We start from the raw sequence: 114173 nt of genomic DNA on the forward strand, positions 1-114173 counted from the left end.
GGGGCTGCCCGGCTCGGGGGAGCCCACCAGGCTTCCCCACCACCACCCCCCACCGCCCCACCACCCCACCGCCCCACCACCCCACCGCCCCACCACCCCACCACCCCACCGGCATGCCGCCCCCACCCCACGGGCGTGCCGCCCCGTCCCTAGGTCGCCTGCCACTCCGCCACTCCGCCGCTCCGCCGACCGGCTTCCCGCTGGGGTGCCCGGTCCACTGGCCCGGCGCAGCGGGGAAGTGGGCCGCATCCCGATTGGGCTGGTCCGGTGTGCGGGTGATGCCGGGTGGCGGGGCCTGGGTGGTGCGGCGCAGGGGGCGGGTTCGGGGCAGGGCGTCCCATGGGCAGGCGGGCAGGCGGGTAGGCGGGTAGGCGGGTAGGCGGGTAGGGGAAAGGGGGCAAATCCGTACGACGTTCCGGATCCGCACCTGCGGGCCCTGGACGTCATAGCCTTGGGCGCACAGCCGAGCGGAGGTGCGGGGTTGGGGCGCAGGCCGACGATTGACCGGGACGAGCTGACGAGGCTCGTCGCGCGGGGGCTCAGTGTGGCGGAGCTGGCCGGGCACTTCGGGGTCAGCGAGTCCGGGGTGCTGCAGGCCAAGCGTTCGGCCGGGCTGGTGAAGGGGCTGCTCGACCACAAGGCGGCCCTGCCGTGGAAGGTGGCGCGCGAGCACACCCAGTCGGGCCCCGCCACGAACCTGCGGAACCTGTCGGCGGCCGCGCAGGGCAGAGCCCCCCAGCCGGAGCGGCTCAACACCGCCCTGCGCTGGGCGCAGCGGCTCGTGGACAACGACCTGGACGTGGCCTACGACCCGGCGGAAGGGTTCAGGGAGGTGCCGGTCGCGGGTGTCTCGCACGTCGGGGCCGTGCTCGCCGCCGCCAGACAGGCTCTGGCCCGCGAATAAACCCTCTCATTCAGGGCAGCCGAAGGTCTCAACCAAACAGACCGGAGGCGATGAGAGATGACCGCCGAGACGTGGATCTGGGTGGCCGTTGTCGTGGTCGTCCTGGCGGCGATCGCCGCCGTGGGTTACGTGGTACTGCAGCAGCAGAGGCGGAGCAAGCTCCGCTCGCGGTTCGGCCCCGAATATGAGCGCATCATGTCCGAGCACGACACCCGGCGTGAAGCCGAGCAGGACATGCTCGCACGTGAGCAGCGGCACGCCGAACTGGACATCCGGCCGCTCAGTCCCGAATCCCGCGACGCCTACGCCAGGCGCTGGACCGAGGTGCAGGAGCGCTTCGTGGACGCGCCCGGCTTCGCCGTCACCGAGGCGGACCAGCTGGTCACCGCGGTGATGGCCGAGCGCGGCTACCCGACGGAGGACTACGGGCAGCGGCTGGCCGACCTGTCGGTCGCGCACGCCGCGACGCTCGACCACTACCGGCAGGCCCACCAGATCAGCGGGCGCGCCGCCCACAAGGAGGCCTCGACCGAGGAGCTCCGCCAGGCGATGGTGCACTACCGCGCGCTGTTCGAGGAGCTGCTGGAGGAGACGACCCGGGAAGGGCGACGAGATGGCTGACCACGAGCGCCGCGAGGACGAACTGCTCGTCCCCGCCCCGCGCGACGACGACAACGCACCCAACGACAACGCACCCAACGACATCACGAACGACGACACCAGAAACGACGACACCAGAAACGACGACACCCGCGACGGCTACGACACGAGGGCCGTGTACGACACGCAGCCTTCAGCCGCCCCGGTGGAGGCGACCGAGGAACACGAGGCCGACCGGAGCCGTGAGCCCTACACCCTGCCGGCCGACGACAGCGTGCCGCCGGCGCCGCCGTACCCCACAGCCGTCGAGACGGCGCGGGGGAGCGGTCAGGAGTTCGGGGACGGCGCCTACGCCGGCGCAGGCCAGATAGCCGATCGCTGGCGCGACGTCCAGGCGGGCTTCGTGGACGATCCCAGGGCCGCCGTGGAGCGTGCCGACGACCTGCTGGAGGAGCTCCTGCAGGACGTCACCCGTCAGGCCGGTGAGATGCGCGAGAGCTGGAAGAGCCAGCAGGACACCGAACAGCTCCGCCTGGCCCTGCGCGAGTACCGGTCCGTCATGGAGCGCCTGATGGCGTTCTCAGAGAGGAAGTGACCCCCCATGCTGGCCATCGTCTCAGCGATCATTTTCGGCCTCGGCTTCCTGCTCGACCTGTTGAACACCAGGATCGCGGGCGGCATCACCGGGACCACGTTCATGCTGCTCGGTCTGTGCCTGCTGGCCCTTCACCAGGCCGGCATCGGTACGGCCAGCATTCGCGGCGGCACCGGCTCCTGGAGGGGCCGTAGCAGGCGATGACGCGTACACGAACTCCCGCCGCGGCTCGCGGCGGGAGGACGGCACCAGCGCGTCACCCTTTCCCCGCGAAGCGGAGAACGACCGTCGTCCCATCCTCGTCAGGATGAATCTGCACGCTCGCTGACAGAAGCCGCGCCACCCACAGCCCCATGCCGCGGGTGGCGTTCGGCGCCGGACGGGTCCGGCCGTAGTCCTCGTCCGTCCAGACGCCGCGGTCGTGGATCTCGATGACCAGGTCGCCGCCGTCGCTCCAGGAGCGCACCCGGGCGGTGGGCGAACCGTGGGTGACGGCGTTGGTGGCGACCTCGTTGACGGCGAGCACGAGGTCGCCCGCCTCGTCGTCGTGCAGTCCGGCCTCGCGGGCCTGCGCCTCGGCGAAGAACCGGACCTCGGGCAGGCCGCTCAGGGTGAACTCGAACCCGGACACGGGGGCACCCGGCGGGGGGCCGAACGCCCTCGTGCGCGGGTCGGTGTCTCCGTTCACCCGATGGCCTGCCAATCAGCTGGTGAGATCCTGTCGCAACTGGTCGAGGACCTTTCTGAGAATGCGGGAGACGTGCATCTGCGAGATGCCGAACTCCGCCGCGATCTCCGCCTGTGTGAGATTACCGAAGAAGCGCAGCAGCAGGATGTTCTTCTCCCGGTGCGGAAGCGCGTCGATCAGCGGCTTGACGGACTCGCTGTCGATGAGCTTGCTGAGCGAGTCGTCCGTCTCCGGGATGACGTCGCCCAGTGAAGCGGCGTCGTCGTCGCTGCCGAGCGGCGCGTCGAGCGAGAGTGTGCTGTACGCGGCGGAGGCGTCGAGCGTGAGCAGGACGTCCTCCTCGCTGATGTTCATCTTGGCCGCCAGCTCGGCGACCGTGGGCGAGCGCCCCAGGTCCTGGCTGAGCTCGGAGACCAGGCGGTTGAGCTCAGAACGGCGCTCCTGGTACACGCGCGGAACCCGGATCGCCCAGGTGCGGTCGCGGAAGTGCCGCTTGACCTCACCGGTCATCGTCACCACCGCGTAGCCCCTGAAGGCGTGGCCCAGCGTGGGATCGAAGCCGTTGACGGCCTTCATGAGGCCGACGTACGCGGCTTGGAGAAGGTCCTCGATGGGTTCGCCCCGGTAGCGGTAGCGGCGGGCGATCTCCATGGCGAGCGGGCGGTGCATCTCGACGATGCGTTCGCGCAGCCGCTCCTTGACGCTGTCGGGGGTGTCCGGCTCGGTCGTCTCGGCCAAGAGCTGTTCAGCGGTCAGCTCTTCGAGGGCGTATTCCTTCACAGCCATAGCTGCTCCTTGGTCCAAGCCATGGAACGGCCGTCCGCCCGAAAAGCGAAAAAGCCCAGGCAGAGGCACGCCTCACAGCGTTGCAGACGGAAGCCCTCTGCTGGACTTCGAGGATCAGTATCCCCACTTTCGCCGGAAGTATTCCACCCTTCTCGGGTGACAGTAAGGTTGCCTCGTGACACTGACCCTGACGTCCTCGCCGCAGGACGGGCTGACGGTGATCCGGGTGGACGGTGTCCTCGACGCCACCACCCGCGATCAGTTCGCCGACTACCTGTCGGCCGCCGGTTCCGACCTTGTCCTGGACCTGTCCGGCGTCACGTTCATGGACTCGCGCGCGCTGGGCCTGGTCGTTCACCAGTGGCAGACCAGCCTTGAGGCCGGTTCCCGCTTCGCGCTGATCGGCGTGCGGTACAGCACCGCGAAGGTGATGTGGATCACCGGGCTGGCCAGCCGGCTGCCGCTCTACGACACGCTGGAGGAAGCCAAGAGCGCCCTCGCTTAGCCGTTGTTGCTGCTGTGCTCCTCCACCAGCAGCTTGGCGAGGTCGGCGACCTTGATCTGGTGGTGCTGGGAGATACGGCGCAGCTCCTCGAACGCGGCCTCGGCCGAGCAGCCGCTCGACTTCATGATGATCCCCTTGGCCTGGTCGATGATCGCCCGGCCGGCCAGCGCCTCCTGCATCTGCGCGGCGTCGGTGCGTACCTGCTCGAAGTCCCACAGGTTGGCCATGGCCACGCCGACCTGCTCGGTCAGCATGCCGGCCAGGGCGTGGGCGTCGTGGCCGGGCAGGACGCCGGGCCGTACCGCGTAGAGGACGACCACCAGCAGGACCGGGTCGACCCTGATGGGCAGGGCCAGCACCGAGCGCACCCCCCAGCCGACCGCCAGCCCCGCGTACTCCGGCCAGCGGGGCTCGCGCAGCAGGTCGGGGGCGCTGACCGGGCTGCCGGTGCGCCGCGCCTCGACGCTCGGGCCCACGCCGAGCTCCCGCTCGCCCTCGACGAGGCTGATCAGCTCGCTGTGGGAGCTGGCGACGAGCACGCGCTCGCCCTGCCACTGCTCGGCCGAGCCGCCGGAGCAGCCGGGCACCCCCGCCGCGACCGCGTTGGTCAGGCCCCGCAGCACGCTCTCGGTCGAGTTCTCGTTGTCCAGACGCCCGAGAGTCGCAAGCTCGCGGGCCAGCACCATGGTGTCCATAACGAGTGGGAACCTTCCCTATATGGCCGTCTTAATCCCTGATGGCGTAGCGTCGGCGTCATGACGACCCCGCTCGAACGCGCCCTCGACTCGCTGACGGAGCGGGTGTCGTCCCTCCGCACGGCCAGGACCGCCTACCCCGATCAGGCGGGTGAGACACTGGACGCCGCCCTCGCCGAGCTCGACACCGCGCTCGAACTGCTCGCCGAGGCCCGCAAACAACTCCGCCAGACGCCCAAACAGGGCGCCAAGAGCGGCGCGCAGCGTGAGCTCAAACTTCTGCGGCAGGTGCTGCGCGTCTTTCCCGTCCCGGTGTTCGTCCTCGACGGCGGCGCGGTGATCAGGCGGATCAACGCCGAAACCTCCCGGGTGCTCGGCAGCCCCGACGGCTACCTGGTGGGACGCTCGTTCCCGCTGCTGGTGGAGACCTCGCGCCGGGCGGCGTTCCGCTCGCATCTGACCTCCGTGCTCCAGACCGGGCAGTCTGCCACGTTCGAGACACGTCTGAGCCACCAGGGCCGTACGCACACCGTCCAGCTCGTGCTCACCAGGCTCACCCTGCCGGGCGAGCCGCAGCCGCTGGTCGCCGCCGTCGCGCTGCCCACCGAGCTTCAGATTCAGGGGTACGGCGCCGCCCCCGCCGCCGCCCGCCCCGACGCCGCCCTGCTCATGGCCGCGGCCCGCCGGCAGGAACTGCTGGCCGAGACGGCCCGCATCCTGCTGGACGAGGAGAGCCTGCGCCGCCCGGTCGCCCTGGCCCGCGCCGCCAGGCTGCTGGCCGCCGACTGGGCCGACTGGGTGATCGCCGACGTCGTCCGCGACGGTGTGGCCCGCCGTACGACGGTGCTCGCGCCCAAGGACGAGCCCGTCGGCGAGCTGGCCCGGGAGGTGGAACGCGCCGACCCGCTGGCCGGTCCGCTGGTGGCCCAGGTGATGGAGCAGGCGACCGGCGTCCTGCACGAGATGGTCGACGACGAGGCGGTGCTCGGCACGTACGCCGGCGGGCCGCTGCTGACGGCGATGGGCGCCGTGTCGGTGATGTGCGTGCCGATCGGCCCGGGGGAGGGGGCGCTGACGCTGGTCAGGACGCACAACCGGGCACCGTTCACGCTCGGCGACCTCGGCCTGATGGAGCAGGTCGGCGTCCAGCTCGGGCTGGCCGTGCGCGCCCAGCGCAGCTTCCAGAGCAGTTCGCGGGCGGCCGACGCGCTCACCGCGAGCGTGGTGCCGCGCACGATCCCCGAGACGCCCGGCTTCGAGGCGGCGGCGATCTACCACCAGGGCGCCTCGGTCGGCGCCGAGTTCTACGACGTCTTCCCGGTCTCCACCGGCTGGGGCTTCGCGCTCGGCGGCGCGGCGGGCAAGGGTGAGGAGGCCGCGTCGGTCAGCGCCATGGTCAAGGGCGGGCTGCGCGTGCTCAGCGTGTGGGAGAAGGATCCCGACCAGGTGGTCAGGCGGGTCAACGAGGCCATGGTGGCGCAGGGTGGCGGGATGTTCGTGATGGCGCTGGCCGGCTTCGTGAACGGCCGCCGCCTGACCCTGTCCTCGGCGGGTCACCATCCGGCGGCGCTGGTCTCGGCCGACGGCTCGGTCCGCTTCGTCTCGGGGGGCGGGGTGCCGCTGGGCATCGCGCCGGTGGCGGAGACCGCGAGCGAGGAGCTGACGCTGGCCTCGGGGCAGACGCTGGTGCTCTACTCCGACGGGCTGGTCTCCTCCAGGAACGAGCGCGGCGAGCCGTACGGGGAGGAACGGCTGGCCGACGTGCTCGGCCGGCACGCGGGCCGCCCGCCCGCGACGGTGGCCAAGGCGATCGAGGACGACCGGCACGCCTTCTCCGGCGGCCAGGTGTGGGACGAGATCGTGATCCTGGCCTTCCGACCTGCATAGGTTTGCGATCGGGGCGAAACAGGGTAGACATAGGGGCGTAGATCGCGTGCCTAAGACGCAGGCACACCTTGAACGCGCTATCGCTGAGGTGTGCCATGAATATCGCCATTGTCGCTTCGACCACCGGCAACCAGCGTCGTCATCTTCTCGCCGCCGCCCGTGAGCTCGGACACGACCACCGGGTCACCATCTACAGTCGCCGCACCAGCGCCGAGCCCAAGCAGCGCACCCGGCTCACGCAGGGCGTCACCATTGAGCACATCGACGCCGGGCCGGCCCGTGACCTGCCCGCCGACGACGTCGTCTCCTATCTGCCCGAGCTCGGCCGCTACCTGATGCGCAGGTGGAGCGCCGAGCGGCCCGACGTCATCCACGCCCACTCCTGGACGACGGGCCTGGCCGCCGTGGCCGGCTCCGAAGGACTGGGCGTGCCGGTGACGCAGACGCTGCACCCGTCCGAAACCACGCACCTGAAGCTGGAGCAGGCGCTCGGCCGCCGCGCCAGCGCCGTCATCGCCGGTTCCGGCGACGAGGAGTCGGCGCTCATCCGGCTGGGCGTGCCGCGCCGCAGCATCGCGGTGATCCCCGCGGGCGTCGACGTCAGCAGGTTCCGCCGCCTGGGCGCGGTCGCCGCCCGCGGCACCCGCAAGCGCATCCTGCACGTCGGCTCGCTCACGCCCGGCATGGGCGCCCACACGGCCGTGCGCGCGCTGAGCGCGATCCCCGACGTCGAACTCGTCATCGCCGGCGGCCCCGACCCCGCCGACCTGGACACCGACCGCGAGGCGCGCCGCCTGACCGACCTGGCCGCCAACCTGGGGGTCGGCGACCGCGTACGCCTGCTCGGCCGGGTGCCGCGCGCGCAGGTGCCGCGCCTGATGCGCAGCGCCGACGCGGTGATCACGCTGCCGCGCGAGGCGCCCAGCGGCGTCGTCGCCCTGGAGGCCATGGCCTGCGGCGTCCCGGTGATCGCCTCGGCCGTCGGCGCCCACCTCGACTCGGTGGTGGACGGTGTCACCGGCATGCTGGTCCCGCCGGACCGCCCCGCCCGTACCGCGCGGCTGGCCCGCACGCTGCTGACGGACATCACGCTGCGCACCGCCCTCGGCTATGCGGGCGCCGACCGCGTCCGCTCCCGCTACTCGTGGGAACGCATCGGCCAGGAGCTCCTGCGGGTCTACGAGGACGCTCTCGTCCGCGCATGATCACTCAGCTGTACGGCGGCGCCGCCCGGAGACCCCGGCGGCGCCGTCCACATGTTCCGGACGGGCCGAAACGCGGCCTTAACGGCCCCTGCGATGGCGATTGTCCATGTCAGGTGGGATATGGCCTGTCTAGGGGCTTCACACGTGATTTTTCCGTCGTTGACAGGCTTCGCAACTGATGTTTATTTAGGCATGCCTTGCCTAAGTTCAGTAAGGCGAGCCTAACCTTTGGAGTGGTAAGCGTGCTGAAGGACCTCATAGGGCCGCCGCCGCTGCCCGTGACGGGCGTCAGATGGCAGGTCACCCCGGTGGATCCACAAGCGGGTGACGCCGAGATCGTCCACACGTGGATGAACGAGCCGCACGTGGCCACCGCCTGGGACCAGGCCTGGCCGCTCGAGCGCTGGAGCGCGGAACTCGCCAGGCAGCTCGGCGGCGATCACTCCCGCCCCTGCCTGGCCCATCTCAGCGGCGACCCGGTCGCCTACCTGGAGATCTACCGGGTCGCGCGCGACCGCCTCGCCCCGCTCTACCCCCACCGCCCCGGCGACCTCGGCGTGCACATCGCCATCGGCGCTCCGGGCAACATCGGCAGGGGCCTCGGCCGCGACCTGCTGCGTACCGTCGCCGACGGCCTGCTGGCCGCCGACGACTCCTGCACCCGCGTGGTCGCCGAGCCGAACATCCTCAACACGGCCTCCATCCGCGCCTTCACCGCCGCCGGGTTCCACCGCGCCGGCGAGGTCACGATGCCGCACAAGATCGCCGCTCTCATGGTCCGCCCGCGCGACGAGGGGGATCTCCCCACATGGTGAACTCGGTCCACGACCTGGTGGGGATCGGTTTCGGCCCCTCCAACCTGGCCCTGGCCATCGCCCTGAACGAGCCGGAGGGCGCGGGCCTCGACGCGATCTTCCTCGAGAAGCAGGAGTCCTTCGGCTGGCACCGCGGCATGCTCATCGACGGCGCCACCATGCAGGTGTCGTTCCTGAAAGACCTGGTCACGATGCGCAACCCGGCCAGCCCTCACAGCTTCGTCGGATATCTGCACGACAAGGGCCGGCTGGCCGAGTTCATCAACCAGAAGACCATGTACCCGACCCGGCTCGAGTTCCACGACTACCTGGAGTGGGTGGCCGGCCGCTTCGAGCACGTCGCCCGCTACGGGACCGAGGTCATCACCGTCGACCCGGTCGTCCGCGACGGCGTGGCGCACTGCCTCGACATCGTCAGCCGGGCCGACGGCGAGCTGGTCACCCACCGCGCGCGCAGCGTCGCCATCGCCGCCGGGCTGCGGCCGGTCCTGCCCGAGGGCGTCATCGCCGGTGACCGGGTCTGGCACAGCCAGGAACTGCTGAGCCGGCTGGAGGGGTTCGCCGAGCCGTACCCGCGCAGGTTCGTGGTCGTGGGGGCCGGGCAGAGCGCGGCCGAGGTCGTCGAGCACCTGCACAGCCGCTTCCCCTCCGCCGAGATCTGCGCGGTCTTCTCCCGGTACGGCTACAGCCCCGCCGACGACAGCCCCTTCGCCAACGCGATCTTCGACCCGGCCGCCGTCGACCACTTCTTCGAGGCGCCCGGCGACGTCAAGCGCATGCTGCTGGACTACCACGGCAACACGAACTACTCCGTCGTCGACCTCGACCTGCTGCAGGAGCTCTACCGGCGCATCTACCAGGAGAAGGTCGCCGGCCGCCCGCGGCTGCGGATCCTGAACATGTGCCGGGCCGCCGGCCTGGAGACCCACCGCTCCGGGGTGTCGGTCGGCGTGCGGTCGCTGGTCACGGGCGAGGCCGAGACGCTGCGCGCCGACGCCGTCGTGTACGCCACCGGCTACCGGCCGACCGACCCGCTTGACCTGCTCGGCGCGGCGGGCGAGTACTGCCTGCGCGAGGAGGACGGCGGGCTCAGGGTGGGCCGCGACCACCGCGTGGAGACCGCGCCCGAGCTGCGCTGCGGCATCTACCTGCAGGGCGCGACCGAGCACACGCACGGCATCACCTCCACGCTGCTGTCGACCACGGCCGTGCGGGCGGGGGAGATCCTGCGGTCGCTGCGCGCCCACGCCCGGTCCGAGGTGGAGGAGCCGGCCCGGTGACCGACTCGCTGCTGGAACTCATCGAGAGCCGGATCGCGGCCGCTCCCGGTACGGAGGCCGTGCGCCACGGGCCCGCCTCGCTCACCTACGCCGAGCTGGACCGGGCGGCGAGCGCGCTGGCGGCCCGGCTGGCGGCGCGCGGAGCGGGGCCGGAGCGGATCGTCGCGGTGTCGCTGCCGCGCTCGCTCGAACTCGTGGTGGCGCTGGTGGCCGTGCTGAAGACGGGCGCCGCGTACCTGCCGGTGGATCCGGAGTATCCGGCGCACCGGGTGGAGTTCATGCTCGCCGACGCCCGCCCCGTCGTGACGCTGCGCCCCTCTGACGTGGACCTTTCCGCCGGTACGGCGGCGCCCGGCGTGCGGACGGACCCGCGCAACCCCGCCTACGTGATCTACACCTCCGGCTCGACCGGGCGGCCCAAGGGCGCGGTGATCACGCACGAGGCGATCGTCAACCGGCTGCTCTGGATGCAGGACGAGTACGGGCTGAAGCCGGACGACCGCGTCCTGCAGAAGACGCCCTCCAGCTTCGACGTGTCGGTGTGGGAGTTCTTCTGGCCGCTGATCGCCGGGGCCACGCTGGTCCTGGCCGATCCCGGCGGGCATCGCGATCCGGCGTACCTGGCGGCGCTCATCCGGCGCGAGCGGATCACCACGGTGCACTTCGTGCCGTCCATGCTGCGGGCGTTCCTGGCCGAGCCGGGGGCGCGGGAGTGCGTCTCGCTGCGGCGGGTCGTCTGCAGCGGCGAGGAACTGCCCGCCGACCTGGCGGCCGAGTTCCACCGGGTGCTCGGCGAGCGGCTGCACAACCTGTACGGGCCCACGGAGGCGGCGGTGGACGTCACCTCGTGGGCCTGCCGGCCTGGTGCGGCGGGCCCGGTGCCGATCGGGCGGCCTGTTTGGAACACCGCGATCCGCATCCTCGACCCGGATCTGCGCCCGGCCGCGGAAGGCTCGGAAGGGGAGCTGTACATCGCCGGTGCGCAACTGGCGCGCGGCTATCTGGGGCGTCCTGGGCTGACCGCCGAACGGTTCGTGCCCGACCCGTTCGGGCCCGGCCGCATGTACCGGACCGGTGATCTGGCGCGGCTGCGGGACGACGGCGCGATCGAGTACCTGGGGCGGACCGACGATCAGGTGAAGATCCGGGGGCTCCGGGTGGAGCCCGGCGAGATCGCCACGGTGCTGGCCGAGTGCCCGGGTGTCCGCCACGCCGTGGTGGTCCCCCGCACGGCTCCCGGTGGCGTTCAGCTGGTCGCCTATGTCATCCCAGAGGCCGGTTTTTCGGGAAATATCGAGCTTTGGCGGGAGTTTCTGGCGGAGCGGTTGCCCGCTCACCTCGTGCCGTCGGCGTTCGTCGCCATCGCGGAACTGCCCGTGACCGTGAACGGCAAGCTCGACCGCGCCGCCCTGCCCGAGCCCCAACGCGAGACCGGCGGCGAAGCCCCCGCCACCGCGGCCGAGCGCACGCTGGCCCGGTTGTTCGCCGAGGTGCTCGGGCTGCCCGAGGTGGGCGCCGGTGACGACTTCTTCCGGCTGGGCGGGGACAGCATCCTGGCGCTGAGCCTGGTCGGCCGGGCCCGCCTGGAGAACCTGGCGCTGACGGCCGGTCAGGTGCTGGAGCTCGGCACCGTACGCGCGCTGGCCGCCGCGGCCCGCGCGGGCGTCGTCGAGGAACCTCCCGAGCAGGCCCTCGGCACCGTCCCGGCCACCCCGATCATGCGCAGGCTCCTGGAGCGCGGCGGGCCCATCGACGGGTTCAGCCAGTCGGTGGCCCTGCGCCTGCCCGCCGACGTGGACGCCGGCCGTCTCACCGGGGCCCTGCAGGCCGTTCTCGACCACCACGACCTGCTGCGTGCCCGCCTGGTGGACGATCACCTGGAGGTACCGCCCCCCGGAACCGTCCGGGCGAGCACGATCCTGCGCCGCGCCACCGGGAAAGCGGACAACCTGGCCGGGAAAGCGGACGACCTGGCCGGGGAAGGGGACGACCTGGCCGGGGACGCGGAGGCGGCCAGGAAGCGGCTGGCCCCCCGTGAGGGCGTGATGCTCCAGGCCGTGTGGTCGCCGCAGGCACGCGTCCTGCGCCTTGTCGCCCACCACCTGGTGATCGACGGCGTCTCCTGGCGCATCCTGGCCGAAGACCTCGCCCGCGCCTACGACGGCGCGACCCTGCCCAGATCCGGGTCCTTCCGGCGCTGGGCCACAAATCTGCCCGAGCACGGCCGCCCGGACGAACTGCCCCACTGGATCACGACACTCACCGGCACGGCACCGGACGCACCCGGCACGCGCGGGATCGCGGGACGGCTGACGCTCACGCTGGAGGCCGATCTGGGGCGGACGGGTACCGCCGAGCTCCTGCTCACCGGCCTCGCGGCAGCGCTGGCGCGGGCCGGCGACGGCGGCGCCGTACTGCTGGAGCTGGAGGGGCACGGGCGTGAGGACGAGCACGCCGACCTCTCGCGCACCGTCGGCTGGTTCACCAGCATGTTCCCGGTCCGGCTCGACCCGGGCCACCCCGCCTGGGACGACCTCGTGGCGGGCGGGCCCACGGCGGGCCGTACGCTGGCGCGGGTCACCGAGCAGCTGGCCGCCGTGCCGCGCAAGGGCATCGGGTACGGCCTCCTGCGCCACCTGAACCGTTCCCCCGAACTGGACGGCCTGCCGCACCCCAGGATCTGCGTCAACTACCTGGGCCGCTTCACCGAGTCCGCAGCCGGCTGGGCCATGATCACCGAGCCCGGCGCGCTGGCCGACGCCGCCGACGAGGGCCTGCGGCCCGCCCATGAGCTGACGATCGACGCCGCCGTGGTGGAGACGCCCGCGGGCCCGCGCCTGGACGCCACGTTCACCTGGGCGTCCATGGACGAGCGGGCGGTGCGCGAGCTGGCCGCGAGCTGGTTCGCTGCGCTCGGCGGGCTGGCCCGCCCGGAACCCCTGGTCGCCCTCGGCCAGGACGAACTTCACGACTTCGAGGAGATGCTCCGTTGAGCCGTGTCCAGGACGTCTGGCCACTGACCCCTCTGCAGGAAGGCCTGCTCTTCCACGCCCTGGGCGACGAGGCCGACCCGTACGTCGTGCACACCGCCCTTGACCTGCGCGGCCCGCTCGACGCCGCCGCGCTGCGGCAGGCGGCCGAGGAGCTGGTGCGCAGGCACGACAACCTGCGCGCCGCCTTCACCCACCGCAGGAACGGCGAGCCCGTCCAGGTGATCGCCGCCACGGCCGCCGTGCCGTGGCGCGAGGAGGACCTGACCGGACGGCCGGAGTCCGAGGCGGAGCTGGTCAGCGCCCGCGAGCGGGCCGCGCGCTTCGACCTGACCGCGCCGCCGCTGCTGCGCTTCGTCCTGCTGCGGCTGGCGCCGGAACGGCACCGCCTGCTGGTCACCAACCACCACCTGCTGCTCGACGGCTGGTCCCTGACCCTGCTGCTGCGCGAGCTCATCGACCTGTACGGCGGCGCCGAGCCACCGGCGGCCGTGCCGTACCGCGACTATCTGACCTGGCTGGCCGCGCAGGACCGGCAGGCGGCGATCACGGCCTGGCGCGAGCACCTGAACGGCCTGCCCGGCCCCACCCACCTCGCGGGGGGCAGGAGCGGCGGAGCGGTGCGGGAGCTGGTCACCGAGCTGCCCGCGGACCTGACCGCGCGGCTCGGCACGCTGGCCCGCGAGCGCGCGGGCACGCTGAACATGGTCGCGCAGACCGCCTGGGCGCTCGTGCTGGGCACGCTGACCGGCCGCGACGACGTGGTGTTCGGCACCACCGTCTCCGGCCGCCCGCCCGAGCTGCCCGGCGTGGACCGGATGACGGGACTGTTCATCAACACGGTCCCGGTCCGGGTACGGCTGCGGCCGGACGCCCCGGCCGGCGAGCAGCTGTCCGGGCTCAGGGCCGGGCAGGCGGCGCTGAACGGGCTGTTCCACGTGAGCCTCGCCGAGATCCAGGCGGGCGGGCTGTTCGACACGTTGCTGCTGTTCGAGAACCACCCGACCGGCGGGCTCGGCGGCGCGCGGGGCCTGGTGGTCGCCGCCGCCGCCGAGCGCGACGCCACGCACTACCCGCTCACGGTCTGCGTGCGCCCCGGCGAACGGCTGCGCGTCGAGCTGTCCTACCGCGAGGACGCCTTCGAGCCCGCGGCGATCGAGCGGATCATGGGCTACTTCGTCCAGGCCCTGACCCGGATGGCCGAGGACCCCGACCGGCCCGTGGGCGAACTCGACCTGCTCCCCGCCGCCGAACGCGCCACGATCCTCACCACCTGGTCCGGCACCCGCCCGGCCGCGCCGCCGGCGACGCTCGCCGAGGTGTTCCGCGCTCAGGTCGGCGCCACCCCCGGCGCGGTCGCGGTCGTCGGCCCGGACGGCGCCGCCCTCACCTTCGCCGAACTGGACGCCGCCGCCAACCGGCTGGCCGGAACGCTGGCCGCCCGCGGCATCGGCGCCGAGGACGTGGTCGCCCTGCAGTTGCCGCGTGGCATCGGGATGGTCGCGGCCGTGCTGGGCGTCTGGCGGGCGGGCGCCGCGTACCTGCCGCTCGACCCGCGCTATCCCGCCGACCGCCTCGCCCACATGCTGTCCGACGCCCGCCCCGCGCTGGTGATCACCGACCCGCCGGACCTCACCGCCGGCCCCGGCCAGGATCCGGTGGTGCCGGTCCGGCCGTGCCTGCCCGCGCATCCGGCCTATGTCATCTACACCTCCGGCTCCACCGGGACGCCCAAGGGCGTGAGCGTGCCGAACGCCGCCGTCGCCAACCTGCTGGAGTCGCACCGCGGCGACGCCATCGCCCGCGCCGAGGCGGCGGTGGGCGGGCGGCGGCTGCGGGTGGGACACGCGGCGTCGTTCTCGTTCGACGCCTCCCTCGACCCGCTGCTGTGGATGCTGGCCGGTCACGAACTGCACGTCCTGGACGAGGAGACCTGCCAGGACCCCGAGCTGCTCGCCGCCTACACCGCGCGCGCCCGCCTCGACTACGTCGACGTCACCCCCTCCTACCTGCCGCCGCTGCTGGCCGCCGGGCTGTTCGGCGAGGGACGCCACCGGCCCGCCGTCGTGGCCGTCGGCGGCGAGGCCGTCGCCGAGCCGCTGTGGCGCCGCCTGCGCGCGACCCCCGGCCTCGTCGCCCGCGACCTCTACGGCCCGACCGAGTGCGCGGTCGACGCCTACCAGCGGCGCGAGGACGGCAGCGCCGCGCCCGTCGCCGGTCACCGCGTGTACGTGCTCGACGCCCGGCTGCGGCCGGTGCCCGCCGGGGTGACGGGCGAGCTGTACGTGGCGGGCGCCGGGCTGGCCCGCGGCTACCTCGGCCGGGCCGGGCTCACCGCGGAACGCTTCGTGCCCTGCCCGTTCGGGCCGCGCGGAGAGCGCATGTACCGCACGGGCGACCTGGCCCGCTGGCGGGAGGACGGCGTGCTGGAGTTCGCCGGACGGGCCGACGACCAGGTGAAGATCCGCGGGTTCCGGGTGGAGCCGGGCGAGGTGGAGTCCGTCCTGGCCGGGCACCCCGGGCTGGCCCACGCCGTGGTGACGGTCCGGCGGGACCGGCCGGGCGAGCGCCGCCTCGTGGCCTACGCGGTGCCCGCCCGCGACGGCGTGGACGAGCGGGAGCTGCGCGGCCATCTGGAGGCGCGGCTGCCCGCGTACATGGTGCCCGCCGCCTTCGTGCTCCTGGACGGGCTGCCCCTGCTGCCCAACGGCAAGGTGGACCGGCAGGCGCTCCCGGCGCCCGGCGGGTCCGCGACGGCGGCGGGGCGCGAGCCCAGGGACGCCGTCGAGCGGCGGCTGTGCGAGCTGTTCGCCGACGTGCTCGGCCTCGATCGGGCCGGGGTCGATGACGACTTCTTCGCGCTGGGCGGGCACTCGCTGCTGGCCGCCCGCCTGGTCAGCAGGATTCGGGCCGAGCTGGGCGCCACGGTGCGGGTGCGCGCGGTGTTCGACGCGCCGACCGTGGCCGGGCTCGCGGGCCGGCTGGGGCCGTCGGGCGAGCGTCCCGCGCTGGTCGCGCTGGATCGTCCGGAACGGCTGCCGCTGTCGCACGCCCAGCGCCGCCTGTGGTTCCAGCAGCAGCTGGAAGGCCCGTCGGCCACCTACGCCATGCCGGCGACCCTGATGCTGGACGACCCGATCGAGCCCGGCCCCATGCGCGCGGCGCTCGGGGACGTGGTGGCCAGGCACGAGGCGCTGCGCACGGTGATCGGGCAGGCGGACGGCGAGCCGTACCAGGTGATCCTGGACTGCGCCGAGGCACTGCGGCGGCTGGCCGTGCGGGACGGGGAGGGCGATCCCGCGGCGCCCTTCGACCTGGCGGCGGACCTGCCGATCCGGGCCTGGGCGGACGGGCGGCGGCTGCTGCTGGTGCTGCACCACATCGCCGGGGACGAGTGGTCGATGCGCCCGCTGCTGGACGATCTGTCGCTCGCGTACGCGGCGCGGCTGGCGGGAAACGCGCCTGAGTTCGTGCCGCTGCCGGTGCAGTACGCCGACTACGCGTTGTGGCAGCGGCGCTGGCTGGGCGCGGCCGACGACCCGGCCAGCCCGCTCGCGCGGCAGCTCGCCTACTGGCGGCACGCGCTCGACGGCGCGCCGGCGGCGATCGAGCTGCCGGTGGACCGGCCCTGGCCCGCGGAGATGTCGTGGCGGGGAGGAAGCGTGGACTTCCGCCTCGACGCCGACGGCCTGGACGCGCTGGCGCGGCGGGCCGGTGTGACCACGTTCATGGTGGTGCACGCGGCGGTGGCGGCGTTGCTGACCCGGCTGGGGTCGGGCACCGATATTGCGCTGGGTACGCCGGTGGCGGGCCGGCCGGACGAAGCCCTAGCCGATTTGGTCGGATTTTTCGTGAACACGGTGGTTTTGCGGGCCGACACCGGCGGCGACCCGACCTTCCTGGAACTCCTGGAACGGGTGCGGGAGAGCGACCTGGCCGCCTTCGACCATGCCGACGTGCCGTTCGACCTGGTCGTCGAGGCCGTCAGACCGGAACGCGCCCAGGGACGGCACCCGCTCTTCCAGGTCATGATCGCCTACCAGCACGCCGCCGAGACCACCGCCCGGGACATCGGGCTGGACGTCGCCAAGTTCGACCTCACCTTCGCCTTCACCGAGACCGGCGACGGACTGGCCGGGCAGGTCGAGTACCGCGCCGACGTGTTCGGCGCCGCCACCGCCCACGGACTGGCCGAGCGGCTGGCGAACGTGCTGGAGCAGGTCGTGGCCGCGCCCGATCGGCCGATCGGCGAGCTCGCGGTCACGGCCATGGACTCCGCCGCGCTCCCCGCGGCCGTCCCCGGCGGCGGCGAGGCGCCGGACACCCCTGAGGCGCGGACCCTCGCCCGCCTGTTCGCCGAGGTGCTCGACGTGCCCCACGTGGGCGCGCACGACGACTTCTTCCGGCTCGGCGGCCACTCCCTGCTCGCGGTCAAGCTGGTGAGCCGGATCAGGGCGGCGCTCGGCGCCGAGGTCGCGCTACGGGAGGTCTTCCGGCATCCGACCGCCGCCGGGCTGGCCGGGCGGCTCGTCGCCGCCCGCGACCCGGGGCCGGTGCCCGCGGTCAGGCCGGAACGGGTGCCGCTGTCGCACGCGCAGCGCCGGTTGTGGTTCCTGCACCGGCTGGAAGGGCCGTCCGACACCTACAACATCCCGATCTCGCTACGCCTGCGCGGGCCGCTCCGGGCCGGGGCGCTCCGGGAGGCGCTGGGCGACGTGGTGGCCAGGCACGAGGCGCTGCGCACGCTGGTCGGCGAGGAGGACGGCCTGCCGTACCAGGTGATACTCGACGCGGCGCCGTTCGCGGTGCTCGACGGGGCGGGCGATCCCGGCCATGCCTTCGACCTGGCCGCAGAGCTGCCGATCCGGGCGTGGCTGCGCGCGGACGGGCCGGACGAGCACGTGCTGCTGCTGGTGCTGCACCACATCGCCGGGGACGAGTGGTCGATGGGGCCGCTGCTGGACGATCTGTCGCTGGCCTACGCGGCGCGGCTGGAGGGGAACGAGCCGGAGTTCGCGCCGCTGACGGTGCAGTACGCCGACTACGCGCTCTGGCAGGCGGACCGCCCCGTCGACCTGGACTTCTGGACCCAGGCGCTGGCCGGGCTGCCCGACCGCGTCGAACTGCCCACCGACCGGCCGCGGGCCGGCGACCGGCGGGGCGGCACGGTGGAGTTCGCGGTGCCCGCCGGGGTACGCGACGGGCTGGCCGCCCTGGCGCGGCGGGCCGGCGCCACCGCCTTCATGGTGGTGCACGCGGCGGTGGCTTCCCTGCTGGCGCGGCTCGGTGCCGGGACGGACATCCCGCTCGGTACCCCGGTGGCGGGCCGGTCGGACGAGGCCTTGGCGGACTTGGTCGGATTTTTCGTGAACACGGTGGTGTTGCGGGCCGACCTCGACGGCGACCCGACCTTCCTGGAGTTGCTGGAGCGGGTGCGGGAGAGCGATCTGGCCGCCTTCGACCATGCCGACACCCCCTTCGACCAGGTCGTCGAGGCTGTCAACGCCTCGGGCAGGGACCTGTTCGAGGTCATGGTCGCCCACCAGAGCGGCGAGTCCGCGCGGCTGCGCCTGCCCGGGATCACGGTCACCGAGGAGCCGGTCGGGCACGCGAGCGCCAAGTTCCCGCTCACCTTCGCCTTCACCGAGACGGACGGTGGCCTGGCCGGGCTGATCGAGTACCGCACCGGGCTGTTCCGCGAGGACACCGTGCGCCGCCTGGCCGGATACCTCACCAGGCTGCTCGCCCAGGTCGCCGCCGACCCCGCCACCCGGCTCGGCGACCTGGAGCTCATGTCCGACGACGAACTGCGCGAGGTGCTGGCCACGGGGGACGGCGAGGCCGCCGACGGCCCGCCCGCCACCGTGCCCGAACTGTTCCGCGCCCAGGCCGCCGCCACCCCGGACGCCGTCGCCGTCGTCTGCGCGGACGACTCGCTCACCTACGCCGAGCTCGACGCGCTCACCGACCGGCTCGCCGGCACGCTGGCCGCCCGGGGCGCCGGTCCCGAACGGGTGGTCGCGCTCGCGCTGCCCCGCGGGATCGGCCAGGTCGCCGGGGTGCTGGCCATCGCCAAGGCGGGAGCCGCGTACCTGCCGATCGACACGGCCTATCCGGCCGAGCGGATCGCCATGATGCTCCAGGACGCCGCGCCCGTGCTGGTGCTGGCCACCCCGGACAGCCTGCCGGAAGGGCCGGTGCCGGTCGTGCATCCCGGCGAGGACGGGTCCGGCACGCCCGTGCCGCCGCTGCCGCACAACCCCGCGTACGTGATCTTCACCTCGGGCTCCACCGGGCGGCCCAAGGGCGTCGTCCTGGAGCACGCGGGTGTGCGGCAGCTCGTCGCCACCGCCGTCGAACGCTTCGGCGTCGGGCCGGGCAGCCGGGTGCTGCAGTTCGCCTCGATCAGCTTCGACGTGGCGTTCTGGGAGATGACCATGTCGTTGTGCACCGGCGCCACGCTGGTCATCGTGCCCGCCGAACGGCGCGTGGCCGGGCCCGAGCTGACCGGCTACGTCAACGAGCACCGCGTCACCCACCTGGCCCTGCCGCCCGCGCTGCTGTCGGCACTGCCCCCGGACTGCCTGCTGCCCGAGGGCTCGACGCTGCTGGTCGGCACCGAGACCGTGACCCCCGAACTCGTCCGCCGCTGGACGGACCGGCACCGCCTCTTCGACGCCTACGGCCCCACCGAGGCCATGGTCAACTCCACGCTCTGGGAGGCCGCGGGAGACCTGGAGAACCTGACCAGCGTCCCCATCGGCCGCCCCGACGTGGGCAAACGCGTCTACATCCTGGACGAGCGGCTGCGCCCGGCGCCTCCCGGCGTCACCGGCGAGCTGTACGTGGGCGGAGCCGGTCTCGCCCGCGGCTACCTCGACCGGCCGGGGCTGACGTCCGAGCGGTTCGTGCCCGACCCGTTCGGCAAGCCGGGCGAGCGCATGTACCGCACCGGCGACCTGGCCCGCTGGCGGCACGACGGGGCCGTGGAGTTCGGCGGACGGGCCGACGGCCAGATCAAGATCCGCGGGTTCCGCATCGAGCCGGGCGAGGTGGAGTCGGTCCTGCTGTCGTGCCCCGGCGTGCGCGAGGCCGTCGTCACCGCGCACGAGTACGCCCCCGGCGACACCCGCCTGGTCGCCTATGTCACCGGCGCCCGGGACGACCCGGCGGAGCTGCGGGCCCACGTGGCCGCCCGGCTGCCCGCCCACATGGTCCCCGCCGCCTACGTCACGCTGCCCGCGCTCCCGCTCATGGTCAACGGCAAGGTGGACCGCAAGGCCCTGCCGGCTCCGTCCGGCGGCGCCGCCGTGGCCGCGCGCGCTCCGCGCACGGCCGCCGAGCGGGCGCTGTGCGAGATCTTCGCCGACCTGCTCGGGCCGGCCCGCGTGGGCATCGACGACGACTTCTTCCACCTGGGCGGCCACTCCCTGCTCGCGGTACGGCTGGCCGCCAGGATCCGCGCCCGCTTCGGCACCGAGCTGCCGCTGGGGACGCTGTTCGGCGCCTCCACGCCCGCCGCGCTGGCCGCCACGCTCCAGCACCTCGGCACCGCGGGCGCCCGCCCCGCGCTCGTCCCCGCCACCCGGCCGTCGCCGGTGCCGTTGTCGTCGGCGCAGCGGCGGCTGTGGTTCCTGCAGCGGATGGAAGGGGCCTCCGCGGCCTACAACATTCCGATCCGGGTACGGCTGGGCGACGCCCCGGCCGCGCTGGAGGCGCTGCGGGACCTGGTGGCCAGGCACGAGGTGCTGCGGACGGTGATCGGGGAGCGGGACGGCGAGCCGTACCAGGTGGTGCTGGGGGTGCGGGAGGCGCTGCGGCGGTTCGCCGTGGGGGAGGTGGACCCCGGCGCGCCCTTCGATCTGGCCGCTGAGCTGCCGATCCGGGCCTGCTTGCCTGCCGATGGTGAGGTGCTGCTTGTACTGCACCACATCGCCGCCGACGAGTGGTCGATGGGGCCGCTGCTGCGCGATCTCTCATTTGCTTATGAGGCGCGGCTCGCCGGGCGTGCGCCGGAGTTCGCGCCGCTGCCCGTGCAGTACGCCGACTACGCGCTCTGGGAACGGCGGGCGCTCGGGGCGCCCGGCGATCCGGACGGGATGCTGGGACGTGGTCTCGCGTTCTGGCGGCGGGCGCTGGACGGGATGCCCGAGGAGATCGCACTGCCGCACTCGGCCGGTGACGGTGGGTCGGTGGGCTTCCGGCTCGGCGCGGACGGGCTGCGGGGGCTGGCGCGGCGGGCCGGAGTGACCACGTTCATGGTGGTGCACGCGGCGGTGGCTTCCCTGCTGGCGCGGCTCGGTGCCGGGACGGACATTCCGCTGGGCACGCCGGTGGCGGGCCGGTCGGACGAGGCCCTGGCGGACTTGGTCGGATTTTTCGTGAACACGGTGGTGTTGCGGGCCGACCTCGACGGCGACCCTTCGTTCCTGGAGCTGCTGGAGCGGGTGCGGGAGAGCGACCTGGCCGCCTTCGACCATGCCGACGTGCCGTTCGACCTGGTCGTCGAGGCCGTCAATCCGGAACGCGCGCCGGGACGGCACCCGCTCTTCCAGATCATGATCGCCTATCAGCACGCCCTGGAGACCGCGCTCGCCGTGGAGGAGCCGGACACCGGGCAGGAGGCCAAGTTCGACCTCGCCTTCGCCTTCACCGAGACGGCCGAGGAGATCGACGTGCTGGTCGAGTACCGGGAAGGACTGCCCGGCGAGGCCCTGGCCGCGGCGCTGGCCGCGCTGCTGGAACAGGTGGCCGCGGAGCCCGGCCTGCGCCTGGCCGAACTGGACCTCCCCCCGGGCGACCCGGGCCTCCCCCCGGGCGAGTCTGGCCTGTCGTCACACGGCTCCGCCTCCCGGGCGCGCTCCGTGGCCACCCGCCGTGCGGCCACGGCGCTGCGCCGGGAGCCGCGGGGGCCGGTCGAGACCCGGATGGCGGAGATCTTCGCCGACGTGCTCGCCGTGCCCTCGGTGGGCGCGCTGGACGACTTCTTCCACCTGGGCGGCCACTCCCTGCTGGCCGTACGCCTGGCCGGGCGCGTCGCCACCGAGTTCGGCGCCGCCACCACGGTCAGGACGGTCTTCGAGGCTCCCACGGTCGCGGCCCTGGCCCGGCACGCGTCCGGCGCCGTTCAGGACCACGGCAGGCCGCCGGTGGTCCGGGCGGAGCGGCCGGACGTCGTCCCGCTGTCGGCGGCGCAGCGGCGGCTGTGGTTCCTTCAGGAACTGGAAGGCGCCACGGCCACCTACAACGTGCCGTTCGCGGTCCGGGTACGCGGGCCGCTGGACCACGACGTCCTTCAAGCGGCGCTCGGCGACGTGGTGGCCAGGCACGAGGCGCTCCGGACGCTGATCGGGGAGCGGGACGGCGAGCCGTACCAGCTGATCCTGGACTCCGGCGAGGCACGGCGGCGGCTGGTCGTGCGCGACGGGGAAGGCGAGCCCGAGCGGCCCTTCGACCTGACGGCCGAGCTGCCGATCCGGGTGTGGGCGCGGGCGGTGGGCGGCGACGAGCACGAACTGCTGCTGGTGCTGCACCACATCGCCAGCGACGAGTGGTCCGTCGGCCCGCTGTGGGCGGATCTGTCCGCCGCCTACGCGGCGCGGCTGCGGGGACGGGCGCCGGACACCGAGCCGCTCGTGGCGCAGTACGCCGACTACACGCTGTGGCAGCGCGACCTGCTCGGCGACGAGGACGCCCCCACCGAGCTCGCCACGCGGCAGCTCGCCTTCTGGCGGGCCGCGCTCGACGGGGCCCCGGACCGCCTGCCGCTGCCCCACGACCTGCCGCGCCCGCCCGTCGCCTCGCCGGAAGGGGACTCCGTCGCCTTCGCGGTCGACGCGGACGGCCTGCTCGGGCTGGCGCGGGGGAGCGGGGTGACGCCGTTCATGGTGGTGCACGCGGCGGTGGCGGCGTTGCTGACCCGGCTGGGGTCGGGGACGGACATCCCGCTGGGCACGCCGGTGGCGGGCCGCCCGGACGAGGCATTGGCGGATTTGGTCGGATTTTTCGTGAACACGGTGGTGTTGCGGGCCGACACCGGCGGCGATCCGACCTTCCTGGAACTCCTGGAACGGGTCCGCGAGACCGACCTCGCCGCGCTGGAGCACGCCGACCTGCCCTTCGACCGGGTCGTCCGCGAGACCGCTCCGGCCAGGACACTCGCCTGGCACCCGCTCTTCCAGGTCATGATCGCCCACCATGCGGCCCAGCCGCCGCTCGAACCGCTGCCCGGCCTCGACGTCGAGCCCACCGGCGCGGGGACGGGCACGGCCAAGTTCGACCTGGCCGTCGCCGTGGGGGAGGACGGCTCCGGGGTGATCGAGTACCGGACCGACCTGTTCACCCGGCAGCGCGCCGAGGCGCTCGCCGACGCCCTGGCCACCCTCCTGACCAGCGCCGCCGCCGACCCGTCCGCCCGCCTATCGGCCCTCCTGCCCGGCCCACCCGCCTTCCTCCGCCCCGACGCACTTGGGTCCGCCTTGGCCTGTCCGGACGCACTTGGGTCCGCCTTCGCGCGTCCCGACGCACTCGTGCCCGGCGATCATGATGCGGCCGTGGCGGAACGGCTGGCCGGGCTGTTCGCCGAGGCGCTGGGCGGAGCCGTCCCGGACCACGAGGGGAACTTCTTCGAGCTCGGCGGCCACTCGCTGCTGGCCGCCAAGCTCGTCAACCGGATCGGCGCGGAACTCGGCACCCCGGTCACGATCCGGGACCTGTTCGAGGCCCCCACCCCCGCCGGTCTGGCCGCCAGGCTCGCCGCCCCCGGAGCCCGGGAAGGCGGGGCGCTCGACGCGCTGCTGCCGATCCGGACCGGCGGGGACGGGCCGCCGCTGTTCTGCGTGCATCCGCTGTTCGGGCTGGCCTGGTGCTTCATGGGGCTGGCCGGGCTCATGGACGGCCCCGTCTACGGGGTGCAGGCACGCGGGCCGGCGGGGCCGTACCCGCTGCCCGGGACGCTTGAGGCCATGGCGGCCGACTACGTCGAGCGGATCCGCGAGGTCCAGCCCAGCGGTCCCTACCGCCTGATGGGCTGGTCGTTCGGCGGGGTGGTCGCCCACGCGATGGCCGCCGAGCTGGTACGGCGCGGCGAACACGTCGACCTCCTCGCCATGCTCGACTCCTACCCGCTGGGCCCTGGCGAAGAGCCGGAGACCGGCGACAATGAGCAGGACGCGCTGCGCTTCCTGCTGCGCGTCGCCGGACTGCCCGAGCCCGTCCGGCGCGTCGACCGGCGCGAGGTCGTCGCCACGCTCAGGAGGCGCGGCGGGCTGCTGGCGGAGCTGGACGAGGCCACGGTCGGCGCCATGATCGACGTCGCGGTGAACGCCGAGAACCTCATCAGGCCGGGCGCGCACCCGGTGTTCGAGGGTGACCTGCTGTTCGTCACCGCGACCGCCGACAAGGCCGGTACCACGCTGGACGCCGCCCGCTGGCGCCCCTTCGTCACCGGCGCCATCGACGAGCACGAGATCGACTGCGAGCACTACGAACTGGCCGACCCGGAGCCCCTGGCCCGGATCGCCGCGATCATGAAGGAGAGACTGCGATGACCAACCCGTTCGAGGACGCCGACGGCGTGTACGTGGTCCTCGTCAACGACGAGAACCAGCACGCCCTGTGGCCGCAGCGCCTGCCCGCCCCCGCCGGGTGGACCCAGGCGTACGGCCCGGCGGGCCGCGACGCCTGCCTGGAGTACGTGGAGGAGTCCTGGAAGGACATGCGCCCGGCCAGCCTCATCCGCGCCATGGATTGACGTACCCGTCTGCCATCCTGTCCCGGTCGTTGAACGGAGAAAGGATGGCTGATGAGCGCTGACTGGTCGGGCATGGGATGGGACGCCTGGAGCGACCTGGGCACGGTTCGCGCCAGGTTAGCGGCGGGCGCGTCCCCGGACGCCGACGCTGACTATGGCCGGACGGCTCTGCAGGTCGCGGCCGAGGAGGGATCGACCGGCGTGGTCGCCGAACTGGCCGCCCGCTCCGCCGACGTGGACGCCGAGGTCGACGGCAGGACCGCGCTGTGGTCCGCGGTCTTCGCCGGCCGCGCGGACAACGCCCGTGTCCTCGCCGAGGCCGGGGCGAACCCGTGGCGGCCGATGATGAACGGCTGGCCGCCCGGCCGCCTCGCGCTGGCCGGGCCCACCCCCGACCTGTTCCCCAGGCCGGACGGCGAGCCGGGTCTCACCGACGAGGAGAGCGCCTTCGTCACCAGGGCGCGCGGCCTGATCGCCGCCCTGGACGACATCACCGACGACGGTTACAGCGTCACGTGCGTCGCCGGGATCGACGCGGCGGAAGCCGTCCGCAGGCTGGGGGCCACGCCCGCCGCCGACGAGGAGATCGAAGACATCTACGAAGATCCCTTCGACGACATGGATGAGATCCTGAAGGTCCTTGGCGTGACCGACGTGCCCGGCGGCTGCGTCGTGGCCCAGCCGTGGGGGTACGGGGCCGCCATGCCAGGCGTCCAGAAGGCGCTGTCGGCCGGCACCCGCTGCTACGGCCTGTACGCCAACCCCAAGAGCGGCACCCAGGGCAGCGCCGCCGCTGACGGTGTCATCGTCGAGTGGGACACGCACCCGGGCGGGGGATACACCGACGAGTCGAAGTCGACGGAGGAGATTCTGCGGGCGTATCTGCTCCAGGATCACGCGGAAGCCGAACTCTGCTCCCGCGCGGGCCTGCTGCCGGCCGATTCGCGCTCGATCACCGGCACGCCCGACCTGTGGGTGAAGCTGCCGGACGGCGACCACTGGTCCTGATGCCGTCAGCCGGCGGCGGGCAGCGGGCGGGCGCGGCGCAGGGAGGGGATGGCCACGGCCAGCGTGACCACCCCGGCCACGCAGGCCAGCCCGCCGATCACCGCCGCGCCGCCCGGCGGCGCGAGGCGGGCCAGGCCGCCGGCGACCACGTTGCCCAGGGCCGGGCCGACGGTCGCCTCGGTCAGCCACAGGCTCGACACCCGCCCGAGCAGCCGGTCGGGCGTGCGTGACTGGATGAGCGCCCCGGCCAGCACCTCGGAGACCACCTGCCCGACCCCGGACAGCGCGAGGAACGCCAGCGCCATCGGCAGGCTCACCGGCAGCCACGCGCTGGCGCCGAAACCCGCCACCGCCAGCCCCCACAACGCCACCGCGCCGATCAGCACCCGGCCCGGACGGCGTACCCGGCCGATCCAGCCGCTGGCCAGCGCCGCGAGCAGCGCTCCCGCCGCGGGGGCGCTGTAGAGCAGCCCGGCCGTGGCCGCGTCGCCGCCGTAGTGCGCCGCCACGAACGCGGGAAACAGCGCGTACGGCGTGGCCATCAGCGTCCCGCTGAGATCGAGCAGGATCACCCCGCCGATCACCGGATCACGCCGGGCGAAACGGATGCCTTCGGCGATCGAGCGCAGCGGATGGGCCTCGCCGCCGCCCCCGTCGGGCCGCAGCGGGCGCAGCATCCACAGCAGCACGGTCGTCACGACGGTGGTGGCGCAGGTGAGCGTGTAGCAGGCGCCGAACCCCGGCCCGGCGACCAGCAGCCCGCCCAGTGACGGCCCGGCGATGGTCCCGACCTGCGTGGTGATGGAGGTGAGCGCCTCGGCGGCGGCGAGCTTGTCCCGGCCGACGAGCGCGGGCACGGCCGCCATGAGGGCGGTCTCGCTGAGCCCGTCGGCCAGCCCGATCAGCCCGGCGCTCAGGTAGATCACCCCGAGCCGCGGCTCGGGCAGGAAGGCGTTGACCGCGAGCACCGCGAACCCCGCCGCCGCCCCCGCTCGCGAGCCCACGATGAGCAGCCGCCGGTCCATCCGGTCGGCGAGCACGCCCCCGGCGAGCGTGCCGGCGAGCAACGGCCCGCCCAGCGACAGGCTGATCAGGCTGACGTGGAGTGACGAACCGGTCATCGCGTACACCTGCATGGCCAGCGCCACACCGGTCACACCGATGCCGAGGAGGGAGACCATCCGGGCGGCGAAGACATAGCGGAAGTCGCGGCCGGTCCGTAGCGGAGTGATGTCGATGACCACGTGTCCCAGGCGCACGAGTCTCCCCAGACGGTCAAGATGACGTTAGATTACCCTAAAAAAGGGAAGCCTTACCTAACTTCTGAGAAGGGTAGTTTCATGGCATCCGGCATCACTCGTCGTCAGGCCCTCCGCGGCGGTTCCCTCCTCACGCTCGGAGCCCTCGCCGCCGCGTGCGGCACCGACGGCCGCGGCGGCCCGCCTGCCGTTCCCGCCGGCGCGGCGTCCAAGGCGGCGAGTACGGCGGGGCCGTGGTCGTTCACCGACGACCGGGGCAAGAAGGCGGAGGCGCCCGCCGCCCCCAAGCGGATCGTCGCCTACGTGGGCGCGGCCGCGGCGCTGTGGGACTTCGGCGTCCCGTCGGTCGGCCTGTTCGGCTCCACCACGCTCAAGAACGGCTCCAAGGACCCGCTCGCCGGGGACGTCGACCTGGCCAAGGCCACCTCGATCGGCACCGGCTACGGCGAGTTCAACGTGGAGAAGTACGCCTCGCTCCAGCCCGAGCTGCTGGTGACCACCAAGTTCAACGACCTGGTCTGGTACGTGCCGGAGAAGCAGATGGGCGACATCGAGGCGCTGGCCCCGCTGGTCGCGATCGAGACCGTCAAGGGCACCGACCTGAAGAAGGTCCTGGGCCGCTTCGAGGAACTCGCCCTCTCGCTGGGCGCCGACCCCGCCGCGCCCGCCGTCGCCCAGGGCAAGAAGGCCTTCGACGAGGCCTCGCAGAAGGTGACCAAGACCGCGGAGAAGGGGCTGAAGGTCCTCGCGGTCGCCGGCGGCCCCGACCAGTTCTGGGTGGCCAGGGCCGGGGCCGGCGGCTACACCGACCTCACCTACCTGGCCTCCCTCGGCCTCGCCATGGAGAAGGGCGCCGGCGACGACCCGCTGTACGAGACGCTGAGCTGGGAGCAGGCGGCCAAGTACGAGGCCGACGTCGTCCTCTACGACGCGCGCAGCCAGTGGCTCACGCTGGAGGACATGAAGAAGAAGGCCACCTTCGCCCAGATCCCGGCGGTCAAGGCCGGCCAGGTGATCCCCTGGGTGGTGGAGACCCCCTACAGCTACCAGCGCCAGGCCGCCTGGCTGGACAAGCTGAACGAGCAGCTGTCGGCGTTCAAGCCCCTGTGACCTCAGGCGGTACGGCGGCGGCCCAGCATCCACAGCAGGTAGCCGCCGCCGATGGCGCCCGTGACCACCCCGGTCGGCAACTGGGCCTGGCCGAACAGCCGCTGAGCCGCCAGATCGCTGACCACCATCAGCAGCGCGCCCATCGCCGCGCTCGCCCAGATCGGCGGCCCCACCACCCCGGTCAGCCGCCGGGCCAGCTGCGGCGCGGTCAGCGCCACGAACAGGATCGGCCCGGCCGTCGCGATGGCCACGCAGGTCAGCGCGCTCGCACAGGTCAGCGCCGCCAGCCGGGCCCGCTCGGCGCGCACGCCCAGCCCGACGGCGACCTCGTCGCCCATCTCCAGCAGCCGCAGCCGCGAGGACATGGCGGCCAGCACGGGCAGCAGCACCCCGCACGCGATCCAGATCGCCGCCACGTGGCCCCAGCGGCTCCCGGCGACGCTGCCGACCAGCCAGGTGGCCGCCTGATTGGCCGACCAGAGATCGGCCCGGGTGATGAGGTAGGCGTTGACCGCGCCGAGCATCGCCGCCACGCACACCCCGACCAGCACGAACCGGGCGCCGCGCAGCCCGCCGCGGAAGGCCAGCAGATAGACCGCCACCAGCGCGAGCGCCCCGCCCACGACCGCGGAACCGGCGATCGCCGCCGACCCGCCGCCGAGCACCAGGATGCCGAGCAGCGCGCCCGTCGCGGCGCCCCGGTCCAGGCCGATGATGTCCGGGCTGCCCAGCGCGTTGCGGGTCAGCGTCTGCAGAACGGTCCCGCCCACCGCCAGCGCCGCCCCGACCCCGAGCGCCACCAGCAGCCGGGGCAGCCGCAGCCGCATCACCACGAACTGCCCGGCCGCGCCGCCGTCGCCGGTCAGCGCCGCGATGACCTGCGCGGGTGAGAGCGGATAGTCGCCGCTGCCCAGGCTGACCACGCCGACCGCGAGCGTGACCACGACCAGCGCGCAGGTCACCACGACCGCGCGCAACGACAGCCGATACGACCAGCCGCCCGCGCGCATCCTGAACCGCTTGACCGGGCGTTCCGCCAGGGTTCTGGTCACAGCTCGCCCACCCGCCTCCTGCCGCGCAGCAGTGCGATCAGCACCGGGGCGCCGGCGAACGCCGTGATGATCCCGACCTCCAGCTCGGCCGGCCGTACGATGATCCGGCCGAGGACGTCGCAGGCCAGCAGCAGCGACGGCGCGATCACCATCGAGTACGGCAGCAGCCACCGCTGGTCGGGACCGATCAGCGCGCGCACGATGTGCGGCACCGCCAGCCCCAGGAAGAAGATCGGGCCCACCGCGGCGGTCGCGGCCCCGCACAGCAGCGTCACCGCGGCCACCGCCAGCAGGCGCGCCCGCCCGACGTGGACGCCGAGCGCGCGGGCCGCGTCCTCGCCCAGCGCCAGCGCGTTGAGCGCGGGCCCGAGCGCCAGCGCGAACACCGCCCCCGCCACCAGGAACATCCAGATCTGGCCCAGGGCGGCGGAGTCGACAGCGGCCAGCGAGCCCACCGACCAGAACCGGTAGCGGTGCAGCGTGTCGGAGTCGAGCAGCAGCACCGCCCAGACGATCGACAGGAGCGCGGCGTCGGCGGCGGTGCCGACCAGGGCCAGGCGGATCGGGGTGGCGCCGCCGTACCCGCGCGAACCCAGCGTGTACACCAGCACGGTGGCACCCGCGGCGCCCGCGAAGGCGAACCACACCGAACCCCGCAGGTCGGTCAGCCCGAAGACGGCGAAGGCGAGTGCCACGCCCGTGGCCGCGCCCGCGTTGACGCCGAGGATGCCCGGGTCGGCCAGCGGGTTGCGGGTCAGGGACTGCATGATCGCGCCGGCCAGGCCGAGCGCCGCCCCCACCCCCAGGCCCACGAGCGTGCGCGGCACCCGCAACTCCCAGATCGCGGTCACCCCCTCCGCGCCCTCGCGGCGCAGCAGCGCGTCGAGGAGGGCGGAGGGGGAGAGCTCGGCCGAGCCCAGCGCGATGCTCGCCGCGCAGACGGCCGCCAGCACCGCCAGAGCGAGGGTGAGGTTGCGCGCGTGGGCGGTGCGGCCTTTCCTGACGGTGAGGGACGTCACGTCACCTTAGGTTAGCCAAGCCTTATCCCGATGGCGAGGGATCCGACAGGTGCGCTGCCTTGAGGCCGAGATGGACGACCAGGCGGTCGTCGCCGTCGTCCAGGTCGCGGTTGAGCGCGCGCTCGGCCTTGCCGAGCCGGTAGTAGAGCGTCTGGCGGTGCACGCCCAGCTCCGCCGCCGCCTTCTGGGCGTGCCCGCCCAGGTCGAGGTACGTCTCGACCGTGCGGGCCAGCTCCCCGTCAAGCCCCGCCACCTCCGCGGCCAGCTCCCGCAGGTCCGCCCGGCTCAGGCGGGCCAGCAGCCGGTGCACGCCCAGGTCCTCCCAGCGGGCGACCGGGGCGAAGCGGGTGAAGTGCTCGGCGATGCGCAGCGCCTGCTGGGCCTCCCGCCAGCTCTGCCAGGCGTCGGCCGGGTCCTGCCGGGGGGCGCCGATGCCGGCGGCGGTGCCGTACACACTCTGGAGGGTGTGCGCGACCTCGGCGGCCAGGTGCGCGGGGGACAGCAGCGCCACCGGCGAGCCCGCGAGGGCGAGCACGCCGCGCGGCAGGGTCCAGAGGGCGGCCACGCGGTCGGGCGACTCCCTGACGGCGAGCGCGGCCACCGGGCCCGGCATGCCGGTCGAGGCGGTGGCGCGCTCCTCGGGGTCGGCCGAGAGCAGGGCGCGCAGCCCGCGCCCGGCGTCCTGGCGGCTGCGCGCCTCGTGCGCCAGCGCGCTCGCGGCCCGCGCGACCAGGCCGCCGGCGCGGGCGAGCACCTCGTCGGAAAGGGCGCCGGAGTCGAGCAGCCAGAGGTAGCCGTAGGTCACCTCGCGATGGCGCAGCGGCCAGCAGATGCGCGCCTTCAGGTCGTGGTCGGCGGGGATGCGGACGGGGCCGTGCGCCTTGGCGATGCCGAAGCGCTCGAAGTAGTCGCGCACCTCGCCCGTGGCGCGGCGGCGCAGGATCGACTCCTGGCGGACCGCGTCGATCTCCCCGTGCTGCGCGTTGTAGGCCAGCAGGCGGAACGAACGGTCCTCCAGCGTCGCGGAAGCCCCGAGAACGCGGGCTATCTCGTCGACGGTCTCCTGGAGATCGGCGGTGTTGTGCATTTGTATGACAGCCTGCCACATCCCGCGTTACGGACGTCGATGGCTGCGGTCTGAACAGGAGTTTTAGGCTGGATGCATGCTCGGTCAACTGCTACTCGCCACGTCACGGAGCAGGCTCGTACGCCGCACCGTGTCCGGCTTCCCGCTCACCCGCAAGGTGGTCGACCGTTTCGTCGCAGGCGAGAGCGCCCACGAGGCGCGCGCGGCGATCGAGCGGCTGGTCGACGGCGGACTGACCGTCACCGTCGACCATCTCGGCGAGGAGACCCACGACGCGGGCGCCGCCGCGGCCACCGCCAAGGCCTACGTGACACTGCTGAACACACTGCGCCCGCTGGAGCTCGGCGAGCGCGCGGAGGTGTCGGTCAAGCTGTCGGCCGTCGGTCAGGAGCTCTCCGACGACCTGGCCCTGGAGCACGTGCGCGACATCTGCGCCGCCGCTGCCGCCAACGGCTCGGCCGTGACGCTCGACATGGAGGACCACACCACCGTCGACTCGACGCTGGGCATCCTGCGCAAGCTGCGCGAGGAGTACCCGTCGACCGGTGTCGCGATCCAGGCCTACCTGTTCCGCAGTGAGGACGACCTGCGCGAGCTCTCCACCGAGGGCTCGCGGGTACGGCTGGTCAAGGGCGCCTACAACGAGCCCGCCGCGGTCGCCCACCAGGGCAAGGCCGAGGTGGACAAGGCGTACGTGCGATGCCTGCGGATCCTCATGGCGGGGAAGGGATACCCCATGGTGGCGACGCACGACGACCGCCTGATCTCCATCACCGAGCTGCTGGCCGACCGCTTCGGCCGCGCCATCGGGGACTACGAGTACCAGATGCTCTACGGGATCAGGACCGACAGGCAGGAGGCCCTGGCCGGAGCGGGCCACACGGTCCGCGTCTACGTGCCCTACGGCGACGACTGGTACGGCTACTTCATGCGCCGTCTCGCCGAACGCCCCGCCAACGTCGCCTTCTTCCTTCGTGCCCTTGGAGGCAAGTAAATGGACGCCATCAGCAACGTTCCCGCTCCGGCCAACGAGCCGGTGTACGGCTACGCCCCCGGCAGCGCCGAGCGCACCGCCCTGGAGAACCGGATCAAGGAGCTGGCCGGCAGCTCCATCGACCTGCCCATGACCATCGACGGGAAGTCCCGCATGGGCGGCGGCGCGCCGATCGACGTGGTGCAGCCGCACAACAAGGCCTCCGTCCTGGGGCGTACCAACGACGCTACGGCCCAGGACGTGAAGGACGCGGTGGACGCGGCGCTGCGCGCCGCTCCCGCGTGGCGGGCGCTGTCGTTCGACGAGCGGGCGGCGGTCTTCCTCAAGGCGGCCGACCTGCTGGCCGGGCCGTGGCGGGCGACGCTCAACGCCGCGACCGTGCTCGGGCAGTCGAAGTCGGCGCAGCAGGCGGAGATCGACGCGGCCTGTGAGCTGATCGACTTCCTGCGCTTCAACGTGGCCTACGCCCGGCAGCTCTACGCCGACCAGCCCGTCTCCTCGCCCGGTGTCTGGAACCGGATGGAGTACCGGCCGCTGGAGGGCTTCGTTCTGGCGATCACGCCGTTCAACTTCACCGCCATCGCCGGAAATTTGCCGACTTCGGCCGCTCTGATGGGCAATGTCGTCGTCTGGAAGCCGTCGCCGACGCAGCAGTTCGCCGCGCACTTCACGATGAAGCTGCTGGAGGAGGCCGGTCTCCCACCGGGTGTCATCAACCTCGTCACCGGCAACGGCGCCGCCGTCTCCGAGGCCGCCCTGACCCACCCCGCGCTCGCCGGCATCCACTTCACCGGCTCCACCGCGACCTTCCAGCACCTGTGGGCGACCGTCGGCGCCAACATCACCGGCTACCACGGCTACCCGCGCCTGGTCGGCGAGACCGGCGGCAAGGACTTCGTCCTGGCCCACCCCTCCGCCGACCCCGCCGTGCTCACCACCGCGCTGATCCGCGGCGCGTTCGAGTACCAGGGCCAGAAGTGCTCGGCCGCCTCGCGCACCTACATCCCGCGTTCGATCTGGAACCGCATCAAGGACGACCTGGTGGGCACCGCCGAGTCGCTGACCGTGGGCGACGTGGCCGCCGACCTGTCGACGTTCATGGGCGCCGTCATCGACGAGCGCGCCTTCGCCAAGCACAAGGCGGCGATCGACCGGGCCCGCTCCTCGGCCGGGATCGAGCTGCTGACCGGCTCCTACGACGACTCCACCGGATATTTCGTGAAGCCGACCATCCTGCTGTCGGACGACCCGGCCGACGAGATCTTCGTCAAGGAGTACTTCGGCCCGATCCTCGGCGTCCACGTCTACGACGACGCCGCGTACGACACCGTCCTCGACCAGATGGAGTCCGTCTCGCCGTACGCGCTGACCGGCTCGATCATCGCCCAGGACCGCTACGCCGTCGCCTCGGCCAGCGAGAAGCTCCGCTTCGCCGCCGGGAACTTCTACGTCAACGACAAGCCCACCGGCGCGGTCGTCGGGCAGCAGCCCTTCGGCGGCGCCCGCGCCTCGGGCACCAACGACAAGGCCGGCTCGATCTTCAACCTGATCCGCTGGGTGAACGCCCGCACGATCAAGGAGACCTTCGTCCCGCCGGTCGACCACCGCTATCCCCACATGGGCTGACCTGCCGGCCCATCGACGTACGCCCCCGGTTCCTGTGCTGCTCCGGGGGCGTACGCCGTTCTAGGCCCTTGACGCCTTCTCGTACCACTCGTGCAGCGGGGCCGGGTCCTCGGGCGGGAGCCAGCCGTTGACGATCGAGAGCAGGCGAAGGTAGCGGGTCCAGCGCGGGTCGCCGGCGGCCTCCATGAGCGGGTTGCCCGTCTCCACCAGTGCCTTGGCCTGCGGTGATGTCGGGTCGACTCCGGCCGCCATGGCCTGCCGTACCTGGGAGCGGATGATCACGACCGGACCGGGGCGGGGCACGGACGCGCCCGCTTCGTGGTGTTCGGCCAGAAAGCGGACGGCGGCGCGGAAGCCGGGGTCCTGGGTGAGTTCGGCCAGTTCTACCCAGGCTTCGACCTGCTCGACGTCGGGGTCGTCCGGGAGTTCCGGGGTGAGGGAGCGGCGGACTCCGGCGTGGACGCCGGTGACCGTCGCGTCGAGGAAGTCGTCGATCAGCCGGCGGCGCTCGTCCTCGGAAAGTCTGGCAAGTTTGTGCATGATGTCCGTCTCCTCGGGGGTGGATCCACGCCTGGCGACCGCTCTCAGCACCGCGCGCCGCAGCCGCAGCGTGCGCATCTGGACCTCCAGCGCCTCGGCGTGCGCGGCGGCGACCTCGGGCAGCGACAACTCCCGGTTCACGACCTTGCGGATCGTGGCCAGGTCGAGGCCGAGTTCGCGCAGCGTGCGCACGAGGTCCAGGCGGGCCAGGGCGTCGAGGTCGTAGAGCCGGTAGCCGGCGTGGCTGCGTCCTGACGGCGGCACGATCCCCTTGTCGGAGTAGAACCGCACGGTCTTGACCGTCAGCCCGGTACGGCGCGCGAGGTCGCCGATCGTGTAGCCGTCCATGCCGTTCACCCTCGCGCCTCCCCTTGGTGGAGACTCAAGTTACCCTCGCCGCTATGACGAAAGTCCTGATCACCGGCATGTCCGGCACCGGCAAGTCCACCGCCCTGCGACTGCTGGGCGAGCGCGGCCACCGTACGGTCGACACCGACTACGGCCCGTGGAACCACTGGGTGACCGGCGAGGACGGCGAACGCGACTGGGTGTGGCGCGAGGACGCCATGGCGGAGCTGCTGGCCGGGCATCGCGAGGGCGCCCTGTTCGTGTCGGGTTGCACCTCCAACCAGGTCACCTTTTATCCGGACTTCGAGCACATTGTCCTGTTGAGCGCGCCCGCCGATGTCATTCTGGCCCGCGTCGCCGCGCGCACCGACAACCCGTACGGCAAGCGCCCCGGGGAACGCCAGGAGATCCTGGACAACCTGGCCATGATCGAACCGCTCCTCCGCACGGGCGCCACGCTGGAGATCGACACCCGGGCGCCGCTCGACGAGGTCGTCGGGCGGCTGGAGGCCCTCGCGAGGTGAAGTAAAGAAAACTAGACATGATGTCGAGTTTGCTTTACCTTGACGGCATGACGATGAAGGCAATCACCCAGGACCGCTACGGCGACGCCGGCGTCCTGGGCCTGACGGAGCGGCCCCGCCCGGTGCCCGGCGACGGGGAGGTGCTGGTGCGGGTCAGGGCGGCCGGGGTCGACGCCGGGGTCGTCCATCTCATGAAGGGCGAGCCGTACCTCATCAGGCCGATGCTCGGTCTGCGCGCGCCCAGGAACAAGGTGCGCGGCAGTGACCTCGCGGGCGTCGTCGAGGCGGTGGGGGCGGGGGTGAGCGGGTTCCGGGCCGGTGACGCGGTGTTCGGCGTCTGCGACGCGGCCTTCGCCGAGTACGCCGTCGCCCGGCAGGACAAGCTCGCCGCGAAACCCGGCGAGGTGGGGTTCGAGGAGGCGGCCGCCATCCCGTCCTCCGGGGTCACGGCGCTGCAGGCGGTGCGCGGACGGGTCACACCCGGGCAGAAGGTGCTCGTCATCGGAGCCGGGGGCGGGGTCGGCAGTTTCGCTGTCCAGCTCGCCAAGGATCTCGGGGCGGAGGTCACCGGGGTGTGCGGGGCGGACAAGGCCGGGCTGGTGCGGTCGCTGGGGGCCGCGCACGTCATCGACTACACCCGTCAGGACGTCACCGCCGGTTCGCTCCGTTACGACCTCATCGTGGACACGGCGGGCAACCGGCCGCTGTCGCGGCTGCGTCGCGTGCTGGCGCCGCGTGGCCACCTCGTCATCGTCGGCGGGGAGGGTGGCGGGCGGTGGCTGAGCGGGCTGCAGCGGCAGTTGCGGGCGGCGCTGCTGAACCTGGTCACCGGGCAGACCCTCCATGCCCTGTTCGCCGTCACCCGGGCCGAGGATCTGCGTGAGCTGGCCTCGCTGGCCGCCGCCGGACGGGTCGGGCCGGTGATCAGCCGCACGTACCCGCTGGAGGAGGCGGCCCTGGCGGTCGGGGAGGTGGCGGGCGGGCACGGGCGAGGCAAGATCGTCGTGACCATCGGCACCGCCTGACCAGCGGAGCCCCGGTAACCTTCCTGGCGGAACCCCCTTTCCCGCTGAGGAGAAACACCCGCCCATGGGCGCCAACCACTCCCACGGCCCCGCCGTACCCCCGTCGAAGAGAGCCGTGCTGGCGGCGCTCGCCGTGCTGGTTCCGCTGGCGGTCGCCACCGTCGCCGCGCTCGTGTGGTTGTGGCCCTCACCTCCCGAGGCGCCCGCCTCGCCGGACGGCGGCCTGGCCCGCTACACCGCCACCGTCCAGGCCATCACCCTGACCCCGTGCCCGGAGGAACCGCCGGTCGACGGCGGTCAGAAGCTTCCCCCGCCCGACCCCGCCAGCTGCGGCGACGCTGTGGTCAAACTCACCAGCGGCCCCAGCCTCGGCAAGGAGACCAAGCTCCAGCTGCCCAGCGGGCCCGGCGCCCAGATCTTCCACGCCGGCGACGACGTCATCGTGGTCTACGCGCCCGAGCCCACGCTCGACGTGTCGCCGTACCGCCTGTCCGACCATGACCGTTCGACGCCGCTGTGGTTGTTCGGCGCCGCGTTCGCGCTGGCCGTCGTGGCGTTCGGCCGATGGCGGGGGCTGAGCGCGCTGTTCGGGCTGGGGGTGACGTTCGCGGTGCTCCTGCTGTTCGTACTGCCCGGCATCCTGGACGGCAAGCCGCCGCTGCTGGTGGCGATCGTGGGCTCTGCGGCCATCATGCTGACGGTGTTGTTCCTGACCCACGGCTTCTCCCTGCCGACCGCGATGGCCGTGCTGGGCACCCTGACCAGCCTGGTGATCACCGGCGCCCTGTCGTACGTCTCCCTCGACCTGGCCCACCTGGCCGGCATCACCGACGAGGCCGCCTTCAACCTCGCCATGAGCTACGACATCGACACCCAGGGCCTGCTGCTGGCCAGCATCATCATCGGCTCCCTGGGCGTCCTGGACGACGTCACCGTCACCCAGGCCGTGACCGTCGCCGAACTCTCCCAAGCCAACCCGGGCTACGGCTTCCGCCGCCTGTACCGCGCCGGCGGCCGGGTCGGCAGGGCCCACATCGCCTCGGTCATCAACACCATCATCCTGGCGTACGCCGGGGCGTCGCTGCCGCTGCTTCTCCTGATCAGCGTGGGACGGGAGCCGCTGGGCCAGGTCCTCACGAACCCGGTGATCGCGCAGGAGATCGTCCGCAGCGTGGTGGGCACGCTGGGCCTGATCTCGGCCGTCCCGATCACCACCGCGCTGGCCGCTCTGGTGGCCCGCCGTACCGCCGACCCCTCCCCGCCCCAGCCCCCACGCCGCGCCCGGCACGCCGCCCACCACCCTTAGGAGCCGCACCCGCACGATCGACGCGGCGGCCTCTGCATCGGCATCTCCGCCTCACCGGCGTCTGGCCGGCGCGAACCGGACCTATGATCGGGCAGATGGAAGATCACGCGCCCCTGTTCCTGCTGGCGGGCGCGCCCGGCGCGGGCAAGACCACCCTGCTGCCCCACCTGCTGCGAGCGGGGGACGGCCTGGTCGTCATGGACATGGACGAACTGCTGGAGGACGGCGCGCTGATCGGCGTGCCCATCGCCGAACCCGGGGCCGCACCGGTGTGGCCCGCCTACGACCGGATGTGGGGGCGCATCGTGACCATGGTCCGCCGGTCGGGGCACCCGGTGCTCCTGCTGTGCCCGATCCCGTCCCCCGACGAGCTCCCGCCCGGCGCGCGATGGGACGCTCCGCTGCACTGGGCCCTGCTGGACTGCCCCGACGAGGTACGGCACCGCCGCCTGCGGGCACGCTCATGGGACCGGGAGTGGACAGCGGACGCGATGGCGGACGCGGCGGCGGGCCGGGCGATGATGCCGCTGGTCTTCCAGTCAGAGGACGCCGCCGTGCTGGCCGCGAAGATCGTCGCCTGGACCCGCCACGAGACTCTTTCGTGATCGGCAAGAACTAGACCCAGTTCCCTGGGCGACCACAACGACGACGGGGGCCGCCCCCACCGGTCAGCTCCGCGCATGGTCGGGGGGCGCGTCAGGTTCTCGGGTCGCGTTCGGGTGGCCGGAGCGGAGGCCGTCGAGGGTCAGGGTGAGGAGGCGGTCGGCGCGGGCCGGGCCGGGGGCGGACTGGGCGATGCCGGCCGTCAGTTCGACCAGGTCGGTGAAGTCGACGTCGGGACGCAGGCAGCCCTCCCGCTGGGCGGGCAGCAGGAGGCGGTCGGCGGCGGCGCGGAGCATGGCCCAGCAGTCCACGCCGGCGGCCGTGGTGGGGAGCATCATGCGCGCGCCCAGGCCCTTGTCGGTCATGGCGTGGCGGGTCAGCAGGCGTAGCCAGGCGATGAGCGCCTCGCCCGGGGGCTTGGCCGCGGCCAGTTCCTCCGACTGCTCGCACAGCCTCGACAGGCGGCCCTTGAACACGGCCGCCAGCAGCGCGTCCCGCGTGGGGAAGTGCCGGTAGAGGGTGCCGGGACCGACGCCGGCGCGCCGGGCGATCTCGTTCAGGGAGGCGTCGGGACCCTCTTCGGCGACCACCGCGATGGCCGCCGCCACCAGCAGGTCGCGGTTACGGCGGGCGTCGGCGCGCAAGGTCACGGGCACCTCCGGGCGAGTTGAAAGCGGAGAACTTCTCCGATTATAGTCCCGCAGTATCCGGAGAGGTTCTCCGGATGGGAGGGAAGCATCATGACGGACCACGGCCTCGGCAGGATCGGCGTCTGGACCTTCGCCTTCGACGGGCACCCCGCGTCGGAGGTACGCGAGGCGGCGGCCGAGATCGAGGAACTGGGGTACGGGACGCTGTGGTTCGGCGAGGCGTTCGGGCGCGACTCGGTGAGCCAGTCGTGGCTGCTGCTGTCGGCCACGCGGCGGATGACGGTGGCCGCGGGGATCGCCAACATCGCGCTGCGCGACCCGATCTCGATGGCCGCCGCGGAGCGGGCGATCAACGAGGCGTACCCGGGCCGGTACGTGCTCGGCCTCGGCGGGCACCGGATCAGCGACGAGCCGATCAAGATGGACGGCTACTCCATCCCCAGCAAGGGCAGGGCGGTGGCCTCCATGAGCGCCTACCTGGACGCCATGGACGCGATCCCGCTGGTGTCGGCGGCCTCGCCGTACCCGCCGAGGAGGGTGCTGGCGGCGCTCGGGCCGAAGATGCTGGCAGTGGCGGCCGGGCGCACGCTGGGCGCGCACCCGTACTTCGTGCCGGTGGAGCACACCGCGCGCGCCCGGGAGGCCATGGGGCCGGACGCGCTGCTGGCGGTCGAGCAGGCCGTGGTGCTCGACACGAACGTGAGCCGGGCGCGCGAGGTGGCCAGGGAGCACGTCGGCTTCTACGCCGCCGCCGCCCCGCACCAGATCGCCAGCCTGCGGCGGCTGGGGTTCGGCGAGGACGAGATCAGCCAGGTGGGGGACCGGCTGGTGGACGCGATCGTGGCCTACGGCGACATGGCGGCGATCGAGAAGCGGGTGCGCGAGCACGTCGACGCCGGGGCGGACCATGTGTGCCTGCAGGTGCTCACCGCCCGTCCCGGCGAGATGCCGCGTGCCGAGTGGCGGGAACTGGCGGCGCTCTCCTAGGAGAACGGCGTCTTGGGGCGGTCCTGGAGCACCTCGTCCACGTAGATGTCGAGCTTCTCGTTGTAGAAGGAGATCAGGCCGGCGACCCGTTCGCTCTCCGGCAGCGGAGTCCGGTAGGACCAGGCCAGGTCCTTGCTCCCGTTGACCGTCCAGTACTCGGCCGTGCCCTTGTACGGGCAGCTCGTGGCCGAGTCCGTGTGTTCCAGCAGGTCGAGGCGGACGTCGGTCTTGGGCAGGTAGTAGCGGGCGGGCAGCCCGGTCTCGAACAGGATCATGGCGTGGGTGGAGTCGGCCACCGTGACGCCGTCCACCTCGACCCTGATCCGGCGGGAACTGGGCAGGATGTCCACGCGGGTGTACGGGTCGCGCGGGTGCACGTACACCTCCTCGTCCTCCTCGAACCAGGCGTCCATGGAGTCCCAGTCGAGGCGCACGTGCCCGCGCAGTTCCTCGATGGGCGAGTCCGGATAGGTGAGGGCGGCGTTCTCGGCGACCTTGCCCCCGGCGCTCACCGCGTGCACGACCGCCTCGCCCCGGCTCGGCGACCGGCTGGTGGCCCCGCTCGCCTTGAGCGCCCCGGAGGCCACGTCGTCGAGCGGCAGATAGTACGTCGGGTAGTGCGGGCTCTCCCAGACCAGCAGGGCCCTGGTGGTGTCGGCGACCAGTTGCCCACCGAGGTAGGCGCGTACCCGCTTGGCCGTCGGCTCGACTCTCAACCGGCTCTTCATAGCTGCGGCAACCGTACGCACCGCCCCGCTATTCCGGCCGATCACAGACCGAACGCGGTCAGGGTGGCCAGGGTGGTGGTCAGGCCGATGGCGGCGCCGGCGCCCACCTGGGCGGGGGTGTGGTGGGTCAGGCGTACCCTCGCCCAGCACACCAGCGCCACCACCGCGCCCCCGATCAGCACGGTCGGTACGGCGGGCAGGACGTAGGCCATGACGACCACGGTGCCCGCGCACACCGCGGCATGGAAGGAGATCTTCCAGCGCAGCGTGATCGGGACCGTCACCGCCAGCGCCGCCAGCATCGCGGTGACGGTCGCGACCAGCAGGGTCGGGGCGCCCAGGGCGACGAGGAGGATCAGCGCGGCGGCCACCGCCGCCACGGCGCTGAGCAGCGGCCCGGTACGGCGGGCCCGATCGACGATGTGGTGGGAGTCCAGGCGGCCCGATCGTACGCCCGCGGCGATCACCGCCGCCGGGACGCCGCCGCACAGGGCCGCGGCGAGCACGCCCCACGCGGCTCCCTCCCAGCCCGAGGAGACCAGGCCCACCAGCGGCGGCATCGCGATGACCAGGACCTGCGGCGCGAGCAGGTCGGTCACCTTCCGGGCGACGAGATCGGCCGTCATGCCAGTGATCATGACATGACGGCCGAATCGGTCTTCGGGCGGGGCCGGGGGGTTTCTGGAGACTTGGGGAAACCGATGCCGAGTGCGCAGCACAAAAGCTCATGAATTCCGCCCAGTGGTATAAAGAGCCGTGGCCGAGATCCCCCTGCTGCAGGCGTTCGCCGAGGTCGGCTACCAGGTGGCGGGCGGAGGCGGCGCCCACGGGGCCATGGCCGCGCTGCGCCGGGTCGTCCCCGTCGACGCCTACGAGTTCGTGGCCTACGACCCCGACACCGGACGCCACCGCAGCGTCGTCTCCAGCGGCCACGAGCGCATCGACGGCGACGCCGCCGAGGAGTGCGCCGCCCTCGACGCCTACAAACGCGCGATGGCCGCCCGCGCCCCGCTGGCCATGCCGGATCCGGGCACCCGCCGCTACTTCCGCCGCCACCTGGAGCCCTACGGCTGGCGCGCGGGCCTGACCGCGCCGCTGTTCCTGGCCGAGGGCCGCTACACCGGCCTGCTCCACCTGGCCTACCGCCAGGCGCCGCCCGAGACCGCGGGCGCGCTGGTCGAGGCGGCGGCGCCGACGCTGGCCCACGTCACGGACCTGTCGCGGTGCGTGGTCACGCCCACCGCGCCGCCCGCTGGCTACCGCGCCGTCGCCTTCGACCGGGCAGGGGTACGGCGGGCCGTACCGGGAACCGAGCCCTCGCCAGCCCTGTACGGCGAGCCCGGCCTGGCCGCCTTCGCCCGCGCCTTCATCGACTCGCGCGAGCTGAGCAGGCGCGGCCTGTGGCTGGACGCGGCCGGCCAGTGGCGCGACGTGCGCGTGATCAGGGCGGGGGTCGGCTTCCAGGGTTCCTTGCAGGGGGCGGTGGTCGCCGAGCGGCCGTGCGGCCTGCCGTACGAGCTGACCGGGCGTGAGGTGGACGTGCTGACCCGCGTGGCCGCGGGGGATTCCAACCCGCAGATCGCCGCGGCGCTGGTGCTCAGCGTGCGGACGGTCACCACGCACCTGGAGCACATCTTCACCAAGCTCGGCTGCGACAGCCGCACCCGGCTGACGACCAAGGCGCTGGCCGAGGGGTTGTGCCGGTTAGACCTGTAGCGCCCAGACCGCGGGGACGGTGACCTGCAGCAGTTCGAACCAGACGCAGTTGGCCCCGTTGGAACGTTCGAACCCCCAGCGGTGGCTGAGCGCCTCCAGCAGCGGCAGGCCCCGCCCGCTGGTGGTCAGCCCACCGGCGCGGCAGGCGCACGGCGGCGCGTCGGAGCCGGCGTCCTCGACGCACACCCGCACCAGGTCGCCGGTGGCCCGCACGCTGACGGTGAACGTGCCCCCGGCGCCCGACTGGGTGTGCAGGACGGCGTTGGTGGCCAGTTCGCTGGTGAGCAGCACGGCCTCGTCGTGTAAAGGGTGATCGCGCCCGATCGCGCTGGTCACGGCGTTCCTGGCCCGTGCGACCTGGGCCGGCGCCCCCGGTAGCCGGACGACCAACTGGCTGTGAAAGTCCGGCGCTGCCATGGCGACCTCCCCGAATTCGCTGACGTCATGAGACGCGCGAGGAGGGGGTCGCAGATTATCGCGAAAAGGTAGGAATGCCCTTTCCCATGGTCGCCTGCGCGGCCGTTTGCCATGACCAAGTACGCTGCGATCGACGAGTCCGCCGACGGAGGAGAGCACGGGTGAGCAGCCTCGAGGCCGTGTGGGTGCGACCCTACGACCAGCCGGGCGCGGCGTACGTGACCGGTGTGTTCGACATCCTGCACGTCGGCCACGTGCGCTATCTCGACGCCGTGGCCGCCCGCGGGCTGCCGCTGGTGGTCGGCGTCGAGGACGATCCCCGCGTACGCGCGTGGAAGGGACCCACGCGCCCGGTCAACCCCGCCGCCGAGCGGGCCGAGGTGCTGGCCGCGCTGCGCTGCGTGAGCGGCGTGTTCGTGGTGACCGGCCCGCCGGAGGCCCACGGCCCCGAGGACTACATCGACCTCATGGCGCCCATGCGCCCCGGCGCGCTGGCCCACACCGCGGGCGACCCGCACGCGGGCGGCCGGTGCGCGGCCGCGGCGCTGCTCGGCGCCGAGTGCTGGGAGCTGGAGGCCATCCCCGGCCGCTCCACCACCCGGATCGTGAATGCGGCACAGGGACGCTGATGCTACGGTGACCCTCATGCAGCGCGTTCACGTCACGACGACGCCGGACCCCGTCCCGGCGCGCTGATTCCTGCTCTCCGGGCGAACGCCCGGAGACGCGCTCGAAGGTCGTTCGCCCCCTTTCCACTCAGGGGAACCACTATGAACGATCACCGCAAGCTCGGCCGCGAACTGGCCATCTTCGGCACCGACCCGCTCATCGGCTCGGGACTGCCCTACCTGCTGCCCGCGGGCGCCGCCGTCCGCAAGGCCGTCGAGGACTACGTCCACGAGCTCGAACGCCGCAACGGCTACCAGCACGTCAACTCGCCCGTCCTCGGCAAACAGGAGCTCTACGAGCTGTCGGGCCACTGGTCGCACTACAGCGAGGACATGTTCCCGCCGATGGAGGTGGGCGGCGAGCGCTTCGTGCTGCGGCCGAGCCTGTGCCCCCACCACGCGCTCATCTACCGCTCGCGCCGGCGCAGCCATCGCGAGCTGCCGCTGCGCCTGGCCGAGCTGGGCGGGCAGTACCGCTCGGAGATGTCCGGCGTGCTCGGCGGCCTGAACCGGGTGCGCTCGATCCAGCTCAACGACGGCCACGTGTTCTGCCCGCCCGAGCGGGCCGCCGCCGAGGTGTCGGCCGCGCTCGACCTCATCGAGGCCGCCCACGCCCAGCTCGGCATCAAGGCCGCCCGCTACCGGCTGTCGCTGGGCGGCGCGTCGGGCAAGTTCGTCGACGACCCCGCGCTGTGGGCGAGCTCGGAACGGGTGCTGCGCGAGGTGCTGCACGCGCGCGGCCGGTCCTATGACGAGGAGTACGGCGAGGCCGCCTTCTACGGCCCGAAAATCGACATCCAGATAGCCGACCCGGCGGGCCGCGAGTCGACCCTGTCCACCGTCCAGGTCGACCTCTACATGCCCGAGCGCTTCGAGCTGTCCTACGTGGGCGGCGAGCGCCCCGCCATGGTGCACCGCAGCGTCGTCGGCGGCATCGAACGGCTGCTGTCACACCTGGTCGAGGCGCACGGCGGCGCGCTGCCCGCCTGGCTGGCACCGGTGCAGGCGGTGGTGGTGCCGCTGTCGGAGGCGGAGCTTCCCGCCGCCCACGACCTGGTACGGCGCTGCGTCGAGGCGGGCCTGCGGGCCGAGCTGGCCCACCCGGACCGCGGCAGCCTCGGGGCCAGGATCCGGGCGCATCGGCTGGTGCCGTACCAGCTGGTGGTGGGGCCGCGCGAGGCGGCGGAGGGATCGTGCGCGGTGCGGCGGCGCGACGGCGGTCAGGAGGGAAACGTACCCGTCGCCGAGCTTGCCGCGCGTTCCCGCCCGATTTTCTGACCGCTGAATTATCGTCGAGAAATCAATGAGATAACGGACCCTTCCCAGGGACCTAAACAGGCTCGTAAAGTCCCCCCAACGCCATGTCGGGGAGGCAAGAACGTGACCGAAGTAAGTGACAAGCGTGCCGCCGAGTTGGTCTCGGCCGCGGAGGGGGAACGTCCGGCCCGTGAATTGTCCGGGCCGTTACGGCTCGGCGTCTGGATCATCGGCGGCCTCCTGTCGGCCTACTCCCTCGTCGTGGTCTTCCAGCCGGTGGAGCCGGTGCAGCACCGGATGACGTTCCTGGCCGTGGCGCTGCCGCTGGTCTTCCTGCGTTACCGCTCCGGCCTGGTCGCCCTGGTGCGGCGCCTGCGCGGGCAGGAGCCTCCTGAGCAGCAGCGCGGCGAGGCGCCCACGATCATCGACTGGGTGCTCGCGGCGCTGTCGCTCGGCGTCCTGCTCTACCCGCTGCTCGACATCGACGCCTTCCGTGACCGCGGCTCCAGTTCCAACCTCAGCACCTGGGACATCATCGGCGGGCTGGGCCTGACCGTGCTGCTCCTGGAAGCGGTACGCCGCACGGTCGGCAGCGCGCTCAGCATCATTTGCGGAATTTTCCTGGTATACGCCTACCTCGGAAACTATTTGCCGGTCAGCTGGCCGATCGGGCACCGCGGATTCGACCTCGGCCAGATCATCTCCCAGCTCTACACCGGCACAGAAGGATTCTTCGGCGTCCCGATGCAGGTGGCGGCCAGCTACATCATCCTTTTCACGATCTACGGCGCGGTCCTCGACTACTCCGGCGCCAGCAAGTTCTTCATCGACCTGAGCTTCGCCGCCTTCCGCAAGTCACGGGCCGCCCCCGGCCGTACCGTCACCACCGCGGGATTCCTGCTCGGCACCGTCTCCGGCTCCGGCACCGCCACCACCGTCAGCCTCGGCAGCGTGGCCTGGCCGGTGCTCAAGCGGGCCGGCTACCCCCGCGAGGCCGCGGGCGGCATCCTGGCCGCCAGCGGCATCGGCGCGATCCTGTCGCCGCCCACGCTGGGCGCGGCGGCCTTCATCATCGCCGAGCAGCTCGGGGTCAGCTACCTGACGGTGCTGCTCTACGCGACGATCCCCACGATCCTGTACTACCTCGGCATCTTCCTGGCCATCGAGATCGACTCGCGGCGGTTCGGCACCCACGCCGTCGAGGTGGACGCGCCCAAGGCCGGCAAGCTCATGCTGCGCTTCGGCTACCACTTCAGCTCGCTCATCCTCATCATCGTGCTGATGGCGCTGGACCGCTCGGCCTTCCAGTCGGTCGTCATCGCCACCTTCGTCGCCTTCGCGCTGTCCTTCCTCGACCCCGCCCACCGCATGGGGCCCAAGCGCGTCGGGCAGGCGCTGGCCAAGGGCACGCTGGAGGTGCTGCCGGTCACCGCGGTCTGCGCGGCGGCGGGCATCATCGTCGGCGTCATCACCCAGACCGGGCTCGGGCTCAACCTCAGCTCGATCATCGTGGACGTGGCCGCGGGCAACCTGATCTTCACCACGATCATGGCGGGCCTGGCGGTCATGCTGCTGGGCCTGGCGGTGCCGGTGACCGCGAGCTACATCATCGCCGCGGTCATCATCGCCCCCGCGCTCATGACGCTCGGCGTCGACAAGGCCGAGGCGTACATGTTCATCTTCTACTACGCGGTGCTGTCGGAGGTGAGCCCGCCCACGGCGCTGTCGGCCGTCGCGGCGGCGGCCATCACCGGCGGCAACACCTATCGGACGATGATGATGACCTGGCGGTACACGCTGCCCGCCTTCCTGGTGCCGTTCGCCTTCGTGCTCACGCCGAACGGGCAGGCGCTGCTGGCCCAGGGGCCGATCGGGACCATCCTGGCGCTGACCGCCGTCTCCGGGGTCGCCGTCCTGGCGCTGGCGATGGCCACCGGCGGCTTCACCGGATGGCCCGAGCGCGTGATCGCGGCGGGCGCCGGAATCCTGCTGCTCTTCCTCGAACCTGTCCCGATCGTCGCCGGTTTCGCGGTTCTGGCCGTGGCGACAGCCGTACATCTCATTCGAAAAAGGAGAACACCAGCGTGAAACGTGTGCTCATCACCCTGGCGGCGGCTGTCGTGGCGCTCGCCGCGGCCGCGGGCTGCGGCGGCGGCAACAGGTTGTCCATCGCCACCGGCGGCACCACGGGCGTCTACTACGTCTACGGCGGCGGCCTGGCCAAGCAGATCCAGGCCAACGTCGCCAACACCCAGGCCACGGCCTCGGTCACCTCGGCCTCGGTGGAGAACATCAAGCTGCTGGCCACCGGCAAGGCCGACATCGGCTTCTCCCAGACCGACACCGCGGCCGACGCGGTCAACGGCGTCGGCTCGTTCACCGAGAAGCAGCCGATCCAGGCGATCGCCCGCATCTACGACAACTACGCGCAGGTCGTCGTCGCCCCCGGCGTGGCCGCCACCAAGGTCGCAGACCTGAAGGGCAAGCGCGTCTCGCTCGGCCCGCCCAACTCCGGCACCCAGGTGATGGCCCGCCGCATGATGGAGGCGGCCGGGCTCAACCCCGACAGCGACGTCACCAAGTCGCAGCTGTCGATCAACGAGTCGGTGCAGGCGGTCAAGGACGGCACCATCGACGCCTTCTTCTGGGTCGGCGGCGTGCCCACCGCCGGAATCGTGGACCTGGCCAACAGCAAGCCGGACATGAAGATGCTCGACACCAGTGACGTGCTGGGCGGCATGCAGACCAAGTTCGGCAAGCAGTACGTGACGCTCGACGTGGACCTGGCGGGCTCCTACAAGCTCACCGGCGCGATCAAGACGATGGCCGTCGGCAACGTGCTGCTCGTGCCGGACAAGATGGACGAGCAGCTCGCCTACGACATCACCAAGACCCTGTTCGAGAAGAAGGCCGAGCTGGTCAAGGTGCACTCGGAGGCGAACAAGCTCGACCCCAAGCTCGGCCAGCAGGTCGAGCCGGTCGTGCTGCACCCCGGCGCGGCCCGCTACTTCAAGGAGACCCAGGGCTGATCAGGCTCCTGCTCGCGCTGCTCGCGGCCCTGGCGCTCGGTTCGGGCGCCGCCGCGGGCGGCCCCGCCGTCCACGGCCTGGCCCTGGGCAGGGGCGGCTTCGCCCTGACGTACGTGCACTCCGTGTACCACGCGCCCGCCGCGGAGATCTTCTCCGTGGCGGGCCGCCGTTTCACCATGCGCGCGGTGATCTCCGAGAGCGCCGGCGTGCTCGACTACTACGCCCTCGACGGCACCCGCTCGCGTACCGAGGGCGGCCTGTGGGTGCTGCGCCTGGCGGCGCCGGTCACCTACGACGGCCTGGACCTGATCGCCAGCCCCGTCGGCCGCCGCACGCTGGTGGCGGGCGGCCGCTGCCTGCCGCTCTACCCCGCCTCCGGCTCCACCCGGGTACGGCTGGCCGTCGGCGCCACCCCGCCGGGCGGCCCCGCCGCGGCCCCGTGCTACAACCAGTCCTTCTTCTTGAAGACGGTGTACAGAGCCACCGAGGCCCCCGCCACGACCATGGTCGACATCCAGAAGCCCCACGGCCGGCCCTCGCCCGGATAGGGCACGTTCTGCCCGTAGAAGCCGGTGATCGCGGTCGGCACCGCGATGATCGCCGCCCACCCGGTCAGCCGCTTCATGATCTCGTTGAGCTTGAAGCCCTGCTGGGCCAGGTGGGTCTCGCGCAGGTTGCTGATCAGCTCGCGCAGCGAGTCGACCCAGTCGGTCACGCGCAGCACGTGGTCGTAGACGTCCTGGTAGTAGGGGCCCATCTCGGCGTTGACCAGGACCTGCCGGTCGCGGCGCACCAGCGTCGAGAGCACCTCGCGCATGGGCAGCGTGACCTTGCGGAAGCGCACCATGTTCTTGCGCAGCCGGAACGTACGCCGCTGCAGCTCCCGGTTGTTGCCGCTCTCGCCGAACAGCGCGTCCTCCAGCTCCTCGACCTGGCCATCGAGCGTCTGCACCAGCTCGAACTGCCCGTCCACGACGTAGTCGAGCAGTCCGTGCAGCAGGAAGGCCACGCCGTGGCGGGCGGTGTGCTCCCCGCTGGCGTCCCAGCGGGCGACCACCCCGTCGATGTCGAAGCGGTCGTTCTCCCGTACGGTCACCAGCGCGTTCTTCGTCACGAAGACGTTGATCTCCACCGGGTCGAGATCGCCCTCGTCGTCCAGGTAGATCCCGTACACGGTGATGAACAGGTGGCTGTCGTAGACGTCGAGCTTGGGCCGCTGGTGGTCGTTGAGCACGTCCTCCACGGCCAGCTCGTGCAGACCCAGTTCCTCGCTGATGACGCTGAGCTGGCCGGGGGTGGGGGAGCACAGGTCGAACCAGACCACGCAGTCGTCGTCGCAGACGTACTCGGAGACGTCGGCGATGGGGAAACCCTTCTTCACGACGACGCCGTCTTTATACAACCGGGTGCGCATTTACCGCATTATGGCCTATCGCTTAGCGGGCGCTGTTCCGGAACGGCTCCGCGGGCCTGCCCAGATTCGGCGTTCCCAGCAGTTTCCCGGACGAGAGCGCGTAGATGCCGTCGTTGGTGAACACCCACACGATCTTCCTGTCCCATTCGGTGTAGACGGCATGGGTCTGGTTGCCGAGCGCGTAGTCGGGGACGGCGGCGCTGTATCCCGCGGGCACGAACTGGGCGGCGATCTTCGGCCGGCGCAGGTCGCGGGTGTCGAAGAACTGCACGCCCGCGTTGTAGAAGGCGTAGGCGAGCAGGCCCTGGGCCGGGTCGCCGGGCGAGGTGTAGGAGCCGGAGCGCTTGGGGCCGAAGCTGCCGCCCCGCTGGCAGTAGTCGCCGAACCGGGCGCCCGGCGCGGGCTTCGGGCGGGGCAGCGCGCCGACGATCCTGGGCTTGGCGGGGTCGCGGGCGTCGACCTGGAAGACGTCCTTGTAGGGCTCGTGGCAGTCCTCGCCGAGCGGGTAGCCGGAGACGTAGACCATGCCGGTCTTCTCGTACTGGGAGACGTCCACGTTGTCGGCTTCGGTGCCGCCGGAGGAGACGGGGAGGTCCAGGTGCGCGATCTCCCGCAACTTGGACGGATCCGAAATATCGAGAATTGACAGGCCGTAGCCGCCCATGGCGGCGAAGCCGTACTTTCCAGCGACGAAGAACGGCATCCGGGCGCCCATCCACGACGTGCGGTTGCCGCAGCGCGGATTCTTGGCGTAGGCGGCCTCCTCGCCCGCCACCTGGCCCTTGCGGTGCCACTCGCCGACCAGGCGCGGCCTGGTCAGATCGGACATGTCGTAGGCCTGGTAGCCGGGGGAGTAGAGGTAGGTGGGGACCTCGGTGTTGCTCCAGCTGTCCAGCGGCGCGACCGCGACGTACATGTACTTTCCGCCGGTCCAGTAGGGCACGTCGAGGGAGCCGGAGCCCTGCTGCACGCCCGGCTCCGGGCCGCTCAGCGTCGGGTCGGTGGTGACCGTGGACAGCAGCTTCCAGTCCTTCCTGCGCGGGCCGTCCAGGCGGTAGACCTTGAAGCCCTTGAACGTCGTCTGGGCGCGCAGCTTCGCCACGCCCTCCGGGTTGCCGAACTTCGACCGTTCCGGGCTGTCGCCGAGCTCCTCGACCTGCCGCTTCTGCTCGAACGACTGGATCATCACGTAGTGGCCGTCGCGCCACTGGATGGTGGCCGCGCCCCAGTAGTCGGCCTGCTTCCAGTCCTTGCCGGTGAGCCGCTCAACGATCTTCACCTTGCGTACGTCGGTGACGTCGTAGACCCGGGCCTCGGTGCGGTCGTACTGGAACAGGTAGCGGCGCCCGCCGAAGTCGACCACGTTCTGCCAGGTGTGGAAGTAGTCGGGGGTGAAGTCGGGGCCGCGGTAGGCCGCCTCGACCTTGATCGGGCCCTCGGTGTAGGAGCGGGGGTCGTAGCCCTTGGTCTTCGGGAACAGGTCCTTCGCGCCGCCGGGGAAGGAGTAGCGCTCCTCGCCCGGCGGGGTCAGGTCGGGGTGGCGGAAGGAGCCGTCGAGCTGCATGCCGTACGTGCCGGGGCCCGGGTCGTCGGGGCGGCGGTCGCCGCAGACGGTGGGGACGCCGTCGCCGGCGGCCCGCGCGCCGGTCTTCGCGGCGGCCCGCGCGCCGGTCTTCGCGGTGGCTTGCTTGCTGGTCTTCGCGGTGGCTTGCGCGCTGGTCTTCGTGGTGGCCTGCGCGGTGGCCGGGGGGACTGTCAGCAGGCCGGCCACGCTCGCCGTGGCGAGGGCGCGGTGGAGGAGTCGGCGCATCGGGGGGTGCCTTTCGTGGGGGATGCGCCAAGAGTGCCGATCGCCGCTCATGTTCCCAAGAGCCGGTTCCACCGCGCGGAACCGGCCACGCGGCGTGGGTCAGGTGACGGCCAGGCGGACCGCGTACCTGTCCTCGCGCCACAGCTCCTTCTCCAGCACCTCGGCCACGGTCTGGGCGGCGTTCCAGACGTCCACGTAGCGGGTGTAGAGGGGGGCGAAGCCGAAGCGCAGGATGTCGGGGGCGCGGAAGTCGCCGTGCACGCCGTGGTCGATGAGCGCGCGCATCACCGGGTAGCCGTCGTGGTGGTAGAAGCTCACCTGGCTGCCGCGGCGCTCGGGGTCGCGCGGGGAGGCCAGCTCCAGCCGGTCGCCGACCAGGTCGATGAAGAGTGAGGTCAGCGCCATGCTCTTGGCGCGGACCTGGTCGAGGTCGACCCGCTCCCACATGTCCAGCGCCGCCTCCAGCGCCGCGAACGACAGCACGTGCGGGGTGCTGACCGTGAAGCGCCGGATGCCGTCGGCCCGGCGGAAGCCGGGTTCGAAGGCGAACGGCTCGGCGTGGCCGTACCAGCCGGACAGGACGTTCTCGGCGGCGGCCTGGTGGCGGGGATGGACGCGCAGGAAGGCGGGGGCGCCGGGGCCGCCGTTGAGGTACTTGTAGGTGCAGCCGACGGCGAAGTCGGCGGCCGAGACGTCCACGCGCAGCGCGCCGACGCTGTGGCAGACGTCCCAGATCATCAGAGCGCCCGCCTCCTGGACACGGGCGGTGACCCCGGGCACGTCGTAGCGGGCGCCGGTGCGGTAGTCCACCTCCGACAGCAGGACACAGGCGGCGTCGTCGAAGCGGCCCTCGCCGATGTCGCGCAGCTCGCCGAGGCCCTCGATCATGTAGTTGTCGGTGGGGAAGTTGCCACGGTCCACGACGATCACGTCACGGCCGGGGCGCAGGCGCATGGCGGCGTTGACGGCCTGGTAGACGGCGATCGAGGTGGTGTTGCCGGCCACGACCTCGCCGGGTCCGGCGCCGATCAGCGGGGCCAGGCGGTCGCCGGTGGTCAGCGGCTGGGCGTACCAGCCCGCCTCGTTCCAGCCGCCGACGAGGTGGCGGCCCCACTCGTCCTCGACGGCCTGCCGTACGCGCTCGGCGGCGGTACGCGGCGGCGCGCCCAGCGAGTTGCCGACCAGGTAGATCTCGTCCTCCGGCAGCACGAACTCGTCCCGGAACGCGCGCAGCGGGTCTTCTTGGTCCATGGCCAGGCAGGCCAGGCGATCAACCACTGGTCAGCTCCTCAATAAATGCACATTTAACGCCTATGTTGGTATAGAACCCCTGCTGGGGGATAGACAAGAATGCGTTCCGTGACACGGAACCCGGACCGTCTCTCGATGCTGGAGAAATCCTGGCTCGTGCTGGACGCCTTCCGCCCCACCGGCGGCCCGCTGCGCCTCATCGAGGTCGCCGAGCGCTGCCAGCTCCCCAAGACCACCGCCTACCGGCTCCTCACCGACCTGACCGCCATCGGCGCCGTCGAGCGCCGCGAGCGCGGCTACGTCCTGGGGCGGCGGCTGTTCGAGCTGGGCAGCACGGTTCCGCTGGAGCGCGACCTGCGGCACGCGGCGCTGCCGTTCATGCACGACCTGTACGAAGCCACGCGCGAGACCATCCACCTCGGCGTCCGCGACGGCCTCGACGTCGTCTACGTCGAGAAGCTGCGGGCGCACGAGTCGCTCGCGCTGCCCTCGCGCGTCGGCGGCCGGCTGCCCCTGAACTGCACCGGAGTGGGCAAGGCGCTGCTGGCCTACTCCTCGCCCGGCCTCATCGACGAGGTGCTCGCCCGTCCTCTGCGCCGGCTCACCGCGCACTCCATCGTGGACGCCAAACGGCTGGAGGAGGCGATCGGCCAGATCCAGGTGGCGGGGCTGGCCTATGAGCGGGAGGAGGCGCAGATCGGCGGCGCCTGCATCGCCGCGCCCATCTTCCGCGAGGGCACGGTCGTGGCCGCGCTCTCGGTGTCGGTCCCGCTGTCGCGCTTCCACCCGACCCGCCTGGCCCCCGCCGTCAAGACCGCCGCCCTGGGCGTCTCCCGGGCCCTGACCCGCTCCACCCTCCGCTGAAGACCCTCACCGAAGACCCTCACCGAAGACCCTCACCGGAACCCCGCTGGAAACCCCGGTGAAGAGCCCCGCCGAAGACGCCGCCCTGACAGTACGAAACCGGGGGGCGAGCGGGCGTTACCGGGTGGCCGGAGCGCCGGTCACGAGGTCCTTGCTGCGGACCAGCGCCAGCGCGATGACCGCCGTCACGACCGACAGCCCCGCGGCCGTGTACATGACCAGGGAGGCGCCACCCGCCGCGTAGGGGATGCCCAGCAGGCCCACGCCCGCCGCCGCCCCGATGGCCAGCATGGTGTTGACCATGCCGGAGGCCATTCCGGCCCGTTCCTTCTCCACCACGTTGACCGCGAGCGTGGTCTTGGGCGTCGCGGCCAGGCCGCCGCCCACGCCCCACAGGATGAGGCCGGGCAGGAAGTCCCAGGCGCTCGCGCCCGGCGCGATGGTCATCGCCATGTGGACGCCGCCGAGCCCCAGAACGGCCGAGCCCCCGGCGATGAGGAACGACGGCGAGAACCGGGCCTGGAGCCTGCCCGCCAGCAGGCCGGTGAGCAGTTGGGGGATGAGGATGGCGGCCAGGAGCAGGCCGGTGGCCAGCGGGGTGAGGCCGAGCTCGCGTTCGAAGTACAGGACGTAGTAGACGGAGCTGCCGATCGTGGCCACCCGGGAGACGAACGCCAGCAGCGAGGCGGCCACGAAGGTCGGGATGCGGAACAGCGACAGGTCGAGGACCGGGGCCGCGGCCCGGCGTTCCACCAGGAGGAAGGCGGCCAGCAGGAGGACGGCGGCGGCGCCGTACCACCACTGGGCGAGGGTGAGGGCCAGGTTGGCCGCGGTGAGAAGGAGCAGCAGCAACGTCGCGCCCGGCCAGTCGATCGGCGCGGTGCCGCGCGCGCCGTCGGCGGGCAGGACGCGGCGGCACAGGACCAGGGCCACGACGCCCACGGGGACGTTGACCAGGAACAACGCGCGCCAGTCCGCCACGGCGAGCAGGACGCCGCCGAGCACCGGCGCGGCGGCCCCCGCGGCGCCGAGCGTGGTGCCCCAGACGGCGATGGCCATGTTGCGGCGCTGGCCCTCGTAGGTCTGGGCGAGCATCGGCAGCGCGTTGGCCATGATCAGCGCGGCCCCGGCGCCCTGGGCGAGCCTGGCCAGGTCCAGGGCGAGCGCCGACTGGGCCAGGCCGCAGGCCAGCGAGGACACGGTGAACACGGTGATGCCCGCCGTGAACATCGTGCGCCGGCCCAGGCGGTCCGACAGCGAGGCGGCGGGCTGCTGCAGGGCGCCGAACGTGACGGTGTAGCCGATGATGATCCACTGCGCGGCGGCCAGCCCGCCGCCGAGGTCGGACTGGATGGCCGGCAGCGCGATGGAGACGATCGTGATGTCGATGACGAGCAGCGCGGTCGCGGCGATCGTCATGATCAGGACAGCCAAGGGAAGCTCCTTAGGGAAGGCTGCCCTCACCTTAAAGTCCACATGTGTGAACTTCAAGGCTGATAAGCTGCCGCCCGATGGAGCGCACCAGGAAACGGCCCGAGTTCCGCAAGGGGCGGCCGACGCTCACCCGCGAGGCCATCGGGCGCGCGGTGCTCGAACTCGGCGACGCGGAGCTGACCATGCGCGCGCTCGCCGCGCACCTGGAGGTCACGCCGCGGGCGCTGTACAAGTACGTGGCCGACCGCGACGACGCCGTACGCCTGGCCGCCGACCAGCTCCAGAGCCAGTGGCTCCTGCCCGAGCTCGACCCGGCCCACTGGCGCGACAGCCTGCGCGAGCTCTGCCTCGGCCTGCTCGACCTCTACCGGCGCCACCCGGCGGCGCTGCGCCTGGCCGAGACGACCGCGCTCGACGTGCACGACAACACCCGGCGCTCCAACGAGGCCATGCTCGCCTTCTTCACGGCGCTCGGCCTGTCACCCGGCGACGCCCACCGCGCCTGGCGCCAGACGATCGCCGTCGTGGCCGGGCACAGCGAGATCGAGCGCTGGCGCGCCCGCGCCGCGGCCCACCGGGAGATACCCGCGGAGGAGGACACCTTCGGCGACGTCGTGGAGATGCTCGCCGCCTGGATCGCCACCCTCGCCGCCACCAGTACGTAAACCTTCCGATGCGCGCCCTGCCTGCCGAAACCACAATGGTGCCGGTGCCCGTCTCCTACACCCGGCTCGCCCCAGGCCGCACCGCCTTCACCGAGCTGGGCTTCGCCGCGACCGAACTGGTGCCCTCGTGGACCGCGAGCGCCCCGGAAGGCTCGTGGATCGAGGTCGCGCTGCAGGCCAGGCTGGTCTCCGGTGAGCCGACCAAGTGGTACGTGATGGGCCGGTGGTCGGAGGAGCCCGGCCGTACGTCGGTGCCGGGCCAGGGCGACGAGCACGGCGACGTGGCCGTCGACACGTTCGTGGCCAAGGCGCCGGTGACCGCCTGCCGGGTGCGCGTGGAAACGCACGGCGCGGGCGCGCGGGTCAGGTCGCTCGGGGTGCTGGCCTCGGCGATCCCGCACCGCCCGAGCGTGGCGCCCACCCCCGCGGGTACGGCCGCGCCCGTGGAACTCGACGTCCCCCGCTACTCCCAGCGCGAGCACACCGGCCACTACCCCGAATGGGACGGCGGCGGCGCCAACTGGTGCAGCCCGGCCTCGGTCGCCATGGTCCTGGCCTACTGGGGCAGCGGCCCGGAACCCGCCGACCTGTCCTGGGTCACCCCCGGCGACCCCTGCCCCGCCGTCGACCACGCCGCCCGCGGCATGTACGACCAGAGCTACCAGGGCACCGGCAACTGGCCCTTCAGCGTCGCCTACGCCGGCCGCTACGGCCTGGACGGCTTCGTCACCAGGCTCCGCTCGGCCCTGGAACTGGAGACGCTCGTCAGGGCCGGTGTCCCGGTGATCACGTCCCTGTCGTTCAAGGAGCACGAGCTGCCCGGCTCGGGCTACTCCACCGGCGGCCACATCCTGGTCGTCGCCGGCTTCACCGCCACGGGCGACGTCGTCGTCAACGACCCCGCCGTCCCGGAGGTGCGCAGGGTCTATCCGAGGGCGGCGTTCGAGAACGTCTGGCTGAGGAGCTCGGGCACCGGCGGCATCGCCTACGTCCTGCACCCGTCCGGGCACGTGCTTCCCCCTTCCAACGGCAATTGGTGACCACCATGAGCATCAGCGCGATCGACGTGGCCAGAACCGACGGCGCCGCCCAGTGGGTGGAGGCCGTCCAGACGCCGGACGGCGTCGAGGTGTGGTGGGACGAGCCCCGCCCGCGGGAGGGCGGGCGCCGCTGCGTGGTGCGCCGCCTGCCGGACGGCTCGCGCCACGACGTCCTGCCGCGGGGATGGAACGCGCGCAACCGGCTCATCGAGTACGGCGGGCGGTCCTGGCGCCCGCTGCCCGGCGGCGCGCTCGTCTTCACCCACTGGGCCGACCAGCGCCTGTACCTGCTCCACCCGGAGAAGGACCCGATCCCCCTGACGCCCGAGGGCCCCCACCACTACGGCGACCTCTATGTGCCGCCCGGCCGCGAGGAGGTCTGGGCGGTCAGGGAGACCGGCGGCGCCGCCCGCGACCTGGTGGCGGTCCCGCTGGACGGCGGCGAGCCGCGGGTGATCGTCAAGGCCCACCACTTCCTCATGAACGCCCGCCTGTCGCCGGACGGCCGGCACCTGTCCTGGATCGGCTGGGATCACCCCAGCATGCCCTGGGACGGCACCGAGCTGTGCGTGGCGGAGCTGGACTCGGAGGGGGCGGCGGGGCCGTACCGGGTGGTCGCGGGCGGTGAGAGCGAATCGGTCGTGCAGGCCGAATGGCGCGACCCGGACACCCTCTACGCCGTCACCGACCCGACCGGCTGGTGGAACCTGCACGAGATCGCCCGCGACGGCTCCCGCTCGCGCAACCTGACGCCGGTGGAGCTGGAGTTCGGCAACGCGGTGTGGAAGCCGGGCGCCGCCTGGTTCGCGGTGGCGGGGGAGGGGCTGGTCGTCGTGTACGGCTCGCCCGACGATCGCCGGCTCGGGCTGCTCGACCCGGCCGGCGGCGCCATCCGCGACCTCGGCGGCGACGCCACCCACTGGGCCTCGACGGTGTCGGCCGCGGGCGGGATCGCGGCCGGGGTGGCGGCCTCGCCGTACACGCCGATGGAGGTGACGGCGGTCAGCCTCGCCGACGGCGCGCACATCGTCGTGTCGGCGCCCAAGCCGCTGCCGCCCCGCGAGCTGCTGCCCACGCCCGAGACCGTCGTGATCGAGGGCGTGCACGCCCACCTCTACCCGCCCGCGACCGGCCCCGCCCCCTACGTCGTCTTCGTGCACGGCGGCCCGACCGGCATGCACCCGCTGATGCTCGACCTGGAGATCGCCTACTTCACCTCGCGCGGGCTGGGCGTTGCCGTGGTCAACTACGGGGGCTCGACCGGGTACGGCAGGGCCTACCGGGAGCGGCTGCGGCACCAGTGGGGCGTCGTGGACGTGCACGACTGCGCCAAGGTCGCGCGCGGCCTGGTCGAGCTGGGACGCGCGGACGCGGCCAGGCTCGCCATCCGCGGCGGCAGCGCGGGCGGCTGGACCACCGTGGCCGCGCTGGTGCACAGCGACGTGTTCGCCGGCGGCGTGGCCCACTACGCGATCACCGACCCGGCGGCCTGGGCGGGCGAGACGCACGACTTCGAGTCGCGCTACCTGGACGGACTCATCGGCCCGCTGCCCGAGACCGGTGAGCGCTACCGCGAGCGCTCGCCGCTGCTGCACGCAGGCCGCGCCTCGGGCCCGTGCCTGATGATGCACGGCCTGGAGGACAAGATCGTGGACGTGGGCCAGGCCGAGCGCTTCGTCGCCGAACTGGACAGGCACGGCAAAGAGTGGGCCTTGCTCACCTTCCCCGGCGAGCAGCACGGCTGGCGCCGGGAGGAGACTATCGTCGCGGCGCTCGAAGCCGAACTGGCCTTCTACGGCCGTATTTTCCACTTCGACACGCCGGAAGTGACCGCACTCGACCTTCGGGGAGCCAAGTGAAGAGCGTCGCCGAGATCTGCTCGGACCTGATCAGGTTCGACACCACCAACCCGGGCTCGGGCGAGCGTCCGGCCGCCGAGTACGTGGCCACGCTGCTGGAGGACGGGGGCATCGCCACGGAGGTGTTCGAGTCGGCGCCCAGGCGCACCACGGTCGTGGCCCGCATCGACGGCGACTCGCCCGACGCGCTGCTCATCCACGGCCACCTCGACGTCGTGCCCGCCGACCCCGCCGAATGGCGCATGCACCCCTTCTCCGGCGAGATCACCGACGGCTGCGTCTACGGCCGCGGCGCCGTCGACATGAAGGGCTCCTGCTCGATGACGCTCGCCACCGTCCTCGGCATGGCCGCGCGCGGCGAGCGCCCCAAGCGCGACCTGGTCCTGGCCTTCCTCGCCGACGAGGAGGCCACCGGCGAGTACGGCTCGCGCCACGCCGTCACCGAGCACCGCGAGCTGTTCGACGGCGTCACCGAGGCGATCAGCGAGTCCGGCGGCTTCAGCGTCCCGGCCGGCGACGAGCGCGTCTACCCGGTCGCCGTGGGCGAGCGCGGCACCGCCTGGATGAAGCTCACCGCCCACGGCGTGGCCGGCCACGGCTCCCGCCCCGCGATCGACAACCCGGTCGCCACCCTCGTCCACGCCCTGTCGCGCGTGGCCACCCACGAGTGGCCGGTACGCCTGACGCCGGCCGTGAAGGCCCTCATCCAGTCGTTGGCCGAGATCACCGGCGACCCCATCGACGTCGGCCGCCTGGACGAGGAGGCCGAGCGCCTGGGCGTGCTGGGCACCCTTTTCGAAGGCCAGATCCGCAACTCCGCCAACCCGACCATGCTGGACGCCGGCTACAAGGTCAACGTCGTCCCCTCCACCGCCTCCGCCCACGTGGACGGCCGCTACCTGCCCGGCCTGCAGGAGGAGTTCCTGGCCACCATCGACGACCTGCTCGGCCCCAAGATCACCCGGGAGTTCGTCAACCTGGAGGACGCCCCCGCCGCCCCGTACCCCTCGCCCTTCTTCGACGAGATGGCCGCCGCCCTGCTCGCCGAGGACCCGAAGGCCAGGCCCGTCCCGTACCTGATGAGCGGCGGCACCGACGCCAAGTCGTTCGCCAGGATCGGCATCGAGGGCTACGGCTTCGCGCCGCTGATGCTCCGCCCGGACCTGGACTACTTCGGCATGTTCCACGGCAAGGACGAGCGGGTGCCGGTGGAGGGCCTGGAGTTCGGCACCCGGGTGCTGACCCGGCTCCTCCGGGGAAATTGACCTTTCCCGACCGGAGGCTTCACTAATAGGAAACTTTCCTTTTTTATGAAGGAGGAAGCAACCCCCTAGCCACCGTAGAGGAAGCATGACATGCGAAGGTTGATCACCTTCATTGCCATGGCGGTCGTCGCCACAACCACCGTTGTGTACAACGCCTCGCCCGCCTCCGCGCACGGCTTCATCACCAACCCGCCCAGCCGCCAGGCCAACTGCCACGCCGGCAAGGTCCCCAACTGCGGGCAGATCGTCTGGGAGCCGCAGAGCGTCGAAGGGCCCAAGGGCCAGCGCAACTGCCACGCCGGCGACGCCCGCTGGGCCCCGCTCAGCGACGACTCCAAGCCGTGGCCGGTCACGACCGTCACCAGCACCGTGAACTTCAAGTGGTACATCCCGGTCCCGCACTCCACCAGCACCTGGGAGTACTACGTGGGCACCGAGCGGGTCGCGGTGTTCAACGACCGGGGCAGGCAGCCGCCGTCCACGCTCACCCACACCGTCGATCTCGGCAACCGGACCGGCCGCATCAAGCTGCTGGCCATCTGGAACATCGCCGACACCCAGATGGCCTTCTACAACTGCGTCGACCTCCAGATCGGCAGCGGCCCCGGCGAGCCCACCCCCACCCCGACGCCCACCCCGACGCCCACCGTGACCCCGACGCCCACCCCCACCGGTCCCGCCGGGACCTGGGCGGCGGGCACCTCCTACACCCCAGGCACGCAGGTGACCTACAACGGCGCCACCTACCAGTGCCTGCAGGCGCACACGGCGATCCCCGGCTGGGAGCCGCCGAACGTCCCCGCCCTCTGGCGCCGGACCTGACCTGACCCCTGCCGGTGCCCGGTGAACCCGGGCACCGGTGGATGCAAGGGCGCAGCGCTGGATCATGCTGCGGTTGCCAGGAAAGAGGGGGCTTCGGGGTTGAATATGCGGAATGTAAACTGGTGGTCGTGACGCTGTCCGGCTGCAACGCCATCTGTCTCGGCGGGCCGTGCCATGGCGAGCTCGCCCACGTCGACCAGGACATCGGCATCCTGGACATCCCCGTCCCGCGCGGCCGGCCGGACGAGCCCGAGCGGCGCGCCGGGTACCGGATCACCCGCGAACGGGTCCGCTACTGGGGCCAGGCCGAGCCGTACATCGCCCTGCACTGGGCGGGGCCGCCCTGACCTCTAGGCCCTCCCCGTGGACAGGTCGGCCGTGATCTGGTCGGCGCTGATCGGCTCGCCGGGCAGCGGGGTCGCCTCCCGCGGGCGCAGGCCGTCCAGGAGCGTGGTCAGCATGCGGGCGCGTACCGCGTCGTTGAGCTGCCCGGAGACCGTCGGCAGCGGCCGGGTCAGCACGGCGAGGAACATCACCAGATCGGCCGCCCCGACGTCGTCGCGCAGCACCCCTTCCGCTCGGGATGCCGCGAGGAGCGCCTCCAGCGCGTCCAGGAGTTCGGCGCGGGCCGTCTGGAACTGCGGGTCGGTCTCGACGTGGCCACCGAGGATGGGCAGCATCGCCACCACGCCCCGCTCGACCACCCGCGTGGCGAAGACCGTGAGCGCCCGCCGGGCGGTGGGCGCGGCGGCCAGGGTGCCGGTCGCCAGCGCGGCCATCTGGCCCATGTGATCGAAGGCCACGCACCTGATCAGCTCCAGGCGGGTGGGGAAGTGCCGGTAGAGGGTGGCGTTGCCCACGCCGGCCCGTTCGGCGATCTGGTCGAGCGGAGCCTCCGGCCCCTGCTCCAGGAAGGCCAGGTGCGCGGCGCGCAGGATCTGCTCCCTGTTGCGCCTGGCGTCGGCGCGTAGCTCTTTCACTGACCGCTCCCTAACCGTGGACACTCTCCCCGGTTATGTTACAGTCCGAACTAAGCGGGGAATTCATCCCCGTTTAGTGAAGGAGTGAGATGGGATCCATCGCGAGAACCTCGCTCTCCTGCGTCGTGACCGGCGGCGGCCCGGCGGGCATGGTGCTCGGCCTGCTGCTCGCACGGTCGGGCGTGGAGGTGGCGGTGCTGGAGAAGTACCCCGACTTCCTGCGCGACTTCCGCGGCGACACGGTGCACGCCTCCACACTCGGCCTGCTGGATCAGCTCGGCCTGGGCGAGCGGTTCGCCCGGCTGCCGCAGCAGCGTGAACGGCGGCTGCACATGCGCTTCGACGACGGCGCCGTCACCGAGGACTTCACCCGCCTGCCCGGCCGCCACCAGCACATCGCGCTGGTGCCCCAGTGGGACTTCCTCAACCTGCTCGCCGAGGCCGCGAGCGCCGCACCGTCCTTCCACCTCGCGCAGAACGCCGAGGTGACCGACCTGATCACGACGGCGGGCCGGGTGGGCGGCGTGCGCTACCTGGACAAGGACACCGGCCGGACCCACCGCCTCGACGCGCCCCTGGTCGTGGCGGCCGACGGACGCCACTCCACCGTGCGCCGCCTGCTCGGGCTGCGTCCGCGCGCCGCCACCGCCCCGCACGACTGCCTGTACGTACGCCTACCGCGCGCCGACGGCGACCCGGAGGGCACGATGCTGCGCTTCTCCTCCTCCGGCGGCCTCATCATGATCAACCGCGGTGACTACTGGCAGGTGGCGCTGCTGATCGGCAAGGGTACGGCCGAGGCCGCACGTGCCCACGACGCCGCGTGGGTGCGGCGGACCATCGCGCGGCTGGCGCCGTACACGGAGGATCGGATGGCCGCGCTCGACCCGCACGACATCGCGGTCCTGCAGATCCGCATCGACCGGCTGGACCGCTGGTGGGCGCCCGGCGCGCTACTGATCGGTGACGCCGCGCACGCCATGTCCCCGATCGCCGGCGTCGGCATCAACCTGGCCATCCAGGACGCGGTCGCGAGCGCCCGCATCCTGCTGCCCGCCCTGCGCCGCGGCCACGTCACCGACCGGGACCTGGCCCGCGTGCAACGGCGCCGCCAATGGCCGACCGTGCTCACCCAGCTCGCCCAGCGGCGGGCGCAGGAGAGCTTCGTGGCCGCCGGCATCGACGCCGCCGGCACCGGCGGCGCTCCGCTGCGCATCCCGCAGCCCCTGCGCACGCTGCGGCATTGGCGGGGCTTCCCGCACCTGTTCGGGCGGATCGTCGCGTTCGGCCTGCGCCCCGAGCGGCTGACCGGGCCGCTGGAGCCGCTGAGCCATGCGTAGCCGGGTGTTCGTCACGCTGAACGTGCTCGCGGCGCTGGTGACGCTGGCGGTCTCGGTCCTCGTGATCGCCGACCCCGGTCTCGCGCTGCCCGCGGGGGCCGAGGTCACGCCGGGGGTGGACGTGTTCGCGCGGGCCTGCGCGGTCCGTTCGCTGGCGGTCGGCGGCGCGCTGCTGGTGTCGCTGGCCCGTGGCGCGCGCGGCGCGCTGACCGCGCTGCTGTGGGCGAGCGGGCTGATCCAGCTGGGCGACGCCGCGATCCACGCGCTGAACGGCAGCCTCGCCGCCGTGTCCGCCGGGGTGCTGGCGGCGGTGGCGTTCGGGTCGCTGTGGTGGCTGCACCGCGAGCCGCCTTTCGTCTGCCCTTCGGTAAAAGAATTGTCGCGATAATCAAGCCGTCCGCCGAAAGGGTTCAATGCGCGTTTTCGGGCGCCGGACGAGGGTCATATTCCCTGGGCGGCCCGCGATTCTAGAAGGAGCTCTCACATGGCGGATGGGTTGAATACCGGGGACTCCGCGTGGGTGCTGGTGAGTTTCGCGATGGTGCTTCTCATGACGCCGGGCCTCGCGCTCTTCTACGGGGGCATGGTCCGCGCGAAGAACGTCATCAGCGTGCTCTACATGAGCTTCGTCTCCATCGCCGTGGTGACGGTGATCTGGTTCCTGTACGGCTACGGCCTGGCGTTCGGCAGGGACCTGGGCGGGGCCGGGCTGATCGGCTGGGGCGACTGGGAGTTCTTCGAGATCAGCCCGTCCGTCCCCTACGGCAGGATCCCCCTCTACGTCTTCTCCCTCTTCCAGCTCGTCTTCGCGATCATCACACTCGCGCTGATCAGCGGCGCGGTGGCCAACCGGGTGCGGCTCGGGCCGTGGATGGTCTTCGGCGTCGTCTGGATGACGCTGGTCTACGTGCCGATCGCGCATTGGGTCTTCTACAAGGGCGGCTGGATCAACCGCTGGGGAGTGCTCGACTTCGCCGGCGGCCTGCTCGTCGAGCTGAACTCGGGGGTGGCGGGGCTGGCGTTGGCGCTGGTGCTCGGCCCGTCGGTGCGCTTTCGCCGGGAAGGGCCGCCGCAGCCGGAGAACATCCCGATGGTGATGACCGGCATGGGCCTGTTGTGGTTCGGCTGGTTCGGGTTCAACGGCGGGTCGGCGCTGACGGACGGCGCCCTTGCGGCCAACGCCGTGACGAACACGATGATGTGCGCCTGCGTGGCGATGATCGTCTGGATGCTCCTCGAACGCCGGCGTTTCGGCCGGTTCTCCCGGTTGGGCGGCACCACCGGCGCGCTCGCCGGCCTGGTCGCGATCACCCCGGCCTGCGGGTACGTCAACCTCCTCGGCGCGACGGTCATCGGCATCGTGGCCGCCGTGGTCTGCTCGTACGCCGTGGAGATCAAGACGACCGTCGGCTACGACGACACCCTGGACGTCGTGGGCATTCACGGAGCGGGCGGCATCGTCGGCCTGGTGCTGCTCGGTTTCTTCGCCACCGGACAATACGGAAGCCCGATCGCCGGATTGTTCTTCGGCGGCTCCATCGCCTTGCTCGGCAAGCAGATCGTCGCCATTCTCGCCGTCGGCGCCTATTCTTTTGTGCTGACGTTTCTCATCGGAAAGGCCGTGGACCGCCTTTTCCGGCTCCGCGCCAGCGCGAGCGAGCAGGCCGAGGGCCTCGACAGCGAACTGCGCATGGGCTGACCGTCACTGCTTGCGGGCCTCCGGCGCCGGTACGCCCAGCAGCAGGCGGCGCACGGCGTCCCAGACACCGTGGAAGGCGGACAGGACCTCGGGGGAGCGCTCGCCGAGGAACCGGGCCCAGGCTCCCCGGCCTTCCGGCAGCACCGCCGCCCCGGCCCGCAGGCCGGAGCCCCTCAGCGCCTCGTGCATCGTGTCGGCGACCTCCTGCGCCGGATGGCCGCCGGTGACGACGTACAGGGTGGACACGACGCCGAAACCCGCCATGACCGCCGGCCCGTCCACCGGCCTGTCTCCGGGCACCAGGCGCATCGGGTCGGCGAACAGGAGATCGCCGCCGGGCTCGCGCACCTCCACGTCGGTGCAATAGGCCGTGTACGCGTGCCGCTCACCCCTGGCGAGCCGGCCCGCCAGCATCGTCTCGCCCAGCACCACGGTCGCGCCGGGTGCCGCGGTGACCGCGGTCCGCTGGTAGAAGCGGCTGCCGGCGAAGGCGATGGCGGGATCGGGCAGGTACTCGAGATACCCGCCGGGACCGACGTTCAGCTCGACCAGCTGCGTGGCGTAGTCGTGCTCCATCCGGTACAGCCGGGTCGCGCCCTGCGTGGTGAGATGCACCGACGCCCCGGCCGCGCACGAGACGTCCACGCGGTAGCGATCCCCCTGGAGCACGCCGCCGCCGGACATCATGAGCATCACGTACGGCATGCCCGGCACGGCCGGATCGTAGTAATGCGGCCGGGTGATGTGCAGCGGAGCCTTCTGGAAATGCCCGGTCAGCTCGGTCCGCTCACCCACGCGCCGGAACGCCAGATCCAGCACGCCGACCTTGCCGGGCGAGCCGACGGGCAGGGTGTCGAGCCGGCCGGAGTGGCGCCGGACCGGCTCGGGGATCCAGTCCGGCTGGTAGCGCTCGGGAGCCAGCCGATCGGGTACGGCGCCGCCGCCGAGCACGGTCACGCCGGAGCGGTACACGCGGCCCCCGCCCGGCTCTGGATGAGGTCGGCGACCGCACCGACCCCCGTGCCGGTCAGGCAGTCGGTCAGCGCGACCGGGCCGTCGCCGCGTACCATCCGGGCGTCCCGCTCCATGATCCCCAGGTCGGTGCGCACGTACCGGGCGATGTCGATCTTGTTGATGACCAGAAGATCGGAGTTCGTGGTGCCGGGACCGCGTTTGCGCGGCATCTTCTCGCCCTCGGCGGTGTCCAGCACGAAGATGAACATGTCGGCGAGCACCGGGCTGAAGGTGAGGGTCAGGTTGTCGCCGCCGCTCTCGTAGAACAGCAGGTCGATGTCGGGAAAGCGGTCCAGCAGGTCGGCGCCCGCCGCCAGGTTCATCGTCGGGTCGTCGCGGACCGCCGTGTGCGGGCAGGCGCCGGTCTCGACGCCCACGATCCGCCCGGGGTCGAGGATGCCCGCCAGCGTGCGCCGTACGTGCTCGGCGTCCTCCTGGGTGTAGATGTCGTTGGTGATCACCCCGATGCTGTGGCCCCTGTCGCGCAGGATCGGGACGAGGGCCTCGATCAGCGCGGTCTTCCCCGAACCGACCGGGCCGCCGATCCCCACTTTGAAGACCTTCTCCAGTTCCATGTTCTCCGCCCTCTCGCGTGGTTGGTCAGGTGATGAACAGCCGGGCCGGCGCCCGCTGGTGCCCCGCCGCGACGGTGTCGGCGAGCGGAACCGAGCTGTGCAGGTCCCGCGGGTCCCCGGCGCCGAGCGCCGCCCGCGCGACACCCTCCAGATCCGGCCGTACGGCACGCAGCAACGCCTGCGCACGGCGGAAGTCGGTGCATCCCAGGCGGACCGCCGCCGTCACGTAGCCGGCGGCGAACGCGTACAGGTCGGCGGCCACGGCCCGCTCCTCGCCGACACCGAGGCCCGCGTACAGGGCGCCCACGACCACGGCGTGGTTGCCCGGCGTGGCCTTGGCGGCCACCAGCTCCGCCAGCCGCGCGGCCTCGGGGATCGGGAAGGCGAACGCGGCCGTGTCCAGGACCTGGCGTCCGGTGCGCACCGACGCCGTGCGCTGCTCGGGGACGAGCTTGGTCGCGTGCAGCCTGCGGTCGACCTCGGCCAGCCGTTCCCAGTCGTCGGCCAGGACCGCGCGGTGGGCCAGGACGAGCGCGGCGGCGTCCCCCGGCCCCACCATGTTGCGGAGCAGGTCGGCCAGCAGCTCGCGCAGCGCGTCCGGGCCCACCGGCCCGAGCTGGGTGTAGCCCTCGAGCCCGTGCGACAGCGTGTACATCCCGCTCGGGAAGCCGGAGTCGGTCAGCTGGAGCTGGGCCAGCAGCGCGCCGAGGTCCTCGCTCACAGGAAGAACAGCCGGTTCAGCGGCAGCTTCCCGGCCGGTTCGATGTGCACGGGCTCGCCGTTGAAGGTCACCTTGTAGGTCTCCGGGTCGACGCGGATGTCGCCCAGCGTCGCGTTGCGCACCATGTGCCGCTTGTCGACGGTACGGCACTGCCGTACCGGACGGACCATGCGGCGCAGGCCGAGACGGTCGGGCACGCCGTCGTCGATGGCCGCGCCCGACAGGAAGGTGACGCACGTCGCCGCCAGCGCGCTGCCGTAGGCGGCGTACATCGGGCGGTAGTAGATGGGCTGCGGGGTCGGCAGCGAGGCGTTGGCGTCGCCCATCTTGGCCCAGCTGATCAGGCCGCCCTTGATGACCATCGTGGGCTTGGCCGCGAACGTGGACACGGGCCACAGGACGATGTCGGCCAGCTTGCCGTCCTCCAGCGAGCCGATGGTGTCGGCCATGCCCGAGACGCGCGCCGGGTTGATCGTGAGCTTGGCGAGGTAACGCAGGACCCGGAAGTTGTCGTTGCGCGCGGAGTCCTCGGGCAGCGGGCCGCGCTTGTCCTTGCAGTGGTGGGCGACCTGGAAGGCGCGGGTGAACGACTCGCCGATGCGGCCCATGGCCTGGGAGTCGGAGCCGATGATGCTGATGATGCCCAGGTCGTGCAGGACGGTCTCGGCGGAGATGGTCTCGGCCCGCACGCGGCTCTCGGCGAACGCCACATCCTCCGGCACGTCGTAGCTGAGGTGGTGGCAGACCATCGTCATGTCGAGCAGTTCGTCGATCGAGTTGACCGTGTACGGCAGCGTCGGGTTGGTCGAGGCCGGGCAGACGTTCGGCTCCCCGGTCACCCGGAGGATGTCGGGGGCGTGGCCGCCGCCGGCGCCCTCGGAGTGGTAGGTGTGGATCGCGCGCCCGTTGATGGCGCTGATCGTGTCCTCGACGAACCCGGCCTCGTTGAGCGTGTCGGTGTGCACGGTGATCTGGATGTCGAGCTGGTCGGCGACCGAGAGCGCGCAGTCGATCACCGCGGGCGTGGCGCCCCAGTCCTCGTGGACCTTCAGCCCGCAGGCCCCCGCCCGGATCTGCTCCTCCAGCACGCCGGGCAGGCTGCTGTTGCCCTTGCCGAGCACGCCGATGTTGATCGGGATGTTCTCGAAGGCCTGCAGCATGCGGCCGATGTTCCAGGCGCCGGGGGTGGTGGTGCAGCCGCGGCTGCCGTCCGCCGGGCCCGTGCCGCCGGCGACCAGCGTGGTGACGCCGTTGCTGAGCGCGTTCTCGACCTGCTGGGGTGCGATGAGATGCACGTGGGTGTCGATCCCGCCGGCGGTGGCGATGAGGTTCTCGCCGGAGATCACCTCGGTGTTGGCGCTGATGATCAGGCGCCGGTCGACGCCGTTCTGGGTGTGCGGGTTGCCGGACTTGCCCACCCCGACGATCTTCCCGTCCTTGACGCCGATGTCGCCCTTGACGACCCCCAGGACGGGGTCGATGATCACCGCGTTGGTGATCACCAGGTCGAGGGCGCCGGTCGCGCCGGTGGCCGGATCGGCGGCCATGCCGTCCCTGGCGGTCTTGCCCCCGCCGTACTGGGACTCGTCGCCGTAGTGGCCCTCGGTGTAGTCCTTCTCCACCTCGACGACCAGGTTGGTGTCGCCGAGCCGGATCCGGTCGCCCACGGTCGGGCCGTACATGGACGCGTACTGCCGGCGGCTCATGCTGGTCATGCGGCTCAGCCCTTCTTCCTGGACTTGGCGGGCTTCTTGCCGGTCTTGGCGGGTGCCGGCTCCGGCTCTTCGAGGTAGCCGCGCTCGCGCATGCGCCTGAGCGCCTCCTGGCGGGCGTCGCGACTGCGGATGCCGCCGTTGAGCAGGCCGCCGAATCCGACGATGCGCCGGCCGCCGCCGTACTCGACGAGGGTGACCCGTTTGGTGTCGCCGGCCTCGAAGCGGACCGCGGTCCCGGCCGGGATGTCCAGGCGGGTGCCGAACGCCTGCTCGCGATCGAAGCTCAGGGCCCGGTTCACCTCGAAGAAGTGGAAGTGCGAGCCGATCTGGACGGCGCGGTCGCCGGTGTTGCGCACGGTGAGCGTCACCCGGGCCTGGCCGGCGTTCAGCTCGATGTCGCCCTTGCCGTAGAGGTATGGATCATCCGACATGAGTGCGTGTCTCCTCGTGGGTGTGGGTGTGCGGCATCGGTTCGGCCAGGCCGTCGTCGCGATGCCCGCTCCAGCGATGCTCGGCCTCCGTGGCGCGCCGGTGGATGAGCGTGATGAGGGAGGCACGCCCGAGGAGGGGCCCGGCCGTCCGCGTCCCGGGCCGGGCGGGCGCCGGGACGAAGGAGGCGGGCACCAGGACGACCTCCTCGGCGCCCAGCAGCCGGCAGCGCTCGACGCCCTCGTCCACGTCGGGGTCGCCGCCGCTCAGCGCGACCTCGACCCAGCGGACCGGGGTGAACTGCCGGACGAGCCGGGCGATCTTGAACAGCTCGGCGTCGGGCTCGGGCCCGATCGCGGGCGCCACCAGCAGGACGGCGGAGGCGGCCGTGAGCCTGGCGTGGACGAGCGCGGCCCGCAGCCAGCCGACCAGGTGACCGGTGCCGGCCAGCGGCCGGGCCAGGAGCAGTTCCCCCTCCGCCCGCCCGCGCGCCGCCCAGCGCAGGGCCTGGGCCGCCACGGGGGAGAGGTCCGGATCGCGGCCCAGCGTCATCGGCACGACCACGGCCGGGCGCCGCGGGATCGCCGACCGCAGCTCGCGATCAACCGCACAGACCCGCGGCGCGTCCGGGCCGAGCAGCGTCGGCAGGCAGCGGCCGCCGAGGCTCTCCGCCCCCGCCGCGAGCAGGATCTCGTAGCGCGGCACCGTCATTGCGCGCCGACCGGATCGTGACAGGACACCAGCTTGGTTCCGTCGTCGAAAACCGCCTCGACCTGCAGGAGCGAGAGCATCCCGCGCACCCCCGGCAGCACGTCGTCCGGGCCGATGACCTTCTTGCCGAGCTCCATGCACTCGGCGACCGACCTGCCGTCCCGCGCCGCCTCGACGACCGCGCAGCTGATCAGCGCGACCGTCTCCGGATAGTTGAGCTTCAGACCGCGATCCTTGCGCTGCCGCGCCAGCTGCGCCGCGGTGAACAGCAGCAGCTTCTCCATTTCCCTGGGGGTGAGATTCATGAGAGTTCCTTTCTGAACGAGTCACGCGTCACGTGCGCGCGATCCTGGAGAACATCGGCACAGCCGCCAGGAACGTCCACGTCACCAGCACGAACGGCCAGGTCAGGGTGTGGCCGCCGGCCACCGCGAACAGGTTGCTCACCCCGGCCGTGAGCCCGGCCGCGCCCACCACGCCGATCAGGGCGTAACCGGCGCTCACGGGCGTGACCACGACGAACGTGCCGAACAGCGCGACCCCCGTCAGCACGGAGTTGTAGCCGTAGAGCCCGGCCCCCAGATCGGCCGCCTGAGCACCCAGCACCCAGCCCGTGAGCAGCCCGGCGACGCTGGACACCAGCGCCACCAGCCCCACCCGCCAGCCGGCCACCACCAGCCCGGCCAGGAAGATGAGGCCCACGTACCACTGGTCCTGGAGGAAGACCTGGCCGATCCCGCTGAAGGTGCCCCGCCACAGGTGGTCCCAGCTCATGCCGGTGCCCGGAGCGGTCGCGGACGGCGCGGCCGTACTGACCTGCCGGGCCCAGACCCGGCTGAACGAGGACCCCCCGACCACCATCACCGTCGTGATCACACAGAAGGGCGCGGTCAGGCCGGACAGCCCGTACGGCTTCAGCAGCACGTCGAGCGCCGAGGTGAGCACGCTGCCCGCGACCGCGCCGAAGACCACGAGCAGGACCGTCATCCAGCTCACGTCGAAGTAGAGGGCCAGCCCCACCCCGATCAGCGTCCCGCTGAACCCCTCCAGACCGGGGGCCACCCGTTCGCTCCACGAGACACCCAGCAGATGGGCGGTGAGCGTGGCGGTCACCGCGCCCAGCAGCCCGAACACCCCGAACCGCCAGCCGCCCGCGAACAACGCGACCAGAAACACCAGCCCCACCCAGGGATTCGGCTGGAAGACGACCTGGGCGACGCCCTTGAGGATCACCCGTGGCAGGTCGTGGCGCGGTACCCGAGATGTCCCCGATGACATGAACCAGCCGTTCCCGCCGCTACCGGATGATGACGCCGCGCAAAGGGGCGCGACACCTTGGCATCTATCCCTGACCGAAAGGGGAGAAGACCAAGGACGGCCATCGAGTGCACAAATTCATCGTGGCCGCCATCGACCGGGGCGCGGTGAGTGTGCGGGATGATCGACGGAGCGCGGACGAGCTCGATCGCGTCGGCTCGGGCGGCGGGAGTGCCGCCCTCATCCTGAGGGAGAACGTCACCTGATGAGGCGATGGACACCGGCCATGGTCCTCGCGCTGGCCGGATCCGCCCTGACCGGCGCGCCCGCTACCAGCGCGGCCGCGGTTGGCGATCCGGTCACCGCGATTCAGCACCAGATGGTCGAAGGTCGTGGTGTGCGGGTCGTCGTACACAGGACATACAACGACGGGCGTGGGTGGCGCCGCTTCAAGCCCACAAAAGGCGTGGTCGGGTTCGGTGCCGGCAAGGTGGTGGCCACCGACCTGGTGGATCATCAGGTAGGCGGCTCCCGCGACATCTGCATCGGAAAGCACCTGTGGCAGAAGGGCCCGCTGCAGACGCACGTCAAGGACAAGAAGTGGGTCCGCTATCCGTGGACGTGTGAGCTGCGTCTGGCGGCGGGCGATCTCCGTCTGGACAAGCCGGCCGTGCTCGCGGCCGTGCTGTCCACCACGACGTCGGAGCGGCCCTCCGGTACCTACGACGAGGTGTCCACGACCCTCCACCAGGGGGTGATGACGTTTCGCCGGCTGTGGGAGGTCCTGCCGGAACTGCGGCCGGAGCCTGAGGACGAGCGCGGCTCATGGCCGATCGAATGGCGCCTGTGGGTCGGTGAGGATGACCTCGTGCGCCGCGCCTGGGTCAGGTGGCGCCGGCCCGACCACAGTTCGTTCAAGGGAGCCACGCACGGGCAGGGATGGTTCGGCTTCGTCGAGGACATCCGGTACGCGGACTGGGGCATGAAGCTGACGATCAAACCCCCGCCTCCCGCTCAGACGAGGGCGATCAGCATTCCGGCGGCCGGGTAGGTACGGTCACGCCGTGCCTCTCAGAGGTACAGGCCGGTGGGTTCGGCGGTGGCGGCCGGGGCCAGGGCGGTGCCGTTGCGCTTGGCGTACAGTTCGGCCAGGGTGGCGCCTTCCGGGCCGATGCCGTCCTGGGTGCCCAGCCATGAGGTGGCCTCCGCGTGTGACAGGGCGCCGACCTCGATCTGGGCCAGGCAGCGGCCGGGCCGTACCACCGCGGGATGCAGGCGCGCGAGGTCCTCGTTCGTGGTGATCGCGACCAGCACGTCGCGGCCCTGTCCCAGCAGGCCGTCGGTCAGGTTGAGCAGGCGGGACAGGCCCTGGCCCGTCATCTCCTTCGCGCCGGAGCGGATGAGCTCGTCGCAGTCCTCCAGCACCAGCAGGCGCCAGCGGGAGCTGCCCTCGTCGTCCTCCTGGTCGTAGCCGACGGCGACCTCCATGAGGTAGCCGGGCTCGGCGAACAGGTGCTCCGGGTCCAGGACGCAGTCGACCTGGCACCATTCGCGCCACTGGCCGGCGAGGGTGCGCAGGAGCGTCGTCTTGCCGGTGCCGGGCGGGCCGTGGAGCAGGACCAGGCGGCCCGTCACCTCCGCGGGGGTGACGGCCATCAGGGCGTCTATGGAGGTACGGGCGGTGCCGGAGTAGTTGCCGGAGATCTCCGACCAGGCCTGCGTGGTGATCGGCTTCTCGGAGCGGTGGCCGCCGTGCGGGCCGCGCCACCAGAAGCCCATGCGGCTGTGGTCGTCGGCCGGCTCCGGCTCCTCCGCGCCGTCGGTGCACTCGCGCAGCACCGAGCGGGCCAGGTCCTCGCTGACGGCGGTGACGGAGACGGTGGCGGTGCGGTTGCGATGGCGTACGACGCGCAGCGTCCAGCCTTCACCGGTGACCAGGCGTGACTCGGTGCCCTCCTCGACCTTCGCGGTGCGTACCACCTTGCCGGTGGCGGGCTGCAGGGCGGCGTCGGGGCGTACGCGCTCCAGCTCGGCCTGCCGTGACCACGGCTGGGTGCCGGTGGCGAACGGGGACAGGGCGAGAGCGTCGATGACGTCGATGGCCGAATCGGCGTCGTCGAGCCACAGGTTCATGGGCAGGCCGGATGACATGAGCTCAATGATCCAGGTCAGCGCCATCCGGTGTCGAAGGATTTTGCGTGAAATAACGGTATACCACTATCTTCGGGGGATGACCGACCTGCTCCTGCGCGATGCCCGGATCTGGGGCTCCGACGCGCTCACCGACCTGCTCATCCGCGACGGCGCCGTCGCCGCCGCCGGCACGGACCTGGCCGCCGACGGCGTGCCCGTGGAGGGGCTCGGCGGCCAGTTGCTGCTGCCCGGGTTCGTGGACGCGCACGCGCACGTCGACAAGACCATGTGGGGCGGCCCCTGGGTTCCGCACGACGCCGGGCCCGGCCTCATGGGCAAGATCCGCAACGGCGTCGAGGCCCGCCCCGCGCTCGGCCTGCCCAGCGCCGACTACATCACCGCGCTCCTGCAGCAGATGGTCGTCTCCGGCACCACCCACGCCCGATCGCACGTGGACGTCGACACCGCCATGGGCCTGGCCGCGGTCGAGGCGGTACGCGAGGCCGTGGCCCGCCTCGACGGCCGCATCACCGTGGACCTGGTCGCGTTCCCGCAGGCCGGCCTGCTCACCGCCCCCGGCACCGCCGACCTCATGGACCGGGCACTCGCCGCCGGCGTCGGTCTCGTCGGCGGCATCGACCCCGCGGGGCTGGAGAACGCCCCCGTCGAGCACCTCGACGTGGTCTTCGGCCTGGCCGAGAAGCACGGCGCGGGCGTCGACATCCACCTGCACGACGGCGGCCCGCTGGGCGTGTGGCAGTACGACCTGATCATCGAGCGCACCCTGGCGCTCGGCATGCATGGCAAGGTCACCATCTCCCACGGCTACGCGCTGGGCGAGGTGCCCGCCGACGTCCAGGCCCGCGTGATCGCCCGGCTGGCCGAGGCGGGTGTCTCGCTCGCCACCGTCGCGCCCGCGAGCGCCCCGCCGCTGCCCCTCACGGCCCTGCGCGAGGCGGGGGTCCCGGTCGGCGCGGGCAATGACGGGGTACGCGACCTGTGGAGCCCCTACGGCAACGGGGACATGCTGGAGCGGGCACTGTTCCTGGCCCAGCGCAGCCGGTTCGTCCGCGACGAGGAGATCGAGATCGCCCTGGAGGCCGCCACCCTGGGCGGCGCCCGCGTCACCGGCCGGCGCGCCGGGTTCGCGGTGGGGGACCCGGGCGACTTCGTGGCGGTGAACGCCCGCACCCCTGCCGAGGCGGTCTGCGTACGCCCGGCCCGGTCCCTGGTCGTCAAGTCCGGCCGGGTCGTCGCCCGCGACGGGCGCCTGGTGTGATCAGCTCGTGTGATCAGCTCGTGTGATCAGCGCCGGCGCAGGTCGCCGGTCTGGGTGACCAGGTCGTTGCCCGGCACGTCGCGCCACTTGTAGGCCAGGACGTCGCCGTTGAGCGTGAGCCAGATCGTGCCGGGAACGCACCCGCCCGACGAGGGACCGAGGGTGAAGATCAGCGTCCTGCCCTCGGCCTTGGTCAGCGGGATGGTCGCGGCGCACTCGGACTGCGAGTCTTTCTCGGTCCAGGACGCCGTGGTCGCGCCGGCCTTGAGCGTGACCGTGTTGATGGAGCCGTCGGTGTCCATAAAGTTGGTCGACTTGGTGTGACCGGCCCAGGAGCCCGCGAAATCCCTGGGAATCTTGACATTTCCGGACTTGACCGGGGTGGGCGGATCGCTCGCGGGCTCCTCCGGCGGCTGCGAGGTGACCGGCGCCGAGGCCGCGGCCGTGGAGGACGGCGGGGGCGTGGTGGAACGCGCGGACCACGGACTGTCCGGGTTCTGGTTCAGCAGGAAGACGGCGGCACCGCCCGCCGCCAGCGCGACCACCGCGGCGATCCCGCCCAGGAGCACGCCGCGCCTGCGGTTGCGGGGCGAGCTCTGCGTGGTCAGCGCCGGTGACTGCGGGCCCGTCAGGTGGGCCGCACTCTGCATTCCGGCAACAGGTCCGGTGTACGGCACGCCGGAAATTTCAGACCTTTGGCCCCCGAAACCCGGACCGCCCGAAGCGGGGCCGTGGTGGAGGGGGAAGGCCGGGGCGGCCTTCGGGTCCACCAGGGCGACCATCAGGTCCCTGGCCCTCGGGCGGCCCGCCGGGTCCTTGGACAGGGCGGCGGCGATCGGGCCGCGCAGCCGTTCGGGAAGAAGGGACAGGTCGGGTTCGGCGAACAGGACGCGCTGCATCGCCGCAGGCACCGTCTCCGCGCCGAACGGGCTGATCCCGGTCGCCGCGAACACCATCGTCGCCCCCCAGGCGAAGACGTCGGAGGCGGGCGAGGCGGGCGTGCCGTGGATCTGCTCGGGCGACAGGTACGCGGGCGTCCCGATCAGGCCGGAGGTCATCGTGGCCGCCCCCTCGGCGCGGGCGATGCCGAAGTCGACCACCCGCGGTCCGTCCGGCCCCAGCAGCACGTTGGCGGGCTTGAAGTCGCGGTGCACGATGCCGGCCGAGTGGATGGCGGTCAGGGCGGTGGCCGTACCGACGATGAGGCGCTCGAGGTCGCCCTCGCGCAGCGGGCCGAGCGAGCGCACGCGGTCGGCGAGGGAGGGCCCGTCCACGAACTCGCTCACCACGTACGGCCGCGAGCCCGACACCGAGACGTCGAGCACCCGGGCGGTGCAGAAGGAGGCGATGCCCTCCATCGCCTGGAGTTCGCGGGCCAGGCGGGCGCGGGTGACCGGGTCCCCGGTACTGAGGAGTTTCACGGCGACCTGCCCGCCGGAGCGGGTGCGGGCGAGGTACACGATCCCCTGGCCACCCTCGCCGAGTCGGGCGTCGAGGACGTAATCGCCCAAAGTCTCCGGATCGCCTGGTGTCAGGGGGGTCACCATGGCCGATACGTTACCGGTCGGCATGCGTTTCGGCAGATCGCCCGGTACCTTGTGTCGTTGGTCAAATTTCCCCCTATGTGGAGGTATCGGGGTGTCCAGGGTGACGTTCCGCGAGCGTGCTCGGTACTGGTTCGACAACACCATGTCCAAGGGCACGCCGTCGCTGATCGGCTGGCTCGCCCTCGTCTCGGTCGCGCTCATCCTCGTGGTCAGCGGGCTCACGCTCTGGCTGGCGCCCGAGGAGCCGGAAGGCGTCGGCGGACCGGGCCACGTGCTCTGGATCTCGCTCATGCACGCCCTGACCCCCAGCAAGGTCGCCAGCGACAAGGGCAGCGTCGCGTACATGACGGTGATGTTCGCCGGTTCGCTCGGCGGCCTCTTCATCGTCAGCATGCTCGTCGGCCTGCTGTCCAACGGGCTCAAGCAGCGCGTCGACCGGCTGCGCCGGGGCCGCTCGCGCATCGCCGAGTCCGGGCACACCGTGGTGCTGGGCTGGTCGGACCAGGTGTTCACGATCGTCGGCGAACTGGCCAAGGCGCACGCCAGCCAGCGCGGCTCGGTCATCGCCGTCCTCGCCGACCGCGACAAGCTCGCCATGGAGGAGGAGATCCGCGAGCGCGCCGGCGACCTCGGCAGGACCCGCATCGTCTGCCGCACGGGACGCCCCACCGAGCCCCGCGACCTCAGCCTCATGAACCTGGCCGCCGCCCGCTCGGTCGTCGTGCTCTCCCCGGAGGGCGAGGACCCCGACGCCCACGTCATCAAGATCCTCCTCGCGCTCGCCAAGCGCTCCGGCATCCACCCGCCGGTCGTGGCCGCGCTCACCTCCGGCCGCAACATGGCCGCAGCCCGCCTGGCCGGCGGCCCGCTCGTGCACCTCGTCGACTCCGACGACACCGCCTCCCGGCTCATCGTCCAGTCCTCGCGCCAGTCGGGCATGTCGGTCGTCTGCATGGACCTGCTCAACTTCGACGGCGGCGAGATCTACCTGCGCCCCGCCGAACTGCTGGCAGGCAAGACGTACGGCGAGGCGCTGCACGGCTACCACTCCGCCACCGTCATCGGCCTGCGCACGAGCGCCGGCATCGCGCTGAACCCGCCCATGGACACCGAGATCGGACCCAAGGACGAGGTCATCGTCATCGCCCACGACGACTCCTCGATCTGGCCCGCCGCCGGCGCCCCGAAGATCGACGAGTCCGCCGTGGCCGTCTCGGAACGTGCCAAGCACGCCCCCGAGCGCACCCTGCTGCTCAACTGGAACGGCCGCGCCGAGCAGATCGTGCGCTACCTCGACGGCTACGTCGCCCCCGGCTCCGTCCTGGAGGTCGCCGCCGACCACCCGAAGGCCGGGGCCGACCTCACCGGACTGCGCAACCTCACCGTCAACCTCAAGGACTGCGACACCACCGACCGCTTCGCCCTCGAAGCGCTCGGCCTCGGCCTGTTCCAGCACGTCATCGTGCTGTCCGACGACCGCTTCAAACCGGACCACGCCGACACCCGCACGCTCATGACGCTGCTGCAACTGCGCGACATGCAGACCAAGCTGGGCGAGCACTACTCGATCGTCAGCGAGATGCACGACGAGAGCAACCGCTCCCTGGCCGAGGTCACCGAGGCCGACGACATCGTCATCAGCGACACCGTCATCGGCCTGCTGCTGGCCCAGCTCGCCGAGAACCAGCACCTGGCCGACGTCTTCGGCTACCTCTTCGACTCCCACGGCTCGGAGATCTACCCCCGCCCCGCCGCCGCCTACGTCAGGACCGGGGTCGAGGTCGGCTTCTCCACCGTGGTCGAGGCGGCCCGCCGGCGCGGGGAGACCGCCATCGGCTACCGGACGGCGTACGCGCGCAACAAGCCCCCGCACTACGGGATCGTCCTCAACCCGGACCGCTCCCGGCGCGTGTCGTTCGGCCCGCACGACTCCGTCATCGTCCTGTCGGAGCGCTGAGGCCCCACAATGACCCTGTGAGGACCATTGACTGGGTGGACGGCGCCATCGAGCTCGTCGACCAGACGAAGCTGCCCGACGAGCTCGTCACCCTGCGGATCACCGACGTCGACACCCTGATCGCGGCCATCCGAAGGCTGTCGGTGCGCGGCGCGCCCGCGCTCGGCGTGGCCGGCGCCCTCGGCGTCGTCCTGGCGGCGGGCGACGCCGCCCAGATCGCCCGGCTGCGCGCCGCCCGCCCGACCGCCGTCAACCTGGCCTGGGCCGTCGACCAGGTCGCCGCGCTCCCGCCGGAGAAGGCGCTGAAGGCGGCCCTGCGCATCAGGGACGAGGACATCGCCGCCTGCCACGCCATGGGCGCGCGCGGCGCCGACCTGCTCGAAGGCGACCGGCTGCGGGTCATGACCGTCTGCAACACCGGCGGCCTGGCCGCCGTGGAACGGGGCACGGCGCTGGGCGTCGTCCAGACCCTGCACGAGCGGGGCCGGCTCGGCGAGGTCCTGGCGCTGGAGACCCGGCCCCTGCTGCAGGGCGCCCGCCTCACCACCTGGGAGCTGGCCCGCATGGGCGCGCCACACCGGCTGGTGACCGACTCGGCCGGGCCGTACCTGCTGGCCAGGGGTGGCATCGACGCGGTGCTCATCGGCGCCGACCGCATCGCCGCCAACGGCGACGTCGCCAACAAGATCGGCTCGTACGCGCTGGCGCTCGGCGCCGAACGGGCCGGAGTCCCCTTCATCGTCGTGGCCCCCGAGTCCACGATCGACGAGGGCACCCCGTCCGGCGAGCAGATCTCCATCGAGGACAGAGGCTCGGAGGAGGTCACGGCCATCCGAGGTGTACGGCTGGCGCCCAAGGGCACTGAGGCGGTGAACCCGGCGTTCGACGTGACACCCCACGACCTCGTCACGGCGATCGTCACGGAGAGGCGGGTGATCCGGCCCTAGACGGCTCCAGACGAACGCAGAGGCCCCAGACGAATAAGGGCAACTCCCGGACCGGCCCGCATCTCCCGCGTTACGCTCAGTTGTCACCTCAACGTGATCCCCCGGGAGCAGACCGTGGCCATCGACCTCATTCTTCGACGCGCATGGAATGCTCGGCCGCCGCGTGGCGACTACACGCAGCTCGACTCCACACGCGGCGTGAAGGTCCACTACACAGGAGGCCGTGTCGACCCCGGCCTCACGCGTGACCACGCCAAATGCGTCGCTCTTGTCCAATCCATCCAGAACCACCACATGGACGGCAACGGCTGGATCGACATCGGCTACTGCGTCGACGAGGAGACGGAAATCCTCACACAGCAGGGCTGGAAGTCCTACCGCGAAGTTGAACAGGGAGACCTCGCACTCACGCTCAACCACCGGTTGGGGGTCTCGCAGTGGCAGCCGGTGCTCGAGGTGTGCGTCTTTCCTTCGATGCGCCGGGAGATGATCCGGATGGAGGGCCACTCGCACTCCTCCCTCACCACGCCCGAGCACCGCTGGCCGGTCGAGCGTTACCGCCGACGCACCGGCACGACGCGCCAGAAGGGGCCCGACGGTCTGTGGCTGGCCACCGGCAAGGCCAAGCGCACCGTCGTGGAGTACGAACGGCTCTGGGCGACCTCGGAGACGCTCGGCTACTGGGACCGCATCCCTTTGGCGGCCCCGTGCGCCGACCTGCCGGTCGAGGCCAAGTGGTCGGACGCCTTCGTCGAACTGGTGGCCTGGTTCTGGACCGAAGGTCACATCATGTCGCTGCGCGGCGGTGGTAAGTCCACCAGCGTGGCGATCTACCAGTCGGCGGCCAACGCCGCCAACGTCGCCAGAATCCGCGGAGCACTGACCGAGGTCTTCGGCCCGCCGGTGGAGTCCTTCCCACACGTGGGGCGCGGTACGGACGGGGTGCCCCGCTGGCGAGAGGCGAGCAACCGGCATCTGGTGGAGTTCCATCTGTCCGCTGACGCCGGACGGCGGCTGCTGGAGAGCGCACCGGGCCGTGTCCCTTCGCACGACTTCCTGCTGACGCTCACAAAGGCCCAGCTTGGGCTGTTCATCGAGACCTCCCTGGCCGCGGACAACGCGGGCGAGGGCCAGCTCGCGCAGAAGGACCGCGCGATGGCAGAGGCCTTCATGTTCGCGGTGGTGCTGGCCGGGAAGGGCGCATCCCTTCACCGGCGCCCGCCGAACGCGAGTTGCAAGACCGACATGTGGAAGGTCACCATCCGGCGGCAGGGATATCTCGCGCCGATGAGCGCCGCGAAACGGGCCACCGGCACCTTCGAGGTCCGGCGGGAGTTCTATGACGGCGAGATCTGGTGCCCGAGAACCGACAACCAGAGCTGGCTGGCTCGTCGGCGCGGCACCGTCTACTTCACCGGCAACACGTACGCCGTTTGTCCGCATCGGAAGGTGTTCGAGGGGCGGGGGCCGCATCATCTGCCCGCCGCCAACGGGGCCGGGCTCAACGCCGGTCACTACGCAGTGCTAGGGCTCGTCGGCAACGCCGGGCTGGTGCAGCCGCCCGACGCCATGCTGCACGGCATCATCGACGCGGTCGAGCACCTGCGGGCCAAGGGCGCCGCCGGGCGGGAGATCAAGGGGCACCGCGACGGCTTCGCCACCGACTGCCCGGGTGAGGCGCTCTACGCGTGGGTGCGCAAGGGCGCGCCGCGTCCCGGCGGGGGGCCGCCGGATCCCGATCCGCCGTCGGCGCCGCCCTTTCCGGGGCGGCTGCTGAAGTACCCGCCGGTCATGTCCGGACAGGACGTGCGGACCTGGCAGACGCAGATGAAGAAGCGCGGCTGGGAGATCGACGCCGACGGCGCGTACGGGCCGGCCTCGCGTGACGTGTGCCGCAGGTTCCAGCGCAACCAGGGCATCGCCGACGACGGGATCGTGGGACAGCTCACGTGGCGGCTCACGTGGGAGGCGCCGCTTCCCTAGGCGACCCCGGAGCATTGTTCTGGATCGGTTCCGCTTAATATCCGAGACATGGAACTGGCAGCCGGGTATCCCCCCGCCACCCGTGACGACTGGCACGCGATGGCGCTCGCCGTGCTGGGCAAGTCCGGCCTCGACTTCGAGGCGCTGACCAGCCGGACCTACGACGGGCTCACGCTCCAGCCGCTCTACGACGCCGCCGACCTGCCCGGCACGCCCCGGCCGCCGCTCGGCGCGCGTGGCTGGGACGTGCGCCAGCGGCACTCCGTGGCCGACCCCGAGGCGGTGCTCGCCGACCTGGAGAACGGCGTCACCTCGTTGTGGCTGGCCGTCGGCCCGGACACGATCCCGGCCGCCGCCCTGCCGCGGGTGCTCAAGGACGTCTACCTGGACCTCGCGCCCGTCGTGCTCGACGCCGGGCCGCTGGCCGAGCAGGCCGCGGAGGTCCTGCTGGGGCTGGCCGCCGAACGTCAGGGGCCGGTACGCGGGAATCTGGGGGCCTCGCTCGCCTCGGTGGCGCCGCGGGTGGTGGCCGCCCTGGCCAGGCGGTGCGCGCAGGGGTACCCGGAGCTGCGGGCGGTGGTCGTGGACGCCACGCCGTACCACGACATGGGGGGTAGTGACGCGCAGGAGCTCGGCTGCTCGCTGGCGCTCGGCGTCGCGCACCTCAGGACGCTCACCGGCGCCGGGCTGAGCGTGGAGGAGGCGTTCGGGCAACTGGAGTTCCGGTACGCGGCGAGCGCCGACCAGTTCGCCACGATCGCCAAGCTGCGGGCGGCGCGGGTGGTGTGGGCACGGGTGGCCGAGGTGTGCGGCGGGCCCGCGCGGCAGGCGCAGCACGCGGTGACCAGCGCGGCCATGATGACCGCGCGCGACCCGTGGGTGAACATGCTGCGCACCACGCTGGCCTGCTTCGGCGCCGGGGTGGGCGGGGCGGACGCGGTGACCGTGCGGCCGTTCGACGCCGCGGTGAGGGAGCCGGACGCGTTCGGGCGGCGGATCGCCCGCAACACCCACGCGCTGCTGATGGAGGAGTCCGGCGCCGCCCGGGTGGCCGATCCGGCGGGCGGCTCCTGGTACGTGGAACGGCGTACGGCGGAGCTGGCCGAGGCGGCCTGGGCGTGGTTCCAGGAGATCGAGGCGGCCGGAGGGCTGCCGGACGGGGCCGGGAAACTGGTGGCCGGGCGCATCGCGGAGGTACGGGCCCGGCGCGAGGCCGACATCGCGCACCGGCGGCTGCCGATCACCGGCGTGAGCGAGTTCCCGAACCTGGAGGAGAAGCCGCTGCCGGGCGGCGCGCCGAGCAGGAGCGGGCGCTATTCCGAGCCGTTCGAGGAACTGCGGGATCTGGCCGACGCGCAGCCGGAACGGCCGACGGTGTTCCTGGCCACGATCGGCCCGGTCGCGGCGCACACCGCGCGGGCGGCGTTCGCCGCCAACCTGTTCCAGGCGGGCGGGCTGGCCACCGAGAGCGCCGGGCCCGGCGTGGACGCCGAGCGGATCGCCACCGCCTTCGCCGTCAGCGGCGCGCGGGTGGCGTGCCTGTGCTCCAGCGACAAGCTGTACCCCGAGCACGCCGAGGCGGTCGCCGCGGCGTTGAAACGGGCCGGCGCGAGACGCGTCTGGCTGGCGGGGAAGGGGGAGTACGAGCACGTGGACGGCCGCGTCTTCGCCGGGTGCGACGCGCTGGCGGTGCTCAGGACGACCTTCGACGACCTGGAGGTGGCACGATGAGCATCCCCGACTTCACCTCCGTCCCGCTCGCGGGCGGCACGCGGGAAGCCGGGCCCGAGGTGGCGGGCGAGGTGTGGGAGACGCCGGAGGGCATCGGGGTCAAGCCGCTCTACACGGCCGCCGACCTCGACGGGCTGGACTTCCTCCGGACCTATCCGGGGGCGGCGCCGTACCTCAGAGGGCCTTATCCCACGATGTACGTCAACCAGCCGTGGACGGTCCGGCAGTACGCGGGCTTCTCGACGGCGGAAGACTCCAACGCCTTCTACCGGCGCAACCTGGCGGCCGGGCAGAAGGGGCTGTCGGTGGCCTTCGACCTGGCGACGCACCGGGGGTACGACTCCGACCACCCGCGGGTGGCGGGGGACGTCGGGATGGCCGGGGTGGCGATCGACTCGATCTATGACATGCGGCAGTTGTTCGACGGCATCCCGCTGGATCGGATGTCGGTGTCGATGACGATGAACGGCGCGGTGCTGCCGATCCTGGCGCTCTACATCGTGGCGGCCGAGGAGCAGGGCGTGGCGCCCGAGCAGCTTGCCGGGACCATCCAGAACGACATCCTCAAAGAGTTCATGGTCCGCAATACCTACATTTATCCCCCGGCACCCTCCATGCGGATTATTTCGGATATTTTCGCTTATACCAGCGAGAAGATGCCGAAATTCAACTCCATCAGTATTTCGGGCTACCACATCCAGGAGGCCGGGGCCACCTGCGACCTGGAGCTGGCCTACACGCTGGCCGACGGGGTCGAGTACCTGCGGGCGGGGGTGGGCGCGGGGCTGGACATCGACGTGTTCGCGCCCCGGCTGTCGTTCTTCTGGTGCATCGGCATGAACTTCTTCATGGAGGTCGCCAAGCTGCGGGCCGCGCGCCTGCTGTGGTCGCGCCTCGTTTCCGGATTTAACGCGAAAAATCCGAAATCTCTCTCATTGCGGACCCACTCGCAGACGTCCGGCTGGTCGCTCACCGCCCAGGACGTCTACAACAACGTCGTGCGCACCTGCGTGGAGGCCATGGCCGCCACCCAGGGCCACACGCAGTCGCTGCACACCAACGCCCTCGACGAGGCGCTCGCCCTGCCCGGCGACTTCTCCGCGCGCATCGCCCGCAACACCCAGCTCCTGCTCCAGCAGGAGTCCGGCACCACCCGCGTGATCGACCCCTGGGGCGGCTCCTACTACGTCGAGCGCCTCACCCACGACCTCGCCGAACGCGCCTGGGCCCACATCAGCGAGGTCGAGGAGGCCGGGGGCATGGCCAAGGCCATCGACGCCGGGCTGCCCAAGCTGCGCATCGAGGAGGCCGCCGCCCGCGCCCAGGCCCGCATCGACTCCGGCCGCCAGCCGGTGATCGGCGTCAACAAGTACCGGCCCGCCGCCGACGAGCCCATCGACGTGCTCAAGGTCGACAACAGCGCCGTGCGCGCCCAGCAGATCGACAAGCTGCGCCGCCTGCGCGCCGAACGTTCCGGCGACGAGGTACGGCAGGCGCTCGAAACCCTCACCAAGGCCGCGGACGCCGCCCAGAACGGCACCCGCGGCCCCGGCCTCGACGAGAACCTCCTGAAACTCTGCGTCGACGCCGCCCGCGCCAAGGCCACCGTCGGCGAGATCTCCGACGCGCTGGAGAAGGTGTACGGCAGGCACGCCGGCCAGGTGCGTACCATCTCCGGCGTGTACCGAGACGAGGCCGGCCCGGCCGCCAACATCGAGCGCGTCCGCGAGGCGTGCGCCGACTTCGAGCGCGCCGAGGGCCGCCGGCCGCGCATCCTGGTCGCGAAGATGGGCCAGGACGGTCACGACCGGGGCCAGAAGGTGATCGCGACCGCCTTCGCCGACCTGGGCTTCGACGTGGACGTCGGCCCGTTGTTCCAGACGCCGGAGGAGGTGGCGCGCCAGGCCGTCGAGGCCGACGTGCACATCGTCGGCGTGTCCTCGCTGGCCGCCGGGCACCTCACGCTGGTGCCGGCGCTGCGCGCGGCCCTCGCCGCCCTCGACGCGGAGGACACCATGATCGTGGTGGGCGGGGTGATCCCGCCCGGCGACTTCGCCGAACTGCGGGCGGCGGGGGCCGGCGCGATCTTCCCGCCGGGCACGGTCATCGCCGACGCCGCCCTCGGCCTCCTGAAGGACCTCACCGCGCGGCTGGGGCACTGACACGCGAGCCCCCGGACAAGTGAGGCGCAAGTGTCGCGCATGCGAGCCGCAGTTGAATCCAGTCTGACAGCTCTGACTGGAAGGACGTGTGGTGTCCATGCCGTTGCACGATCAGTCCGAGGCTCCGGCGGCGTACGGTGTCGGCTGGGGCAGAGGCTCCCGATAGCGACAGATCGTCCGTCTCACCTTCCCGGAGGGCGGGTGCCTCCGGGAAGGTCGATCTGGTACTTGACGAAGCCCGGGTTGACGGCGACCTTGTCGTACAGGCGGCGGGCCGTGGTGTTGCCCTCCTGGGTGTGCCAGTAGACGCGGGCGCAGCCGTTGGCCTCGGCCCACTCGGTGACCGCGGCGATCAGGGCCCTTCCCGCGCCCTTGCCGCGTACGTCCGGGGCGGTGAAGAGGTCCTGCAGGTAGCAGAGGTCGGTGTCGGGAGCCGAGGTGCTGCCGTGGACGAGGAAGTGGGTGATGCCCACCAGCCGTCCGCCGAGCCGGGCGCCGAGCGCGTGCAGCCGGGTGCCGGACTGGAACTCCTGCCATGCCCTGTCGTACATGCTCTGCGGCTCGGCGCGCCCGTAGAAGGCGATGTAGCCGCGGAACAGTTCCTCCCAGACGTCGCGATCCGAGGGCAGCAACTTCTCCACAGTGACCATGTACCGAAATCTACGGACAAAGTCGCAGGTGGGGCATGGCCACTCGCGGTCCTTACCGCCCGACCACTACTCCTCGGGCCAGGGGGCGCCGTCGCAGGTGCTGAAGGTGAACGTCCGCGTCATGGCGTTGGGCGACAGCACCCGGAACTGCACCGTGTGCGCCCCGTCCGACCGGATGTGCGCGTACCCGAGCACCAGCTTCGTCGGCGCCGTCGCCGCGGCCTTGCCCATGTCGCGGCCGTCCAGGATCCACCGGTAGGTGAACGGCGTCTTCTTGCCCGCGCTCACGGTGGCGGCGATGTTCGACTGCCGATAGCAGTCGCCGGTCCGCAGCCCCTCCGAGCGCAGGCTCACCGACCCCACCCGCCCGCTGGGCGCGGCCGGTTTGGACGTGGTGGGCTTCTGCGTAGGCTCGTCCGTGGTGGGCTGCTCGTCCGCCGTGGGCTTGGTGTCGGGAGTCTCCCGGGTACGGCTCGCGGCCGGCTTCGGCGTCCGGGACGGCCTGCCTGACTTCTTCGCCGTCGGCTTGGCCGGGCCCGCGCTGCTCGGCGGAGGCGTGCCCACGGACGGCAGCCCGAGCGGCGCCTGCGCGACCGGCCAGGAGATGCCGGTGACCAGCGCCGTGACCAGCCCCGAGGTCACCACCACCGCTCCCGCCGCCGCCCCGGCCACCAGCAGCGCCCGCCTCCTGCCATCCCCGCCGGAGGCGCGGGGCGCCTGGGAGCCCGCTCGCGGCCCCGCTTCAGAGGGCGCGCCGATGAGCTGGAGCAGGACCTCCTGCATCGCCGGGCGGGCGGCGGGGTCCTTGGCCAGGCAGCGGGTGACGATCGGGCGCAGGGGGCCGGTGAGGTCGCCGAGGTCCGGGTCGGCGTGCTGGATCCTGGTGATGACCGCGGGCAGCGAGTCGTTGCCGAACGGCGGGCTGCCCGTGGCGGCGTACACCATGACGCCGGCCCACGCGAACACGTCGGTCGCGGGACCGATCCCCGCGCCGGCCAGTTGCTCGGGGGCCATGTAGGCGGGGGTGCCGACGATACTGCTGGTCATCGTCAGGGAGGCGCCGGAACGGGCGATGCCGAAGTCGATCACGCGGGGTCCGTCCCGGCCGAGCAGGACGTTGCCGGGCTTGAAGTCGCGGTGCACCACGCCCGCGCGGTGGATGGCCGCGAGCGCGGTGGCGGTGGCCACGGCCAGACGTTGCAGCCCCGCCCCGCCGTGCCGCCCGGCCTCTGCCAGGGACGGCCCCTCCACGTACTCGGTCACGATGTACGGCCGGCCGCCGGTCGAGGCGTCCAGCACCTGCGCCACGCAGAACGGCTCCACCCGCCGCAGCGCCGCCACCTCCCTGGCCAGGCCGTCCCCGCCCTCGCGCAGCACCTTGACCGCGACCTTGGCGCCGTCCGGCGCCTGCCCGAGGTAGACCACGCCCTGGCCGCCCTCGCCGAGGCGCCCGGTCAGCCGGTAGGCGCCGATGGTCCGCGGGTCGTCGGGACGGAGCGGGCGCATCTACGACGTCGCGCACATCTTGAACGACACGGACGCGGAGCCGCCGCCGACCACCCTGTACGCGGCGGTGTGGGGGCCGTCGGACAGGGAGATCTGGCGTTTGGAGAAGACGTAGTCGCTGCGGCTGCCGTCCGGGAGCTTGCCGGAGCCGGTCTCGATGACCTCGCCGTCCACGATCCACTGGAAGGAGTACCGGGCGCCGGGGACGGTGGAGTCGATCCCGGCGCCGAAGTTCATGGAGCCCACGTAGCAGGTGCCCTCGTCCTTGATCTTGGAGGCGCCTTGGGAGCGTACGTAGGCCACGGTGAATCGGGCGGCCTTGGTGGGGGTGGGGCGCTTGGTGGGGGTTCGGGTGGGGGTGGCCCTGGTGGGGCTCGGGCGTACCGGGGTGCGGGTCGCGGTGGGGCGTATCTGGGTGCGGGTGGGCGTCGGTCTGGTGGTCTTGGTGGCCGGTGTGCTCGCGCGGGCCGGGCCGTCGCCGGGTTTCCTGGTCTTGCCGGCGCGTCCGTCGCCCGGTCGGCCGGTGGCCGGGCGGTCGCCGGTGCGGGACCTGCCCTGGCCGCCCTTCTTCGACGCCTCCGCCGTGCCGGGCTGGAGGGCCAGCGTACTGGGCTGTCCGGCCAGGGTGACCTTCCACACGACGGCGGTTCCCGCGCTCAGCACCAGCGCGGTGGCCACCGCCGCCCCCGCCAGCACCGGCACCCGGATCCGCCGTCTCGGGCCGACGTCTGCCGGGACGGTCGTGGGTGCGGGGCGGCCTGCCGTACCTCTGCCGGTTGGGCCGCCGAGCAGGCGGAGCAGGACCTCCTCCATGGACGGGCGGGCGGCCGGGTCCTTGGCGAGGCACGCGTAGACCACCGCGCGCAGATGCTCGGGCAGGTCGCCGAACTGGGGTTCGTTGTGCAGGATGCGGTTGATGATCGCGGGCAGCGTGTCGTCGCCGAACGGCGGCGTGCCCGTCGCGGCGAACACGATCACCGACGCCCACGCGAACACGTCGGTGGCGGGCCCGACGCCCGCGCCGGCCAGTTGCTCGGGGGCCATGTAGGCGGGGGTGCCGACGACACTGCTGGTGACGGTCAGGGAGGTGCCCGCGCGGGCGATGCCGAAGTCGATGACGCGGGGCCCGTCGCGGCCGAGCAGGACGTTGCCGGGCTTGAAGTCGCGGTGCACCACGCCCGCGCGGTGGATGGCCGCGAGCGCGGTGGCGGTGGCGACGGCGAGGCGGTCGAGATCGGCGCCGCCGTGGCGGCCCGCCTCCGCCAGCGAGGGCCCGTCCACGTACTCGGTCACGATGTACGGCGTGCCGCTCGCCGACGCGTCAAGCACCTGCGCGATGCAGAACGGCTCCACCCGGCGCGCCGCCGCGATCTCCCGCTCGAAGCCGCCCTCGCGCAGCACCTTGACCGCGACCGGGGTGCCGTCCGGCGCCACGCCCAGATACACCACGCCCTGGCCGCCCTCGCCGAGCTTCCTGACGATGCGGTACGGCCCCACGCTCGGCGGTGTCACTAGTCCTCCATCGAGCAGACGCTGAACGGCATCGACCTGGCCGCGCTGCCCGGCGCGGTGACCTTGAGGGTGACGTTGTGCCCGCCGGTCTTGAGCATGTACTGGTGCGCCAGGGCCGGAGCGGTGAACTCACCCTTCGACACCCAGGTGCGGTTGCGGTGCTTGACCTGCCCGTCGACCACCCACGCGTAGCTGATCCACACCTCCGACCTGCTCGACTCCAGCGAGCCGGAGAACCCGACCGGCGGCATGTAGCAGCTCGCCGTATGGTCCTGGCCGGGGCCGCCGTGCAGGTCGATGCCGAGGACCCGGACTCTGGCCGCGGCCGGTGCGGGCTTCTTCGTGGTGCGCACGGGGGTGGGGGTGGTGCGTTCGGGCGTCGCGCGTTCCCGCGTCGGGGTGGGGCTCTGGGTGGTGCGCTCGCCCGACGGCTTCGGCTTGGGGGTCTGCTTCGGGGTCTTCCTGGGGGTGGGCTTGCGGGTGGTCTTGGCGGGGCGCGGGGTCTCGCCGCCGTTCGCGGTGGGGGTCGAGGTGTACGGCGCGGCGGCCGCCCACAGCCCGGAGCCGCCGCCGAGCCAGGTCAGCCCCGACACCAGGCCACCGGCCACCACGACGGACCCGGCCACGGCCAGCGGCACCACGAGCGCGGCCCTGACCGGCTTGTTGCGCCGTACCCGATCGGTGGCCTGGTCGCGACGCGCGCCGGGATCGGTGACCGGCCCACCCTGGGCACGCTCCCACGCCGGACCCGCGTGTCCCCGTGCCTGATCCGGGACATCAGGGCCGGGGCGCTGGTCGCCGCCGAGGAGGCGTAACAGGACCGCGCGCATCGGCGGGCGCGCGGCGGGGTCCTTGGCCAGGCAGTCGTAGACGACGCCGCGCAACTGCCGGGGCAGCTCGCCGAGCTGGGGCTCGTTGTGCAGGATGCGGTTGATGATCGCGGGCAGCGTGTCGCTGCCGAACGGCGGCGTGCCCGTCGCGGCGAACACGATCACCGACGCCCACGCGAACACATCCGCCGCCGGGCCCACGTCGTGCCCGGCCAGCTGCTCGGGCGCCATGTAGGCGGGCGTGCCCACGATCCCGCTGGTCGCGGTGGCCGCCGCGTCGGTCGCGCGGGCGATGCCGAAGTCGATGACCCGCGGCCCGCCCGGCCCGAGCAGCACGTTGGCCGGCTTGAAGTCGCGGTGCACCACGCCGGCCTCGTGGATCGCCGCCAGCGCGGTGGCCGTCGCGACCGCGAGCCGCTGCAGGTCCGCGCCGCTGTGCCGCCCCGCCTCGTGCAGCGACGGCCCTTCCACGTACTCGGTCACGATGTACGGCCTGCCGTACCCCCGAGCGGGAACGCCCTGCCCCGGACGGTGCCGCCGGCCGGGGCCCGGAGCGTCGCCGAGAGAGGCGTCGAGGACCTGGGCGATGCAGAACGGTTCCACGCGGCGCGCCGCCGCGATCTCCTTGGCGAAGCGGTCGTCGCCGCCCAGCCCGTCGCGCAGCACCTTCACCGCGACCGGGGGACCGTTGCCGCTCTGCCCCAGGTACACGACGCCCTGGCCGCCCTCGCCGAGCCTGCCGACCAGTCGGTAGGGACCGATGGCGGCGGGGTCGTCGGGACCGAGTGGCGCGAGCGTGCCCATCTACTCCGTCCCCACCGGGCACACCTCGACCGCGATCGACTCGCGGGCCGTCACCGGCGAGGTGACGCGCAGGGTCACGGTGTGCCGTCCGGGCAGCGTGATGGCGGGCGGCGGGACGACGGCGCGGGTGCGCGCCTCGGTGATGTACGCCGTGCCGCGCCGCGCCACCTGCCCGTCCACGATCCAGGCGTAGCGGAAGCGCACCGGCCAGCGGGTTCCCTCGACGAGGCCGCTGATCACGGTGTCGCCCACCTGGCAGTCGCGGGTCTGGGCGGTTCTGACGCCTTGGGCGCGTACGTACAGGACCCGGATCGTGCCGACGTCCCGCGTGGAGGAGGCGCTGGGGGAGGACGTGGTGGAGGCGCCCGGGGAGGGCGTGCCGGATGCGCGTGGGTGGCGGGCGCGGGTCTTGGCCGGCTTCGGGCTGGAGGAGGACGCCGAGGCCGGCGTCACCGTCGTGACCACGGGACCGGTGTCGCGGCGCGGGTCGGAGGTGAGCCAGACGATCGCCCCGGACAGGGCCAGCACCATCACCCCGGACACGCCGGCGATCAGCGCCCGCCGTACCCCGCGACGGGCGGGCGAGCGGCCCGCCTTCGCGGCCGGGAGCGGCTGCTCACCGCCCAGCAGTTGCAGGACGACCTGCCGCATGGCGGGGCGGAGCCCGGGATCCTTGGCCAGGCAGCCCTGCACGATCGCGCGCAGCGGCTGCGGCAGGTCGCCCAGTTCGGGCTCCTCGTGCAGGATCCGGTTGATCACCTCGGGCAGCGCGCCGTCGCCGAACGGCGGCCTGCCCGTCGCGGCGAACACCACCGTCCCCGCCCACGAGAACACATCCGCGGCGGCCCCGGCGCTCTGCCCCGACAACTGCTCGGGGGCCATGTAGGCGGGCGTCCCCGCCACCCCGCCCGCGCTCGGCGTGTGGTCGTCACCGGCCAGCCCGAAGTCGACCACCCGCGGCCCGCCCGGCCCGAGCAGCACGTTGGCCGGCTTGAAGTCCCGATGAACCACGCCCGCCTGGTGGATCGCCGCCAGCGCGGTCGCGGTCGCGTTGGCCAGCCGCTGGAGCTCGGCGCCGGTATGCCGTCCCGCCCGCTGCAGGGGCGGCCCGTCCACATACTCACTCACGATGTACGGCCGGCCGGCGAACGAGGCGTCCAGCACCTGTGCCACGCCGAGTGGTTCCACGCGGCGGGCGGCGGCGATCTGCTCGGCGAGGCGGTCGTCCCCTGTCCGGCCTTCGCGCAGCACCTTGACCGCGACCGGCACGCCGTTCCTGGCCTGGCCCAGATAGACCACGCCCTGACTGCCGGCGCCGAGCCGCCCGACCAGGCGGTAGGGTCCCACCACCGCCGGATCGCCCTCGCGCAACGGTTCGACGTGCGGCATGAGGGGAGTGACTCCTGTGACGGCTGAGATGAATCTCCAGAGACCCTAGCGCGTAGAGACACGATTTGTCGGAACTTAGTCCGATAAACACGTAAACACCCCCCACCACCAGCCCAAACCCCCAAGCATCCCGCGCCACCCGGCCAGCAGCCCTCCCCCTGAAGCCCCGAAAGGGCAGGACCCGATCGCGCCCCGCAAGACCAGCCCCGGCCCGCACCGCCTCCGTAGGGCCGCCCCGTAGGGTCGCCCGCCCCCACGCAGCCCGCCCCCACGCAGCCCGCCCCCACAAAGGCCGCCCCCACAAAGGCACCCGCGTAGCCCGACCCCCACAAAGGCACCCGCGTAGGGCCCGATCCCCACAAAGCCGACCGCCCTCACGCAGCCGCCTCCGCAGAGCCGCCTCCGCACACCCGCCCCCACAGAGGCGCCCGCGTAGGGCCGCGCCCCGGAGAGCGGTGTGCCCGCGAGGCTGGAGGGCGGTTCACCCCGTGCTCTGCGGAGCCGAGCCCGCAGGGGGTGTGCCCGTGGGGCGTCCGCCGAAGTGCGGTGTGCTCTTGTGGGGGTGGTGGGGTGTGGGGGGCTGGGTGGGTGAGGGCGGGGAAACGTACGATCGGGGGCATGCGGTCGGTCGAGGACTATGTCGAGGGTGTGAAGGCCGGGTCCCGGACCTGGATCGGGCGGGCGATCACGCTGGTGGAGTCCACGAAGAGCGACCATGCGCGCTTGGCGCAGGATGTGCTGGTCGCGCTCACGCCGCTCGCCGGGCGGACGTGGCGGGTCGGGGTGTCCGGGGTGCCGGGGGTGGGAAAATCTACGTTCATTGATGGGTTCGGGACTTTGCTCACCGGGCTGGGGCATCGGGTGGCGGTGCTGGCCGTTGATCCCTCCTCCACCCGGACGGGCGGCAGCATTCTGGGGGACAAGACGCGGATGGGGCGGCTGGCGGCTGACCCGCATGCCTACATCCGGCCTTCCCCCACCTCGGGGACGCTCGGGGGAGTGACCAAGGCGACCCGGGAGGCCATGGTCGTGGTGGAGGCCGCCGGGTACGACGTGGTGCTCGTCGAGACCGTCGGCGTCGGCCAGTCGGAGACCGCCGTCGCGGACATGGTGGACAGCTTTCTGCTGCTGAGCCTGGCGCGTACCGGGGACCAGCTCCAGGGCATCAAGAAAGGGGTGCTGGAGCTGGCCGACGTGATCGCCGTGAACAAGGCCGACGGGGAACACGAGCTGGCGGCGCGCAAGGCGGCCAGGGAACTGGCCGGTGCGTTGCGCATGCTGCGCTCGGAGGGGCCGCCGCCTCCGGTGCTCACCTGCAGCGGCCTGACCGGCGCCGGGCTGGAGGAACTGTGGCACCAGATCGGCGCCCACCGGGAACGGGTGGACGTGGCGGCCAGGCGACGCGCCCAGCAGGTCCGGTGGACATGGACACTGGTCCAGGACCGCCTGCTGGCCGAGTTGCACGGCGACCCCGAGGTGGCCGCGCTCACCAAGGAGGTCGAGCGCGAGGTACTGGCCGGCGAACTCACCCCCGCCCTGGCCGCCGACCGCCTCCTGGCCGCCTTCAAACGCCGCTGACCACCCCGCCGTAGCCACCCCGCCTTAGCCGCCCCACCAGTCCCCACCCCAAAGCGCCCAGAAACCCACACGCACCACCTGCCCTCACGCGCCGCAGCCCTCGCGCGCGTGGCATGCCCTACGCGCTGCAGCCCTCGCGCGCGCTGCCTGCCCTCACGCGGGGCCCATGCGCAGCCGCCTGCACTCCTGGGGCGTCCAAGCGCGCCGCCTGCCCGCCCGTGCGTGTGCCGCCTGCCCACCGTGCGGCTGCTCCCCGCTCCAGGGCTCCCGCTCCGGGTGTGCCGCCGTGCGCGAGACGCTTTCACAAGCGCCGCTTCACGTGTGCCGCCATGGAGTCTGATGTGTGCTTGGAACTCATAAAACAAAACGACCGGTCGTTCGTATATAGTCGGACCCATGACCGATGGACGCAGGTTGCGTGGGCAGCGGAGCAGGGAGGCGATTCTCGAGCGCACCGTCGCCCTCGCCTCCGTGGACGGGCTCAGCGGCCTCACCCTGGGGCGGCTGGCCGAAGAGTCCGGCATGAGCAAGTCGGGCTTCTTCGCTCACTGGCGTGACAAGGAACAACTCCAGCTGGACGCCGTCGACTGGGCCGCTCGCCAGTGGGTGGACCACATCGTCCGCCCCGCCATGCGCGCCCCCGCCGGTGTACGCCGCCTGTTCGCGATGCACGAGGCCCGCCTGCGCTTCTATGAGGACGGCGTCCTCCCGGGAGGCTGCTTCTTCTTCGTCGCCCAGGCCGAGTTCGACGACCGTCCGGGGAAGGTGCGCGACCGGGTGGCCAAGGCGATGGCCGACTGGCTCAAGGCCGTACGCGCGATGGTCGAGGAAGCCGTCACCCTGGGCGAACTCGGCGACGACACCGATCCGGGCCGCCTCGCGTTCGAGATCAACGCCCTGGGTGAGGCGACCGTCGTCCACGCCCGGCTGATCGATCCGGCCGAGGCCTACTCCTACTCCCGCGCCGCCGTCCTGCAGCGGTTGCGCGAACTCGCCACCGACCCCTCGCTCCTTCCGGAGGATTGACCGTGACCCAGTTCAAGCCCGTTCAGGTGCACTTCGACGACCTCGACGCCATGGGCCTGCTGCACAACTCCCGCTACGCCCTGCTCGTCGAGCGCGCCGTGTCCGCCTTCTGGACCGAGGCGGGCTGGCGGTTCGACCCGGCGCTGTCGAAGTTCAAGGACTTCTACATGGTCGTGCGCGAGTTCAAGATCGTGTACAACACGCCCGTGATGGGCACGGGCGACGTGCTCGTGGAGTTCTGGCTGGAGCGCATGGGAAGGACCTCCGGCGTGTACGGCTTCCGCGTCCTGTCCGCCGACAGGACGGTGGTCCACGCCGAAGGCCACCGCGTGAACGTCAACCTCGACTCCACCACCCTGCGGCCCACACCGTTCTCCCCGGAGATCCGCGAGGCGGCGGCCGTCCTGATGCGCGAACCCGCCGCATGCTGAGCACCCGCTGGCTGCCCGGACCCCATGTGCCCGGCGACACCGCCGTGGTGGTCAGCGAGACCGCCTTCCAGCTCAACCGCGCCGTCGATCTGCCGCGCGCGTGCTGGGCCGGTTGGCGGCTGAGCAGGTTGTGGCCGGAGCTGGAGGGCGCCGTGGCGTTGCGGCTCTGGGCGGACCCGCTGCGGCGCCGTATCGGATCGGTGTCGGTGTGGCGGGAGGGCGCAGATCTCGACCGGTTCGTACGGCTGCGCGCGCACGCCGACATTGTCCGCGCCTACCGGGGCAAGGGCACGCTGACGACCAGGACGTGGGAGAGCATCGGTGTCCCCGGTGGGTGAACTATCCATCGCCGGGTGAAATATCGCTACTCGTTTCCGCACGGGCGGCTACCCAGAGGTGCGGCGTGTGCCACGATGGCGCGCAGTCGACGACGGGGAGACCGCACATGTGTGATGACCCGATGCTGCCCGAACCGGTCGCGGGTGCCCTGCGAGAGTACGGCGGGCTGCTCGGCGAGCACGGCATCACCTGGGGCGAACCGGAGATCCACTACGTCAAGCTCTTCGCCCGCCGGAGGGTGCTCCCGCCCGAGTTCCAGGGCCGTTTCTGGCGGGTCGCCTTCGGCCGCCTGGCCGCCCGCCACCCCGGCGAGCCGCTGGAGGGCCTCGGCGCCCGCCTGGCCGAGCCGGACTACGACGAGATCCTGCGCGACACCCTGGACGGCGAACTCCCCGCCCACGCCGCCGCCCTCCGCCTCACCCCCGGGGGCCCGGTACTCGACGGCACCCCGCACGTGATCCTGCGCCCCGGCGACGACGCCCGCGTCCCGCTGCTGGTGGACTCGCGGCATCTCGATCAGGGCTCCGATCAGAGCCCCGATCCGGTCCCCGATCCGACAACTGTCCGCATCGGCAGCTTATGTCGCGAAATATCGCCTCAAGGTGCTTGGCTGACCGAGATCACCCCCACCACCCAGGTCACCGTCGACGGCACCCCGGTGGACACGACACCCCTGTTCAGAGTCGCCGAGCTGGCCAGGGTGCGGCTCCGCTCGCCGTACCCCTGCCGCTGGAGTGTCACCGGCGTCGGTGGCCAGGGCTGGTTCCCCACGGGCGCCCCGCACCGCCACGACTTCCACGGCCGCCCCTACTTCCACGGCGACGACCTCACCCTCGACGTCCCCGCCGAGCCCCTGACGATCACCGCCACCCGCGGCATGGAGTACGACCAGGTCCGCACGGAGCTCACCCCCCGTCCGGGCCACGACCACCAGGTACGGCTCGCGCCGCACCGCATCTACCACGCCGCCGCCCGCGGATGGTACGGCGGCGACCTGCACACCCACCTCAACTGGGCCGGTGACCTCATCGCCGCCCCCGCCGACGCCGCGGCCGCCCAGCACGGCGAGGACCTGCACGTCCTGAACCTGCTGGCGGGCAACGTCTCCGGCGCCCGCGTGTACGACCGCGAGGCCCTCGCGCACTGGATCGGCCGCGACCTGCCCTGGTCCGACGCCACGCACATCGCCAGGATGGGCGCCGAATACCGCAACGACCTGCTCGGCCACGCCTACGCCTTCGGCCTGACCGCCGAGCCGGGCAGCCTGCACACCGGCTTCGACGGTGCGCCCGACTGGCCGCCGAACGCCGCCGCCCTGGCCGGGTTGCGGCGGCTCGGGGCGCTGCTCGGCTACAGCCACCCGTTCGGCCAGCCGGTGCGCGACGACGATCCGGCGAAGGCGTTGTTCGGGCCGGTGGCGCGTGACTGCTCGGCCAGCGCGCTCGTCGCCGACGCCGCGCTCGGCCTGGTCGACAGCCTGGACGTGCTCACTCACGCCTCCATCCCGGCCACCGCGGCCGTCTACCGCCGCCTGCTGGGCGCGGGGAACCGGCTGGCCGTCACCGCCGGAACCGACACGATGATCTCCTTCACCCGTTCCGACAACCAGTCGAACCCGCCCGGCTGGGGCCGCGTCTACGCCCGCGTGGACGGGGCGCTCACCGCGGAGTCGTTCGCCGCGGCCGTGCGGGCCCGCCGTACGTTCGCCACGACCGGTCCGTGGCTGGAGCTGTCGGTGGACGGCCACGGGCCGGGCGCGACCATCGACGCGGAGCCGGGCGGGCGGCTGTCGGTCACCGCGACCGCGATCGGCCCCGAGGTGTCGGCGGTGCGCATCCGCACCGCCGACGGGGTGCGCGCGGGCGCCGGACGGCTCGGCGGCGGCGACGACGCGCTGACCGTCACCGTCGAACTCGACGTCGGCGAGCCCACCTACGTGCTGGCAGAGGCCCTGTGCGAGCCGCACCCGCGCACGCTGACCGCCACCGGGTACGCCCTGACCAGCCCCGTGCACGTGGACGTCGGCGGCAGGCAGGTGGCGCGCGGCTCCGACGTGCGCTGGTGCCTGGACTGGCTGGACCTGCTGGAGGACCTGGTCAGAACCCACGCCAGGCTGGACGCGCCGGGCCAGCTGGAGGACCATCTGGAGCTGATCGAACGGGCCAGGGGAGTGTACAGAACCCGGCTAGGCTGATCGCCGATGGACATCAAGAACCTTCTGCGCGAGCACCCCGAGTGGCTCGCCCACCTCGAGTCGCTGGGCGGCTTCGAGGCCCGCCCGCCCGCGCCCGGCGACCTGCTCGGCGAGCTGATGCGGCTGACGGTCCCGCACGAGGACGTCGCCGGGGTGATGACGAGTGCGCCGGAGCCGGGCACGCCGCAGTGGTGGCTGCTCGAACGCTGCGCGCACTCCCTGGTCTCCACCATCGACGTGCTCGACGACCCGCCCTTCTTCCCCGATCTGCCCGAGCTGGGGCCGTACTTCTACGTGCACGTGTTCATGGCGGCGCTGCCGTACACGCGGGAGTTCCATCGCGCGCGCGGCATCTCCGAGGAGGTGTCGCACGAGACGCTCGCCGACATCGGCCGCAACATGGCCGTGCACCGCAAGCGGCACGGCCGGCCGGGGCTGCACGCGCCGTTCTGGTACATGGCGCACGTGCGGGGGATCCTCTACCAGCTGGGGCGGCTGCAGTTCGCCCGCGACCGGATGGGCGGCAGGACCCTGGAGGCGGTGCGCGCGGCCGGGGTGCCGGTGGGCGAGCACGGCCGGACGCTGGGGCTGCACATCCCCGACTTCTGCGGGCCGTTTCCGCCCTCGGCCTGCGCCGACTCCCTGGAGCGGGCGCGCGCCTTCTTCCCCAAGCACTTTCCCGACGAGGACTACCCGGTGGTGACCTGCAGCTCGTGGCTGCTGGACGACCAGTTCGCCCAGTACCTCCCGGCGAGCTCGAACATCATGTCCTTCCAGCGCCGCTTCCGGCTGCTGCACCGCTTCGAGACCAGCGGGATGATGGACTTCGTCTTCGGCGCCGACGCCAAGGCCGACCCGCTGCCGCGGCGTACCAGCCTGGAGCGCGCGATCGCCGACCACCTCGCCGCCGGCGGCACCTGGTACGGCCGCGCCGGCTGGCTGCCCCTCTAGGCGGTCTCCACGAAGGCGGTCAGGCCGTCCAGCATGATCCTGAGGTTGACCGCGAAGATCTCCTCCAGGTCGGCCAGGACGTCCGGGCTGTCGCGCAGCGCGCTCTGGCGCGGGTAGCGGTCGGTGCCCAGTTCCTCGTAGACGGCGGGCACGGTCACCGCGCGCCACTGGCTGAGCGAGATCCCGCCCCGCCGGTCCGCGGTGACCTCGCTCACCCGTAGCAGCGCGAGCCCCTGCACGAGCCCGCTGATGCCCAGGTAGAGGCGGTGGGTGGTCACCGGGTCCAGGCCCAGGCCGTCGAAGGCGCCGAGCCCGCGCTCGAAGCGGGCCAGCAGGCTCGGGACGAGCGGCGGCCGGACGGTGGCGATCACCTCCAGCAGCCACGGGTGCGCGGCGTAGAGCTCCCACTCCCACCGGGCCGCGGCCTCCAACTCGGGCCGCCAGCCTCCCGTGACCGGGGGCCCGGAGTCCAGGCCGTCGGCGAAGACGGCCTCGACCATGAGGTCGATCAGCTCGTCCTTGCCGGCGAAGTAGTTGTACAGCGACATCACCTTGACGCCGAGCGCGCTCGCCACGTGCCGCATGGACAGGCTCTCCAGGCCGTCGGCGCCGGCGATCCGCACGGCGGTGCGCACGATCAGCTCCCTGGACAGGCCCGCCTCGCCGCGCTGCTCCCGCACCGGCGCCACGACCACGGACCGGCGTGCCCGGTAGGCGCGGGCCTGGCAGGAGCGCGAGCAGTACAGGGGTCTGCGGCCCCGCTCGGGAAGCACGAGTTCCTTTCCGCACCGCGCGCATTTCGCCATTTCATCACACCCTTTTTCTGTGACGAAATGATATCACTTCCCAGTAAATAGCCGATAGGAAGGGAGTTACGTACATCGTAAGGAGGCACGATGAAAAAGGCGGGCCCGCGGGAATGGGCGGGGCTGGCGATCCTCATGCTGCCCGTCCTGCTCATCTCGGTCACGGTGACCGTGCTGTTCTTCGCGCTGCCGGCGCTGACCGCGGAGCTGGAGCCGAGCGGCACGCAGCAGTTGTGGATCGTGGACGTCTACGCGTTCCTGCTGGCCGGGCTGCTCATCCCGATGGGCCATCTGGGCGACAGGATCGGCCGCAGGCGGCTGCTCCTGCTGGGCGCGGTGGCCTTCGGCGTGGCCTCCGCGGCGGCGGCGTTCGCGCCCAGCGCCGACCTGCTCATCCTCGCCCGCGGCCTGCAGGGCGCCGCCGCGGCCACGCTGATGCCGCCCACGCTCGCGCTCATCCGGGTCCTGTTCGCCGACCCGCGGCAGTTGCGGATGGCGATCGCCGTCTGGGCCGCGGTCTTCACGCTCGGCAGCGTGGCCGGGCCGGTCGCCGGAGGGTGGCTGCTGGAGCACTTCTGGTGGGGATCGGTCTTCCTGATCAACGTGCCGATCATGCTCGTGCTACTGGTGCTCGGCCCGTTGCTGCCGGAGTACCGCGATCCCGCTCCCGGCCGGTTCGACCCGGCCGGCGGGGTGCTCGTCCTGCTGGCCGCGCTGCCCCTGGTGTACGCGGTGAAGAAGGCCGCCGGGCAGGACTTCTCCGCGGCCATGTGGGCCGCCGCCGCGGCCGGGCCGGTGTTCGCCGCGCTGTTCCTGCGCAGGCAGCGCGCCCAGGCGGACCCGATGCTCGATCTGACGCTCTTCCGGCGGCCCGGCTTCGGCCTGTCCCTGGCCGCCGCCACGCTCGCGGTCTTCGCGCTGGTCGGGACGTTCTACTTCCTCACCCAGTACCTGATGTCGGTGCTCGGCATGCGGCCGATCGCCGCCGGGCTCATGATCGTGCCGGCCGCCGTCAGCTCGGCCGCCGGATCGGTGCTCGGGACGGGCCTCACCCGGTGGCTGCGGCCCGGCCACGTCATGGGGTCGGGGATGGTCTGCGGGGCGGCCGGGTTCCTGCTGATCGCGGGGCTGGGCACCGAGGCGGACCTGCCGCTGCTGTTCGGCGGGCAGATCCTGCTGGGCTGGGGCATCGGATCGGTCCAGGCGCTCGCCTCCGGCCTGGTCGTCTCCACGGCGCCGCCGGAGAAGGCCGGATCGGCCTCCGGCCTGTTCGAGTCGGCCACGGAGTTCGGGCAGGCGCTCGGCGCGGCCGTACTCGGGAGCATCGGCATGGCCGTCTATCGCGCGGCGCTCGCCGCGTCCATGCCGCCGGAGGTGCCCGGCGGGCAGGCGGCGGTGGCCAGGGAGACGCTGGGCGGCGCCCTCGCCCTCGACGCCGGTACGGCACTCGCCGCCGCGGCCCGCGCCGCCTACGTGGACGGCATGCGTACGGCGGCGCTGGCCGGAGCCGTCGTCATGCTGACCATGGGCGTCCTCGTCCTGCGCGCACGTTCTGGCCGACTGTGCTAAATTCTGGCCATGCGGTCAGAAAATAAGCCGACCGGCCAACGATCGTTCATCGAAGAGGCCAGGCGGACGCAGATCATCGCCTCGGCCATCGAGGTCCTGGCCGAGGCGGGGTGGGCGGGCGCGTCCCTGGCGAACATCGCCAAGCACGCCGGCATCAGCAAAGGCGTCATCTCCTACCACTTCGCCGGCAAGGACGAGCTGATGGAGGAGGTCGTCGAGCAGGTCTACGCGCAGATCGCCGAGTACGTGCTGGCGAAGATGGAGGGCGAGAAGTCCGCCACCGAGCTGCTGCGCACCCACGTCCTGGCGGTCGCCGAGCACATGCGCGGCAACCGCACCCGGCTGAAGGCCATCGGCGAGATCTTCCACAACCTGCGCGGCCCGGACGGCGGAGCCCGCTACGGCCCCCAGACCAACGAGGAGATCTACCAGGCCCTGGAGCTGGTCTACAAGCTCGGCCAGGACACGGGCGAGTTCCGCGCCTTCGACCGGCGCGTCATGGCGGTCACCCACTCCGCCGCCGTCGACGCCATGTTCACCTACTGGGTGGTCATCCCCGGCCACGACCTCGACGCCCACGCGCGCGAGCTGGCCGACCTCCTCGAAAGGGCCGTCAAGTGAAGACCGAGACCCGCACGAGGCTGGTGGCCGTCGACAACCTGCGCGTCGTGCTGACCGCGCTCGTCGTCGTCCACCACGTCGCCGTCACCTACGGCAACATCCCCGCCTGGTACGTCTTCGACAAGGCGCGGGACGGCACCGGCCTCGCCCTGGACCTCCTGGTCATGTTCAACCAGGCGTTCTTCATGGGGTTCTTCTTCCTCATCTCCGGCTTCTTCACCCCGCGCTCCTACGACCGCAAGGGCCCGGGACCGTTCATGCGCGACCGGCTGAAGCGGCTCGGCATCCCGCTGCTGGCCTACCTGCTGTTCCTGCGGCCCGTCGCGCTGGCCGGGGTCTACGACGGCTCCATGCCGTACTGGCACTTCTACATCGGCTCGTGGGACCCGGGACCGATGTGGTTCGTGGAGGTCCTGCTGGTCCTGACCGGCCTCTACGTGCTGTGGCGCCGCTCCGGGCGGCAGATCGAGGAACGGCGCGGCATGCTGACCTTCCGCGCGATCGCGCTGTTCGTGACCGGGCTGACGCTGGCCGTCTTCGCCTGGCGGTTCCTGGTGCCCGTGGGGCAGTACTGGCCGGTCGCCGGCCTGCCGACGCCCTCCTACCTGCCCCAGTACGCCTCCATGTACGTCCTGGGCCTGATCGCCCAGCGGCGCGGCTGGTTCGAGACGCTGCCCAGGTCGGCGGCTAAGTACGGGTTCATCGCCGCCGGTATCGCCTCGGCGGTGCTGCTGCCGGCCGGGATGTGGACCTCGGGCTGGGCCGCCCAGCTCGGCACGGCGGCGTGGGAGTCGGTGTTCGCGGTCTCGATGGTCATCGCGCTCAGCGTCTGGTTCCGCGAACGCTTCGACCGGCAGGGCCCGTTCGGCAGGTTTCTGGCCGACCAGGCGTTCACCGTCTACATCATCCACCCGCTCGTGCTCGTCGGCATCAGCACCCTGCTGTCCGGGCTGGCGGCGCCGGCCATCGCCAAGTTCGCGCTCGTGGCGGCGCTGGCGCTGCCGATCTGCTGGGGGCTGGGCTACCTGGTGCGCTCGATCCCCGGCGCCCGGCGGATTCTCTGAGCGGCGGGAACCCCGTGCGGCCGGGCGGTGTATCCGGGACATGAGACGCACGCTCCTCGCCGCGACCGCCCTGCTGCTGAGCGGCTGCGGCGCCGCCACCGGCGGCACCATACCCTCCACCGTGCGCGAGCCTCCCGGCCAGCGCGTCTGCGCGGGCGCCAACCAGCAGGACTTCGACGCCGGCCTCGACGACCGCGTCGTCGTCTCCGGCCCGGCCGCGCTGCTCGCCTTCGGCCTGGCCCCGCCCCCGAGCGCTCCGCCGTCCGGGGGCGGGCAGCCGGTGCGCGGCTTCAAGCTCGCCGTCCGCGCCGAGCCGGGCGCCGACTTCACCGTCACGACCCGCACGGCCGGCACCGCCCTGCTGTTCGACCGCGCGAAGTACCGCCGCGACAACGCCTACACCCTGTCCGACGGCACGCCCTCCTACCGCTTCACCGGCTGCGCGGACCAGCGCGCGCTGTGGGTGGGCAGCGTCCTGACCACCGGCCCGGCCAAGGTCGAGCTCTCCATCCGGTACGGCGCCGCCGACCACCCCGTCACGATCACCGCCTACGCCAGAAAGTGATGCCCGGCGCCCGCTCCCGCGCGTGACCCCGGGCGGCGATTGGGCAGTATGGGGTGTATGCGACTCCGCTCCCGCCTGCACCGCTGGGACAAACGCCTGTTCAAGGCCGTTGCCAACGCGCACCTGCCCGGCCTCGAAAGCGTCCTGCCTCCGCTGTCCAACGCGGCCAACAACGCCGTGCTGTGGGGCCTGATCTCGGGCGGGCTCGCCTTCACCGGCAGGCGCAGGCTGCGCAGGGCGGCCACCCGCGGCCTGCTGGCCATCAGCGTGGCCAGCCCGCTGGCCAACATCGCCGCCAAGCGGGCCTTCAACCGCAAGCGCCCGCTGGCCGACTTCCTGCCGCTGGCGCGGGTGCTGAGGACTCCGTCCTCGACCTCGTTCCCCTCGGGCCACTCGGCCACGGCCGCCGCCTTCGCCACCGCGGTCGCGCTGGAGGCGCCCCGCCGGATCAGCGTGCCCGTCGGCGTGGTGGCGGGGGCGGTCTGCTTCTCCCGCGTGTACACCGGCGTGCACTACCCGGGCGACGTACTGGCCGGGGCGGCCATCGGGGTGGCCGCCGGGCTGTTCACCCGGCGGCTGTGGCCGAACGTGGGCGAGGCCGTACCCGTGCTGAGGAAGACGCGCGCGAAGCGTGCGGAGCGTCAGCCGGAGTAGAAGCCGTCCAGCACCTTGCCGTGGTGCTCCTCCACGACCTTGCGCTTGATCTTGAGGCTGGGCGTCAGCTCCCCGGTCTCCACCGTGAAGTCCCCGGCCAGCACGGCGAACTTCTTCACCGTCTCGTAGCTGGCCAGGCTCGCGTTGACCTCGTCGATCGCCTTCTGGACCTCCGCGCGCATCCTCGGGTGCTCGCGCAGCGCCTCGGCGTCGGCGGGCAGGTTCTCGGCCTCGGCCCAGGGGCGCACCACGTCCATGTCGAGCGTGACCAGGGCGGTGCAGTAGTTGCGCCGGTCGCCGTGGACGAACACGTGCGACAGGTACGGGCAGGCGGCCTTGATCCGGCCCTCCAGGTAGGTGGGCGCGACGTACTTGCCGCCGGAGGTCTTGATGAGCTCCTTCTTGCGGTCGGTGATGCGCAGCCGGCCCTCGTCGTCGAGTTCGCCGATGTCGCCGGTGCGCAGCCAGCCGTCCTCCAGCGCCGCGGCGGTGTCCTCGGGCAGGCCGTGGTAGCCGCGCATGATGCCGCGCCCGCCGATGAGCACCTCGCCGTCCTCGGCGATCTTCACGGTGGTGCCGGGCAGGGGCGGGCCCACGGTGCCGAACTTGACGGTGGCGGGCCGGTTGAGGAAGCTGCCGGCCGACGACTCGGTCAGGCCGTAGCCCTCCAGGATGGTCAGGCCGGCGGCGTCGAAGAACTCGGCGATGTCCTGTGACAGCGGGGCCGCGCCGGAGATGAAGAAGCGGATGCGCCCGCCGAAGCGCTCACGCAGCTTGGCGAAGACGAGCCGGTCGGCCAGGCGGTACTCGAAGCCGGTGGTGACCGGGATGGACGCGCCGCGCTGGCGGGCCCGCACGACACGTACGCCGGTGGCCTTCGCCCAGGTGAAGATGCGCAGTTTGAGGCCGCCCTCGTTGCGCATGTTCGCGGCCACCGTGTTGTGGATCTTCTCGAAGATGCGCGGCGCGGCGGCCATGAAGGTGGGCCTGAGCACGCCCATGTTCTCGGCGATCTTGTCGAGCCGGCCGTCGAGTGCGGTGGGCACGCCGCAGTCGATCATCACGACCTCCAGCAGCTTGCCGAAGGAGTGGGACAGCGGCAGCCACAGGAAGTGCAGGTCGTCGGGGCCCAGCAGGCCGAGTTCGCGGACCGACGCGGCGGCGAACAGCCAGTTGTCGTGGGTCAGCTCCACGCCCTTGGGCCGCCCGGTGGTGCCGGAGGTGTAGATGAGCGTGGCCAGGTCGTCGGCGGAGATGGCCTCGACCATGGCGTCGTAGTCGCCCTCGCCGGCCACGTCGGCCAGGGGAACCACCCAGCCGTCGTCGGCGGCCGTGCCGTCGATGACCACGACGTGCCGGACGTCGGGCAGCTTCTCGCGCACCGAGCGCAGCTTGGCGACCTGGGCGTCGTCCTCGGCGATGACGAGCGTGCTGCCGGAGTCGGTGATCACGAACGCGGACTCGTCGGCGGTGTTGGACGGGTAGATCGTCGTGGTGGCCGCGCCGGTGGACAGCACGGCCAGGTCGGCCAGGATCCATTCCAGGCGGGTGGAGCACAGCAGCGCCACGCGCGCGCCCGGCTCCGAGCCCAGCCCGGCCAGGCCGAGCGCCAGTTCGCGCACCCGGTCGCCGGTTTCTCGCCACGACAGGGACGTCCAGCCGCTCTCGGACGGCGTGCGGTATGCCTCGGCGTCCGGGGTGGCGTTGACCCGGTCGCGCAACAAGGCGGGAATGCTGGACATGCCTGACCTCCTGAGGGGGGTGTTGGTGCCGACAATAGGACGAACACCCTCGGAGAGTCGATGGTGCCGGTCAGTCACATCCCACGCGTGTCGCGGCGATCGCGACATCCGCCCCGCCGCTCGCCCGCACCTCCCAGGCCCCGCAGTCACAGCGGAAGTACGCGACCAGGCCCTCGGACGTGCGATGGGAGGAGACGGCGGTCAGTTCGTGCAGGTGTGTGGAGCGCATGCCTCCAGCCTGATGTAATGAGCTTGTGCATTTCAACGCTTACGGAGGCAACGGGGCGGCCCTGTCCGCCGACCTGGTCAACACCGCCGACTACTCACCCGGCGCGCTGACGGCGATCCTGTCCGCGAACGCGATGCTGCGCGCCGAGCTCACCCCGGCCCAGGCGGAGGAACTGGAGCTCTGGGCGGGCCGGCTCGATCCCGTCTTCGGCGAGCGCGACCAGGAGACCCAGATCGCGCTGGTCAACGACCTGCTGAAGATGACCGCGGCGACGCCGTACGTCAGCGCGCACGACGGCAGGAAGCCGCACCTGCACTTCTTCGCCATCGACGCCGACATCATCAGCCGGGCCAAGGACACCACCGCCGGCGGGCTGGCCATGGCCATCTCCTTCTCCGACGGCCGCCGCCTGGGCCGCTGCGACCGCGAGGGCTGCCCGACCGTCTACGTCGACACCTCGCGCAACGGCCGCCGCCGCTTCTGCTCGCTCGCCTGCGCCAACCGGGTCAACGTGGCCAACCACCGGGCCCGCCGGGTCACTCCCTGACCAGGCGGTCCAGCCGCGGCGCGTAGGTGACGTGGAAGACCAGCGACGCCGCGCCGATCGCCGCCGCGTCCGCGGCGATGGGGGAGACCTCCACGCGTACGGCCTGCAGCCCGCGGGCCAGCACCCGGGTGGAGACCGCCCGCCCGATCACGTCCCGGTAGAGCCCGCCCAGCTCCCGCACCGCCGGCCCGCCCAGCACGAGCAGGTCGACGTCGAGCATGTTGACGACCGAGACGGCGGCGTCGGCCAGCCGGTCGGCCGCCTCGGCGGCCACCGACAGCGCGAGCGGGTCCCCGGCGGCCGCAGCGGCGCACACGGCCGCGTGGCTGAGCCGCCCGCGCGTCAGCACCGACTCGGCGCCCAGCGCCAGGCGTTCCCTGGCCGTGGCCACCATCGCGCTCGGGCAGCACAGCGCCTCCACGCAGCCGCGGTTGCCGCAGTAGCACTCGGGCCCGTCCGGCATCACGGTGACGTGGCCGAACTCGGCGGCGTTGAGGGTGCGGCCCCGGTAGACCTGCCCGTCCAGGAACAGCCCGCCGCCGATGCCGGTGCCCAGGTACAGGTAGGCGAAGCTGGGCACGGCGCGGGCCAGGCCCGCCCAGCGCTCGCCGATCGCCGCCGCCGTGGCGTCGTTGTCGACGGTGACGGGGTAGCCGACGTGGCGTTCCAGCAGGCTCCTGATCGGGACCCCGTCCCAGCCGGGCAGGCGCGGCGGGGTGACGATGACGCCGTCGGGGTCGAGCGGGCCGGGGGAGGCCAGGCCCACGCCGAGCACCTTGTGATCCGGTACGCCGGCCTCCTTCAGCAGGCGGCGGGCGGTACGGGCCAGCGTCCTGATCACCGGCTCCGGCCCGGCCCCGCGTACCGGGCGGTGGAGCTTGACCAGCGGGCGGCCGGCCAGGTCCGCGAGCACGTAGGAGACCTCGCCGGGGTCGAAGTGGATGCCGACCGCGTACCCGGCGGCCGGGTCGACGCGCAGGATCGTGCGGGGCTTGCCGCCGGCGCCGGGCGCCGAGCCGTCCTCGACGACCAGCCCGTCCTCCAGGAGTTTGCGGACGATGACGGAGACGGTCTGCGGCGTCAGCCCGGTGATGCCGGCGATCTGGACCCGGCTGATGCCGTCGGAGGCCTGGACGGCCTCCAGCACGACCGCCCGGTTGTAGGTGCCGACCTTGGGCAGGTTGGTGCCCATCTGCATGAGGTCAATCTCACACGAAGGCGTTGACTCTGTAAATCAATTTGATTTACGTTGCCGGTTAACCGGCGACATAGGGGAGTCCCCCGATGAAACGTGTCCTGATCGCCTCAATCCTCATCATCGGCGTGGCGGCCTGCGGCTCCGGAACGAAGGAGCCCGCCGCCGGCGGCGCCAAAGAGCTCGAAGTCCTCTACAAGGTCGAAACCACCTGGCCGTACCTGGAGAAGATGCTCCAGAACGCCAAGAAGCAGTACGAGGCCACGCACAAGGGCGTGACGATCAAGCTGACCCCGGTGCAGGGCAACAACGAGGCCTACTACACCAAGCTCGCGCTGCTCAACCGCTCCGCCGACTCCGCGCCCGACCTCTACTACCACGACACCTTCCAGGTCAACGCCGACGTCGCCGCGGGCAAGCTGGCCCCGCTCGACGAGTACCTCGGCTCCTGGCCGGACTGGGGCACGCAGTTCCCCGACTCGGTCAAGCAGGCGGCCAAGGGCGGCGACGGCAAGATCTACGGGGTCCCGATCAGCACCGACACCCGCGGGCTCTGGTACCACAAGGACGTGCTGGCCAAGGCCGGCATCGCCGTACCGTGGGAGCCCAAGACGTGGGCGGACGTGCTCACCGCGGCCCGCGCGATCAAGCAGAAGGCCCCCGGCGCCATCCCCTTCAGCATGTACTCCACCAAGATCCACGGTGAGGCCGCCACCATGCAGGGCTTCGAGATGCTCCTGTACGGCACGCCCGCCGGCACCCTCTACGACCAGACCCAGAAGAAGTGGATGGCCGCGGGCAAGGGCTTCACCGACTCCCTGGCCTTCATCAACACGATCTACCGCGAGAACCTCGGCCCCAAGCTGTCCGACGCCCACAACGCCAAGCTGAACGACAAGCACACGCTGGAGTGGTTCCCGCAGGGCAAGCTCGGCATCCTGCTCGACGGCGCCTGGACCCCCTCGGCCTGGAAGCCGACCGGCACCAAGCCGTGGCCGGAGTGGACACAGAAGATGGGCTGGACGCGGATGCCGACCCAGAACGGCCAGGCGCCCGGCGCGGTGAGCATGTCGGGCGGCTGGGTGATGGCGATGAGCTCCTACACCCCGCACAAGAAGGAGGCCTTCGACTTCATCACCACCGCCACCAACAAGGAGAACTCGATGCTCTACTCGGTCGGGACCGGCGACCTGGCCACGCGCAAGGACGTCGCCGCCGACCCCGCCTACAGCGCCGACAACCCGTCGGTGAAGTTCTTCACCGACCTGGCGGAGGTCACCCACTACCGCCCGGCCTTCGAGGAGTACCCGAAGGTCTCGGCCGAGGTGCAGGAGGCCATGGAGGCGGTCACCACCGGCGCGCGCGGCCCGGAGGAGGCGGCCAAGGCCTACTCCGACACCCTGCCCGGTGTCGTGGGCGGCCCTGACAAGGTCGTCGCGGGCGGATGACGGCCACCGCCCTTTCCCGGCCGGTGGCGCGGGGCCCGTCGGGCAGGCGGCGCGCCCTGCGCCGGCTGGCGCCGCTCGGGCCCGCGGTGGTCCTGCTGGTGCTCTTCCTGGCCGGCCCGATCCTGTGGAGCCTGTACGTCGCGTTCACCAACGAGACCCTGTCGGGCACGAACTCGGTCAGCCCGAGCTTCGTCGGCCCGGCCAACTTCGTGCGCATGTTCGGCGACGCCGACTTCGTCAACTCCTTCACGCTCACCTTCGCCTTCGTGCTCGGCTCCGCCGTCATCGGGCAGAACACGCTCGGCCTGATGATCGCGCTGCTGCAGCGCGGGCGCTCGCGGGCCACGCGCAGCGTCGTCAACGGCGTGGTGATCGCGGCGTGGGTCATGCCCGAGGTCGTCGCGGCGCTGTGCTGGTTCTCCTTCCTGGCCGAGGACGGCACGCTCAACACGCTGACCGGCATCGGCCAGGAATGGCTCTACACCGCGCCGATGGTCGCGGTGATCCTGGCCAACGTCTGGCGGGGGACCGCGTTCTCGATGCTGGTGTACTCGGCCGCGCTGTCGGAGGTGCCCGCCGAACTGGTCGAGGCGGCGGCCGTCGACGGCGCGGGCACCTGGCAGCGGCTGTGGCACATCACGCTGCCGCTGATCCGGCGCTCGATCATGGCCAACCTCATGCTGATCACCCTGCAGACGCTGGCCAGCTTCGGGCTGATCTACACCCTCACCGGCGGCGGACCGGGCAACGCCAGCCAGACCACGCCGCTCTACATGTACGACAAGGCCCTGCGCTACGGCGAGATCGCCTACGGCTCGGCCATGGCGCTGGTGATGCTGGTGATCGGGGCGCTGTTCTCGCTGGTGTACCTGCGGCTGATCAAGGTGGAGGACTGAGGGATGGGCCGACTCGCCGCCCGGATCGCGCTGCTGGTGGTGGCCGTGTCGTTCGCGGCGCCGTTCCTGTGGGTGGTCATCGCCTCCGTCCAGCCGGGCGCGGGCCTGTCGGCCCAGCCCACGGGGGAGTTCTCGCTCGGCAACTTCCAGGCGGTGCTCACCTGGGAGACCACGATCCTGCCGGTGATCAACTCCATCGTGATCTCGGCGGGGACCGCGCTGATCACCGTGCTGGTGGCGGCGCTGGCCGCCTACCCGCTCTCGCGCTACGAACTGCGCTACAAGCGCTCGTTCATGCTGACGTTGCTGTTCACGACCGGGCTGCCGCTGACGGCGATCATCGTGCCGGTCTACTCGATGTTCTACCGCTTCAACCTCTACGGGTCGGTGCCGGCGATGGTGCTGTTCCTGGCGGCCAGCGCGCTGCCGTTCGCGATCTGGCTGATGAAGAACTTCATGGACGGCGTACCGGTCGGCCTGGAGGAGGCGGCCTGGGTGGACGGGGCCGGCTGGGTGCAGTCGCTGGTGCGCGTGGTCGGCCCGCTGATGGCGCCGGGCATCGCCGTGGTCGGCATCTTCGTCTTCGTCGGCCAGTGGGGCAACTTCTTCGCCCCCTTCGTGCTGCTGGACGAGCCGGAGGAGGCGCCGGCGGCGGTCACCATCTACACCTTCTTCTCCCAGTACGGCCAGGTGGCCTACGGCGAGCTGGCGGCGTTCTCGATCATCTACACGGCCCCGGCGGTCGTGCTCTACGTGGCGGTCAACAAGTATCTGGCCGGCACCTTCAACCTCGGCGGCGCGGTCAAGGGCTGAAATGGAGCTTGCGGCGAAATCTTGGGTCACCTACACTTTTCCACGTCTTATCGCCGAGCCCAGGGGGCAGCTGACGTGAGGGTTTGAGGTCGCGGGCACCGCGCCGTTCCGCCCTGTCGTGGGCACGCGCGCAACCTGGACCTCTGGCGTTCCGCCACCTCACGTGGGCGTTTCGCGGTGTTTCCCGCAAAGTCACGAATGGTTGATCTTTGTGATGGGAGCCACCTCATGTCTTTTTCCGTGGTCATCGACCGCGTCTCCTACGGCTGGGCCGACGGAACGCTGGTGCTCGACCGGCTCGAGGCCGCCTTCCCCGCGGGGCGTACCGGGCTGATCGGCGCCAACGGGTCGGGCAAGTCCACGCTGCTCAAGATCCTGGCCGGGGAGCTTCAGCCCACCGGCGGCAGCGTGAGCCTGGCCGGCCGGGTCGGCTACCTCGCGCAGAACCTCACCCTGCGCCGGGAGTCCACCGTCGCCGGCCTGCTCGGCATCGCCGGGATCCGGGCGGCGCTGCACGCCATCGAGTCCGGCGACGTCGCCGTCGCGCACTTCGAGACCGTCGGCGACGACTGGGACGTCGAGGAACGGGCCCGCGCCGAACTCGACCGGCTCGGCCTGGACCACGTCGGCCTCGACCGGACCGTCGGCACGCTGTCCGGCGGCGAGGTCGTCATGGTCGGGCTGGCCGCGCAGTTCCTCAAGAACCCCGAGGTGCTGCTGCTCGACGAGCCCACCAACAACCTCGACCTCCAGGCGCGCGAACGGCTCTACGCCGCCGTCGCCTCCTGGCCGGGAGTGCTGGTGATGGTCAGCCACGACCGCGCCCTGCTGGCGCTCGCCGACCAGATCGCCGAGCTCCGCGAGGGCCGGGTCCGCGTCTTCGGCGGCAACCTGGACGACCACGAGCGCATGCTCGCGGCCGAGCAGGAGAGCGCCGAGCGGACCGTCCGCACCGCCGAGGCCGACGTGCGCAGGCAGAAGCGCGATCTCGCCGAGGCGCACATGAAGCTCGACCGCCGGGTCCGCTACGGCAACAAGATGAGCGCCCAGAAACGGGAGCCGAAGATCATCATGAACGCCCGCAAGCGGGAGGCCCAGGTCTCCGCCGGCAAGCACCGGATCATGCACACCGAGAAACTGGAGGGAGCCCTCGACCGGCTGACCGAGGCCGAGCAGGCCGTCCGCGAGGACCGCGAGATCCGCATCTCGCTGCCCGAGACCGCCGTGCCCTCCGGGCGGGTGGTCCTGGACCTGCCGCTGGAGCACGCCGGGCGGCGGGACGGCGGGGCCGTACTGGAGAAGCTGCTGGTGCAGGGGCCCGAGCGGATCGCGCTGACCGGCGCCAACGGCTCGGGCAAGACCACGCTGCTGCGGCGGATCGCCGGGCAGGGCGCCCTGGTGCCCTCCCGGTACCTGCCGCAGCGCCTCGACCTGCTGGACGAGGGCAGGAGCGTGCTCGACAACGTGCGTCTCCTGGCCCCGGACGCCGGGGTCACCGAGGTGCGCTCGCGGCTGGCCAGGTTCCTGTTCCGGGGCGAGCGGGTGCACCAGCCGGTGTCCACGCTGTCGGGTGGCGAGCGCTTCCGCGCGACGCTGGCTGCGCTGCTGTCGGCCGACCCGGCGCCGCAGCTGCTCCTGCTGGACGAGCCCACCAACAACCTCGACCTGGCCAGCGTGCGGCAGCTCACCGAGGCGTTGTCGGCCTACCGGGGCGCGCTGATCGTGGCCAGCCACGACCTGCCGTTCCTGCGGGAGCTGGGCATCACCCGCTGGCTGCGCCAGGACAGGGAGCATGGCCTGTCGGAATCGTGAATTGACGCAAGGGGATCAACCGGGCAATAGTGTGGCAGGTGGCTGTCCCCCGGTTGATGACCTGCGTGCTCGCCCTCGCGACCCTTACCGCCTGTACCTCAGGTGTCAGCGGACCGACCGGTGGTGAGCCCGTCGCCAGGGGCGTGGCCGGCGGCCCCGGCACCGCCAAGCCCAGCACCGGCACGGGAACCACCGCACCGCCCGCCACGGCGCTCACCCCGGAGAGCTACAAGAGCGAGCTGTCGGGCCGCAAGCAGGCCATGACCGACGCGATCGACTCCATGATGGGCGCGCGCACGGTCAAGACCCTGAACACGCGGGTGGAACGTGCCGAGGAGGCACTGCGCGGCGCCGCCGACGAGCTGTCGGCGGTGACGCCCCCGCAGGAGGTCAAGGCCCAGCACGACGCCTATGTCGGCAGCCTGCGCGAGTTCGCCGCCCAGCTCGGCTCGACCCTCGGCAAGGTCGGCAGCCGTGACGTGTGCACCCCGGGCGGCGTGCTCACCGATCTCAGCGCCGCGCTCAAGCAGCTCGACGAGACCGGCGCCGCGCTGCAGGCGGCCGGCGACTACCCGGCGGACGTCATCCAGGTCAAGGCCGCGGCCAAGCAGAGCCGGCGGCTGAGCACCGGCAAGTTCATCAAACGCGAGAACCTCAACGGCCGCAGCTCGCTGCAGATCGACAACGGCTCCACCCGCGACGCCGTCGTGACCGTGATGCGCGGCGGCACCAAGGCCTTCAGCATCTACGTCCGCAAGAAGGGCAAGTACAAGGTACGCGGCGTCCGCGACGGCAACTACAAGATCTACTTCACCCACGGCGTCGACTGGGACGGCAAGAACAGGGCCTTCACCCGTGACTGCAGCTTCGAGCGCTTCCAGAAGTCGGTGAAGTTCAAGACCACCTACACCGCCTCGCAGATCCTCTGGCACGACTGGCGGATCACCCTGCACGCGGTCTCCGGCGGCAACGCGCCGACCGACCCCGTGGACCCCGAGAGCTTCCCCAAGTAGGCCGAAGGGCCGCGCGGACGCCCGCGCGGCCCTCTCACGTCACGTCAGGACGAGACGTTCAGGACGAGACGTTCAGGACGAGAAAAGCATGCCGAGGAAGCTGTCCTTGCGGCGGTGACCGTGGTGGTAGCCGCCACCGTGGTGGCCGCCGTGCGACGGAGCGCCCCAGGCCGGGCCGCCGGGCGCGGGCGGCGGAGCGCTGCGGTACTGCGACTCCATCCTGGTGATCGTCTCGAGCTCGCCATAGTCCAGGAAGATCCCCCGGCAGTTGTCACACTGCTCGATGTGGACCCCGTTGCGCTCATATGTCCGCATGTTGCCGCGGCACTTGGGGCACTGCATCCGCTTGATCTCCTTGCCGTCAGGGGAAAACTCTGTGCGTGCGCCACTATGGCAGGCCCTGAGGGAGCCCGACAATTCTGTCGCACGCCTCGATCAACGAATGCTCCACCTCGTCGAGTTCCCGGCCGTCGCGGGCGGCGTTCACGACCGCGACCGCCGCCAGCTGGGCGGTCAGCGCGCGGGTCGGCACATCCAGTCTGGCCCACGGGTCGGCCGGGTCGAGCGCGGGGCCGCCGGAGGCGAGATAGGCGCCCAGGAAACGGTCCCAGATGGGCGCCTCGAGCAGCCCGGCCGCGTACCAGGCCGCCGGCCGGGCCAGGTCCCAGACCGGGTCGCCCACGCCCAGGTCGTCGATGTCGATGAGCAGCCAGCGCTCCCGCCGTACCAGCTGGCCCAGATGCCAGTCGCCGTGGGTCAGCAGGCCGGGGACGGGCTCGGGCTCGGGCAGACCGGCGAAGGTCATCCGGATGAGCTGCTCGACCGGGCCGTCGCCCGCCATGCGCCGCACCGCGCGGGCGGCGCGCGCGGGACCGCCCGCCGCCGGCAGCGGCGACACCACCGGCAGGGGTACGGCATGCAGCCGCGCCAGCAGCCTGGCCCCCTCCTCCCACGGCGCGGTGTCCGGGTCGACGGTCTGCCCGGCGGGCCAGACCGTGACGGCCCGCCCCGCCACGTCGAGCACCTCGGTGTCGAGCGGCGCGAGCATGATCCCGCTGAGCGCGGCGGCACCGGCGGCCCGCAACCGGGGCGCCAGCAACACCGGGTCGTCGCGCACGGAGTGCGCCTTGACCACGACCTCGCCCCTGCGCAGCACGACCACGTCCGTGCGGCTGGGATGGACGTCGGGCGCGCCCGTGCCCCCGTAGTCCGCCGCCACCCTCGCCAGTTCTTCCGTGAGACCCACTTGATAAGACTAGGTGTCCCAGCACGATGCCAAAGCGGGAGATGTCATGAAGATCAGCTTCGGGGTGCCGATCTCAGGGCCGTGGGCCCGGCCGGACAACATGCGCACGGTGGCCGTCCGCGCGGAGGAGCTCGGCTACGCGGGCCTGTGGACCTTCCAGCGCCTGCTCTACCCGGAGGGCCACCCCATGGGGCCCGTCTACCGCAGCGTGCACGACCCGCTCATCACGCTGGCCCACCTGTCGGCCGTCACCGAGCGGGTCGAGCTGGGCGTGGGGGTGGTCAACGCGTTCATGCAGCCGGTGATGCTGGCCAAGCAGCTCGCCACGCTCCAGACGCTCGCCGGCGGGCGGCTGGTGGCCGGGGTGGGGCTGGGCTGGCTGGAGGAGGAGTTCGCCGCCTCGGGCGTGGACTTCGCCGGGCGCGGGCGCAGGGGAGAGGAGTTCGTCCAGGTGCTGCGCGCCTGCTGGAACGACGAGGTCGTG

At 72.1% G+C, this 114173-nt stretch carries 100 protein-coding genes and 1 pseudogene (1 of these 101 running past the window's edge); 63 read left to right on the top strand and 38 right to left on the bottom strand.

The window, feature by feature from the left end; translation table 11 throughout:
- Positions 1-481: 481 nt before the first annotated feature.
- From ACFWY5_RS36110 to ACFWY5_RS36125, 4 genes are read left to right on the top strand one after another with little or no spacing between them, the layout of a single operon-like run.
- A complete protein-coding gene (locus ACFWY5_RS36110; protein WP_379637347.1) occupies positions 482-904 on the top strand; it encodes a hypothetical protein in 423 nt (140 codons plus the stop codon).
- 57 nt (positions 905-961) lie between these two features.
- Positions 962-1525 carry a hypothetical protein gene (locus ACFWY5_RS36115; RefSeq protein WP_379617446.1) on the top strand — a complete coding sequence of 188 codons (564 nt, stop codon included), beginning with the start codon at positions 962-964 and terminating at the stop codon, positions 1523-1525.
- Positions 1518-2099: a hypothetical protein gene (locus tag ACFWY5_RS36120; protein WP_379637349.1), complete on the top strand. Its 582-nt coding sequence runs from the start codon at positions 1518-1520 to the stop codon at positions 2097-2099. The genes ACFWY5_RS36115 and ACFWY5_RS36120 overlap by 8 nt, the downstream gene beginning before the upstream one ends.
- A gap of 6 nt (positions 2100-2105) precedes the next feature.
- Entirely contained in the window at positions 2106-2303 is a 198-nt protein-coding gene (locus ACFWY5_RS36125; RefSeq protein WP_379617442.1) for a hypothetical protein, read from the top strand.
- Between the two features lie 52 nt (positions 2304-2355).
- On the opposite strand, the gene ACFWY5_RS36130 is transcribed toward ACFWY5_RS36125, so the two are convergent.
- Together ACFWY5_RS36130 and ACFWY5_RS36135 are read right to left on the bottom strand one after the other, a co-directional pair.
- Positions 2356-2730, bottom strand: coding sequence for an ATP-binding protein (locus ACFWY5_RS36130; protein ID WP_379637351.1), 375 nt, complete (start codon positions 2728-2730; stop codon positions 2356-2358).
- Positions 2731-2802: 72 nt separating this feature from the next.
- Entirely contained in the window at positions 2803-3573 is a 771-nt protein-coding gene (locus tag ACFWY5_RS36135; RefSeq protein WP_379617438.1) for a SigB/SigF/SigG family RNA polymerase sigma factor, read from the bottom strand.
- Positions 3574-3748: 175 nt separating this feature from the next.
- Between ACFWY5_RS36135 and ACFWY5_RS36140 the strand changes: the two genes are divergently transcribed.
- Positions 3749-4078 (top strand): anti-sigma factor antagonist, encoded by a 330-nt coding sequence (locus ACFWY5_RS36140; protein WP_379617436.1) that lies wholly within the window; start codon positions 3749-3751, stop codon positions 4076-4078.
- Here the strand turns inward: ACFWY5_RS36140 and ACFWY5_RS36145 are convergent.
- Positions 4075-4773 carry an ANTAR domain-containing response regulator gene (locus tag ACFWY5_RS36145; RefSeq protein WP_379617434.1) on the bottom strand — a complete coding sequence of 233 codons (699 nt, stop codon included), beginning with the start codon at positions 4771-4773 and terminating at the stop codon, positions 4075-4077. The genes ACFWY5_RS36140 and ACFWY5_RS36145 overlap by 4 nt on opposite strands.
- 60 nt (positions 4774-4833) lie before the next feature.
- On the opposite strand from ACFWY5_RS36145, the gene ACFWY5_RS36150 reads away from it, so the two are divergent.
- The 8 genes from ACFWY5_RS36150 (at position 4834) to ACFWY5_RS36185 (ending at position 25710) form a co-directional block, all read left to right on the top strand.
- Complete coding sequence (locus ACFWY5_RS36150) at positions 4834-6660, top strand: SpoIIE family protein phosphatase (RefSeq protein ID WP_379617432.1); 1827 nt, start codon at positions 4834-4836, stop codon at positions 6658-6660.
- A gap of 95 nt (positions 6661-6755) precedes the next feature.
- Positions 6756-7865, top strand: coding sequence for a glycosyltransferase (locus ACFWY5_RS36155; protein WP_379617430.1), 1110 nt, complete (start codon positions 6756-6758; stop codon positions 7863-7865).
- A 242-nt stretch (positions 7866-8107) separates the two neighbouring features.
- Positions 8108-8680, top strand: coding sequence for a GNAT family N-acetyltransferase (locus ACFWY5_RS36160; protein ID WP_379637354.1), 573 nt, complete (start codon positions 8108-8110; stop codon positions 8678-8680).
- Positions 8674-9960 (top strand): lysine N(6)-hydroxylase/L-ornithine N(5)-oxygenase family protein, encoded by a 1287-nt coding sequence (locus ACFWY5_RS36165; RefSeq protein WP_379637356.1) that lies wholly within the window; start codon positions 8674-8676, stop codon positions 9958-9960. The genes ACFWY5_RS36160 and ACFWY5_RS36165 overlap by 7 nt, the downstream gene beginning before the upstream one ends.
- A complete protein-coding gene (locus ACFWY5_RS36170; RefSeq protein ID WP_379637358.1) occupies positions 9957-12953 on the top strand; it encodes an amino acid adenylation domain-containing protein in 2997 nt (998 codons plus the stop codon). Before ACFWY5_RS36165 ends, ACFWY5_RS36170 begins: the two co-directional genes overlap by 4 nt.
- The gene (locus ACFWY5_RS36175; RefSeq protein ID WP_379637360.1) at positions 12950-24499 is read left to right on the top strand and encodes an amino acid adenylation domain-containing protein; all 11550 of its coding nucleotides are present in this window, start codon (positions 12950-12952) and stop codon (positions 24497-24499) included. The genes ACFWY5_RS36170 and ACFWY5_RS36175 overlap by 4 nt, the downstream gene beginning before the upstream one ends.
- Positions 24496-24702 carry an MbtH family protein gene (locus tag ACFWY5_RS36180; RefSeq protein ID WP_379617420.1) on the top strand — a complete coding sequence of 69 codons (207 nt, stop codon included), beginning with the start codon at positions 24496-24498 and terminating at the stop codon, positions 24700-24702. The genes ACFWY5_RS36175 and ACFWY5_RS36180 overlap by 4 nt, the downstream gene beginning before the upstream one ends.
- A 51-nt stretch (positions 24703-24753) precedes the next feature.
- Positions 24754-25710 (top strand): ankyrin repeat domain-containing protein, encoded by a 957-nt coding sequence (locus ACFWY5_RS36185; protein WP_379637362.1) that lies wholly within the window; start codon positions 24754-24756, stop codon positions 25708-25710.
- A gap of 5 nt (positions 25711-25715) precedes the next feature.
- Here the strand turns inward: ACFWY5_RS36185 and entS are convergent, their stop codons facing one another.
- Entirely contained in the window at positions 25716-26969 is a 1254-nt protein-coding gene (gene entS, locus ACFWY5_RS36190; protein ID WP_379637363.1) for an enterobactin transporter EntS, read from the bottom strand.
- A gap of 81 nt (positions 26970-27050) precedes the next feature.
- Between entS and ACFWY5_RS36195 the strand changes: the two genes are divergently transcribed.
- Positions 27051-28079 (top strand): ABC transporter substrate-binding protein, encoded by a 1029-nt coding sequence (locus tag ACFWY5_RS36195; protein WP_379637364.1) that lies wholly within the window; start codon positions 27051-27053, stop codon positions 28077-28079.
- A gap of 2 nt (positions 28080-28081) precedes the next feature.
- On the opposite strand, the gene ACFWY5_RS36200 is transcribed toward ACFWY5_RS36195, so the two are convergent.
- Genes ACFWY5_RS36200 through ACFWY5_RS36210 form a run of 3 tightly spaced genes read right to left on the bottom strand, consistent with a single transcriptional unit; the run spans position 28082 to position 31237 of the window.
- Positions 28082-29131: a FecCD family ABC transporter permease gene (locus ACFWY5_RS36200; RefSeq protein WP_379637365.1), complete on the bottom strand. Its 1050-nt coding sequence runs from the start codon at positions 29129-29131 to the stop codon at positions 28082-28084.
- Complete coding sequence (locus ACFWY5_RS36205) at positions 29128-30150, bottom strand: FecCD family ABC transporter permease (RefSeq protein ID WP_379637367.1); 1023 nt, start codon at positions 30148-30150, stop codon at positions 29128-29130. The genes ACFWY5_RS36200 and ACFWY5_RS36205 overlap by 4 nt, the downstream gene beginning before the upstream one ends.
- A 22-nt stretch (positions 30151-30172) precedes the next feature.
- A complete protein-coding gene (locus ACFWY5_RS36210) occupies positions 30173-31237 on the bottom strand; it encodes a PucR family transcriptional regulator (RefSeq protein ID WP_379617408.1) in 1065 nt (354 codons plus the stop codon).
- A gap of 76 nt (positions 31238-31313) precedes the next feature.
- Here ACFWY5_RS36210 and ACFWY5_RS36215 point away from each other — a divergent pair, with 76 nt between their 5' ends.
- Together ACFWY5_RS36215 and pruA are read left to right on the top strand one after the other, a co-directional pair.
- On the top strand, positions 31314-32231 hold the full coding sequence (locus tag ACFWY5_RS36215; RefSeq protein WP_379617406.1) for a proline dehydrogenase family protein: 918 nt from the start codon (positions 31314-31316) through the stop codon (positions 32229-32231).
- Complete coding sequence (gene pruA, locus ACFWY5_RS36220; RefSeq protein WP_379637369.1) at positions 32232-33857, top strand: L-glutamate gamma-semialdehyde dehydrogenase; 1626 nt, start codon at positions 32232-32234, stop codon at positions 33855-33857. It abuts the gene before it with no gap.
- Between the two features lie 60 nt (positions 33858-33917).
- On the opposite strand, the gene ACFWY5_RS36225 is transcribed toward pruA, so the two are convergent.
- Complete coding sequence (locus ACFWY5_RS36225; protein WP_379637371.1) at positions 33918-34745, bottom strand: MerR family transcriptional regulator; 828 nt, start codon at positions 34743-34745, stop codon at positions 33918-33920.
- A gap of 53 nt (positions 34746-34798) precedes the next feature.
- Here ACFWY5_RS36225 and ACFWY5_RS36230 point away from each other — a divergent pair, with 53 nt between their 5' ends.
- The 4 genes from ACFWY5_RS36230 to ACFWY5_RS36245 all read left to right on the top strand — a co-directional run bounded on the left by ACFWY5_RS36230 (position 34799) and on the right by ACFWY5_RS36245 (position 38205).
- Positions 34799-35269 (top strand): AAA family ATPase, encoded by a 471-nt coding sequence (locus ACFWY5_RS36230; RefSeq protein ID WP_379617399.1) that lies wholly within the window; start codon positions 34799-34801, stop codon positions 35267-35269.
- 47 nt (positions 35270-35316) lie between these two features.
- Complete coding sequence (locus ACFWY5_RS36235; protein WP_379637373.1) at positions 35317-36294, top strand: NAD(P)-dependent alcohol dehydrogenase; 978 nt, start codon at positions 35317-35319, stop codon at positions 36292-36294.
- Between the two features lie 64 nt (positions 36295-36358).
- Positions 36359-37600 (top strand): YibE/F family protein, encoded by a 1242-nt coding sequence (locus ACFWY5_RS36240; RefSeq protein WP_379637375.1) that lies wholly within the window; start codon positions 36359-36361, stop codon positions 37598-37600.
- A 95-nt stretch (positions 37601-37695) separates the two neighbouring features.
- A complete protein-coding gene (locus tag ACFWY5_RS36245; protein WP_379637377.1) occupies positions 37696-38205 on the top strand; it encodes a hypothetical protein in 510 nt (169 codons plus the stop codon).
- A gap of 63 nt (positions 38206-38268) precedes the next feature.
- Here the strand turns inward: ACFWY5_RS36245 and ACFWY5_RS36250 are convergent, their stop codons facing one another.
- The gene (locus tag ACFWY5_RS36250) at positions 38269-38853 is read right to left on the bottom strand and encodes a TetR/AcrR family transcriptional regulator (RefSeq protein ID WP_379637379.1); all 585 of its coding nucleotides are present in this window, start codon (positions 38851-38853) and stop codon (positions 38269-38271) included.
- Between the two features lie 90 nt (positions 38854-38943).
- On the opposite strand from ACFWY5_RS36250, the gene ACFWY5_RS36255 reads away from it, so the two are divergent.
- Entirely contained in the window at positions 38944-39840 is an 897-nt protein-coding gene (locus tag ACFWY5_RS36255; protein WP_379637381.1) for a TIGR03620 family F420-dependent LLM class oxidoreductase, read from the top strand.
- Here the strand turns inward: ACFWY5_RS36255 and ACFWY5_RS36260 are convergent.
- Both ACFWY5_RS36260 and ACFWY5_RS36265 read right to left on the bottom strand, forming a co-directional pair.
- Positions 39837-40568, bottom strand: coding sequence for a DUF427 domain-containing protein (locus ACFWY5_RS36260; protein WP_379617387.1), 732 nt, complete (start codon positions 40566-40568; stop codon positions 39837-39839). The two genes, ACFWY5_RS36255 and ACFWY5_RS36260, sit on opposite strands and share 4 nt — an antisense overlap.
- A 41-nt stretch (positions 40569-40609) precedes the next feature.
- Positions 40610-41194 (bottom strand): hypothetical protein, encoded by a 585-nt coding sequence (locus ACFWY5_RS36265; RefSeq protein ID WP_379617385.1) that lies wholly within the window; start codon positions 41192-41194, stop codon positions 40610-40612.
- Positions 41195-41324: 130 nt separating this feature from the next.
- Here ACFWY5_RS36265 and ACFWY5_RS36270 point away from each other — a divergent pair, with 130 nt between their 5' ends.
- Positions 41325-42284, top strand: coding sequence for a response regulator transcription factor (locus tag ACFWY5_RS36270; protein ID WP_379637383.1), 960 nt, complete (start codon positions 41325-41327; stop codon positions 42282-42284).
- Here the strand turns inward: ACFWY5_RS36270 and ACFWY5_RS36275 are convergent.
- Complete coding sequence (locus tag ACFWY5_RS36275) at positions 42273-42701, bottom strand: ATP-binding protein (protein ID WP_379617379.1); 429 nt, start codon at positions 42699-42701, stop codon at positions 42273-42275. The genes ACFWY5_RS36270 and ACFWY5_RS36275 overlap by 12 nt on opposite strands.
- 161 nt (positions 42702-42862) lie before the next feature.
- Between ACFWY5_RS36275 and ACFWY5_RS36280 the strand changes: the two genes are divergently transcribed.
- The 5 genes from ACFWY5_RS36280 to ACFWY5_RS36300 all read left to right on the top strand — a co-directional run bounded on the left by ACFWY5_RS36280 (position 42863) and on the right by ACFWY5_RS36300 (position 48203).
- Positions 42863-43330 (top strand): adenylyltransferase/cytidyltransferase family protein, encoded by a 468-nt coding sequence (locus ACFWY5_RS36280; RefSeq protein WP_379617377.1) that lies wholly within the window; start codon positions 42863-42865, stop codon positions 43328-43330.
- Positions 43331-43471: 141 nt separating this feature from the next.
- Positions 43472-44647 (top strand): threonine--tRNA ligase, encoded by a 1176-nt coding sequence (gene thrS / locus ACFWY5_RS36285; protein WP_379637385.1) that lies wholly within the window; start codon positions 43472-43474, stop codon positions 44645-44647.
- Positions 44648-44749: 102 nt separating this feature from the next.
- A complete protein-coding gene (locus tag ACFWY5_RS36290) occupies positions 44750-46714 on the top strand; it encodes a TRAP transporter permease (RefSeq protein WP_379637387.1) in 1965 nt (654 codons plus the stop codon).
- Complete coding sequence (locus ACFWY5_RS36295) at positions 46711-47655, top strand: TAXI family TRAP transporter solute-binding subunit (protein WP_379617371.1); 945 nt, start codon at positions 46711-46713, stop codon at positions 47653-47655. Before ACFWY5_RS36290 ends, ACFWY5_RS36295 begins: the two co-directional genes overlap by 4 nt.
- 104 nt (positions 47656-47759) lie before the next feature.
- The gene (locus ACFWY5_RS36300) at positions 47760-48203 is read left to right on the top strand and encodes a DUF1850 domain-containing protein (protein ID WP_379637495.1); all 444 of its coding nucleotides are present in this window, start codon (positions 47760-47762) and stop codon (positions 48201-48203) included.
- Here ACFWY5_RS36300 and ACFWY5_RS36305 read toward each other — a convergent pair.
- The 3 genes from ACFWY5_RS36305 to ACFWY5_RS36315 form a co-directional block, all read right to left on the bottom strand.
- Positions 48098-49069: a magnesium transporter CorA family protein gene (locus ACFWY5_RS36305; protein ID WP_379637389.1), complete on the bottom strand. Its 972-nt coding sequence runs from the start codon at positions 49067-49069 to the stop codon at positions 48098-48100. The genes ACFWY5_RS36300 and ACFWY5_RS36305 overlap by 106 nt on opposite strands.
- 22 nt (positions 49070-49091) lie before the next feature.
- Positions 49092-50879 (bottom strand): hypothetical protein, encoded by a 1788-nt coding sequence (locus tag ACFWY5_RS36310; RefSeq protein WP_379637391.1) that lies wholly within the window; start codon positions 50877-50879, stop codon positions 49092-49094.
- Positions 50880-50978: 99 nt separating this feature from the next.
- Positions 50979-52130, bottom strand: coding sequence for a kynureninase (locus ACFWY5_RS36315; protein ID WP_379637496.1), 1152 nt, complete (start codon positions 52128-52130; stop codon positions 50979-50981).
- Between the two features lie 99 nt (positions 52131-52229).
- Between ACFWY5_RS36315 and ACFWY5_RS36320 the strand changes: the two genes are divergently transcribed.
- Positions 52230-52994 carry an IclR family transcriptional regulator gene (locus ACFWY5_RS36320; RefSeq protein ID WP_379617360.1) on the top strand — a complete coding sequence of 255 codons (765 nt, stop codon included), beginning with the start codon at positions 52230-52232 and terminating at the stop codon, positions 52992-52994.
- A 117-nt stretch (positions 52995-53111) separates the two neighbouring features.
- Here the strand turns inward: ACFWY5_RS36320 and ACFWY5_RS36325 are convergent, their stop codons facing one another.
- Positions 53112-54428 carry an MFS transporter gene (locus tag ACFWY5_RS36325; protein WP_379637393.1) on the bottom strand — a complete coding sequence of 439 codons (1317 nt, stop codon included), beginning with the start codon at positions 54426-54428 and terminating at the stop codon, positions 53112-53114.
- A gap of 77 nt (positions 54429-54505) precedes the next feature.
- On the opposite strand from ACFWY5_RS36325, the gene ACFWY5_RS36330 reads away from it, so the two are divergent.
- The 6 genes from ACFWY5_RS36330 (at position 54506) to ACFWY5_RS36355 (ending at position 60426) form a co-directional block, all read left to right on the top strand.
- The gene (locus ACFWY5_RS36330; protein WP_379637395.1) at positions 54506-55093 is read left to right on the top strand and encodes a TetR/AcrR family transcriptional regulator; all 588 of its coding nucleotides are present in this window, start codon (positions 54506-54508) and stop codon (positions 55091-55093) included.
- Between the two features lie 44 nt (positions 55094-55137).
- Positions 55138-56133 (top strand): C39 family peptidase, encoded by a 996-nt coding sequence (locus ACFWY5_RS36335; RefSeq protein ID WP_379637397.1) that lies wholly within the window; start codon positions 55138-55140, stop codon positions 56131-56133.
- Positions 56134-56138: 5 nt separating this feature from the next.
- Positions 56139-57992, top strand: coding sequence for a prolyl oligopeptidase family serine peptidase (locus tag ACFWY5_RS36340; protein WP_379637399.1), 1854 nt, complete (start codon positions 56139-56141; stop codon positions 57990-57992).
- Positions 57989-59257 carry a M20/M25/M40 family metallo-hydrolase gene (locus ACFWY5_RS36345; RefSeq protein WP_379617350.1) on the top strand — a complete coding sequence of 423 codons (1269 nt, stop codon included), beginning with the start codon at positions 57989-57991 and terminating at the stop codon, positions 59255-59257. The genes ACFWY5_RS36340 and ACFWY5_RS36345 overlap by 4 nt, the downstream gene beginning before the upstream one ends.
- 90 nt (positions 59258-59347) lie before the next feature.
- The gene (locus tag ACFWY5_RS36350) at positions 59348-60079 is read left to right on the top strand and encodes a lytic polysaccharide monooxygenase (protein ID WP_379637401.1); all 732 of its coding nucleotides are present in this window, start codon (positions 59348-59350) and stop codon (positions 60077-60079) included.
- A gap of 128 nt (positions 60080-60207) precedes the next feature.
- The gene (locus ACFWY5_RS36355) at positions 60208-60426 is read left to right on the top strand and encodes a hypothetical protein (RefSeq protein WP_379617346.1); all 219 of its coding nucleotides are present in this window, start codon (positions 60208-60210) and stop codon (positions 60424-60426) included.
- Positions 60427-60429: 3 nt separating this feature from the next.
- Here the strand turns inward: ACFWY5_RS36355 and ACFWY5_RS36360 are convergent, their stop codons facing one another.
- Entirely contained in the window at positions 60430-61059 is a 630-nt protein-coding gene (locus ACFWY5_RS36360; RefSeq protein ID WP_379637403.1) for a TetR/AcrR family transcriptional regulator, read from the bottom strand.
- An 89-nt stretch (positions 61060-61148) separates the two neighbouring features.
- Here ACFWY5_RS36360 and ACFWY5_RS36365 point away from each other — a divergent pair, with 89 nt between their 5' ends.
- From ACFWY5_RS36365 to ACFWY5_RS36375, 3 genes are all read left to right on the top strand, one after another.
- Entirely contained in the window at positions 61149-62399 is a 1251-nt protein-coding gene (locus tag ACFWY5_RS36365) for an FAD-dependent oxidoreductase (RefSeq protein WP_379637405.1), read from the top strand.
- Positions 62392-62787, top strand: a complete 396-nt coding sequence (locus ACFWY5_RS36370) for a hypothetical protein (protein WP_379617340.1) — start codon at positions 62392-62394, stop codon at positions 62785-62787. Before ACFWY5_RS36365 ends, ACFWY5_RS36370 begins: the two co-directional genes overlap by 8 nt.
- Positions 62788-62883: 96 nt before the next feature.
- Positions 62884-64098: an ammonium transporter gene (locus tag ACFWY5_RS36375; protein WP_379637407.1), complete on the top strand. Its 1215-nt coding sequence runs from the start codon at positions 62884-62886 to the stop codon at positions 64096-64098.
- Between the two features lie 3 nt (positions 64099-64101).
- Here the strand turns inward: ACFWY5_RS36375 and ACFWY5_RS36380 are convergent, their stop codons facing one another.
- The 8 genes and pseudogenes from ACFWY5_RS36380 to ACFWY5_RS36415 form a co-directional block, all read right to left on the bottom strand.
- Positions 64102-65055, bottom strand: a complete 954-nt coding sequence (locus tag ACFWY5_RS36380) for an urease accessory protein UreD (protein ID WP_379637409.1) — start codon at positions 65053-65055, stop codon at positions 64102-64104.
- Positions 65052-65687, bottom strand: coding sequence for an urease accessory protein UreG (gene ureG / locus ACFWY5_RS36385; RefSeq protein ID WP_379637411.1), 636 nt, complete (start codon positions 65685-65687; stop codon positions 65052-65054). Before ureG ends, ACFWY5_RS36380 begins: the two co-directional genes overlap by 4 nt.
- Positions 65688-65712: 25 nt before the next feature.
- The gene (locus tag ACFWY5_RS36390) at positions 65713-66408 is read right to left on the bottom strand and encodes an urease accessory protein UreF (RefSeq protein WP_379637413.1); all 696 of its coding nucleotides are present in this window, start codon (positions 66406-66408) and stop codon (positions 65713-65715) included.
- A complete protein-coding gene (gene ureC / locus ACFWY5_RS36395; RefSeq protein ID WP_379637415.1) occupies positions 66405-68123 on the bottom strand; it encodes an urease subunit alpha in 1719 nt (572 codons plus the stop codon). Before ureC ends, ACFWY5_RS36390 begins: the two co-directional genes overlap by 4 nt.
- 128 nt (positions 68124-68251) lie before the next feature.
- Positions 68252-68554, bottom strand: a pseudogene (ureB, locus tag ACFWY5_RS36400) (urease subunit beta); the annotation flags it as partial.
- Complete coding sequence (locus ACFWY5_RS36405) at positions 68544-69263, bottom strand: sirohydrochlorin chelatase (RefSeq protein ID WP_379637417.1); 720 nt, start codon at positions 69261-69263, stop codon at positions 68544-68546. The gene ACFWY5_RS36405 and the pseudogene ureB, both read right to left, overlap by 11 nt.
- Positions 69260-69568, bottom strand: coding sequence for an urease subunit gamma (locus tag ACFWY5_RS36410; protein ID WP_379617326.1), 309 nt, complete (start codon positions 69566-69568; stop codon positions 69260-69262). The genes ACFWY5_RS36405 and ACFWY5_RS36410 overlap by 4 nt, the downstream gene beginning before the upstream one ends.
- Before the next feature lie 28 nt (positions 69569-69596).
- On the bottom strand, positions 69597-70496 hold the full coding sequence (locus ACFWY5_RS36415; protein WP_379637418.1) for an urea transporter: 900 nt from the start codon (positions 70494-70496) through the stop codon (positions 69597-69599).
- 152 nt (positions 70497-70648) lie between these two features.
- Between ACFWY5_RS36415 and ACFWY5_RS36420 the strand changes: the two genes are divergently transcribed.
- Positions 70649-70786, top strand: coding sequence for a hypothetical protein (locus ACFWY5_RS36420; protein ID WP_379617322.1), 138 nt, complete (start codon positions 70649-70651; stop codon positions 70784-70786).
- Positions 70786-71571 (top strand): hypothetical protein, encoded by a 786-nt coding sequence (locus ACFWY5_RS36425; protein ID WP_379637420.1) that lies wholly within the window; start codon positions 70786-70788, stop codon positions 71569-71571. Before ACFWY5_RS36420 ends, ACFWY5_RS36425 begins: the two co-directional genes overlap by 1 nt.
- A 20-nt stretch (positions 71572-71591) precedes the next feature.
- Here ACFWY5_RS36425 and ACFWY5_RS36430 read toward each other — a convergent pair whose 3' ends face one another.
- Positions 71592-72671, bottom strand: coding sequence for a DUF5925 domain-containing protein (locus ACFWY5_RS36430; protein WP_379617318.1), 1080 nt, complete (start codon positions 72669-72671; stop codon positions 71592-71594).
- Between the two features lie 79 nt (positions 72672-72750).
- On the opposite strand from ACFWY5_RS36430, the gene ACFWY5_RS36435 reads away from it, so the two are divergent.
- On the top strand, positions 72751-73932 hold the full coding sequence (locus ACFWY5_RS36435; RefSeq protein WP_379637422.1) for an amidohydrolase: 1182 nt from the start codon (positions 72751-72753) through the stop codon (positions 73930-73932).
- Positions 73933-73958: 26 nt separating this feature from the next.
- On the opposite strand, the gene ACFWY5_RS36440 is transcribed toward ACFWY5_RS36435, so the two are convergent.
- Positions 73959-75479, bottom strand: a complete 1521-nt coding sequence (locus tag ACFWY5_RS36440; RefSeq protein WP_379637424.1) for a protein kinase — start codon at positions 75477-75479, stop codon at positions 73959-73961.
- Positions 75480-75570: 91 nt separating this feature from the next.
- Here ACFWY5_RS36440 and ACFWY5_RS36445 point away from each other — a divergent pair, with 91 nt between their 5' ends.
- The 5 genes from ACFWY5_RS36445 (at position 75571) to scpA (ending at position 84259) form a co-directional block, all read left to right on the top strand.
- Positions 75571-77436 carry a potassium transporter TrkA gene (locus ACFWY5_RS36445; RefSeq protein ID WP_379617312.1) on the top strand — a complete coding sequence of 622 codons (1866 nt, stop codon included), beginning with the start codon at positions 75571-75573 and terminating at the stop codon, positions 77434-77436.
- Between the two features lie 17 nt (positions 77437-77453).
- Complete coding sequence (gene mtnA / locus ACFWY5_RS36450) at positions 77454-78383, top strand: S-methyl-5-thioribose-1-phosphate isomerase (protein ID WP_379617310.1); 930 nt, start codon at positions 77454-77456, stop codon at positions 78381-78383.
- Positions 78384-78497: 114 nt separating this feature from the next.
- The gene (locus ACFWY5_RS36455; protein WP_379637426.1) at positions 78498-80366 is read left to right on the top strand and encodes a peptidoglycan-binding protein; all 1869 of its coding nucleotides are present in this window, start codon (positions 78498-78500) and stop codon (positions 80364-80366) included.
- Between the two features lie 48 nt (positions 80367-80414).
- On the top strand, positions 80415-82097 hold the full coding sequence (locus ACFWY5_RS36460; RefSeq protein WP_379637427.1) for a methylmalonyl-CoA mutase family protein: 1683 nt from the start codon (positions 80415-80417) through the stop codon (positions 82095-82097).
- Positions 82094-84259 carry a methylmalonyl-CoA mutase gene (gene scpA, locus ACFWY5_RS36465; protein ID WP_379637429.1) on the top strand — a complete coding sequence of 722 codons (2166 nt, stop codon included), beginning with the start codon at positions 82094-82096 and terminating at the stop codon, positions 84257-84259. Before ACFWY5_RS36460 ends, scpA begins: the two co-directional genes overlap by 4 nt.
- A 182-nt stretch (positions 84260-84441) precedes the next feature.
- On the opposite strand, the gene ACFWY5_RS36470 is transcribed toward scpA, so the two are convergent.
- From ACFWY5_RS36470 to ACFWY5_RS36490, 5 genes are all read right to left on the bottom strand, one after another.
- A complete protein-coding gene (locus tag ACFWY5_RS36470; RefSeq protein WP_379637431.1) occupies positions 84442-84909 on the bottom strand; it encodes a GNAT family N-acetyltransferase in 468 nt (155 codons plus the stop codon).
- A gap of 66 nt (positions 84910-84975) precedes the next feature.
- The gene (locus tag ACFWY5_RS36475) at positions 84976-86415 is read right to left on the bottom strand and encodes a protein kinase (protein WP_379637433.1); all 1440 of its coding nucleotides are present in this window, start codon (positions 86413-86415) and stop codon (positions 84976-84978) included.
- A complete protein-coding gene (locus ACFWY5_RS36480; RefSeq protein ID WP_379637435.1) occupies positions 86416-87927 on the bottom strand; it encodes a serine/threonine protein kinase in 1512 nt (503 codons plus the stop codon).
- Positions 87927-89561: a serine/threonine protein kinase gene (locus ACFWY5_RS36485; protein ID WP_379637437.1), complete on the bottom strand. Its 1635-nt coding sequence runs from the start codon at positions 89559-89561 to the stop codon at positions 87927-87929. The genes ACFWY5_RS36480 and ACFWY5_RS36485 overlap by 1 nt, the downstream gene beginning before the upstream one ends.
- The gene (locus ACFWY5_RS36490) at positions 89562-90950 is read right to left on the bottom strand and encodes a serine/threonine-protein kinase (protein ID WP_379617294.1); all 1389 of its coding nucleotides are present in this window, start codon (positions 90948-90950) and stop codon (positions 89562-89564) included.
- A gap of 618 nt (positions 90951-91568) precedes the next feature.
- On the opposite strand from ACFWY5_RS36490, the gene meaB reads away from it, so the two are divergent.
- The 6 genes from meaB (at position 91569) to ACFWY5_RS36520 (ending at position 97469) form a co-directional block, all read left to right on the top strand.
- On the top strand, positions 91569-92528 hold the full coding sequence (gene meaB, locus ACFWY5_RS36495) for a methylmalonyl Co-A mutase-associated GTPase MeaB (protein WP_379637439.1): 960 nt from the start codon (positions 91569-91571) through the stop codon (positions 92526-92528).
- 396 nt (positions 92529-92924) lie between these two features.
- Positions 92925-93554, top strand: coding sequence for a TetR/AcrR family transcriptional regulator (locus ACFWY5_RS36500; protein WP_379617290.1), 630 nt, complete (start codon positions 92925-92927; stop codon positions 93552-93554).
- A gap of 2 nt (positions 93555-93556) precedes the next feature.
- Entirely contained in the window at positions 93557-93985 is a 429-nt protein-coding gene (locus ACFWY5_RS36505) for an acyl-CoA thioesterase (protein WP_379637441.1), read from the top strand.
- On the top strand, positions 93979-94323 hold the full coding sequence (locus ACFWY5_RS36510; RefSeq protein WP_379617286.1) for a hypothetical protein: 345 nt from the start codon (positions 93979-93981) through the stop codon (positions 94321-94323). The genes ACFWY5_RS36505 and ACFWY5_RS36510 overlap by 7 nt, the downstream gene beginning before the upstream one ends.
- Positions 94324-94430: 107 nt before the next feature.
- Positions 94431-96518, top strand: coding sequence for a CehA/McbA family metallohydrolase (locus ACFWY5_RS36515; RefSeq protein WP_379637443.1), 2088 nt, complete (start codon positions 94431-94433; stop codon positions 96516-96518).
- 6 nt (positions 96519-96524) lie between these two features.
- Positions 96525-97469, top strand: a complete 945-nt coding sequence (locus ACFWY5_RS36520) for an acyltransferase domain-containing protein (protein ID WP_379619802.1) — start codon at positions 96525-96527, stop codon at positions 97467-97469.
- Here the strand turns inward: ACFWY5_RS36520 and ACFWY5_RS36525 are convergent.
- Complete coding sequence (locus tag ACFWY5_RS36525; protein WP_379637445.1) at positions 97466-98242, bottom strand: TetR/AcrR family transcriptional regulator; 777 nt, start codon at positions 98240-98242, stop codon at positions 97466-97468. The genes ACFWY5_RS36520 and ACFWY5_RS36525 overlap by 4 nt on opposite strands.
- A 123-nt stretch (positions 98243-98365) precedes the next feature.
- On the opposite strand from ACFWY5_RS36525, the gene ACFWY5_RS36530 reads away from it, so the two are divergent.
- From ACFWY5_RS36530 to ACFWY5_RS36550, 5 genes are read left to right on the top strand one after another with little or no spacing between them, the layout of a single operon-like run.
- Positions 98366-99844: an MFS transporter gene (locus ACFWY5_RS36530; RefSeq protein ID WP_379637447.1), complete on the top strand. Its 1479-nt coding sequence runs from the start codon at positions 98366-98368 to the stop codon at positions 99842-99844.
- 9 nt (positions 99845-99853) lie between these two features.
- Positions 99854-100465: a TetR/AcrR family transcriptional regulator gene (locus tag ACFWY5_RS36535; RefSeq protein ID WP_379619796.1), complete on the top strand. Its 612-nt coding sequence runs from the start codon at positions 99854-99856 to the stop codon at positions 100463-100465.
- Positions 100462-101529 (top strand): acyltransferase family protein, encoded by a 1068-nt coding sequence (locus ACFWY5_RS36540; RefSeq protein WP_379637449.1) that lies wholly within the window; start codon positions 100462-100464, stop codon positions 101527-101529. Before ACFWY5_RS36535 ends, ACFWY5_RS36540 begins: the two co-directional genes overlap by 4 nt.
- A 40-nt stretch (positions 101530-101569) precedes the next feature.
- Positions 101570-102094: a hypothetical protein gene (locus tag ACFWY5_RS36545; RefSeq protein ID WP_379637451.1), complete on the top strand. Its 525-nt coding sequence runs from the start codon at positions 101570-101572 to the stop codon at positions 102092-102094.
- Positions 102095-102151: 57 nt separating this feature from the next.
- A complete protein-coding gene (locus ACFWY5_RS36550; protein ID WP_379637453.1) occupies positions 102152-102748 on the top strand; it encodes a phosphatase PAP2 family protein in 597 nt (198 codons plus the stop codon).
- Here the strand turns inward: ACFWY5_RS36550 and ACFWY5_RS36555 are convergent.
- Positions 102736-104490 (bottom strand): AMP-dependent synthetase/ligase, encoded by a 1755-nt coding sequence (locus ACFWY5_RS36555; RefSeq protein ID WP_379637455.1) that lies wholly within the window; start codon positions 104488-104490, stop codon positions 102736-102738. The two genes, ACFWY5_RS36550 and ACFWY5_RS36555, sit on opposite strands and share 13 nt — an antisense overlap.
- 70 nt (positions 104491-104560) lie before the next feature.
- On the bottom strand, positions 104561-104719 hold the full coding sequence (locus tag ACFWY5_RS36560; protein WP_379619786.1) for a hypothetical protein: 159 nt from the start codon (positions 104717-104719) through the stop codon (positions 104561-104563).
- Positions 104720-104744: 25 nt separating this feature from the next.
- Here ACFWY5_RS36560 and ACFWY5_RS36565 point away from each other — a divergent pair, with 25 nt between their 5' ends.
- Complete coding sequence (locus tag ACFWY5_RS36565; RefSeq protein WP_379637457.1) at positions 104745-105266, top strand: CGNR zinc finger domain-containing protein; 522 nt, start codon at positions 104745-104747, stop codon at positions 105264-105266.
- On the opposite strand, the gene ACFWY5_RS36570 is transcribed toward ACFWY5_RS36565, so the two are convergent.
- On the bottom strand, positions 105256-106464 hold the full coding sequence (locus ACFWY5_RS36570) for an ROK family transcriptional regulator (protein ID WP_379637459.1): 1209 nt from the start codon (positions 106462-106464) through the stop codon (positions 105256-105258). The two genes, ACFWY5_RS36565 and ACFWY5_RS36570, sit on opposite strands and share 11 nt — an antisense overlap.
- 86 nt (positions 106465-106550) lie before the next feature.
- On the opposite strand from ACFWY5_RS36570, the gene ACFWY5_RS36575 reads away from it, so the two are divergent.
- The 5 genes from ACFWY5_RS36575 to ACFWY5_RS36595 all read left to right on the top strand — a co-directional run bounded on the left by ACFWY5_RS36575 (position 106551) and on the right by ACFWY5_RS36595 (position 112443).
- The gene (locus ACFWY5_RS36575) at positions 106551-107909 is read left to right on the top strand and encodes an extracellular solute-binding protein (RefSeq protein ID WP_379637461.1); all 1359 of its coding nucleotides are present in this window, start codon (positions 106551-106553) and stop codon (positions 107907-107909) included.
- On the top strand, positions 107906-108805 hold the full coding sequence (locus ACFWY5_RS36580; RefSeq protein WP_379619779.1) for a carbohydrate ABC transporter permease: 900 nt from the start codon (positions 107906-107908) through the stop codon (positions 108803-108805). Before ACFWY5_RS36575 ends, ACFWY5_RS36580 begins: the two co-directional genes overlap by 4 nt.
- 3 nt (positions 108806-108808) lie before the next feature.
- Complete coding sequence (locus ACFWY5_RS36585; RefSeq protein WP_379619778.1) at positions 108809-109618, top strand: carbohydrate ABC transporter permease; 810 nt, start codon at positions 108809-108811, stop codon at positions 109616-109618.
- 228 nt (positions 109619-109846) lie between these two features.
- Positions 109847-111430 (top strand): ABC-F family ATP-binding cassette domain-containing protein, encoded by a 1584-nt coding sequence (locus ACFWY5_RS36590; RefSeq protein WP_379637463.1) that lies wholly within the window; start codon positions 109847-109849, stop codon positions 111428-111430.
- 38 nt (positions 111431-111468) lie between these two features.
- Entirely contained in the window at positions 111469-112443 is a 975-nt protein-coding gene (locus ACFWY5_RS36595; protein WP_379619775.1) for a hypothetical protein, read from the top strand.
- Positions 112444-112515: 72 nt separating this feature from the next.
- Here the strand turns inward: ACFWY5_RS36595 and ACFWY5_RS36600 are convergent, their stop codons facing one another.
- The gene (locus ACFWY5_RS36600; RefSeq protein WP_379619773.1) at positions 112516-112785 is read right to left on the bottom strand and encodes a zf-TFIIB domain-containing protein; all 270 of its coding nucleotides are present in this window, start codon (positions 112783-112785) and stop codon (positions 112516-112518) included.
- Positions 112786-112831: 46 nt separating this feature from the next.
- The gene (locus ACFWY5_RS36605) at positions 112832-113689 is read right to left on the bottom strand and encodes a phosphotransferase (RefSeq protein ID WP_379637465.1); all 858 of its coding nucleotides are present in this window, start codon (positions 113687-113689) and stop codon (positions 112832-112834) included.
- Between the two features lie 46 nt (positions 113690-113735).
- Here ACFWY5_RS36605 and ACFWY5_RS36610 point away from each other — a divergent pair, with 46 nt between their 5' ends.
- Positions 113736-114173, top strand: the 5' portion of a protein-coding gene (locus ACFWY5_RS36610; RefSeq protein ID WP_379637467.1) for a TIGR03619 family F420-dependent LLM class oxidoreductase. The gene runs 453 nt beyond the window's last position; only the first 438 of its 891 coding nucleotides appear in the window; the start codon lies at positions 113736-113738; its stop codon lies off the right edge, out of view.

The organism is Nonomuraea sp. NPDC059007 (assembly GCF_042740555.1).
In the GTDB taxonomy this organism is placed as follows: Bacteria; Actinomycetota; Actinomycetes; order Streptosporangiales; family Streptosporangiaceae; genus Nonomuraea.

What these genes read in the sequence shown, in the direction of transcription:
- ACFWY5_RS36115 (WP_379617446.1), top strand. Translation starts at nt 962, where the DNA reads ATGACCGCCGAGACGTGGATCTGGGTGGCCGTTGTCGTGGTCGTCCTG.
- ACFWY5_RS36120 (WP_379637349.1), top strand. Translation starts at nt 1,518, where the DNA reads ATGGCTGACCACGAGCGCCGCGAGGACGAACTGCTCGTCCCCGCCCCG.
- ACFWY5_RS36125 (WP_379617442.1), top strand. Translation starts at nt 2,106, where the DNA reads ATGCTGGCCATCGTCTCAGCGATCATTTTCGGCCTCGGCTTCCTGCTC.
- ACFWY5_RS36135 (WP_379617438.1), bottom strand. Translation starts at nt 3,573, where the DNA reads ATGGCTGTGAAGGAATACGCCCTCGAAGAGCTGACCGCTGAACAGCTC.
- ACFWY5_RS36145 (WP_379617434.1), bottom strand. Translation starts at nt 4,773, where the DNA reads ATGGACACCATGGTGCTGGCCCGCGAGCTTGCGACTCTCGGGCGTCTG.
- ACFWY5_RS36150 (WP_379617432.1), top strand. Translation starts at nt 4,834, where the DNA reads ATGACGACCCCGCTCGAACGCGCCCTCGACTCGCTGACGGAGCGGGTG.
- ACFWY5_RS36155 (WP_379617430.1), top strand. Translation starts at nt 6,756, where the DNA reads ATGAATATCGCCATTGTCGCTTCGACCACCGGCAACCAGCGTCGTCAT.
- ACFWY5_RS36165 (WP_379637356.1), top strand. Translation starts at nt 8,674, where the DNA reads ATGGTGAACTCGGTCCACGACCTGGTGGGGATCGGTTTCGGCCCCTCC.
- ACFWY5_RS36180 (WP_379617420.1), top strand. Translation starts at nt 24,496, where the DNA reads ATGACCAACCCGTTCGAGGACGCCGACGGCGTGTACGTGGTCCTCGTC.
- ACFWY5_RS36185 (WP_379637362.1), top strand. Translation starts at nt 24,754, where the DNA reads ATGAGCGCTGACTGGTCGGGCATGGGATGGGACGCCTGGAGCGACCTG.
- ACFWY5_RS36195 (WP_379637364.1), top strand. Translation starts at nt 27,051, where the DNA reads ATGGCATCCGGCATCACTCGTCGTCAGGCCCTCCGCGGCGGTTCCCTC.
- ACFWY5_RS36210 (WP_379617408.1), bottom strand. Translation starts at nt 31,237, where the DNA reads ATGCACAACACCGCCGATCTCCAGGAGACCGTCGACGAGATAGCCCGC.
- ACFWY5_RS36215 (WP_379617406.1), top strand. Translation starts at nt 31,314, where the DNA reads ATGCTCGGTCAACTGCTACTCGCCACGTCACGGAGCAGGCTCGTACGC.
- pruA (WP_379637369.1), top strand. Translation starts at nt 32,232, where the DNA reads ATGGACGCCATCAGCAACGTTCCCGCTCCGGCCAACGAGCCGGTGTAC.
- ACFWY5_RS36225 (WP_379637371.1), bottom strand. Translation starts at nt 34,745, where the DNA reads ATGGACGGCTACACGATCGGCGACCTCGCGCGCCGTACCGGGCTGACG.
- ACFWY5_RS36230 (WP_379617399.1), top strand. Translation starts at nt 34,799, where the DNA reads ATGACGAAAGTCCTGATCACCGGCATGTCCGGCACCGGCAAGTCCACC.
- ACFWY5_RS36235 (WP_379637373.1), top strand. Translation starts at nt 35,317, where the DNA reads ATGACGATGAAGGCAATCACCCAGGACCGCTACGGCGACGCCGGCGTC.
- ACFWY5_RS36240 (WP_379637375.1), top strand. Translation starts at nt 36,359, where the DNA reads ATGGGCGCCAACCACTCCCACGGCCCCGCCGTACCCCCGTCGAAGAGA.
- ACFWY5_RS36245 (WP_379637377.1), top strand. Translation starts at nt 37,696, where the DNA reads ATGGAAGATCACGCGCCCCTGTTCCTGCTGGCGGGCGCGCCCGGCGCG.
- ACFWY5_RS36255 (WP_379637381.1), top strand. Translation starts at nt 38,944, where the DNA reads ATGACGGACCACGGCCTCGGCAGGATCGGCGTCTGGACCTTCGCCTTC.
- ACFWY5_RS36260 (WP_379617387.1), bottom strand. Translation starts at nt 40,568, where the DNA reads ATGAAGAGCCGGTTGAGAGTCGAGCCGACGGCCAAGCGGGTACGCGCC.
- ACFWY5_RS36265 (WP_379617385.1), bottom strand. Translation starts at nt 41,194, where the DNA reads ATGACGGCCGATCTCGTCGCCCGGAAGGTGACCGACCTGCTCGCGCCG.
- ACFWY5_RS36275 (WP_379617379.1), bottom strand. Translation starts at nt 42,701, where the DNA reads ATGGCAGCGCCGGACTTTCACAGCCAGTTGGTCGTCCGGCTACCGGGG.
- thrS (WP_379637385.1), top strand. Translation starts at nt 43,472, where the DNA reads ATGAACGATCACCGCAAGCTCGGCCGCGAACTGGCCATCTTCGGCACC.
- ACFWY5_RS36305 (WP_379637389.1), bottom strand. Translation starts at nt 49,069, where the DNA reads ATGCGCACCCGGTTGTATAAAGACGGCGTCGTCGTGAAGAAGGGTTTC.
- ACFWY5_RS36310 (WP_379637391.1), bottom strand. Translation starts at nt 50,879, where the DNA reads ATGCGCCGACTCCTCCACCGCGCCCTCGCCACGGCGAGCGTGGCCGGC.
- ACFWY5_RS36315 (WP_379637496.1), bottom strand. Translation starts at nt 52,130, where the DNA reads ATGGACCAAGAAGACCCGCTGCGCGCGTTCCGGGACGAGTTCGTGCTG.
- ACFWY5_RS36320 (WP_379617360.1), top strand. Translation starts at nt 52,230, where the DNA reads ATGCGTTCCGTGACACGGAACCCGGACCGTCTCTCGATGCTGGAGAAA.
- ACFWY5_RS36330 (WP_379637395.1), top strand. Translation starts at nt 54,506, where the DNA reads ATGGAGCGCACCAGGAAACGGCCCGAGTTCCGCAAGGGGCGGCCGACG.
- ACFWY5_RS36340 (WP_379637399.1), top strand. Translation starts at nt 56,139, where the DNA reads ATGAGCATCAGCGCGATCGACGTGGCCAGAACCGACGGCGCCGCCCAG.
- ACFWY5_RS36350 (WP_379637401.1), top strand. Translation starts at nt 59,348, where the DNA reads ATGCGAAGGTTGATCACCTTCATTGCCATGGCGGTCGTCGCCACAACC.
- ACFWY5_RS36365 (WP_379637405.1), top strand. Translation starts at nt 61,149, where the DNA reads ATGGGATCCATCGCGAGAACCTCGCTCTCCTGCGTCGTGACCGGCGGC.
- ACFWY5_RS36370 (WP_379617340.1), top strand. Translation starts at nt 62,392, where the DNA reads ATGCGTAGCCGGGTGTTCGTCACGCTGAACGTGCTCGCGGCGCTGGTG.
- ACFWY5_RS36375 (WP_379637407.1), top strand. Translation starts at nt 62,884, where the DNA reads ATGGCGGATGGGTTGAATACCGGGGACTCCGCGTGGGTGCTGGTGAGT.
- ureG (WP_379637411.1), bottom strand. Translation starts at nt 65,687, where the DNA reads ATGGAACTGGAGAAGGTCTTCAAAGTGGGGATCGGCGGCCCGGTCGGT.
- ureC (WP_379637415.1), bottom strand. Translation starts at nt 68,123, where the DNA reads ATGACCAGCATGAGCCGCCGGCAGTACGCGTCCATGTACGGCCCGACC.
- ACFWY5_RS36405 (WP_379637417.1), bottom strand. Translation starts at nt 69,263, where the DNA reads ATGACGGTGCCGCGCTACGAGATCCTGCTCGCGGCGGGGGCGGAGAGC.
- ACFWY5_RS36410 (WP_379617326.1), bottom strand. Translation starts at nt 69,568, where the DNA reads ATGAATCTCACCCCCAGGGAAATGGAGAAGCTGCTGCTGTTCACCGCG.
- ACFWY5_RS36425 (WP_379637420.1), top strand. Translation starts at nt 70,786, where the DNA reads ATGAGGCGATGGACACCGGCCATGGTCCTCGCGCTGGCCGGATCCGCC.
- ACFWY5_RS36430 (WP_379617318.1), bottom strand. Translation starts at nt 72,671, where the DNA reads ATGTCATCCGGCCTGCCCATGAACCTGTGGCTCGACGACGCCGATTCG.
- ACFWY5_RS36435 (WP_379637422.1), top strand. Translation starts at nt 72,751, where the DNA reads ATGACCGACCTGCTCCTGCGCGATGCCCGGATCTGGGGCTCCGACGCG.
- ACFWY5_RS36440 (WP_379637424.1), bottom strand. Translation starts at nt 75,479, where the DNA reads ATGGTGACCCCCCTGACACCAGGCGATCCGGAGACTTTGGGCGATTAC.
- ACFWY5_RS36460 (WP_379637427.1), top strand. Translation starts at nt 80,415, where the DNA reads ATGGAACTGGCAGCCGGGTATCCCCCCGCCACCCGTGACGACTGGCAC.
- scpA (WP_379637429.1), top strand. Translation starts at nt 82,094, where the DNA reads ATGAGCATCCCCGACTTCACCTCCGTCCCGCTCGCGGGCGGCACGCGG.
- ACFWY5_RS36470 (WP_379637431.1), bottom strand. Translation starts at nt 84,909, where the DNA reads ATGGTCACTGTGGAGAAGTTGCTGCCCTCGGATCGCGACGTCTGGGAG.
- ACFWY5_RS36475 (WP_379637433.1), bottom strand. Translation starts at nt 86,415, where the DNA reads ATGCGCCCGCTCCGTCCCGACGACCCGCGGACCATCGGCGCCTACCGG.
- ACFWY5_RS36485 (WP_379637437.1), bottom strand. Translation starts at nt 89,561, where the DNA reads ATGGGCACGCTCGCGCCACTCGGTCCCGACGACCCCGCCGCCATCGGT.
- ACFWY5_RS36490 (WP_379617294.1), bottom strand. Translation starts at nt 90,950, where the DNA reads ATGCCGCACGTCGAACCGTTGCGCGAGGGCGATCCGGCGGTGGTGGGA.
- meaB (WP_379637439.1), top strand. Translation starts at nt 91,569, where the DNA reads ATGCGGTCGGTCGAGGACTATGTCGAGGGTGTGAAGGCCGGGTCCCGG.
- ACFWY5_RS36500 (WP_379617290.1), top strand. Translation starts at nt 92,925, where the DNA reads ATGACCGATGGACGCAGGTTGCGTGGGCAGCGGAGCAGGGAGGCGATT.
- ACFWY5_RS36510 (WP_379617286.1), top strand. Translation starts at nt 93,979, where the DNA reads ATGCTGAGCACCCGCTGGCTGCCCGGACCCCATGTGCCCGGCGACACC.
- ACFWY5_RS36515 (WP_379637443.1), top strand. Translation starts at nt 94,431, where the DNA reads ATGTGTGATGACCCGATGCTGCCCGAACCGGTCGCGGGTGCCCTGCGA.
- ACFWY5_RS36520 (WP_379619802.1), top strand. Translation starts at nt 96,525, where the DNA reads ATGGACATCAAGAACCTTCTGCGCGAGCACCCCGAGTGGCTCGCCCAC.
- ACFWY5_RS36530 (WP_379637447.1), top strand. Translation starts at nt 98,366, where the DNA reads ATGAAAAAGGCGGGCCCGCGGGAATGGGCGGGGCTGGCGATCCTCATG.
- ACFWY5_RS36535 (WP_379619796.1), top strand. Translation starts at nt 99,854, where the DNA reads ATGCGGTCAGAAAATAAGCCGACCGGCCAACGATCGTTCATCGAAGAG.
- ACFWY5_RS36545 (WP_379637451.1), top strand. Translation starts at nt 101,570, where the DNA reads ATGAGACGCACGCTCCTCGCCGCGACCGCCCTGCTGCTGAGCGGCTGC.
- ACFWY5_RS36550 (WP_379637453.1), top strand. Translation starts at nt 102,152, where the DNA reads ATGCGACTCCGCTCCCGCCTGCACCGCTGGGACAAACGCCTGTTCAAG.
- ACFWY5_RS36555 (WP_379637455.1), bottom strand. Translation starts at nt 104,490, where the DNA reads ATGTCCAGCATTCCCGCCTTGTTGCGCGACCGGGTCAACGCCACCCCG.
- ACFWY5_RS36560 (WP_379619786.1), bottom strand. Translation starts at nt 104,719, where the DNA reads ATGCGCTCCACACACCTGCACGAACTGACCGCCGTCTCCTCCCATCGC.
- ACFWY5_RS36570 (WP_379637459.1), bottom strand. Translation starts at nt 106,464, where the DNA reads ATGCAGATGGGCACCAACCTGCCCAAGGTCGGCACCTACAACCGGGCG.
- ACFWY5_RS36575 (WP_379637461.1), top strand. Translation starts at nt 106,551, where the DNA reads ATGAAACGTGTCCTGATCGCCTCAATCCTCATCATCGGCGTGGCGGCC.
- ACFWY5_RS36580 (WP_379619779.1), top strand. Translation starts at nt 107,906, where the DNA reads ATGACGGCCACCGCCCTTTCCCGGCCGGTGGCGCGGGGCCCGTCGGGC.
- ACFWY5_RS36585 (WP_379619778.1), top strand. Translation starts at nt 108,809, where the DNA reads ATGGGCCGACTCGCCGCCCGGATCGCGCTGCTGGTGGTGGCCGTGTCG.
- ACFWY5_RS36590 (WP_379637463.1), top strand. Translation starts at nt 109,847, where the DNA reads ATGTCTTTTTCCGTGGTCATCGACCGCGTCTCCTACGGCTGGGCCGAC.
- ACFWY5_RS36600 (WP_379619773.1), bottom strand. Translation starts at nt 112,785, where the DNA reads ATGCAGTGCCCCAAGTGCCGCGGCAACATGCGGACATATGAGCGCAAC.